The following is a 114,737-nucleotide window of genomic DNA, read 5'->3' on the forward strand; positions in this document are numbered from 1 at the left end:
TGCTCGAGAGTGGCGCCGTCGAAGTGATCTTCATCGACAGCAAACTTCAGAAACTACTCTACGAATACGCCGTTCAAACGGGTCGTTACAAAAAAACCGAGCTCAAAAATTGGATGGAATATCCGAGCCCTCCGGGCACGGGCGACCCGCTCATCCAACATGTCCGGGGTCACGACGACCACATCCACGTCCGCTTCAAGTGCACGAGCTCGGAAGGTCGCTGCCAGTCCCGCAGCCGCTAATCGCTCACGAGACTGGCGCGATTGAACAATCGCCATAATCAGTGGATGTCGTTGTACGCCTTGCTGTGGACCTCGCGGAGACGCTGGGCCGCGCGGGGGCTCGAGGGCCGCGGCGCGGGGGCGAAGGCCTGCTCGACGGCGCTGCCCCCCGGCAGCGGGCCGCTGGCGACCGGGGCCGTGCGCGGGGCCAAGCTGGCGAGCTCCCCCTCGAGCGCCGCGAGCTTCTCGGCCTGGGCCTTCAGCTCCGCGTCCTCGAGCTGCTCGGCCTCCGCCAGGGCCCAGTCCACGGCCTCGCGTAGGCTGCGCTTGGCGCCCTGGGTGTCCCCCGAGCGGGCCTGCGCGAGCACCTGCAAGGTCGCCGCGCTCGTCCGCGCGCGGGCGCCGATGCGCAAGAGCTCAGGCTGCTCCCCGGCCTCGACCGCGTCGGCGTCGGCCGTGGCCTCGACCGAGAGGAAGTCCCGCTCGAAGCGTTGACCCGTGCCGGTGTACACGTCGGCGAAGCTGAGCTCGAGGTCGCTGAGCTCGACGGTCGCCCCCTCGCTGTGCGGGCCCACGGCCAGGCGCAGCATGATGTCGTGGGACTGCCCCTCGGACAAGCTGCCGAGCTGAACCTCGAGCTTGGACCCGCCGGCCCAGGCCGCCGGCCGACCGATGACCTCGAGCAGCTGCACCCCCGGGCCCAGGCCCACGCTCAGGCGCAGGTCGTTGGCCACGGTGCGCTCGATGTCGAGGACCTCGTCGCGGAACAAGCTGGCCACGGCCTCGGGATCGTCGACGAAGCGGAAGGAGCCGTGGGTCTGCTCGGCCAGGCTCGCGAGCAGGGTCTCGTCGTACTCGATGCCGTAGCCCAGGGCGGTGATCTGCGTGCCGCGGGCGGCGAGCTGACCCACGGTCGAGGGGATCGTGCTCGCGTCGTTGGGCACGCCGTCGCCGAGCAGGACCACGCGCTCGAGCACCGTGGGGTCGGGCGCCCCGCTCTGAGCGCCCGTGCTGCCCCCCGCGCCGACGATGTTCTGGGCGACCTGGAGCTGAGCCAGGGCCTGCTGCAGACCGCCGGCGAGGTCTGTGGTGCCCCAGGCCTGCATGGTCTCGATCTTCGAGCGCGCGGCGGCCCGGCTGTCCTCGTTGATGACCGTGCTGGGCATGAGCACCTCGGCGCGGCTGTGGAACACGACCAGGGCGAAGCTGTCGCCCTCGGCCAGGCCGTCGACGAGCTCCATCGCCGCCGCCTTGGCCCCCTCGATGGCGTCGCCCTTCATCGACGCGGAGGTGTCCACGACCAGGACCACGCGCGCGGGCGGCCGGGGAAGGTCGAGGGCCTCGGGCGCCTGGACTTGGATGCGCGCGAGGATCTCCGTGGACTGACCGGCCAGGACGGCCGTGTGGCTGGTGGTCCACTCCAGCTCGAGGTCCAGGGGCGCGACGTAGCCGTGGACCTCTCGACGCTCGACTCGCTCGGTGTGGTGCTCGAGATCGAGGGGACCGAGGGGGTCGCCACGATCGTGATCGCAGCTGCAGCGAGGCCGTCAGGGTGGACAGGAGAAGAAAAGCTTGGGTGCAGCGGCTGAGGCGTTTCATGGGGCTTGCGGGGGTGCCGAACGGGGGCTCTCGCCCTCGGCTTACAGCGCGTGGCCGAGGTCGCGGGAAACCAACCAAAGCTGTGTTATCCAGAGCCAGACGTGCTCCCACGCCGCATGCGCCGAGCCTTCGCCGCCCTCCTCGGTGCCTCCCCGAGGGCGGGCTTCCCCTCGCTCGCGCCCGCCCTCGCCCTCGCCCTCGCGCTCTCGGGCCTCTCGACCCCGGCGCTCGCGGGTGCCCCCGAGAGCGCCGAGCAGCCCGAGCTCGTCCCGCCCAAGGCGACCTCGCCGCTGGTCTACGACTACCCCGAGGCCCTGCTCGAGCGCGACGAGCCCCCCTCCGGGACCGTCAACCTCCAGTACGTCGTCGGGATCGACGGCGTACCCAAGGAGATCGAGGTCCTCGACAGCCCCGACCCCGCCCTGGCCGAGGCCGCCGTCGAGGCCCTCGCCGCCCTGCGCTTTCGCCCAGGCACCTACGGCGGCCAGGCCGTCGAGATCGTGCTCACCATCGCCCTCGAGTACACGCCGCCCGAGGCCGAGCTCCCCCAGGACGAGGGAGACCCCGACGCGAACCCAGCCGAGGACGGCGCCGGCCCCGGCGAGGACACCGACGACGCCGACGACACCGATGAGCAGCCCGACGGCCCCGAGCGGATCCTCGGCACCTTGCTGGAGGCAGGCAGCGGGACGCCCGTGGGCGGCGCGACGGTCCTCGCCGTGCCCGCCGGGGACTACCCCGAGGGCCGCGTCCGTCGGCAGCGCTACGGCGACGAGTCCGAGCCCGCGTGGATCGTCCAGTCCCGCGCCGACGACCTCGGCCGCTTCAGCCTCCGCGCCGTCCCCGACGGCCGCGTCCGGCTGATCTTCCTCGCCCCCAACTTCGAGCGCCTCGAGTGGGTCGTGAGCCTCGAGCCCAACACCCAGCTCGAGACCAAGTACTTCCTCACCCGCGACTCGGCCACCCCCTTTCGCACCGAGGTCACCGTCGACCGCGAGGCCATGCCCGAGGCCGTGGTCCGGACCATCACCACCGAAGAGATCAACGAGATCCCCGGGACCCAGGGCGACGCCCTCAAGGCCGTGCAGAACTTCCCCGGGGTCTCGCGCCAGGCCTTCGGCGCCGGCCAGCTGGCGATCCGCGGCGCGGCCCCGGGGGACTCGGGCGTCTACCTCGGCTACCACGAGATCCCGACCCTGTTTCACTTCGGCGGCATCAGCTCGGTGTTCAACTCCGACGTCATCGCCCAGCTCGACTTCATCCCCGGCAACTTCGACAGCCGCTACGGCGACGCGCTCGGCGGCGTGGTCAACGTCCAGCCCCGCCGCGGGCGGCGTGACGGCTACCACGGCTACTTCGACGCCGATCTCTTCGACGCCGGTCTGCTCGTCGAGGGCCCCGTGGGCGAGGGCAGCTTCGTGCTGTCCGGGCGGCGCAGCTACGTCGACGTCATCTTGCCCGCGGTCATCCCCGACGAGGTCGGCCTCGGCCTGACCGTCGCGCCGCGCTACTGGGACTACCAGGCCCTGTTCGACTACCCCCTGCCCAAGCCCGTGGGCGGCGAGCTGTCCGTGCGGGCCTTCGGCTCCGACGATCGCTCCAAGCTGATCTTCGCCGAGGCCAACGAGATCGAGGCCGACGACCGCGACGCCCTCGAGACCGTCCAGTGGTTCCACCGCGTCGACCTGGTCTACCGCAAGCTCGAGGGCCCCTGGGAGTTCCTGATCACGCCGTCCTACAAGCGCGAGTTCGCGTCGAGCTCGATCTTCGGGGCGACCCGCTTCGACGTCGAGTCCGACACCTTCTCGGGCCGCGCGGAGCTCAGCCGCCGGCTGACCAAGAACGCCCAGCTGCGCGTCGGCGCCGAGGTGGTCTCGACCTGGTACGCGGCCCGTGCCGAGCTCCCCGGCTTTGGCCCGGGCGCCCCGAGCCCCGCCCTCGCCTCGGCGAGCACCCGCGAGACCGACTACGTCCGCGTCGCCCCGGCCCTCTACGGCACCCTGACCCTGCGCGCGGGCCAGCGCCTGATGCTCTTCCCGGGCGTCCGCCTCAGCCACACCAGCGATCTGGCGGCCATCGAGCGCACCGTCGCCGACCCGCGCCTGCGCTTCATCCTCAAGGTCGCCGACAACACCAAGCTCAAGGGCGGCGTCGGCCTCTACAGCCAGGCCCCGGGGCTGCTCCAGGGCGACGTCGTGTTCGGCAACCCGCGCCTGCTCCCCGAGCGCTCCCTGCACACCAGCTTGTCCGTCGAGCAGCTCTTGCCCCGCGACTTCAGCGTGGAGCTCACCGGCTTTTACAAGCGCCTCTACGCCCTGAGCAGCGAGACCACCGCGCTCGCGCTGGTCCCCGGCGAGGGCGACCCGAGCCCGCAAAACTTCGCCAACATCGGCGCCGGCAACATCTACGGGGGCGAGCTGCTGGTCAAGCGCGCCCTCGGGGACCGCTTCTACGGCTGGCTGTCCTACACCCTCATGCGGTCAGAGCGGACCCCCGCCCCCGGCGAGGCCACGCAGCTGTTCGACTTCGATCAGACCCACATCCTCACGCTCATCGCCAGCTACGACTTCCCGCTCAACTGGCGCATCGGTGCCCGCTTCCGCCTGGTCTCCGGCAACCCCTACACGGCCACGGTCAACGGCGTCGTCAACGGAGGAGGCGGCGGCGTCGAGCACATCCCCATCGCCGGCCCGATCAACGGCGCGCGCCTGCCCGCCTTCCACCAGCTCGACCTGCGCGTGGACAAGACCTGGGTCTACCGGCGCATCAAGGTCACGAGCTACCTCGACATTCAAAACGTCTACAACGCCGAGAACACCGAGTTCCTGGCGAGCAGCTACGACTTCCAGTCCCGCATCCCGATCTTGAGCCTGCCGACGGCGCCCTCGGTGGGCATGAAGATCGAGTGGTGATGGGCAGAGGTGGCCCAAACTCCGGCCGGTGCAGCCCACCAACCTGGCCAGACCGTCCCGGTGCCCACGTTGCGCCCGCCCGCGCCCCGTGACATCGCCCAAGGGTGCCCTCTTTCCTCCACCAAGGTCTGCTCGCCCTGGTCAAGGCCAACGCGGCCCAGCTCTTCGAGCTCGCCCGCCACTTCGACGCCCGCGCGCCCCTGCTCTTGCCGGGCGTGGACGCGTACCAGAGCCACGCCAACGAGCTCCCCAACCCCGCCTTCCCGGGGGCGCTGCTCCACGCGGACTGGGTCGTCGCGCAGCCCGACGCGCTGGCCCTCGCCGTCGAAGTGCAGACCTGCCGGGACCGGCTCAAGCGCTACAGCTGGCTCAGCTACGCCGCGGGCGTGCGTCGGCTGTTCGACTGTCCCGGGTGGACCCTCGCGGTGATTCCCGATCCGGAGCTGCGGCGCTGGTACCAGCAGATGTTCGAGGACGAAGCTCGAGCATCGCCGTGGTTCGTGGAGCCGCACATGCTCGAGCCCATCACCTCGGCGCAACGAGCCAAGCGAGCGCCGCAGCGGGCGACCTTCGCCGCGCTGTTTCACGCCCGCGAGGCCCTCGGGGTGGCCTGCGCACGGGCCACCCTGGACGCCCTCCGGCAGCTCGACCCCGTGGACGTACCCCATCGCTCGATCTATCGTGAATTGGTGCTGACGACATTGACCCGTGAACAACTCGAGGAGCTCCCGCCCGAGCTCCTCGAGGTCGACCCCCACGCCCCGCTCGGGCCCATGGAGCGCACCAACGCGTACTACACCACGGGCCACGAAGACGGTCACAAAGACGGGCTCGCGGCCGGCCTCGCCGGAGCCATCCTGACGGTCCTCGAGCGCCGAGGTCAGACCCTCGACGCGGCCGCCCAGGCCCGGCTCGAAACCTGCCGAGACCCCGAGCAGCTCCAAGAATGGTTGGAGCTCGCGCTCGCCGACGACTCCAAGACGAGGCTCGAGGCGCTGCTCTTTGCGACCTAGCGCTCCCTAGCTGCGACCCGTCCAGCAGTCGCGCAGCCGCGGCGCCCAGTCCTCCAGGGCCGGCACGACCGCGTCGGGGTCCTTGGCCCGCTCGTCCCAGCTGCGCACGCGCAGCTTGGCCTCGAGCAGGGGATCGGCCTCGAAGCGCGCGACCTCGCCGGTGTCCATGGGCCCGCCCTGGAGCGCGAGGGTCTGACGGCTCGCGTCGCTCAAGCGCGCCGCGTAGGCCGGCCGCGTGGCGACCAGATAGCGCTTGGCGTCGACGTGGGCGCGCACCAGCTCCCCCACCCGCGGATCGAAGCCCAGCCCGTCCAACCAGTCGGCGCCGATCCCCTCGTGGCCCACGACGCCGAGCAGCGCCCCTGCCTCGACCATGCGCGCACAGGTCTCCGGAGCCACGCGGTCGAGGTGACCCAGGTCGTGCACGAGGGCCGCGACGGCCTCGAACACCGGCGCCCCGGCAGCCAGCGCCAGCGCCCCCGCCTGGAGCGCGTGCTCGAGCTGCGACACCGGCTCGCCCACATAGTCGGCCTCGCCCGCAGCGCGCAGCGCGGCCATCACCTCGTTCACCGCCGCTTCACGGTCCATCGCCGCCGATGCATTACCATCCGCCGCGATGCTGCCAAAGTCCCTCACCCCCGAGCTGCGTCAGTGCTGGCGCGACCACGGCTACGTCGCCCTGCGCGGGATCTTCGACACCCAGGAGCAGGCCCAGCTGCGCGGATGGGCCGAGGAGCTCGAGGCCTGGCCTGAGACGCCGGGGGCGTGGATGAAGTACTTCGAGCCGCCGAGCAATCTCGACACGCCCGACACCCCCGAGCCGCGCCGGCTGTGCCGCGTCGAAAATTTCCTCCCCCACCATCCCCAGCTCGCGGCCTTCTTTGACCGGGCTGATGTTCGCGGTGTGCTCGCGGAGCTCATGGGCGAGCCCGCGGTGGTGTTCAAGGAAAAGATCAACTTCAAGCTCCCCGGCGGCCAGGGCTTCACGGCCCACCAGGACGCCCCGGCCTTCACCCAGTTCGGCCAGCGCTACCACGTCACCGCCATGGTCGCCGTCGATGCCACGACGCCCGCGAACGGCTGCCTCGAGATCAGCCATGGTCGGGCCCCCGAGCAGATCCTCGACCAAGCCGGCGACGGCACCCTGGCCAAGAGCGTGGTCGCGGCCCTCGACTGGCAGCCCCTCGAGGCCCAGCCCGGGGACCTGATCCTGTTCGACTCCTACATGCCCCACCGCTCTGGCCCAAACACCACCGAGGGCCCGCGCCGTGCCTATTACGTCACCTTCAACCGGGCCAGCGACGGGGACGTGCGCGAGGCCTACTTCGCCCGCAAGCGCCGCGCCTTCCCGCCGGAGTGCGAGCGCGTCCCGGGCCAGGAGCTCGCCCCCGACGACCCGGACGCGGCCGCCTTCAACCTCGGCAACCCGATCCGCTGACGGGCGCCTGGGGGGTCCGCTACACTGCCCCCAGTGCGCATCTTCGACCCGGAGAGCCGACCCAGCGAGGGCTGGCGAGCCAAGGTCTACGAGATCATCTTCGAGACCGACACGCCCATGGGGCTGCTGTTCGACGTGCTGCTCCTCGGCGCGATCTTGCTCAGCATCATCGCGATCAGCCTCGAGACCGTCCCGACCATCGCCAGCCACTACCGCTTTGGCCTGCGCACCCTCGAGTGGGTGCTGACCGCCCTGTTCACCATCGAGTACGCGCTGCGCCTGGCGAGCGTGAAGGACACCCGGCGCTACGCCCTGTCCTTCATGGGCATCGTCGACCTCTTGTCGCTGCTGCCCACCTACCTGAGCCTGTTCTTCGACCAGGCCCAGGCCCTCCAGGTCATCCGGGCGCTGCGCCTGCTCCGGGTGTTCCGCGTGTTCCAGTTCGGCACCATGCTCAACGAGGGCAGCGCGCTGTTCCGAGGGCTGATCGCCGCGCGCTACAAGATCGCGGTGTTCCTGGGCACGGTGATGATCATCGTCGTCATCCAGGGCGCCCTGCTCTACTACCTCGAGCACGACGAGAACGAGGGCTTCTCGAGCATCCCCCGGGCGATCTACTGGGCCATCGTGACCCTGACGACCGTCGGCTACGGCGACATCTCGCCCCAGACCACGGGCGGACAGTTCATCGCCTCGCTGTTGATGCTGCTCGGCTACGGGATCATCGCGGTGCCGACCGGGCTGGTCTCGGCCGAGATCGCCATCAGCGAGTTCGCGGCCCGCACCGAGCTGCACGACGAGGTCGCCGAGCTGCCCTCGCAACACCCCAACGCCTGCCTGGGCCCGGTCCCCGCCCGGCTCCTCGTCGGCGGGCCCGTGGACGAGCGCAACCGGGCCCCGGTCGCCTCGTGGGTCCAGCCCGAGCCCAAACCCGAACCTGCCCCGGAGCTCGACCCGGAGCCCGAGCCCGAGCCCTCCGAACCTGCCCCGACGCCCGAGCCCGAGGTCCCCGAGACCGACGAACAGGAAGACCCCCCGTGAGCGCAGACTTCACCCAACAGGCCGTCGACAACCTCGTCACCCAGTTCTCCTCGGCCCTCGATTTCTACCGCGAGCTGGTCCAAAACAGCATCGACGCGGGCAGCTCGCAGGTCGAGATCTGGCTCGACTTCCTGCCCGACGAAGGCGGCGGGACCAACGGCGTCATCGAGATCCACGTCGACGATTTCGGCGACGGGATGAACGAGGAGATCATCGACTCCCAGCTGACCACGCTGTTCTCCTCGACCAAGGAGAACGACCTGACCAAGATCGGCAAGTTCGGCATCGGCTTCGTGTCGGTGTTCGCCATCGGTCCCCGCGGCGTGCTTGTCCAGACCGGCCGCGACGGCGAGTACTGGGAGGTGTTCTTCGACAAGGACCGCAGCTTCTTCAAGTCCCCCCTCGACCACACCGTCGAGGGCACGCAGATCACCTTGTTCCTCGAGGGCGACCGGGCCCGCTACAGCCAGCTGGTCAACGAGAGCCGGGTGACCATCGACCACTGGTGCCGGCACAGCGAGGCCGAGATCAGCTTCGAAGATCGGGCCTCGATCGACGCGGAGCTCGAGATCATCAACAAGCCCTTCTCCGTCGCGGGGGCCTGCCACACCCACTTCACCAGCGAGGGCACGGAGCTGGTCCTCGCCTACAACCACGCACCGCTGTGGGGCTTTTACAACCGCGGCCTGGCCCTGGCCGTCGTCCGCGGGACCAACGACCTGGTCCCGGACCGCTTCGCGCACATCGCCTTCCGCATGAAGTCGCGCTACCTCGAGCACACGCTCTCGCGCGAGACGGTGATGCGCGACGCGAACTACGAAAAGGCCCTGGCCCGGGCCGAGCAAGCCGCCAGCGGGCCCCTGCGCGAGGCCCTGATCACCGCCCTCGAGGGCCTGGTCACCGTCGTCGTGGGCACGCCCAAGCAAGGCCGGACGCCGGCGGTGCCGGGGCGCCGCTGGACCATGGCCGAGCGCGGCCGCTACTTCGAGCTCATGGGCTACCTCGCCCGCGAGGATCCCGAGGCCCTCGACGACCTGCTCGGGCGACCCATCCTCGTGACCCTCGACGGCAAGGCCATGACCCTGGGCCAGGTCCGCGAGGCCACGGCCAACGACGACCGCCTGTTCATCGACGACCAGCTGACCCGGCTCAGCGAGCGGCTCATCGCTCAAGGCACCCCCGTGATCCTCGCCGCGAGCACCCACGAGCTCGGCGGCTTCGGGGCGAGCGCCCAGGGCGAGGACGAGCTCGGCGACGGGGACGATGGCCCCGACCTCGGGGGCCTCGACGGCCAGGACCCCGTGGTCCGCGTCCTCGCCAACTGCCTCGCCGGAAGCTTCGTGACCACGAACCGACTGCAGCGCGCGATCAACCAGGTCACCGGCCGCCTCGAGTCCAGCGCCTGGATCGAGGCCGTCGAGCTCATCGCCCGACCGGCCGAGGTCCTGGTCGCGGTCCACCCCATCGAGCCCCTGGCCAAGGGCGGCCTCGGGGAGGACGACGACGCCGCCCACGCCCTCGTCGACCTGGCCCAGGACATCGTCCTGCGCAGCATCGGCTCGGGCTCGGGCGCGGTCCGCCGGCTGTTCGCCAAGGTCCGCGGGCGGGCCCCCAAGATCGGCTACCGACGCCTGGTCGCGGCGCACATGACTGGCCGCGCGGGCGAGCCCGAGCCCCTGTTCGTCGTCGCCCACGAGGTCGCGCCGCTCATGGCCAAGCCCACCCCCGAGCGCCTCGTCAGCGCCCACGAGGGCCAACCCGAGGCGGCCATCAACGTCGACCACCCCCACTTCCGGGCGCTGATGCGCATGGCCGGCCAGGCCCCGCTGATGGCCGGCTACTGCCTGGCCAAGAGCTTGCTGCTCGCCGCCAACCGCAACCTCGACCTCGACGCCGAGCTGATGCGCGCGGCGATGTCGACGACCCGCTGAGCGCCCCCAACAACCCACCACCAACGAGCACGAGAGCACATGTCAGGCATCGAGGCAGTCATCGCAAGGGCCCGCATGGCGGGCGACGTGGGCTTCGCCGAGCGCAAGCAGTTCAAGCTCGCCCGCCGCCGCGCCATCGAGAAGATGCGGCGCTTCGCCCTCGCGGACCCCTACTTCTACATCCTCGAGATCATCCAGGCGGCCGTCGCCGGCGGGGCCGAGTCCATCGACATCACCTGCGACGACGGGGACGTGACGGTCTCGTGGATCGGCGGCGTGCTGACCCAAGACGAGCTGTCCCAGCTGTTCGACTTCCTGTTCGCGTCCAAAGAGCGCGTCGACATCGCCCACGTCCGCTCCCTCGCCCTCGGCGTCAACGCCCTGATGCTGTTCGAGCCCGAGCTGGTCGTGATCGAGTCCGGCGACGGCAGCGAGGGCGGGACGGCGCGCATGGTCGTGCGCCAGAGCGCCGACCAGGTCGACGTCGGCCGGGCCCAGGGCAAGCTCGCCGGGACCTACGTGCGCGCGACCAAGCTCAACCGCGCCAAGGTGGCCAAGGCGACCGGGCGCAGCGGCAACGCCGAGGGCAACCTCGAGTTCCGCGTCGCCGAGCAGCGCTGCATCGCCGCCCCCGTGCCCCTGGTGTTCAACGGCCAGTCGCTGTTCGGCTGGTCCAAGCAGCGCGTGCCCAACCTGTTCGGCTACAAGAAGGTCCGCTCCTTCGACGAGGGCGACCTCTACGGGACCCTCGGCCTCAACCCCATGGGCGGCGTGCCCAGCTTCCAGCTGCTGACCCACGGGGTGTGGATCCAGAGCTACCAGCACGAGCTCGTGCCCAAGAAGGCCTTCGGCGGGGTGATCTGCTTCGACCGCCTGCACAAGACCGTCGACCACGCGGGCTTCGTCCGGGACGAGCGCTTCGAGGAGCTGTGGATCCGGTTGCTGCCCTACGCCCAGGAGCTGCTCGGCGGCAAGGTGGTCGAGGTCCCGCGCATCACCAGCCTCGACGGCCTCGAGTACACGCCCCTCGAGCTGCGCAAGTACCTCAACCAAAACCCGCGCATCATCGCGGTCCCGCCCGAGCTCGACGCGGACTCGAGCGCGGGCCAGGCCGTCAAGCTGATGTCCTACGCCCTCGACGCGGAGCTGCTGCGCTCGCCGCCCTCGCAGGTCTCGGCGATCCGGGTGCTCGGCGGGCGCGAGCTCAAGCTGTGGCAGCCCGACGTCGACGACCCCGCCGAGCTCAGCTTCTACGCCAAGGCCGAGCTCGAGCCCATCGACGGGCCCCAGCTGCTCCCGCCCGTGGCCCTCGAGGGCGTCCCCGTCGACGTCGCCGCGGGGGCCTGCGCCGAGGGCAAGGACGCCGAGGCCCTCGCGCGCGTGCTCGGGGAGACCGGGGTGATCGCCGCGACCCTCTACGCCCCCGTCGACCCCGGCGAGGCCCGGCGCGGGATGCTGGTCCAGGTCACGACCACGGGCCGGCTGCTCGACACCAAGCTCTACGCGACGACCCACCCCGGGCGGATCCTCCGCGTCGAGATCCCCACGGCCTCGCCCGGCTCGATGCACACCCCAATGCCCGGGCGCATCGGCCAGCGCTCCGCCGTCGAGCACATCGCCGAGCTGTTCGCCGGGCGCACCGAGCCGGCCCTGCGCGAGCAGGACCAGCGCACCCTCGCAGGCCTGGCCGTGGGCAAGATCGAGGCCGGCTCGCCCGCGGCCCGGGTCGCCTTCCAGGTGCTCTCGCGCGTGACCCTCAGCCGCCTGCGCGCCGCTCGACCGGGGCGCACGAGCCCGGGCCTGAGCTTTTCGCTGCTGCACTCGGCGAGCGAGGGCGAGGAGTACCAGGCGAGCTCGGGCAAGTTCGACCCCCTCGCGCTCCCGCTGCTGCGCACGCTCTCGGGCCGCGCCGTCAGCCTCCGCGATCTGGCCCTGCTCAGCGACCACACCTCGGGGCTCATCTACGGCCGCGTCGAGGGCATCGAGGCCGATCTGGGCGAGCTCGACCCCCAGCTGGCCACGGCCCGCATCCTCGACCTGGACCTCAGCACCGAGCGCGAGCTCATCAACCTCATCGGCGACGGCGGCTACGTGCGCGTCGACGCCCGCGATCGCCTCGCGGTCCACGGGCCCTTGTGCGTGCGCGACGTGGCCGTGGGCCTGCGCGAATACCCGGAGTTCCCCCTGCTCGTCGAAGGCCGCGCGGGGGTGGGCGTCGACGCGAGCGAGGCCCGCCCCCCCGCCGAGTACCTCGAGGGGCTCGGGCCCGCGCTGAGCGAGGACTGCCTCGCTCATCTGGTCCGCCAGCTCCGCGAGCGCGTGCGCGGCCAGTTCGACGACCCCGCGCAGCGCCGCCACGACCCCGCGACCCAAGAGGAGCACCGCCGCCAGGCCGTGCGCCACCTGCAGTGGATCGCCTGCCGCTGCCTCGCCCGCCACGAGCGCGCGCGCCTCGACGCCCTCGAGCTCCTCGACGTCCCGCTGTTCACCGACCTCGCCGGCCACGGCTGGAGCCTGCGCCAGGTCCACGGCGCGCTGACCAGCGAGGAGGGCCTGCTGGTCCACTACGGCCACGCCCTCGGCGGCGAGGAGCTGGCCCTGCTGTCCGCCGACGCCCCGGAGCTAGCCGGCGACGCCCGGCCGAGCTCGCTGGCGGCCTCGGCCTTCGTATTCCGCCTGCTCGCGCCCCTGGGTCGGGTCCGCCTCGCCTTCGACTTCGACCTCGACGACGTCGAGGCGACCCGCAACCCGATGACCGCCAACGAGGCCTTCCTGGTCCGCGAGACCGTGCGCGCGCCCTGGGGCTCGGGGGTCATCGGCGTCCCGGCCACGCACCAGGCCGAGTACCGCGTGCAGCTGCGCATGCGCGGCGGGGGCTCGGTCGCGGCCCTCGACGAGGTCGCGCGGCGCTTTGGCCTGGTCGGCACCCTCGAGCTCGAGGGCTCGCACCGCGACGACCCGAAGCTCGCCGAGCGCATCATCGCCGAGCTCCACACACTCGGCCACGGGCTGCTCGAGCGGCTGATCACCCGCCTGCCCAGCTTTGGCGACGACCCCCGCCGCCACGAGGCCGGCCTGCGCGTGCTCTTGCACTACGCCAGCGAGCAGCTCAGCCTCAGCGCCGACCGAGACAGCCTGACCGCCAGCTTGCGCACGCCTCTCGCCCACCGCATCTTGAGCCTCCCGCTCTTCGACACCGGCGCGACCACCCTGACCTCGGGGCAGCGGCTCATCGAGCACTTCCGCGCGCACTTCGAGGCCGCCCGCCGGGAGCTCGCGCGCAGCTCGGGCTCGCGCTGGGCCAGCCACGCCTTCCCGCACAGCGTCATCGGCAACGTCGAGTGGGACGAGGTCCTGGCCGCGCGCAGCCCCGCGTGGATGCGCGAGTGGCTCGAGCTCAACCTCCACCCCCAGCGGACCGCGCTCTACACCGGCGGCGCGGCCACGCGCGCGCAGACCTCGTCCAGCTCCGCCGCCGACTCCGACGAGCCGCGCGCGCCCTGGCCCGAGGGCGAGATGCTCGACGAGAAGGCCCTGAGCTGGAACCTGGTCCACTGGCTCGACCGCCTGCGCACCGACCCGCGCAAGGACGAGCACACCGGGCTGCCGCCCACCCTCGTGTTCGTCACGCCCACCCCCAACTTCAACCGGCAGGTCGTCGAGGGCAACGACAAGCGCGTCGACGTCCACAGCCTCGACCCCATCGCCGAGCGCGTGCGCCATCGGCCCACGAGCGAGAACCTGGCCTGGGTGCTGCTGGCGATCTACGCCCACCTCAACGCCGTCACGGGTCGGATCACCAACTCGCACGAGGCCCAGTTCCAGCGCGCCATCGCCGATGCGCTGTGCGATGACAGCCTGGTCGTACTCCGGCCCTGAAATTCCCGCGCACGGCTTTTGCTTCCGCCGACCGCAGATCCGTTCAGCTCCAGGCCCCGCGGGGCCTCCGACATGGGCGAAAAATTGCGGACCGCGGCGCCGATCTGCTAGCGGCGAACGAGGTGGGAAAGAAGCGTCACAGCACCGGCGCCAACCGGCGGACCACGGCGAGCAGCAGCGGCAGCCGTAACCGGCGAGGCCGCAGCTCGAACGAGGGCGCCGACCGGCGCTCCCGCGAGCGCGGATCCCGGAGCTCCAGCGCGCGCGCCAAGTCCAAGGCCAAGTCCAAGGCCAAGTCCAAGGGCAACCGCCGCGTCGACCCCAACGAGCGCGAGCAGGCCAGCCCCGCCAAGCCCCGCGGTCCCCGCGACGTCGCCGAGTTCAAGGCCCGCAACCGGACCATCCTGCTGCTGCTCATCCTCGCCTTCGTCAACGGCTGGATCTTCCTGTGGCGGGACGAGGGAGGCCTCGACGCCTTCGAGGCCAAGGCCGCGGTCATCGGCGGCAAGCAGCGCAGCGGCTTCGCCGACCCCATGGCCGACGCCTGCGGGGGCGATCCCGTCGACGTCTTCGCCGGCCTCGACGACCGCCTGCGCCTCGACACCCGCCTCAACCGCAGCAAGACCCTGCGCCTGGGCCTGCTCGAGCTCGGCGTCGACGTGGCCGAGGTCGACGCCCTCGAGGCCGAGGTCCGCAAGACCATGGATCTCGGCCTGCTGACCGGCAGCGGCGCGCCCCTGCGCGTCGCGGGCGACCGCACCGGCGGGGTCCAGGCCGTCGAGATCGAGGTCGCCGAGGGCCACCTGGTCCAGGGCTGCCGCGCCGGCGACCACTTCGAGGTCCGCAACATCCAGCACCCCCTGCGCGTCGACGTGGCCGTGATCGCCCTCGAGCTGGGCAAGGACGCGGACCTGCTCGAGGCCGTGGCCGACGCGAACCAGAGCCCCGACCTGGCCCGGGTGATCGCCGCGACTCTGGCCCAAGACATCGACTTCACCGCCGACGTGCGCCCCGGCGATCGCATCCAGGTGCTGATCGAAAAGCGCTACCTCGGCCGCCACTTCCACCGCTACGGCAAGCTGCTCGCGGTCCGCTACATCGGCAACGCCGGGCGCATGGCCTTTTACCGCTACAAGCCCGTGGGCGCCGACGAGGCCCTGTTCGACGGCCACGGCGAGCCCATGGCCCGCGCCCTGCTGCGGACCCCCTTCGCCTGGCACCCCTTCGACGCCGAGGGCCGGGCCGCCCTCGCCCCAGCCATCGAGTTCGTCGACGGGCGCATGGGCGCCGCCTACCGCCGCGCCCTGGGCACCCCGGTGATCGCCGTCGGCGACGGCCTGGTCCGCCGCGTGGGCCGAGAGGGCGACGACGGCCTGGTGATCGAGTTCGAGCTCGACGCCCTGGCCACCAAGGACGAGTCCGGCGAGCCCAGCCGACCCATCCGCGTCCGCTACGCCAACCTCGACCGCACCATCGGCGAGCTCGCCCCCGGCGACCGCGTCGAGCAAGGCCAGATCATCGCGCTCGTCGGGCAGACCGGGAAGACCCCCGTGCCCCGCCTGCGCCTCGAGCTCCTCGACCACACCGGCGAGCGCCTCGACCCCCTGGCCCTCGGCGAGCGCGGCTCGGCCCGGGCCCCCCGCGCGGGCGATCCGGTCCCCGCCGAGCAGCTCGAGCAGTTCACCGAGGACATCCAGAGCTGGCGTCGAGCGATGCGCAAGGCTGGCGAGTAGCCTCCGCTCCACCAACGAAAAAGGGCGCTCCCATGACGGGGCGCCCTTTTTCGTCGTGGCATTGGAATTGGAATCCACGCCCCCGCCCGCGGGGGCGACCACATGCCCTCTCCAAGGCACGAACCCCATTCCCCACCAAGCCAAAGCGGAGGAGCGGATAGCGACGAAGCGCCCCCGGTCCCGTGCTCCCTGTGGGGGCAGAGCAGCCTCAGTTGACCGCGGTCTCGAGCGTGCGGATCTGCTCGGCGAGGTTGATGAAGTTGCGCTCGAGGGTCGCGGCGAACTCGATGAGCTCGATGTCCGGCAAGCGGATCGACTCCTCGATGGCTCGGTTCACGAGCGCGACCCAGCCCCACAGCAGCGCCTGGGCCATGGGCGGCTGGGCCTCGAGCTCGCCCATGTCGAGGCAGCCCAGGCAGCGGTTGACCACGTCGACTTGCAGGCGCTTGACCTGGTCGGCGAGCTCGGGGATGGGGCCCATGCGCCCGCCCGTGACCTCGTAGACGCTCGGGTTCATCTGGCAGTAGAACACCAGCCCGCCCATGATCGCGCCGATGTCGTTGGCGTCGCCGATCTCCGCGACGGCGTGCTCCAGGCCGCTGATGATGCTCCGGGCCGAGGCCAGGAAGAAGCCCCGGCGCCCGCCGAAGTAGTGGTAGAGCAGCGCCTTGGACACCCCGGCCTGCTTGGCCAGCTCGTCCATGGAGCAGGAGTCGAAGCCGTTCTTTGCGAAGTGCTGGCGGCCGAAGGCGAGCAGCTGCTCTTTGCGAGTCTTGGGGTCGAGGCGGCGGCCGTTTGAGGGCATGGGGAACATGACGAGCGTCTCTCCTTGTTGACGACTAGTCAATATCATGTGTTGACCGCGCGTCAATAACTTTGTTGACGAAAAGTCAGCAGTGTCGATTGGGCGCTAGGCCCCACAAACTGGCCCACAAGAACGAGCGCGACTCACGCTAACCGCTCTCGCTAAAAGCTCGAAAACGCGCTCGTGATCCCGACGAGGCTCCGCGACTCCACCCGTGCGTGCCCGTGCTCCAGGCCCTCGCTCTGCTCGCCACCTTGACCCCTGGCGAGCCCGCTCCCGAGCCGCCCGCCGTGGTGCTCGCCCTATCGCCCGTGCTCGTGGACGCCCCCGTCCACGTCGAACCACCGGCAGCGCCCGGCTGGGGTCGACGGCTCCGCCGCAGCAACGCGGCGCAGGCTCTACGCTCGATCGTCGACACCGCCGACAGCGTGCTCGACACCCACGCCGCGCAGGAGCCTCCGGCCACCCTGCCCCGGCGAATCTCCGTCTAGCGAGGCCTCAAGGGTTGGCCTCGGCGTCGTTCTCGATGGTGATCGCGCTCTCGTAGCCGTCCTCGACGATCGTCACCGGGTTGTTCGGATCGACGCCCCAGGGCTCCCCGGGCTGCCACGCGCCGTCGCCGTCGAGGTCCAAGAAGGCGTAGAGGAAGAACTCGGTCGAGGCGCTGCCGAGGGCCTCGGTCCGGCGCACGTAGTCGCGGACGTCCGCGCTCGAGGCCAGGGTGTCGATGGAGTAGGCGTCGGTCAGCCGCTCCGTGTCGCTGCGCTCGGCCTGGGAGCCCGACTCGTCTTCGTCGAGCATGGCCAGGACCAGGGTCGGCTCGCCGCTCAGGTCCACGTCTTCGGCGACGCTGACCTGATACTCGACGGTGTAGCTCAGGGTGCACGCGACCAACACCGTGGCCGCGAGCAGGCCTGCGAGGACTCGGGGGGTACGCCTGCGCTGCATCACCTGGATTGTCCCAGTTCCCCGGCGATGGTTCACGCGCCTTCGCCCAACCGCGTTCGCCGGGCTCGAGGCGACGCTGCGGCCAACGGGCGAACGCGCCCACATTTTTTTGCTCGCGGGCGCTGGACTTCTTGGTGTACCTGATACACATCTGCGCTCATGGACGATGAGCCCCTGCTCTTTTATCGCGTCGGCGATGAATTCGGCGAGTTCTCCAACTTCGCGGCCTACCCGATCCGCGTCGACGGCAAGCGCTGGCCGACCTCGGAGCACTACTTCCAGGCCCAAAAATTCGCCCGGGCCAAGGACGCCTCCAAGCACGTGGAGGCGATCCGCACCGTCCGCTCCCCGATGGTCGCGGCGCGCATGGGTCGGGACCGCAAGCGACCGCTGCGGCGCGACTGGGAGTCCGTCAAGGACCAGGTGATGATGAAGGCCTTGCGCGCGAAGTTCGAGCAGCACGCGGACCTGCGCGCGCTGTTGCTGAGCACCGGAGAGCGCGAGCTCGTCGAGCACACCGTCAACGACCGCTACTGGGCCGACGGGGGCGACGGCTCGGGCAAGAACAAGCTCGGGCGCCTGCTCATGCGGCTGCGCGACGAGCTCCGGGCTTAGCAGCCATTTGGCAGGGCGGGAGCGAGCTCGCAGGCGTCCTCGTCGATCCAGTCGCGAATGCACGAGAGCTTGTCGCAGGTGTCGGTGAGCGCGTCGCAGTCTTCGAAGTAGGTCGCCGGGCGCAGCGGCCCCACGCGGTAGCGGGTGCGGGTGACGTTGAAGTTCACGTCCTCGTGCTCGACGACGGTCCCGTCCTCGAAGATCACCAGCTTCATGCGCTCGTAGTCGGTGTAGTTCGCGTGCGACATGCGCAGCTGCGCCGGCTCCTGGGCGATGAGGGCGTCGACCATGCACTGGAGGATCTCGGCGTTTTCCTCGGTGAGGCCGAAGCCGCCGCCGCCCTCGCAGCCGAGCAGGTCGAGGGCTTCGCAGGGCTCGGGGGCCGAGCAAGCCAGCTCGGGGAGGTCGTCGTCGCACTGGGCGACGCACAGGGGCTCGCCGAGGCAAGAGGCGTTCCCGCTCTCGTCGCTGTTCGTCTCGCTGTTCGTCTCGCCCCCGCCCTCGTCACCAGCCCCGGGGCAAGCGCTCAGCAGCGCGAGGGCGAGGCCGAGTCCAAGGAGGCGGGGGAGCGTCATGTCTCCGAGTGTAACGCCTGCTGGCTAGCCACGATCGCGGACCAGGGCGTCGGCGACGGCCATGCCGTCGAGGGCCGCGCTGACGATCCCGCCCGCGTAGCCTGCCCCCTCCCCGCACGGGAACACCCCCGCCAGGCTCGGGGACATGAGCGTCTGCGCGTCTCGGAGCACCCGCACCGGGCAGCTGGTCCGGCTCTCGACCCCGACGGCGATGGCGTCTGCGCTGGCAAAGCCAGGCATCTTGGCGTCGAGACGGACGAGGGCTTCCCTCAAGGGCTGCGCGAGCTCGCCGAGGACCGCGTCGAGGCGGCAGGGCACGACGCCGCGGTGGTAGCTCGTCGGCGGCAGGCTCTCGCTGACGCGGTCGGCAACGAGGTCCGCGAGGGTCTGGGCCGGGGCGACGTAGGCTCCACCGCCGACCTCGAAGGCCCGGGACTCGACGCGATCTTGGTAGGCCAGGCCCGCGAAGGGGTCGCTCGGGTCGAGGCCGACCGCGGCGAGCTGCTCGGCGCCCACGGGCGCGACGAAGCCGCTGTTGGCGTAGCGCCCCCGGCGTTGCGAGGGGCTCATGCCATTGACCACCTGGCGCCCGGGCTGGGCCGCGGCGCACACGATGTAGCCCCCGGGGCACATGCAAAAGGACCACGCGCTGCCGCTGGCGACCTGCTCGACCAGGCGATAGCTCGCCGCGCCCAGGGCCGGGTGACCCGCGAGGGGGCCGTACTGCACGCCGTCGATGAAGCCCTGGCGATGCTCGATGCGCACGCCGATCGCAAAGGACTTGGCCTCGACCGCGACGCCGTCGCGGGCCAACCAGCGGAGCACGTCCTGGGCCGAGTGGCCGGGGGCGACGACGACCCGGGGCACGCGGACGACCCGCCCGTCCGCCAGGCGCACGCCTCGGAGCGCGCCGCCCTCGACGAGCAGGCCGTCGACCCGCGCGTCGAACTCGATCTCGACCCCGGCGTCGCGCAGGTGCTCGCGCATCGCCGTGATCACCCGCGGCAGCTTGTTGGTGCCGATGTGCGGGCGCGCGTCGACGAGGATCGCCGGCGGGGCCCCGTAGCCGACGAGGGCCTCGAGCACCTCGCGCACCGAGCCGCGCTTGTCCGAGCGCGTATACAGCTTGCCGTCGCTGAAGGTCCCGGCCCCGCCCTCGCCAAAGCAGTAGTTGGACTCGGGGTTGAGCTCGCCGCGCTGGCTGAGCGCCGCCAGATCCCGCCGGCGCTCGCGGATCGCCTTGCCGCGCTCGAGCACGACCGCGCGGACCCCCCGGCGGGCGAGCTGCCACGCGCAGAACATGCCCGCCGGGCCGGCCCCGACGATCGCCACCTCCGGCGGGCCCGGCATGGCGGGGAAGGCCGCGGGGGTGAGCCGCGCGTCCGCGGCGGGGGCCTGGCTGCCCTGCCAGACCTCGACCTCGGCGCGCACCTTGACCCGGCCCTTGCGCGCGTCGATCGAGCGCCGACGCAGGCGCCAGCCAAAGGCCGAGGTCAGGCTCCAGCCCGTCGCCTCGGCGATCGCCTCTTCCATGCGCGCGACCTCGACGAGGGCGTCGGGGTGCAGCTCGAGGCTCAGGGTCTGGGTCTGCCCCGGCGCGAGGGACAGCGCGGCCTTGGCCCTGGACTTGCGTCCGCCCTTGCGCCCGCCTCCCCGGGTCTTTCCGCCGCCTCGCCTGGCCATGGGGCTGGAGCATAAGATGTCCGCGATGGCCATGCTCTTGCGGGTCGCCTACGACGGCACGGACTTCCACGGCTTCGCGCGCCAGGACAACGGCGGACAGCCCCTGCGCACGATCCAGGGCTGCCTCGAGCAGGCCCTGAGCACGCTCTACAAGCAGCCCATCCGCACGCGCGGGGCCAGCCGGACCGACGCCGGGGTCCACGCGCGCGGTCAGCTCGTCGCCTTCGATCCGCCCTTCGCGATCCCCGCGCGCGGGCTGCTCCTCGGCCTCGCCGCGAACTTGCCCGCCGACATCATCGCGAGCGCGGCGTGGCTGGCCGAGGACGTCGAGGGCGAGCCCCTCAACCCCCGCTTTCACACCCGCGGCAAGCTCTACCGCTACAGGCTGCGGCCGGTCTCGCTCCGCGACCCGCTGTCCGCCCGCTACGAGTGGCACCTGCCCCGACCCATCGACGTCGCCGCCATGCAGGCCGCCGCGCCCCGCTTCGCCGGCACCCACGACTTCGCCGGCTTTCGAGCGAGCGACTGCCAGGCCAAGTCGACCACCCGCCGGGTCCGCAGCGTGATCGTGAACGTCGAGACCCTCGCCGAGCTCGACCCCCTCGCCGGCCAGCGCGGGCGCATCGAGGGCCCCGCGGCGCCCGCCCGGGTCACCATCGACGTGCGCGGCGACGCCTTCCTCAAGAACATGGTCCGGATCATGGTCGGGACCCTCGTGGGCGTCGGCCGCGGTCAGTTCGGTGCCGAGCGCATCGACGAGGTCCTCGCCTCGGGCGACCGGACACGCGCGGGGGTCACCGCCCCCGCCTGCGGACTCACCTTGGTCGAGGTGCTGTGGCCAGAGCCGTGGCCGCCGAGCGGGGGGCGCGACGGGGATGTCTGACACAGGCCGCGAGCGTGGGCACGGGCGACCACAACCGATCACAACCGAGATTTTCCGCGAACCTGTAGCCCCCCTCGAGCTCAGGCCGTACACCGAGGGCACCCATGTCGGTAGAGATTGATCAGGTCGCGCCCACCCAGGGCGCCGTCGAGGCGCGCGCGTCCCGAGGCCGCGAGGGCGCCCTCGAGCGCGGGGCAGAGCTCGGGCGCTACCTCGTGCTCGAGCGCCTCGGCGCGGGGGGCATGGGCGTCGTCTACTCGGCCTGGGACCCCCAGCTCGACCGCAAGCTCGCCGTCAAGATCCTCCACGCCGCGCCCGCCCCGCTCCGCCCGCCTCGCCCCGGCGACACCGAGCTCGCCTCGGGGCCCAGCCCCAGCCTCGACACCAACTCCGCGAGGCTGATGCGCGAGGCCCAGGCCCTCGCCCGCATCCACCACCCCAACGTCGTCACCATCCACGACGTGGGCGCCGTCAAAGGCCGGGTGTTCGTGGCCATGGAGTTCATCGACGGCCAGACCCTGCGCGCGTGGCTGGACGAGGCAGCCCGGCCGTGGACGGCGATCCTCGACGTCTTTCTCGAGGCCGGCCGCGGCCTCGCGGCGGCCCACGCCGCCGGCCTCGTGCACCGCGACTTCAAGCCCGACAACGTGATGCTGTGCAAGAGCGGGCGGGTGTGCGTGCTCGATTTTGGCCTGGCGCGGGCCGATGGCGAGCAGCCCGTGCGCCCCGAGCAGGCCGCGGCCGAGCTGAGCGATCGCCCGAGCTCGAGCTCCGACGGCGCCCTCAGCTTCACCAGCAGCGTGTCGTCCGGCAGCGTCTTGACCCGAACGGGCGCGCTCCTGGGCACGCCGGCCTACATGGCCCCCGAGCAGTTCCAAGGCGGCGGCCTCGATCCGCGCAGCGATCAGTTCAGCTTCTGCGTCGCGCTGTGGGAGGCGATCACCGGCGCGCGGCCCTTCTCGGCGAGCTCGCCCATGGCCCTGGTCTACGCCGCCCTCGACGGCGAGCTGCGCCCCTTCAGCCCGCGCCCGGCCGTCCTCGACGGCGCCAAGGCGCTGCCCGAGGGCCTCGTCCACGCCCTGCGCCGCGGCCTGGCGGGGGAGCCCGAAGACCGCTTCGAGGACATGGGCGCGCTGCTCGACGCCATCGCCCGAGCTCGGACCGCGCCCCGCCGGCTCCGGCGGCGGCGTCGGCTGCTCGCCGCCTCCGCGGCGGTCGTGTTTGGCCTCGGCGCCCTCGCCAGCGTCGCCCTCGATCGCCCCGATCCCGCGCGCAGCTGTCGGTCTGACTCCAGGGCCGTCGCCGAGGTCTGGAACCCGCGCCGCGCCCGAGCCATCGACCAGGCCTTCGCCACCACCCAGCTCAGCTTCGCCAGCCGCAGCGCCGACAAGATCCGCGCGCCCCTCGACGCCTGGGCCCGGGACTGGACCGCCATGCACGACGACGCGTGCGCGGCCCACTACCTTCGCGGCGAGCAGTCGGCCCAGCTCTTTGAGCGGCGCGTGGCCTGCCTCGACCGCCAGCTGAGCAGCTTCTCGAGCCTCGTCGACGCCCTCGCCGAGGCCGACGCCGAGGTCGTCGAGCACGCAGGCGCGGCCGTGGGCGGCCTGCCCAACGTGGCCGACTGCGGCGACCTCAGGCAGCTGCGCGCGGCCCTGTCCGAGCCCCGAGCGCCCCACCAGCGCCTGCGCCTGCACCGGGCCCGCGCCCTCCTCGACCGCGCCACCCAGCTCGCCCGCCTCGATCGCCTCGAGGCCGCCAAGCCCCTGTTCACCGCCGTCGAGGCCGAGGCCCGGGTGCTCGGCTACGAGCCCTTCGTGGCCGAGGTCGCCCTCGCCCGCGCCCGCGAGCTGTGGCTGCCCAACGGTCGCGACGAGGCCGCCGTCGAGGCCCTGGGCGAGGACGCGACCAAGGCCCTGATCGCCGCGCGCCGGGGCCAGGCCGAGCACCTCGAGATCACCGCCATGAGCCTGGTCGCGCTCTCGGCCGCGCGCCGCTCCGACTTCGACGAGGCCACGCGCTGGCTCGACATCGCCGACGCCATCGCCGAGCCCCTCGACGACCGCGGCCTCGCCCTCGAGCTGCTCCACACCCGGGCGCGGACCGAGAACCTCGCCGGGAACTGGGCCGCCGCCGAGCCCCGCTTCCGGGCCGTGGTCGCCGACGTCGAGGCCATGCACGGCCGCGACTCCCTCGAGTACGCCCAGGCCGAGCTCGAGCTGGGCCTGCTGTTGATCGGCCGGCAGCAGGCCCAGGACGCCCTGCCCCTGGTCGAGCACGGCCTCCAGGTCGCGACCGAGCAGCTCGGCGATCACCACCCGACCGTCGCCGAGGCCCACGCCCAGCTCGGCCTCGCGCACACCGAGCTCGCCCAGACCGAGGCCGCCCTCGAGTCCTTCCGCCGCGCCCAGACCCTGGTCGTCGAGGTCCGCGGCGAGACCGACCGGCTCAACCTGCGCATGCTCGCCTACCAGGGCATCGCGCTGAGCGAGCTCGGCCGCTGCGACGAGTCCCGGGCCGCCCTCGAGCGCCTGCGGAGCCTCAGCGAGGCCGAGTTCCAGCGCGAGTCGGCCCGCTGGGCCCACGCCGCGCGCCTGAGCGGGTGGTCGTGCCGCTGGTCCCACCCCGAGTCCGTCGCCCTGCTCGAGGAGTCCGCGGCCATCCACGAGCGCCTGGGCGGGCGCTACTCCTACGCCTGGGTCGACTCCGCCCTCAACCACGGCTTCGCCCTGCTCGTGCGCGAGCGCGACGCGGAGGCCCGAACCTGCTTCGACGACGCCCGCGAGGCCCTCGCCCGCGTCGAGTCCGTCGAGGCCCAGGACCGGTGGTGGAACCCCAACGACATGCTCGCCATCGGCGACGCGTTGCTGCGGCTGCGCGCGGACGTGGACGACACCGACGCCCTGGCCGAGGTCTTCGCCCTCCGCGAGCGCCTCGATCCCCACGCCATGCTCGGACCCTACGGCCTGCTCGAGGAGGCCACGATCGGTCGCTTCGATCCCCGCGGACCCGGTTGAGCGCGACCTGGTGTCCCGAAGCACTGGCGCCCGGCCCATCCTTCGCGCGACAATCGCGCGAATCGATCGGAGCCCCCACCATGATCAGCCTCGGACTCGCCTGCCTCCTCGCCCTCGCCCCACCGACCACGGAAGGCTCCGCCTCCGTGTCCACCTCGAACGCGAGCTCCGCCTCGGGCTCGATCGACAAGGGCGACGTCCGCCTTGGCCTCAACGGCGGCCTGTTCTCGTACACGATCCTCACCAGCAGCGACGAGGTCGCGGGCGTGGAGACCCGCAGCAGCGTGCACCAGTGGGGCCTCGGCTTCACCGGCCTGGGGGCACCGACCGCTGGCGGCACGGCGATGTTCGGGTGGACCGCCGGCTACGCGATCACCCCGAACATCGAGGTCGGCGGCAACCTCAGCCTCGCCTTCGGCGGCGGCCGGTTCACCAGCGAGGTCGGCGACATGAGCACCGAGGCCCAGTTCGACCGCACCTTCGCGACCTGGATCCAGCCCTACTTCCACTACAACATGCAGGTCGCCAAGCCCCTCGTGCTGGTGTTCGAGGCCAGCGTCGGCTTCCTCTACGGCCACGCCAACTCGCCCCCCGACGCCATGGTCGAGGCCCGTCAGCGCACCCTCGCGCCGACCTTTGGGCCCGGCGTGGGGCTCAACTTCTTCCTGACCAAGAACGCCAGCATCGACCTGATGTTCAACTACAATTTCGGCCTGTTGTCGGAGCAGTCCGTCGTCGACACGACGACCGCCGACGCCGACATCAACGCGCACCTGATCATGTTCCGCCTCGGGACCTCGATCTGGATGGGCGGCAACAAGTAGTCGCGGGACCTACTCGGGCACGGCGGCCATGAGCTGCCGCGCCCGACCGATGCGCCGCTCCATCAGCGGCAGGCTCTCGGGCAAGAAGGCGTCGCGCAGGGCGTCGAAGTGCACGCTGAAGTAGAGGGTCAGGTTGCGCAAGATCCACAGGTCCGCGAGCAAGCCTGGATCCGCCAGCTTCGGGCCCCCGCCCTCGCGGATGGCCGCGCGCAGCTCCGCCATGTAGCGCTCGGCGGCGCGGTGGTGGGCCGCGAGCTCTCGGGCGGGCCAGTCGACGTGCAGGTGCAGCAGCAGCCCGGCGCGGACCAGGCCGCGGTAGCAGCCCATCTGCTCGCGCAGCAGGTAGTAAGACAGCTCGATCGCGTCGTCCCCGACCACGTCGTCGGCGAGGCCCCACGAACCCTGGCCGGCGTCGTCGCAGCCGCGGAAGATCGTGAAGTGGACCGCGGGCGCGCAGCTCCGGGCGACGTCGAGGATCTCCTGGTCGATGGGGCCCGGCCGCGGGTCGAAGGGGCTCGAGCGCAGCTGCTCGAGGCGCGAGCGATGTACGCGGGTGTGCTCCGTCGGGGTGATGACCAGCGCTCGCCGACCGCCGCAGTCCATCACGGAAAATTCCAGCGTCATCACAATTTAGGTCGCGCCAGGGAATCTGGACGGTTCACAATTCTGGAGCCCTGAAAATCGTGTAGTGGATCTAGCTTTGCGCAGACTGCGAGGGGCCGATTCTGCCCCCTTTTGCCCCGCACCACGCGCAGCTTCAGCGCCGAGTCCCAGTGACTGGCCAGTAACGGCTTTGGCAACACCCAGGCTCAAGTGCGCCCATTTCGGCGGAGCGCGCGGCGTGGTCCGACCTCGTCACCTGGGGAGGCGCGGCTTTCGCGGGGCTCCATCGACGGGCCATCGGCGGCCCATCTGCGGAAAGTTTCGGCCTGGGCTCAAACGTACGCAGACTCGCTCCGAGTGGCCGACACCCTACGCACCTCCGGCAAGGTCTCCGTCGCGGTCGCGGCCTCCCGCGTCCTCGGGCTGGTGCGCGAGATCCTCTTCGCCCACCTGTTCGGCGTGGGCGCGGTCGCGGACGCCTACCAGGTCGCCTACCGCATCCCCAACCTGCTGCGCGACCTGTTCGCCGAGGGGGCCCTGTCGAGCGCCTTCGTGCCGACCTTCCTCGCCGCGCTCGTGGGCAAGGACCCCGAGGAGCTGAACAAGAACCCCAAGCTGGGCGAGGGCGAGGTCACCCTGGACCGCGAGGCGGCCTACCACCTCGGCAACCTGACCCTCGCCGGGGTGCTCCTGGCCACGGGCACCCTGAGCGTCCTCGGGATCATCTTCGCCGAGCCCATCGTCGGGTTGATCGCGGCCGACTTCGAGGGCGGCAACCTCAGCCCCGAGCAGGCCGCGGCCAAGCTCGAGCTCGCGGTCACCCTGACCCGCCTGATGATGCCGCTGCTGACCATCATCTCCGTCAGCGCGGTGTGGATGGGCATGCTCAACGCCCAAAAGCACTTCATGGCCCCGGCCTGGGCCCCGGCGATGTTCAACGTCACCAGCATCGTGACCGGCGCGGGGCTGCTGATCTTCGACCCCAAGGACGAGCTGGGCATCGTGGTCTGGAGCGCGGGCACCCTGGGCGCGGGCTTGGTCCAGGCTTGCGTGCAGCTCCCGGCCCTGTGGCGCATCGGCTACCGACCCCTGCCCCGCCTGCGCGGCCTGGGCAAGCACCCCGGGATCCGCCGCATCCTCCGGCTCATGGCCCCGGCCGTGATCGGGCTCGCGGCCGTGCAGATCAACATCATCGTCAACACCCGCTTCGCCGCCGGCTTGGGCGACGGGCCCATCGCCCAGCTCAGCTACGCCTTTCGCATCTTCTACCTGCCCATCGGCGTGTTCAGCGTGGCCCTGGCCACGGTCACGACCACGCGGGTGAGCGAGGACGCGGCGCGCCAGGACATGGAGGCGCTCGCGGCCAGCGCGGGCGAGGGGGTGAGCGCGGTGTGGATGCTGATGACCGCGAGCACCGTGGGCCTCGTGGTCCTCGCCGAGCCCGTGGTCCGCTCGCTCTACTTCTCGTTCACCCCCGAGGAGGCCACGGCCACGGCCTGGGTGCTCGCCGCCTACGTCCTCGGCCTGCTGCCCTACGGCCTGGTCAAGATCCTCGCGCCGGTCTTTTACGGCCTCGACCGCCCGCGCGTCCCGCTGATGGCGTCGTTTTGCGCCGTGGTCACCAACATCACCTTCAACGCCCTGACCTACCGGCAGCTCGGCGCCCCCGGCCTCGCCCTCGGCACGGCCCTGGGCGCGACCGTCAACATCGTCGTGCTGCGCCTGAGCTTCGGCCGGGTCGTCGGCAAGCTCCCGGGCCCCGGCGCCAGCGCGCGTCAGCTCGGCGCCCTGCTCGGCGCCAACTTGCTCCTCGGCGCGCTCGTGTTTGGAGCCTGGCAGGGCGTCAGCGCCGGCCTCGACGCCCTGGCCGTGGGCGGCAAGCTGGCCTGGGGCCTGCGCGTCCTCGGCCTGGGCCTGGTCATCCCCCTGGGCTTCTTCAGCTACGTCGGCGCGCTCCGAGCCGCCGGCTACCCCGGGGCCGATCTCCTGTGGAGCCTCCCCGCCAAGGTGGTGGGTCGACTGCGCCGTCGGGGCTCCTGAACGCCCGGCGAACCCGGGTAACGTCTGGCTCGCCCCTGCGAACGCGAGGGCGGACGGCCATGCCCAAGTACAAGCTCATCTCCTTCCCGATCTGTCCCTTCGTCCAGCGGTCGACGATCACCCTGGAGCACAAGGGCGTGCCCTACGACATCGAGTTCATCGATCTCAGCGACAAGCCCGACTGGTTCCTCGAGCTCTCGCCCCTTGGCAAGGTGCCGGTGCTCGTCGTCGAGGAGGAGGAGCGCGAGATCGTCCTGTTCGAGTCGGCGGTCATCAACGAGTACCTCGACGAGATCACCGAGGGCTCCCTGCTCCCCGCCGACCCCCTGCTCAAGGCCAGGCACCGGGCGCTGATCGAGTTCGCGTCCGCGGGCATCAATGACGCCTGGATGATGGGCACGGCCAAGAGCCGCGAGGACGCGCTCGCGCACGCCGCGAAGCTGCGCGACAAGTTCGCCCGGCTCGAGTCCGAGCTGGTCGGGCCGCTGTTCACCGGCGAGTCCCTCAGCCTCGTCGACACCGCGACCATCCCCATGCTGCTGCGCGCGGCCTGGACCGAGGAGATTGTCCCGGAGCTGGCGCTGTTCGCCGACTTCCCCAAGGTCACCGCCTGGCGCGACGCCACCATGGCCCTCGAGGCCGTCGAGCGCTCGGCCGTTCCGGACCTGCGCGAGCGCTACCGCCAGTACCTCGCCAAGCGCGACGGCTCCTGGGTCGGCGGCCAGGTCAGCGCCTAGCAGCCCATCGCCGCGAGGGCTTCGGCGTCGACGTAGCGCTCGCGGTAAGGGTGCTCGCCCTCCCGCGCCAGGCCCCGCTCGATCACCACCAGCTCGCGCTCGAGCTGCTCGAGGGCGGCCTTGACCGCGGTCAGGTCGTCGAGCGCGACGGGATCCAGCGCGCGAGACTGGGCCGCGGCCCGCCACTTGTCGCGCAGGCTCTCGCGCAGGGCCGAGACCCGGTCCTGGCCGATGTGCTTGCGCTCGAGGATCATCGCGTCGCCCGTGCCCAGGGCGTCGACGGTGCGCAGCCACGCGTTGACGAAGCTCCAGCTCTCCATCAGCGCCCGGCGGTAGCGTCGATCGCGGATCTGGCCCAGGGGCGCGTCCGGGTCGACGACCTCGACCACGGTCAGCATCGCCCGGGCGCGCACCAGCTCCGCGCGCAGATGCCGAGTCTCGAGGAAGAGCTCCGACAGCCCCGCCGACAGGTGCTTGGGCGGATCCACGTCCGTCGGGGGCACCGGCAGGGAGCGGCGGACGCTCATCCAGCGCAGCTGACCCCGGCACCACAGCACCAGGCGCACGGCCGCGTAGCAGGCCAGGAAGAAACTAAAAAGCCAAGACACGGGTCTTTTTGATTATGTCAGGAAGCCGCAGCGGTGTCAGCCGAACGCTGCCGGCGTGGTACCTTCGCGCTTCGATGCGCTCCCCCCTCGGCAAGGGTCGTCGTACCCGTGGCCCGGTCTCGGGGCGACGCAGCGCATCGTTGCTGACGGCCGTCGTTGCCGCGGCCCTGGGCCTGGGTCCAGGGGGGTGCGGTGGGCTGGGCGGCGATAAAAATTCTTCGGAAGATTCCGTACCTGGGGGGAGCCTGGAGCTCGAGGCCTGCGGCGCGGCGCTCGCTGAGCTGCGTTGCGCCAGCTTGGACGTCCCCCTCGATCCCGGTGACCCCGAGGGTCAGGCGATCGCCCTGAAGATCGTCGTCGCGCCTGCGACCGCGCGCGCTCCCGCCCCGGACCCGGTGTTCATCCTCGCCGGCGGCCCCGGCCAGGGCGCGGCGACCATCGCCCCCTACATCGCGCCCAAGTTCGACGCGATGCGGCGCAACCGGGACCTCGTGTTCGTCGACCTTCGGGGCACGGGCGCCTCGGCCCCCCTCAACTGCGAGCTCGGCGACCCCACCGACCTGGCCATGCTGCTCGCCGAGGAGCTCGACGAAAAACACATCGACGAGTGCATCGCCAGCTACAAACTCGACCTCGCCCAGTTCTCCACGGCCCGCCAGGTCGAGGACCTCGAGGCCGTGCGCGCGGCCCTGGGCTACGAGTCCATCAACTTCTGGGGCATCTCCTACGGCACCTGGACCGGCCAGCACTACACCAAGCGCTTCCCCGAGCGGGTCCGCTCCGCGGTCTACGACGGCGTGGTCCCGACCGACGGGGACCTCTACGCGGGCGTCAGCGCCAGCGCCGACCGCAGCCTGCGGGCCGTGTTCGAGCGCTGCCGCCAGGACCCCAACTGCGACGCCGCCTTCCCCCAGCTCGAGCGCAAGCTCCAGGCCGTCTACGCCGACCTCGACAACCCTCGGGTCCTGCGCGAGGTCGAGCACCCGCGCACCGGCGCCGTCGAGCGCGTCGAGATCAGCCGCCGCGCCTTCGAGGGCACCCTGCTGACCGGCCTCTACAGCGGCCACTCGGCGGCCATGATCCCCCTGATGATCGACCGGGCCCACGCCGGCGACTTTGGCCCCTTCGCGGCCATGGCCATGAGCGCGGCGAGCCACGACGACACCATCAGCCTGGGCCTGCACTACACCCAGGCCTGCTCCGAGGGCTACGCCCACCTGAAGCCCGAGGCCATCGAGGCCTCGCGCACGGTCTCGCCGCTGTTCACCGGCGTCGGCCTCCAGAACCTCGGGGAGGTCTGCGCCCGCTGGCCCGCCATCGAGCTCGCCCCCGACACCTGGGACCCCGTCCCCGCCGACACCCCGGCGCTGCTGCTCTCGGGCCGCCTCGATCCCATCACCCCGCCCGAGCTCGCCGAGCGCCTCGCCGCGTCCATGCCCCAGGCCCGGAGCGTGGTGGTCGAGAGCGCCCACCACGGGACCTGGCGCGCGGGCTGTGTGCCCGAGCTGATCGCGGAGTTCTACGACAGCCTCGACGCCGACGGCCTCGACACCAGCTGCGTCGACGCCATCGAGCCCACGCCCTTGTTCCTCAGCGCCGCCGGCCACCGCCCCCTGCCCAAGGGCCACGGCGCAAAGCCGGCGCCCGAGCCCGAAGCTGGCGAGCGCCCCGAGCCTGGCGGAGGCCCCGAGCACGGAGAGGTCGCCGCGCCGTGATCGTCGCCCGCGACCTGCACAAGCGCTTTGGCTCCGTCGTCGCCGTCGACGGGGTCTCCCTCGACGCCGCCGACGGGCAGATCACCGGGCTGCTCGGGCCCAACGGCGCGGGCAAGACCACCTTCTTGCGCCTGCTCTACGGCCTGATGCTGCCCGACAGCGGCAGCGTGCGCGTCGACGATCTCGACGTCGTCCGCGACCCGCTCAGCGTCCAGGCGAGCATCGGCGTGCTCCCGGACGCCCTCGGCCTCTACCCGCGGCTGACCGCGCGCGAGCACGTCCGCTACTTCGGCCAGCTCCAGGGTCTGCGCGGCGGGGCCCTCGAGGACCGGGTCGAGGCCCTGCTCGAGCGCCTCGACATGCGCAGCATCGCCGACCGCCGGACCCAGGGCTTCTCCCAGGGCGAGCGCATGAAGGTGTCCCTGGCCCGCGCCCTCGTCCACGGCCCCAACAACGTCATCCTCGACGAGCCGACCAACGGCCTCGACGTCATGAGCACCCGGGCCATGCGCAAGCTGATCCGCGAGCTGCGCGACGAGGGCAAGTGCGTGCTCTTCTCCAGCCACGTCATGCAGGAGGTCTCGGCCCTGTGCGACGTCATCGTGCTCGTCGCCCGCGGCCGCGTCGTCGCCCGCGGGACCCCCGACGAGCTGCGCCAGCAAAGCGGCTGCGCCGACCTCGAAGACGCCTTCGTGGCCCTGACCGCGGCGAAGGCCTCCCCGCCCGCCGCCTGACCTCTGCACTCGACCATGTCCCGGCCCATGTCCTGGTTCACCGCCATGTGGATCGTCCTGCGCAAGGAGCTCGTCGACGGCCTCCGCGACCGCCGGGCCCTGTTCTCGGCCCTGCTCTACCCCTTGCTCAGCCCGCTCCTGTTCGGCCTGTTGTTCGGGATGATCGCCGACAAGCAGCGCGAGGCGGCGCAGGTGCCCATCCCCGTGCTCGGGGCCGAGCACGCCCCGGAGCTCGTCGCCTACCTCGAGGCCAGCGGCGCGACGGTGACCGAGGCCCCCGGAGACCTCGAGCAGGCCAAGGCCGCCGTGCGCGAGGGCGAGCTGCCCTTCGTGCTCGTGATCCCCCCGGAGTTCGGCGAGCACATCGCCACGGCCACGCCCGCGCCCCTGCACATGATCGTCGACGGCTCGCGCAACGATCAGCGCCCGGCCTCCAGCCACGCCCGCCAGCTGCTCGAGTGGTACGGGGCCAAGCTCGCCCGCGGCCGGCTGATCGCCCGCGGCGTCGACCCGGCCGTCGCCAAGCCCCTCGCCATCCAGGACGTCGAGCTCGCCAGCGCCGAGGAGCTGGCCCTGAACATCCTCGCCTTCGTGCCCATGTTCGTGCTCATGGCGACCTTCGTCGGCGGCATGCAGCTGGCCGTGGACGCGACCGCCGGCGAGCGCGAGCGCGGCTCCCTCGAGCCCCTGCTGCTCAACCCCGTGCCCCGCTCGGCCATCGTCGTCGGCAAGTGGCTCGCCGCCGTGGCCTTCGCCGTGGTCTGCGTGGTCCTGACCCTGCTGTGCTGCGTGCTCGTGCTCGAGCACACCTCGGTCAGCGAGCTCGGCCTGAGCCTCGACACCCGCCCGGCCGTGCTCGCCGGGGTGATCGCCGCCGCCTTCCCCATGGCCCTGATGGCCGCCGCCCTCCAGGTCCTCGTCGCCAGCTTCGCGCGCTCCTTCAAGGAGGCCCAGACCTACATCTCGCTGCTGATCTTCGTGCCCATGGCCCCGGCCATGATCGGCATGATGTCCGGCCTCGGCGACAGCCCCCAGGCCCTCCTGACCCCGGGCGTCGGCCAGCAGATCCTGGTTGAGAAGCTCCTCGGCGGCCAGGCCGTCAGCCCCCTCGAGTTCGTGCTCCCGGTCGTGTCCTCGCTGGTCGTCGCCGCCCTGTGCGTCGGCGTGACCGCGGCGATGTTCCGGCGCGAGGCCGTGATCTTCGGGCGCTGACGAGGCCAACCCAAGGTACGAGCGGACAGCCTCGGGGCACCCCCGCGAGGCGCCCCTCGCTCGAAGCGATCTTCACCCCCGCCAGATGATGCCCCCGCCTGCGGGGGTAACCGCATGCCCACTCAAAGGCACGAACACCATTGCCCCACGACCAAAGCGGAGGAGCGGACAGCGACGAAGCGCCCCCGGTTCCCGAGACCTCTGCGGGGGCAAAACAGCACTTCAGCTCGTGCGGCGCGGCAAGATCAGGCCGATCTGACGCTTGCGTCGACCCCGGACCACCCGCGACCAGGGCTTGGCTTCGGGCGGCGGGCTCGTGGGCGGGAGGCGCCTGGACAGCGGCTCGAGTCCGCCGCGCTCGCGCGCTCGCATGGTGACCCCTCGCCCCAGCTCGTCACGGAGCTGGGCGGCCTCGGGGTTCTCGTCCGCCGATTCCTTGGCCTGCGTCATCGCCCTCCACCTCGCTCGACAAAGACGGCCCGCCCTGCGCGACCCCTCTCCTCCGGCGCCTTCACGAGTATCGCAGTCCCTGCGCAATCGCAATCGATCTACTCGTGCAAAGTGGAGCGATAGCGTCGAGCGGCTTCGAGCATCGACACGCCCGCGAAACCTGGGCGCAGCGGGTGTTCCCACGCGCGTGGCCGGGCTCGGAGTGCAGGTCTACCCTTTCACTCTGATTCGATTGTACCCAGCTGCGTTCGAATCAAGACAGCTCGAAGTCCAAGAGCCGTCCCGCGGCGTCGATGCGCGTGGCCCAGACCCGCTCGGAGCCCTGGTGGTCCGAGGCGGAGAAGCTCAGCCGCGCGCCGAAGCCGAAGTCGACGGCATCGAAGGACTCGAGGGCCTCGACCAGGGCCTCGCGGTCGTCCGAGCGACCGCTGCGGCGCAGGGCCTCGACGACCATGTCCCCGACGATGTAGCCCTCGAGGGAGACGAAGCTCGGCGTGGCTCCAGGCCGGTGGGCGGCCAGGGCCTCGCGGTAGCGCAGGACACCGTTCGCCGAGGACTCGGGGTGGGGCACCACCTGGGTGATCAGCATGCCCTCGGGGTTCCCGCCCAGGGCCCGCAGCTCGTCGACGAACAGCTTCCCGGCGATGGGGGAGATCCCGGCGCAGCGCGGGGCGTCGTCGAGCCTCGACAGATCCGCGACGAACTGGGCGGCCGCGCGGTAGGCCGCGACCAGGAGCACGACCTGCACCTGGGAGCGCGCGGACACGGCCTCGAGGGCCGCGTGCACGTCCATGGTGTTGCTGGGGTAGCGCGCGACCTGGATCGCGTCGAAGTCGTGGAAGCCGTCGGCGGCCAGGGCCCGGCGGATGCCGTCGAGGCCCGACTCGCCGTAGCTGTCGTCCTGGGCCAGCACGGCGAAGCCCGTCGGCGGGATCTTCTCGCGCCGCCGAAAGTGCTGGACGAGGGCCTGGGCCTCGCGCCCGTAGCCGGCGCGATAGTTGAACACGTAGCGGTCCGGGGGGTCGTGGCGCAGATGTCGAGCCCCCGAGTGCGAGCCGATCATCGGGAGCCCGGCCGCGTTGACGAGCTCGAGGCTCGCGGCCGTCGTGCGCGTGCCGACGCAGCCGACCACGGCGAGCTTGTCCTTGGCGAAGCGCTCGACGTTGGCCCGGGCGCGCTCGCTCTCGTAGCCGTCGTCGAGGACCTCGAGCTCGATGGGCCGACCGCGACCCAGCTCGCCCGCTTCGTTGGCTTGGGCAAAGCGCACCTCCAGGCCCTCGGCCACGCCCCGCCCGACCCCGCCCGCCGGCCCCGAGAGCGCGCCGCTCATGCCGAGCCGGATGGGCTTGGAGCGGAGCTGGATCGCCACGCCCACGCCCATCCCGATCGCCGCTCCGAGCCCGCCCAGGCCCATGAGCACGGCCCGGCGCGAGAGCGGAGCCCGCTGCTTCGACGCGCCCCCACGCGTCGCCGCGATCTTGCCCGTGTCCAGCCACGGCCCGAGCCCGCTGCGCTCGCGTCGGGGCATGTCCTGGTCGACGCCGATCAGGGCCTCGATGAGGGCCTCGACGGAGTCGAAGCGATCCTCGATGTCCAGCTCGAGGGCTCTGGCCATCACGGCGTCGAGGCCCCTGGGCACGCCCTGGGCTCCGATCCTCAGCTCCGCCGAGTTGCCCGCGAGCTGGTTCATGACCACCGCCGGCCCGGTCTTGCCCGGGAAGGCCGAGCGCTTGGTCAGCATGAAGTAGAGCACCGCCCCGAGGGCGTAGACGTCGGTCTGCAGGGTGACCTCGCCGCTCGACATCTGCTCCGGCGCGACGTAGCCCGGCGTACCCAGGAACTCGCCCTCGGCGGTCAGCCCCGTGGTGTCGGGGTCGAGGTCGCGGGCCAGACCAAAGTCGAAGATCTTGACCCGCCGACCGCCGTCGCCGTCGTCGACCAGGAGCACGTTGTTGGGCTTGAGGTCACGGTGGACCAAGCCCGCGCGGTGGAAGGCCTGCACGCCGCTGCACAGCTGGCCAAAGAGCTCCCGCACTTCCTCCCAGCGCAGGCCGCCCTCGGGCACGTAGTCGCCGAGGGTGACCCCCTCGAGCAGCTCCATGATCAGGTAGCAGCGCCCTTCTCGGGTGTTGCCGCCGTCGATGACGCGGACGATGTTGGGGTGGTCCAGGCGACTCGACAGTCGGACCTCTCGGAGGAAGCGGCGAACCATGGCCGGATCCGCGCTCCGTTCGAGCCGCATGACCTTGATGGCTACCGGGCGGTCCAGGGACAACTGAGTGCCACGATAGACCCGGCCCATTCCGCCGGAGCCAATGAAGGATTCGATCTGATAGGCATCGCCGATGACCGAGCCGAGCAGCGGGTCGGCCTGCGCTTCGATGACGAGCGTCGCCCCGTCCACGGGACATGTGTCCCCGGACTCGTACACCGCCTCGCAGAGCGGGCAGTAGCGCGAGCGTGACGACTCGCGCGGGGCCTCGGCCGCCATGGGCCGAGGGTAGCCAAGAACGCGCGCGCCCGCAGCTTCTGCACTGCGAGATTCACACCAAATCGGATCCTAGCGAGCGCGACAGACCCTGACTTTTGACTCAGAGGGTCGGCCAAAACGAGTTTGGCCAACCCTCTGACTATTTTAGCCGTCGTGGACGACGCCACGCCCTCCCTGCCCCACGTCCACGACTCAGGAACTGCGTACGGCCTCAGCCCTTGTTTCCACGTCGACGCTTGGCTTCGCGGCGCGTGGCTTCGCCAGACTCGAGCATGCTCCGGAGCACCTGCTCCATCTCCTGCGCGAACAGCAGGCGGACCGTCTCTGGCCCGACCTCGCGCAGCTCCATGAACGCCCGCGTGATCGCCTGAACGGAGTTTTGCCGACCGAAGCCCTCGCCAGCGTGGGTGACGAAGTGCTCGGCGACCTCGGAGGCCGCGGCCGCGAGGTGACGACGCAGGATCGACATGGCGCCGGCGGTGACGTCGACGTGCACCCCTGCCTGCTCCAAGGTGGCAGCGATCGTCAGCATCGCCGGACTGTTCACGAGGTAGTCCTCGCCTTGGGGCTCGATGAACTTGGCCCGCACGAGCTCGGCGATGACCCCGGCGCGGCGCGGCCCGAGGCGCTTCAGGAGGTCCTCGCGCGAGACGATCTGCGCCCCGTCGTCGATCCAGGCCCGGGACATCTGGTCCTCGAGGCCCAACCACTCCTCGAGCACGACGCCGCCCCCGTCGAGCTTCTCGACGAGCTCGCGGATGGCCCGCATGCGCAGCCCTCGATCTTGGAGCTGCCCGATGAGCTCGAGGCGCTCGACGTGGTGCGGGCTGTAATAGGCGACGCGTCCGCGCTTTTCGGGCTTCGGCAGCACGCCGCTCGACTGGTAAAAACGAATTGTGCGGCTGGGCACACCGCTGAGCCCAGACAGCTCGTCGATGGTGTAGCTCGGCGCGCTCGCGTCAGCGCCAGGCTCGGCGGCGGCCTTGGCAGACGCCACCCCGGCGCGACCCGACAAAGGCTCCGTATCCACGGCTTTGGCCGCGCCCGAAGGCGTTTTGGCGACGCGGCGCTGCGTCCTCCGTTGCTGCCGTCGAGCCTTGCGCTCGTTGGTCTTGGCCTCGGCCATGCCACTCATTGGCTAGCCCCATGCTGCTCTCCGGGCAAGGGCCGGCTCAGCCGGTGAACCTCGACGAAGGCTTTCCACGCCGTTCGCGGCCAGCTCTCGGAGCGGTAGCGAATCCCGTGAGCCTCCGCGGCAGCGCGGACACGCGGCGCGAGTTCGCGCAGCCGGTTGGTGGGCAAGGTCGGGAACAGGTGATGCTCGATCTGAAGATCCAGCGCCCCGCACAGCAGCGACAGGACGTGGCTGACCTCGTAGTTGTTCGCGGCCTCGACCTGCATGGCGTAGCGCTCGCCCTTGCACGCCGGTCGCGTGCCTTCGGGGAAGGTCGCCGTCTCCTCGCCGACGTGCCCACAGATGATGGTCAGCGCCGAGTACACGTCGCGGATGCGCTCCGAGACGAAGGTGCCCAGGAGCGAGCGCAGCAACAGCAAGGGAATCGCCGCCGGCCCGAGCAGCAGCGCGCCCACCAAGGTGCACAGCACCGGCGCGAGCAGGTACTCGCGCGCGTAGTAAGGCAGGAACTTCCGCATCGCTCGCCAGTAGGCGTCGCGCTTGCTGGTCTTCGAGTCGTCCTCGAGGAAGTCGAAGCCGCCGCGCCCGTTGCCGCTCACGGCGTCGCTGACCCCTGCGAAGTGCAGGTTCATCAGCGAGGTGAAGTGGGGGAAGAGGACCAGGAACATGAACGGAACCTGGAAGTAGTTGCGTGCGCGGTGGGGCGTGTCCTCGGTCAGGCGGATCGGGCCGAAGTGGATGTCGGCGTCGTGGCCGGCGACGTTGGTCAGCCCGTGGTGCCGGCCGTTGTGCCCGCGCAGCCACGACGGCTCGTCGATGGGCACCTGCCAGCGAAAGCGCTTGCTGTGGTAGCGGCCCGCCCCTTCCACGCGGTTGAAGGCGCCGTGGAGCACGGTGTGCCCGATCTCCATGAACTGCAGCTGCTTGTAGGCAGCCAGCGCCAGCGAGCCGACGACGAAGCCGAGCACGCCGGGACCGGCGGCGATCAGCCCGCGGCCGACGGCCTCGAGCATCCGCGAGAAGGCGTCGAAGCGCTTGATTCGGTTGAGGTCCTCGGTGCCGACTTTGGCCTGAGCCTCCCGCCGCAGGCCCTCGATGGCCTGACCAAAGGAGCGGTATCGCTCGGCGTCGTTGCTCCAAGCCGGCTCTTTGGCCTGCTCGGGCTCATGGGCAAAATGCGCACTGAACGCGGTTTGAGAGCTCTCATGGCCCGTTTGACTCGCTTCAGGATTCACTGAACCAGCAGTAACCGTGACAGTGTTTGCTGTCAACTAGAACTCGGTCACTGGTCCGTCACAGCTCGGCCTCCAAAATCGTGACATGGACCACACCGGGCTCGGGACCCGCGTACCGGCGTGCGCGAGGCCCCGTCCGCGCCGGGCCCTCGCCGCTACCATCGCGCCGCCTCAGCGGCCCCTCGACCCATGCCGAGCTCCGTGATCCTCATCTTTGTCGTCATCTACGCCTTCGCGGCGCTCTTGATGGTCACGCTCCACTACGCCTACGTCTCCGAGCGCTCCGACGACTACAAGATCTACCCCTACAAGCCCCGGCGGCTGACCTTCATGGCCCGCGCGCGCAACATCGGCGGCAACATGGCGATGTCCGGGGCCGGCCTCGTGCTCGTGGCCGTGTTCCTGCCCGAGCGGCTGTTCGACACGGGTGAGGCCAGCGTCGTGCGCATCGTCGGGGAGACCCTGGGCGTCCTCGCCATCTACGACTTTGGCTACTACTTCCTCCACCGCTACGCCTTCCACGAGTGGAAGTGGATGAGCAAGGTTCACGTCATGCACCACACCAACAAGAAGCCGACGGTGGCGGAGAGCCTGTTCGCGCACCCCCTCGAGATCGGCCTGGGCGTGGTGCTGTTCATCCTCAGCATGCTGATCGTCGGCCCGATCACCCCGCTGGCCTTCGCCGGCTCGTTCGCGGTGTTCACCCTGTTCAACCTGCTGATCCACTCGGGCTTGGACTTTCGCCATCCCCTGCTTCGACCCTTCGCCTATCTCGCGCGCAAGCACGCCCGGCACCACGCGAGCATGCGCGCGGGCAACTACGCCAGCATCTCGCCCCTGCCAGACATCGTGTTCGGCACCGCCGAGTAGACCGGGAGCCACCACCAAAAAAGAGCTCGAGATTTTTTCTCGAGTTTTTTTGTGTCCGCTGTCGATCCTCGCCGAGCCCGTCCGTCGGGAGGGTGAGGCCCGCCCACAACCCGCGGGTCAACCACCGACACCACAGGACACACCATGGCTCTGAGCAACAACACTTTTTGCTGGAACGGCATCGTCACCACCGACATCGAGCGCACCCTCGCCTTCTTCCCCGAGGTCCTCGGCTGGACCGAGCAGCGCGTCGAGATGGACGGCGAGACCATCATGTTCGCCGCGGGCGGCGAGCCCCTGGCCCACGTCCGCGGGCCGCAGATGGAGGGCGAGCCGAGCTGGTGGAACAACTACCTGCGCGTCGAGGACGTCGACGCCGCCGCCGAGGCGACCCGTGCCGCCGGCGGCGAGGTCCTCGTGCCGCCCACGGACATCATCCCCGGCCGCTTCGCCACGGTGAAGACCCCCTCGGGCGCCGTGTTCACCCTGTTCAAGGAGGCCAAGGCCGACGACAGCGACGCCGGGCTCGGCGTGGGCAAGCTGCACTGGGTCGACCTGCACTCCAAGGACCTCGACGCCGACCTGGCCTACCTCCGCGACCACCTGAAGTTCGAGACCCAGACCATGGACATGCCGACCGGGCCGTACACGATCCTCGATCCCGAGGGGAAGGCCCGGGCCGGGGTCATGGCCGGGCAAAACCCCCAGGCGCCCTCGATGTGGGCGGCGTGGATCCACGTCGAGAGCGTCGACGACACCCTCGGCCGGGCGCGCAACGCCGGCGGCAAGGTGGTCGCCGAGCCCTGGGACGTGCCCGGCGTCGGTCGCCTCGCCCTGCTGAGCGACCCGGCGGGCGTCACCTTTGGCGTGATCACCCCGCCCGCCAACTGACCCAAACCCCTGGGCGGAGACACGGCGCTCCGGATGGGTTAGATCGGGCGGACCGATGGCCGCCCGCTTCATCGCCTTCGACCCTCAACCGTCGGCGGACCCCCTCCCGGAGCGCTTCCCCAGCCCCTTTCGCCCGGGCACGCCCCACCCCCTCGCCGAACGGGCCGCCCGGGCCCTCCGCGCCTGGCTCGAGGCCAACCCCGAGGCCCTCGACCCGGCGCGCTTTCGCGGCCGCTTCGGCGGCAAGATGTTCGGCGTGCTCGTCGTCCGCGAGGCGAGCGGGCGCCTGGGCTACCTGCAGGGCTTCGCCGGGGCCTTTGGCGATCGCCGCGTGGTCGAGGGCTTCGCCCCGCCCACCTACGACGTCCCCGCCTTCGAAGCCCTGTGGACCGGCGGGAGCGCGACGATCCGCGCGTGGGACCGACGCATCGCCGCCCTGCGCCCGGCGGTCGAGGCCGGCGACCATCGAGCCGCCGCCGAGCTCGAGACCCTGATCCTGGCCCAGCGCAGCTACTCCCAGGCCCTGCACCAGGACATCTACGCGACCTACCGCATCGTCAACGCCCGCGGCGAGCGGGCCGACCTCCCGGCCCTGTTCGCGCCCCTGCCTCCCCCGGGCGGCGCGGGCGACTGCGCCGGGCCCAAGCTGCTCGCCGCCGCCCTGGCCATGGAGCTGACGCCCGTGGCCATGGCCGAGTTTTGGTGGGGCGGCCCCCCGCCGGCCGGAGGCCGACAGCACGGCGTCTACTACCCGGCTTGCCGGGGCCGCTGCGCCAAGCTCCTGCCCTTCATGCTCGAGGGCATCGACTGCGAGCCCGCCCCCGACGTCGGCCTGGGCCAGGTCCCCGACGACGCGCCGCGGGTCGTCTACGAAGACGACGATCTGCTCGTCGTCGACAAGCCCCCAGGGATGCTCTCGGTCCCCGGCCGCGGCCCCCGTCGGCGCGACAGCGTCGAGTACCGGCTCAAGGCGCGCGCCAACCCGGACGCCATCGAGGCCGCCGTCGCGGCGCAGTCCAAATCCAAGCCGCCCGCGGGCAGCGAGGCCAGGACAGCAGCCGGCCCGCGCCTCGACCAGCTGTGGCCGCGCCTGGTCCACCGCCTCGACCTCGCGACCTCGGGCCTGCTGATCGCCGCCAAGCACCGCGAGGCCTACGTCGCCCTCCAGCGCCAGTTCTCTTCGCGGCAGATCGGCAAGCGCTACGTGGCCCTGGTCCGCGGTCCGCTCCCCGACGCGCTCGGCGAGGGCGGCGAGATCGAGCTGCCCCTGGCCCGCGACCTCGACGATCGCCCGCGCCAAAAGGTCGACCGCCGCGAGGGCAAGGTCGCGCGGACGCGCTGGCAGCTCCTCGCCCACGAGCCCGAGCACGCCGCCAGCCGCGTCGCGCTCTACCCCCACACGGGCCGCACCCACCAGCTGCGCCTGCACGCCGCCCACCCCGAGGGCCTCGACGCGCCCCTCGTCGGCGACCTGCTCTACGGCTACGGCGAGGGCGCCCGGCTCATGCTCCACGCCGAGCGCCTGACCTTCCTGCACCCGACCCGCGGCGAGCCCATGGAGCTCCGCTCCCCCTGCCCGTTTTAGGCGCCCGGGTCTCCCTCGAGCCGCGGCAGCTCGACGCGGAAGATCGTGCCTTCGCCCACGCGCGAGCGCACCTCGACCCGGCCGCCCGCGCGCTCGACCAGGCCGAGGACGATGGTCAGGCCCAGCCCCGTCCCCCGGCCTTCGCTCTTGGTCGTGAAGAAGGGCTCAAAGATCGCCCGCCGCGTCGCCTCGTCCATGCCCACGCCTCCATCCTCGACCTCGAGGGCGACCCAGCCCGGCGTCTCGGCACAAACGCGCACCGCGATGCGCCCGTCCTCCGCCTGCGCCTCGATGGTCGCGTCGCGGGCGTTGACCACCAGGTTGAGCAAGATCTGTTGCAGCTCCACCGGCCGCAGCGCCACCCAGCTTGGACGCTCGATCAGCGCCGCGTCGAGCACCAGGCCGCGCGGCAAGACTCGCCGGAGCAGGCGGATCACCCCCGGCAAGGCCGCGCTGAGCTCGACGCGGGGAGGCGCCCCCATGCCCGCTTCAGGCTCCGAGCGAGAGAAGCCCAAGAGCTGACGACACAAAGCCCGCGCCGCGGCCACGGCCTGCTCGATCTCTGCGAGGTGTTCGCGACCTGGCGCCGGTTCCCCACCCACCTCCAACTCCAACTCCAGCTCCTCCGCCGACGCCGAGATGACCTGGAGCAGGTTGTTGAAGTCGTGGGCGATGCCGCCGGTCATCTGCCCGACCAGCTCGAGGCGTTGGTTGTGGACCAGCGCGCGCTCGAGCTCCTGCCGCTCCCGCTCGACTCGCTCGCGCTCTTCGACCTCACGACCGAGGGCCCTGGACTGCTGCTCGAGCTCGGCGTAGGCTGCGGCCAGGCGCGCGTGCTGCCGCTCGAGCACGTCGAGCTCCAGCTCCACGTCCCCACGGATCCGACGCTGGCTCAAGCGCAGGCGCAGGGCCTCCCACGCGCGCACGACCAGCCAGCGCTGCTCGGGCACGTGGATCCGCCAGTGACCGCCGCGGGCGTCGATCGTCGCCTCGACCCGGGACTCCGGCTGACCCAGCAGGTCCGGCAAGCTCTCGAGCTGCCCCGTGAGCGCCTCGAACAGCGCCAGGCATCCGCGGTAGGGCTCGGGCACGCGAATGCGCAGATCGATCACCCCCGCCTCGGCCTCGCTGTAGCGCATGGACATGAAGGGGTAGGCGGTGCGGTGCTGGATCCGAAAGGACAGCCGGTAGAGGCGGCGCACGGTCATGAGCCCGCGCAGCAGCGGCTCGAGGGGGTGCGCCTCGATCTCCACCCCGCGCCGGTTGCTCTTGCGCCCGACCTCGATCATCGCCTCGCGGCTCCCCGCCGCCTCCCGGGCCAGATCGAAAAAGCGCGCCATCTTGTCCCAGGGCACCCGCTCGCCGCTGACGAGGTACTCCTCGAGCCCTGCCTGTTCGATCCAGGCCCGCGGATCCCCGTCGGCGATCAGCTGTTCTGTCGCGCTGACGCACGCGCGCAGGACCCGATTGTGGACATCGGCCATCTTTCGCGATTCCCTATCATGATATCTCGACATCGTCCCACCCGCGCGCCCTTCCCCAGCGACGAGCCCCACCTGCGAGTTGGCCCCCGCTCGGCTTCGCCCCAATTTTGCCAGGCTCACACCGCTATCATCACGGAGGTGCAGGGACGCGAGATCGAGATTGTCCGCGGAGAGTCCACGCGATCCATGCCGGGCTTCGCCGCCTTGCCCGCGGGTGCCGAGCGCGGCGTCGTCGTCATCCACGAGATCCTCGGGCGCCAGCCCGAGATCGATCGCGTGATCGAGCGCTTCGCCGAGCGAGGCTACGCCGCCGTCGGCCCCGACCTGTTCCACGGCCGCCGCCGCCTCGCTTGCATCCGCCAGGCCCTGTCCATGTTCGAGACCGGCGAGGGCCCCCTCGCCGACGGCATCACCGACGCCCGGGATTGGCTGTGCGCCGAGGCGAGCCTGAGCCCCGAGCGCGTCGGGGTCATCGGCTTTTGCATCGGCGGCGGCATGGCCCTCGCCGTCGCCCCGCGCTTCGCCGCCGTCTCGACCAACTACGGCGACCTGCCCAAGGCCGAGCTGCTCCGCCGCAGCCCGCCGATCCTCGGCTGCTACGGCGGCCGCGACCGCCTGTTCGGCCGCAACGGCCCGCGCCTCGAGCAGCTCGTGGATCCCCTCGGCGTATCCTGCGAGACCCACACCTTCCCCACCGTCGGCCACTCCTTCCTGACCGACGGCCACCACCCGCTGATGTACGCGCTCAGCCGACCGCTCCTGGGCATCCGCTGGGACCCCGAGGTCGCCGAGCGGGGCTGGCTCGAGATCATGGCCTTCTTCGATCGCCACCTGTGAACGCCGCGATGTCTCCCGCGCTCCCGCTGTTCGTCTACGGGACCTTGCCCGCTCCGCCCCGAGCACGGCAGCGGACGACCGCGCATCACCTCCGGCGACTGGCGCCGCGAGTCAGAGCTCGTCGATGCAGGCCACCGCGGTCCACGGCGCCGCCAGGTTGTTGCAGCTGTGGCCCATGTTCCCGATCTCCATCGTCGTCCCGTCCTCCGTGTCGACCGCGTACAGGTGCCCGTCCGTGCACGCGTAGAGCTCCCCCGTTTCCGGGTGCCACTCGATCCCCACCGTCCCGAAGTTGACGTCGAGGTCGACGATCTCCGACGCCAGCCCGCTGACGATGTCGACCTGGTAGAGCTTGTCGTCGTTCGCGTTGATCGCATAGAGGCCGACGATGTCGCTCGACCACGTCGAGCCCGAGAAGCCGATGTCGATGCCCAGCCCGTTGCCGACCACCGTCGACATCGCCGTCATCGTGTCCACGTCGAGGAGCACGTCCGACGCGATCGAGATCCCATACAGGCGCAGGATCTCGAGCCCGTTCGCCGTGATCCCGTTGATCCCCGTGAAGCCCATGTTGCCCACGTACTGCGTCGCGCAGGTGCAGGGATCGATGAGATCCAGCTCCTGCCCCTGGCGCGAGCCGAACAGCTCCCCGCTGATGCCAAAGGTGATCGAGGGGTAGTTCACGCTGCCCTGGAAGTTGCAGACCGTCGTCTCCACCCCCGTCGCCACGTCGATCTTGACCAGCGAGTTGATGTCGTTGCGCACGTGCAGCAGCCACGGCGCCGCCGGCTCGCCCGTGTCCGTCTCCTCCGTTCCCGTATCCCCCGTATCCGTCTCCTCCGTCCCCGTGCCTTCCGTCCCCGTCTCCCCCGTCTCTCCCGTCGAGTCGTCCGTCTCCGAAGATCCGTCCGTCTCCGTGTCCGTGTCCGTCGAGCTGTCCGTCTCCGTGTCCGTCGAGCTGTCCGTCTCCGACTCCGTCGAGCTGTCCGTCTCCGAAGAGCCGTCCGTCTCCGTCGTCGTCCCCGAGCTCCCCGACTCCTCCGCCGTCTCCTCCCCCGAGCTGCTCTCGTCCGAGCTCCCGACCTCGTCATCCGTCCCCGCCTCCCCCGCGCTCTCCGAAGCACCATCATCCGCGCACCCGAGCGCGAGCAGCGAGAGCGAAAGCAGAGTCGTCAGGGGGGTCACCGAGCGCAGCCAAGTCATGTCCATCTCTCCAATTCTCGGCCGCGAGCGGCCGCTCGAAGTCTATCGGCTGCACTCGGGCGCATGTGGCGCTACGGGCGCTCTAGTGAACGGATGGTCTCGGAAAATCGTTGTTGCGGCAGGGTGCGAGCCGATGCTAGACCCTCCCTCCGCCGCGGGAGTAACTCAGTTGGTAGAGTGTCAGCTTCCCAAGCTGAATGTCGCGGGTTCGAACCCCGTCTCCCGCTCTTCGAATTCGGCGTCCTAGGGGTCCCTAGGGCGCCGATTTTCAATTCCGCCGCGAGGCGGTGCCGCTATGGTGCCGTGCGGTGATCGCACCGGCGTCGAAGCGGGTCCCTTTCGGCCTTCATTTCGGTCTGGATCCGTGTCGGCCTCGAGGTCCCGCTCAGGCGCGATCCGGTCGATCAGATCGAGCCCGATCCCCTCGGCGAGGTGGGCGTAGCGCATCGTCATCTCGATGCTCGCGTGACCCAACCACTCCTGCACCACACGCATCGGCACGCCCCGCATGACAGCGTGAGACGCGAAGGTGTGGCGCAGCATGTGCGGGTGGACGTGGCGCAGCTTCGCCGCCTTGGCGATGCGCGAGACGAAGTGCCCGACCGAGCGAAGAGACCCGCGCTCGCCGTCTGCGTTGGGGAACACCAACGCGTCCCGAGCCCGCGCCTTCGCGCCGAGGACCTCGCGGTGGACCTCGAGGGCACGGGCGACGTCCCAGGTCAGCGGGACCTCCCGCGCCTTGCCGGACTTGGGCGAGCTGACCCCGCCCGCGCGGGTGTAGCTCAGCTCCACCCGCAACGTCCGACCGGCCAAGCGCACATGCTTCCACTGGAGCGCCAGCAGCTCCCCGACGCGCAGCCCGGTGCGGGCCGCGACCAGCACGAAGACGTGCCAGTCCGGGTAGTGCTCGCGCGCCGCGGCCAAGTAGCGCTCCGCCTCCTCGAAGTCGAGGAAGTCGAAGGGCTGCTTGGTCACGCGCAGCAGCTCGATCTCCGGGACGCGATCGAGCACGCCCCACTTTTGCGCCACCCTCAGCGCGCGGCTGAGGACCATCAGATGGTTGTTGATCGTCTTGGGCTTGAGGCCCTCCCCTGCTCGCCGCCGCGTCGACGCCACCGTCGCCGCGTGCTCCGGCGACAGCTTGCGCATCTTGTAGCGGTCGATGGCCCGCGCGTCGATCTGGTCGAGGCGCAGGTCGCCGAACACCGGCAGCAAATGGTTTTTCAGGCTCGAGCGCTTGGACGCGAGCTCCGTCGCCTTGTTGAGCGTGGCCTGGTAGGCCATGAACTCCGGCGCGAACTCGGCCAAGGTGGGGACGGCTTGGGGCTTGGCCTTACGCCGCCCCGAGCCATTGGGCCCGTGGTTGTTCTCCTCATCGAAAAGGCCGGCCATCAGCTCCGCGCGAGTCTCTCGCTCGAATGCCTGGGCCGCCCGCTTGGTTTGGACTGGACTGACCTTGCGGACCCGCTTGGTCCGCCCGTCTGGGAGTTTGATGCAGACGTCGATCATCCACTTTCCGCGTGGCGAGCGTTTCACTGCCATCGGTCACCTCGTTTGGGTTGAGGCGACGCGGGGTTGACGAGGCAGTCTAACACGCCGGCCTGCTCGAAGCTCGGGGCCTGGGCAGGGTGTCGGCGGGAATCGAAGGCCTCGCTCGAGCGTCGCGTCGCCGGGAACGGATCAGGGTCAGTCGGCTGGGGAAGCGCCGCGCAGGCCTACGGGGAGCAGGCCACCGCGGCGCTCGTCAGGGATGGATGTGGAGCTTCCAGCGGGCCAGGAAGTGAAGCCGACCCGTCTTGGGATCGCGGTCCATCGCCTGAAGCGTCGCGTCCCCGCGCAGGCTGTCCTCGCTGAAGCGGATCTGCTGATGCAGGCCCTTGGTCCCGACGAGCTCGAAGCGGACCATCTCGCGGTTGATGTGGAACTCGACGTCGTCGGTGATGTAGGGCATCACCAGGTCGTAGGACGTGCCCGGGTAGATGTCGTAGGGCTTCGCCGTCGGCTCGCTCGGCACGAGCCTCCCGCCCGCGCGGCCGTACTTGCCGTAGCCCTCGATCCCGTTGGGCTTGGGCCGCGCCGCGAGGATGATGACGCCGCGCGGGACCTCGACCATCTCGCCGAAGCGAAAGCCGTGGCCTGCGTGGGCGCCGAGGTGCGCGGAGAACTCGGCATTCTCGCAGATCCGGGCTCGGATCACGGTGTCCTCGACGGTGCGGACTTTCGCGGTGAGGATCTCCTCGCGCTCGAGCGGGTAGCCGGGGACGGGCTCCGAGACGACGCCGAACAGGACGACGTCCTCCTGGGTGAGGTTGTCGAGGATCTCGTCGTTCGGCGGCGCCCAGCCCCCGAAGGCCTCGATGAACTCCTGCTTCACCTCCTGGGGGACCTTCTGACGATCCATGAAGCCGCCGCGCGGGCGGACCTCCTCGGGCACGATCGGCTCGGTGGTGCCGTCGTCGTCGTAGTCGTCGGGGAGGTCCTCGGGGTCGAGCTCCTCTTCCTCCTTCTTCTTCTCCCAACGGCGGTAAAGCCAAAAGGCCCCGCCGCCGACCAGCGCCGTCGCCGCGAGGGTGGCCGCGACGACTCCCATGGTTCTCATCGCCGTCATCGGGGCCTCCCATGGAGGCGCGATGCGCTCGACGCCTGCTCGTACCGCATGAGGGGATCCTGACTCAGGTCTGGCTGATCGTCGACTGATTTAAATGACAATTGTTTGAGGCCACCCTCGGGTCGAGTCGATGGGTTGGAACCATGCAAATGTGCCCGCTTTGGGTTCCTCGAAAATTGACTCATGAGAGGCTCAGACCCGTCTCAACAGAGGCTCGGGAGAGGCTCATGCGCGTCCCAAGCGAGTACCAGCCGCGTCTCAAACGAGGCTCGCAGATGGCTCAGGAGCGCTCTAAACGCGGCTGAACGAGGGCTCGTTCTCGTGGCTCACGACGCGTCAGACCCGACGCGAGGCAAGCGATACGAAAAACCACTTGCCGACTCTTCCATGTCGAATTATCCACCGACAGGAGGTTTGAAGAACATGGCAGGTGAGAAGAAGAATGTGGACACCATTCCTGTGGCGTGGGTCAATGGTCTCCAGTCACATGATGAAGAGCTCGCTATCGTACGGCTGATGTGCAAGCGAGGCGGCGGTGCCCACCGGGTCATGCTCGAGAACCCGGAGGAGTACAGCTTTGGCGACGACCCGCTCGCCGCCGGGGCGACGGAGTTCCCGGGCGCGAGCGTCGAGTGGGCGCTGCCCGACCCCGACGTCGACCCCGCAGAGCGACGGCTCGAGATCTCCGTGCTCGTCGAGGATCTGTGGAAGGTCGCCGCGGCGTGGACGATGACCCGAACCGATGGAGACTGGTGCGACTTCAGGCTCGTCGGCTACGACGTCTATGGGGAGCAGGTCATCGCCGTCGGGCGCCGGCTCGTCCTCGTGAACCAGACGGAGGACGCGACCGACCCCGAGCTCCCCAAGATCCCCAAGACCCCGCCTCGAGTCGAGCAGCCGAGCGTGCGCGTCGAGCCCTCCCGGCCGCGGATCGGGCCGCGCTCACGGCGAGAGCCCAACCGCGAGGCCGAGTGGTACGAGCGGCAGCGGGCAGACGCGAAGATCGACGCCCACCTCGACCGGCTCGCCGCCGCAAACGAGGCGATGCTCGATCATGTCTCGCGCGCCCTCGACATGGCGACGAGCTCGATCGCCGCCGCGCCCGACCTCGTCCGCGGCGCGCGCGAGATCATGCGCGAGAGCATCAACGAGCAGCGCGAGATGTTCGACCGCTACCGGGACCTCCAGGACGGGAAGTCACGGATGCAAGAGCAGGTGGTGCGCGAGGAGCACAAGACGAAGCGACGGGAGCAGCTCCTCGGGCTGTTCCACGAGGTGACCAAGATCGGCGCGGCCCTGGCCGGTCCGGTGATCCAAGAGGGCGCGCGGATCTACCTCAACCCCGAGGCGCGGTTGATCACGCAGTACGACCGCGCGCAGCAGGCGATCGGCTTCATCCTTCACAGCCTTCAAACGCCGACGCTGCTGAAGATCTTCAAGGGGAAGCGCGACCAGGCGTCAGCCTTCTTGACGGTGCTGAACACCGCGATGATCACGGAGAACGAGCGCGAGGCCCTGCTCGAGCTCGACCCGATCTTGCCGGTGTTGCGCAGCGAGACCTTCGACGAGGCCGTGAGTACCCAGCTCCGCTACGCGGCGACCTACATCATGGGCCGTATCGCGTTCTATCAGATCCCCTACTACGCCGAAGGGGCGTAGTGGGGGCTCCTCAAGCTCGGCGGCGAGGTCAGTTGGGGACGTCGGCGCCAGGGAAGTCGGCCTCGCCGTCGATGTTGACTCGAGGGTCGCCGTCGATGTCAACGATTGGGTCACCGGTGTTCCAAGTTGCGAAGGTGGAGAGGGTCTCGAAGACCGGAGAGTTCGCTACGAGATGGAAGTCTCCGTTGGCGAAGTCCACAAACCATCCAGACATGTCGTCAAACGGATCAGGGCTATCTGCCTCGAGAAATACGCCTTCCAGCGCGACACCACTACAGGCCTCTTCAGGCGCTGCCCCAAGCGTCAAGATAATCGAGTTCCGAACCGACGAGCCCGCGCCCGAATTACATGCAATTCCGGATGCGCTTCCTCCGAACCCTGCGCCAAGTGTCGACGACACGATCTCTACTGTGCCCGATGTAACGCTAACCGCGGGAATGTTCACTGCTTGAACACCAACGGAGGAGCTCCGCACATATGCGGCCCCGTTGCTTACTGTCAAGCCAGCCTGATTGCTGTTGGAAATCCGGCTGCGTGTCAGGTAGGCGGTTCCATTGAACGTCACGGCTACGCCTGAGTTCGTCGACCCGTTGAAGACTAACCGATGTAGGAAAACGGTTCCTCCGTCATCTGCTCGCAGAGACGCTCCGCTGTCATTCTCCCAGACCGGCGTTTCATCAGCCGCGGCCAAGATAGCAACACGCGTTCCACTCGCGGATACCGTGATTGATTCATTGTAGCTTCCTGCAGCCTCGTGGACGACAATTACGCCCTTCATCCCGCTCTCGATCAGAGCTTCGGCTGCACCGATCGTACAGTACGGGTTCGCCTCCGTCCCATCCGCCGCCCCACAGTTCATGTTGTCCCCATCAACGTGGATCGGCTCCACATCAAAACACGTCCCCACATCCAACTCACACGCACTCCCCGGGCACTGCTCGTGCATCGTGCACGGCACGCACGTGTTGTCCACGCAAGCCGGCGCATCCATCGGACAAGCGCTCGCATCCTCCTCCGTGCACACCACACACGCCCCGCTGCCAGCATCGCACACCGGAGAGTCGGGGTAGTCATCCGCGCACGACGTTCCCACGGCATCCCCGCAGGCCACACAGGACCCGTCGTCGCACAGCGGCGTCGCCCCATCGCACTCGTCACTCGTCACGCATTCAGGCCCGGTCGTCTCGGTCGCAGTCTCCGTCTCGGTCGCAGTCTCCGTCTCGGTCGTAGTCTCCGTCACGTCCGTGGTGTCGGTCTCGGCCGTCGTGTCCGTCCCTGTATCCTCGTCATCGCACAACCCGGCATCCCCGCCCATGCAGTACCAACACTCCGTCGGGGGCATCTCCTGGACGCAGCCGTCGTTCGGCGCATCGACACACGAGTTGTCCGTGCAGTAGGCCGTCTCCCAGTCAGGGTGGCGCTCCGCGCAGAACGCATCGCCGTTGTTGTTGTAGCAGTGGTTCGGGTTCGGCTCGATGCACCCGGCAGAGCTGCCGGAAAAAACCAAACCGATCGTAAAGGCGAAGCCGAAGAGCGCGAGGTGACGGCGTTGCATCCTTGGAAGTGTCCGTGCGCCTCCCCACGAGGTCAAGCCTCGAGGTCGGGAGAGCCTGAGACAAAAGCCCACCAAACCCAGCGCGAACACAGCCCCAAGTCACCGCACGACTACACCTGGCCCGATTTGACCTCGCCCGTCCGTCCTCCGCTCCCAGCAGCGCCTCAAGCCGCTCCCATCACCCCAGGTGCGTTACCGTGCCCCTCGTGCCGGAGCTGCGCGCACACGACCTCCGCCAACACCTCGCTCCGGCCTGGTGCTTCACCGTCGCCGGTACCTTTGGCCCTCGCTGACCTCAGCCCTCCATCAGCACGCTGTGGTGCAGCGAGTAGATCACCGCAAAGGCCATCCGCTGCTGCACCGCTGGCAGCCGCCGAATGAACTCCGCGAGCTGGTCCACCGCGTCCCGCTCCTCGTCCAGCAGCAACCCCGTCGACATCTCGAGCCCCGCGGCGATCTTGTGCAGCGTCTCTAGCGAGGGGTTGAACTTGCTCCCCTCGAGCCGCCGGATCGTGTCCGCCGAGAGCTCGGAGCGCTCCGCGAGCTCTTCTTGCGTCAAGCCCAAGTTGGCACGCAGCCGCCGCAGGCGCTTGGCAAAGAGCTTCTTCCTATCCAAAGCCGGTCGCTCCACGTGTTCGGGCATGGCTCCTCCGCTGGCTGCACGCGCGTTCGGGCGTGCGACCCATGCGAGGGTTCATGCCATGGAATCCGACGCGTCGCAAGTCAAATAGTTAGCAATCGAACTAGAACCGGAAGCGTCAGCCCGCGCCATCCAGCCAGCCCTGCAACACGCCCGCCTCCATGCCGAGCGCAGCCGCGGCCTCCTCGACGCTGCCCATGTCGCTGACAACCTGCTCCGCCAGCTCCCGGAGCATCCCTGCCCACGAGCCACTCGCCACCGTGTAGCTCGGCCGCATCCGCCCCTTCGGGGGAGCAGCCGCGGAGATCAGCGCGGCGACATCCAGGTCGAGACCTGCGGCGATCTTGGCGAGGGTGTCGAGCGAAGGCGAGAGCTGCTGCGTCTCGAGCTTCGAGATCGTCGCGTCCGCGACCCCAGCTCGCTTGGCGAGCTCGCGCTGGCTCAGCCCCAGCTCCGCCCGTCGTCCGCGGACGACCTCGGCCAGGGACTCGCGGAGACCTGCGTCGCTCATGGGGGGAGTGTGCCACTTCGGGGCGCGAGGGTGAACGCTTGCCGGTTGAGCGGCGTGAGGCCAAGGACGATTCGGGCACGAGCGCGGGGACCACTCGTGCCCCTGCGCTGGGCCCAGATCGGCCCCAGACAGCACCTCGAGGGAGCTCGTGCAGCGATCGACCGCCCAGGCGGATCGCAGCCAGACACCCCTGCCGCTGGCGTCCCAGCACGAGCGCTCGTCCCTCAGCGCGTCCCCGTTGCTAGCGCGCCAAGGTGTCAAGCATCACACCCGAACATCCGTGGGGCATGCAGCTCAGCCCCCAGGAGCTGCGTCGCTTCGACCGAGAGCTCCTCCGCTACTTCACCCGCCGCACCGGCTCCCCCGAGCTCGCCGAAGATCTCCGCCAAGAGGTCTGGCTCGCCGCCCGCCACTACCGGGGCGAAGGCCCACCCAAGAACTTCCTCCGCGCCGTCGCCCACCGCCAGCTGGTCAACCATCTCCGCCAAAAGCACCGACACCCCGCCCCACTCCCCGCCGACATCTCCAGCCCCCGGCCCTCCCCCGAACACCGCGCCCTCCAACACCAAAGCCACCGCGCCCTCCACACGGCCCTCACCGCCGTCCCCGAACCCTTCCGCCGGGGCTTCAGGACTTTGAGTGGGTCACCCCGCAGGGAACCCTGGTACGCCCCCTCCAGCCCAGGCATGCTGAGAGCCCGTGCGCGACCGAGACCTCTACGCCAAGCTCCTTGGAATCGAAGACCCCTGGTACGTCCGCGACGTTGACCCGCGCCTCGAGGCTGGGGAGGTCGAGATCTTCATCTCCCGAGACGAGCGCGCCGAGCTCCCGTGCCCAGTCTGCGGGGCCGCGGCCGGGCGCTACGACACGCGGACTCGCACCTGGAGGCACCTCGACACCATGCAGTACAAGACCCTCCTGACCGCCGAGGTCCCGCGGGTCAAGTGCGCCGAGCATGGCGTCAAGCAGCTGAAGGTGCCCTGGGCCGAGCCCGGCTCGAGGTTCACCGCGATGTTCGAGGCGCTCGTCATCGACTGGCTCAAAGAGGCCAGCGTGTCCGCCGTGGCGAGGATGCTGCGCATGACTTGGGACGAGGTCGACGGCGTCATGGCCCGAGCCGTCGCTCGGGGCCTCGAGCGCCAGCAGTCCCAGCCGCTGCGCAACATCGGCATCGACGAGACCTCGTTCCAAAAGCGCCACGAGTACGTGACCGTGGTCTACGACTGCGACCGCAAACACGTCATCGACGTCCTCGACAACCGCCGCCAGTTCGACCTCGAGGAATTCTACTTTGGCACCCCCCTCGAACACCTCCAGAGCCTGGAGTCGGTGTCGATGGACATGTGGGGGCCCTACGTCCAGGCGACGCTGATCCACGTCCCCGACGCGGAGCGGAAGATCGCCTTCGACCGCTTCCACGTCGCCAAGCACATCAACGACGGCGTCAACAAGGTGCGGGTCGATGAGCACGCCGAGCTGCGCGAGCTCGGAGACCGGACCCTGACGGGGACTCGCTACCTGTGGCTGAAGAACCCCGAGAACATGACGGCCAAGAGCCGGCTTCGCTTCGAGGCCCTGCGCGGGAGCTCGCTGCGAGTAGCGAGGGCGTGGGCGATGAAGGAGGCCGCGCGCCAGCTGTGGAGCTACGAGCGGCGGGGCTGGGCGCGGCGGGCTTGGAAGCGGCTCATCGGCTGGATGGCGCGGTCTCGACTACCGCCGATGGTCAAGGTCGGCCGGACCCTGCGAGCGCACCTGTGGGGCATCGTGAACGCGATCGTCCTCGGGGCGACGAACGCCTCACTCGAAGCGGTGAACTCGAAGATCCAGGCGCTGAAGAAACGGGCGTGCGGGTATCGGAGCCGGGCTCGGTTTCGGAGCGCGATCTTGTTTCACTGCGGGGGGCTCGAGCTCTATCCGAGCGCTCATCTCGCCCACACGAATTCCTGAAGCGCCACCTCAGTGAGGCTAGGCTGTGGCTGTCCGACGAAGCGAAGGCCCGCCCCCTCGAGGACGAGCAAGGGATCGAAGTACCCGACGTTCAAGCTGCGACGCTTCGCAGCGTCGCGGGCACCTCGCCTCCAACATGGCCATCGCCACAGCCCCTCGCCCTGTCTATACGCTACCGCTGGACCGTACTCCCCCCCTGTGTCCCGAGCGGCCATCAAGAAGATCCGCTCATCGGTCAATGGCGAAAACTCGACGAGAGCTGGGTCGCGCGCACCCGAAAGCTAGGAGAAGACCTCAACGAGGCCGGTAAGGAGCGAGGTCGGATTCACTCGGCGTTCTCCAGCCTGACCAGCGCTTTGCTCGGCTTCGAGCGCAAACAGACCAAGCTGCAGAAGCGTCTCGACACGATCAGTGAGCGTTCCCCCTCCGAGCTCGGGCCGACGTCATGCGTGCACATGCTGACGAAGCTCGACGGCCTCGAGCAAGAACTAGAGGCGCTCCATGGTGATCTAGGCGAGGTCGAGCGCAAGGCAGAAGAAGAGCGCGAGCGCAACGCGCAACGCGAGAAGTGGCAGACCGAGCAAGAGGAGGCGCAGCGTGACCTCGAAGTGAAAAAGCAGGAGGTCCTGGAGCTCGATGGCGAGAAAGCTCAACTCGACGCCGATCTCGAAACGGTCAACTCGGAGCTGGAGGAGGCCACCCGAAAGACCAAAAAGGACCTCCAGGCGCGCAAACACAAGCTCTCGGATCAACGGAAAAAGGTCGTGCGCTTCATGCAGAGGATCCGTAGTGAGATCGAAGCGCTCGAGCACCTGCTCGAGCAGTCCTTCGAGTTCCGCCCGCCCACACAGAAAAAGTCCAAGCGCAAACGACAACGCGGCCGCTTCGTCCCCGACGTCAAGGCCAAGTCCGGCGGTCCGGATGTTCCTGACGAGAGGCTCCCCGAGCTCGGCGCGCTGCGCAGGCGCGGCAAGCAACGCTTCCTCGTCATCGAGCACTGGGAGCAACTCGAACGCGGTGAGCAAATCGCCGAACGCTACGGAGCCCAGCTCGTCGCTCCGGAGAAGATATGAAGGAACAGCGCATCACCATCGAAATCGACCCGGAAGGCCGGATCACTGCCGACGCCGACGGCTTCGCCGGAGACGCGTGCCTGCGTGAGCTCGACAAGCTCCTCGACGAGCTCGCGCCGACCACCGCGACCATCGAACGCAAGCCCGATGCCGGCCCCGCTCGGGTCCAGGCCTCACGAACCCAAACTGTCGGGAAGAAAAAGCGGTGAGTGCCTACATCACCTTGGCCACACCGATGACCGATCGAGAGTGCCTCCTGGAAGCTCTCGCTGCCCTCGGCTTTGGCAGCCAAAAGGTCGAGGTCCACGACGAACCCGTCGCACTCGTCGGCTACGAAGGCACACGCCGCGGTCAAGAAGCCAACATCGTCATCCGCCGCGCGCATGTCGGCGGTGCCTCGAACGATATTGGTTTTCTCGCCACGAAGACCGGCTACCAGGCGTTCGTGAGCGACTACGATCGAGGCCGCCATGGCAACCGATGGCTGGCCGAGCTCAACACCCGCTACCAGGCCGCGTGGACCGCCAAACAAGAGCGCCTCGCCGAGGAGGAGCGAAAGCGCGTCGAGGAAGAGCGCCGACAGCTCGTCGAGGCTCAGCGAGAGGCGATCCACCGCAAGGCCAAAAAGCTTGGCTACCGCGTGCAAGAGACCCGCGAGGACGGCAAACTGCGGCTGGTCTTGATCAAGCGGGTCTACTGACGATGACGACCCTCAACATTGCTCGTACGCTCGCTCGGTCGCAGGTCAATGGACCCGGAGAACGCTTCGTGATCTGGGCCCAAGGGTGCTCGCTCCGCTGTCCTGGGTGCTGGAACCCCGACACTTGGGCCAAGAAGTCCCGCGTCTTGGTGAGCGTCGATGAGCTCAGCCAAGCGATCTTCGACACCCCGGGGATCGAAGGTGTGACCCTCACAGGCGGGGAACCATTCGAACAAGCCGAAGGTTTCGGCGCGCTCGCCGACATCGTGCGCGCACGCAACATGTCGGTGATGATCTTTACCGGCTACAACCCCGACGAGTTCGATAGTCGGAATCAGCGACGACTCGTCGAGCGATGCGACATCCTCGTAGCTGGTCGATACGTCCAGTCGCGTACGGTACACGGCCAGCCTTGGCTTGGGTCAGCGAACCAACAGGTGCACTATCTGACGGACAGGTACACCCCTGCGCGCCAGAGGGCGGAGTGTGAGTTCCACATCCATGAAGACGGACGGCTCGTCCTCACCGGCTTCCCGGCGCCCGAACTGCAAGACATCACTCCCGCGTGACCTCATCTCAGGGGCGCAGCATCAGCCGAGCCCATCACCCGTGACCGCTTCCGTCAGGGTTCACTAGAGGACCAGGTCGTCGTAGTATCCGCCAGGTGAGAATACGCCAACGCTCCCCCAGAGACCGGGATGCTCAGCCCCGAGGGCGTTCATGACCGAATCCAGGCAGCGAGCTGTTGCCCGCGTCGTCGAGTTGCGCGGCTTCGCGTGGCACGACGAGCCGGCCCTCGAGCCCGCCGACGAAGGCACTCCCCTACTTGACGAAAATGGCCAGCAACTCGGTTGCGTCGCGGTGCCCGACGATGCCCCGAGCAGCGAGTTCTCCATGGCCGACGGCATCGTCGCACTCGACAGTGCGACCCGCACCCGTCTGTTCGAAACGCTGAACCTCGACGAGATCGAGCTAATCCGCACGCTCTTGACCACCGTCGACGAGGCCCAAGAGCAGTGGCTGCTGGAGGTCGACGCCCGCATCGATTCGAATCTCTCCTCGACACTCGAAGAGTCTGACCTCCCCGGTCTGAGCCGGCGGGAACGAGCAGAGATCAGCATGCGGGTCGCCCGCTACGTGCTCGCCGGCGACATCGACTTCGGCCCCGAAGTGCGTGCGATGCTCGATCGCATCCTCGCCACGCGGCGGCGGCTGTTCGCCGACTCACTGCGCCTGGTCATCAGCCTCGTCCACCGGTATCGCAAACACATGGACTTCGCCACGGGTATGCTCCGCGGCGCACTTGGCCTCGACAAAGCGATCGATCGCTTCGAGCCCGAACGAGGCTGGCAGTTCTCGACCTACGCGACCTGGTGGATCCGACAGAACATCACGCGCTCATCCATGGACTTTGCCACCGCTCTTCGCGTGCCCGTCCACGCGGCCGAGCAGACCACACGTTTTTGGATGGTCCAGCAGGAACTCTGGAGTCAGACGGGCGTGCGTCCGACCGACGAAGAGGTCCTCAACCAGGCCAACTTCAAGTTCTCGATCGAGCGACTCGGCGACTATCGCCGTCACGCCCGCACCGCCCACCTCACGCGACGCGACCAACTCGGGGCAGCAGAGGCCATTCTCGACAGCGACATCCCCTCCCTGCTCGAAGGCAACCCGGCGAGCGGCTGGGTTCGCGCGGCCATCGACCACGCCACCGCGCAGGTCGACGACAAAGAGCACAGTCGGCCCTCGAGGGGGCGCTGGCACGCGATCTTCTCTCGCCGAATTCTCGGGGACCAGATCCAGAACAACACTCTGCGGGAGCTCGGTGAAGAGTTCGACATCACTCGAGAGCGCATTCGACAAAATGAGGCGAAGCTGATCGACTTCCTCGCACGACGTCTCTTTCGCGGGCAGGAGCACCTCCCTCCGTTGGCATGGGGGCCGTCCGATGAGTGATCTACGCGCTATGGTCGAGAGCCTGCTCGGTGCGCTCCGGCACGCGGGTGGAGAACAGAATGCGGCCCGCCTCGAAGCCGAGTTCGAGCGCCGGGATTGGCAGCTCGAACTCGGCGACCAGCTTGCCGTGCTCGCAGCGGTTCAACGGGCTGCGGAGCAGGCGGCAAACCAACCCGCAGCACCCGCTCCCCCGCCGTCGGCTCCGTCGAGCCCGCCGCAGGACACCACAAGCCTCACCCCGCCCCCACCGCGCTTCACCAGACTCAATGCCTTTGGACCTTGGGTCGAGACCCTGCCAGCGAAGTGGGCCTTCGTGGCTGCGGTCCACGAGCTCTTCGAAGCGTCAACCCGTCCTCAGCTGAGAGACGCGCTCGGCGAGGTGTTCGTCGAACACCTCGGCTACACCCCCTCGAAGCTCGACGAGACCCAGAGGCTCGCTGGTCAAACCACGCTGACCCACGCTTCGGTCGTCGCTCGCTACGAACAGTTCACCGTGGTCGTCGTCGAGTCGACCTACGCTGGTCCGTACCTGAGCTCCTACGAACGCATCTTCGCGCTTCATCCCCGGGCCCTCGTATTCGCGCTCGAGCCCGGGGTCCGGGTTCGGGTCATTTCACGCCAAGTCGGTGGCAGTGGACATCTTCTGGGCTCACGGGTGCTCCACGGACGAGGCAAGCGGAGCTTCCCGACCGATGATCCGGTCATCTGGGCGCGACGCCTCGCCCTGCTCGACCCCCAGCCGCAAGATGACGATCGAAGCCTCGCCCAGCGAGCTCACGAGCTCCTCGCCTGCTCGGCAGCGGACCTGTGTAGTGATTGGGACCCGCGCCCCACTCGAGCTGGCGAGCTCCCCGGCTGCGCCTGGGAGCAAGCCCCAGACCTCGAACTCGAACAGTTCCTACAGACGAGCCACACCGAGGTCCAGGAGCGTATCTGCTTCGGACTCGAAGCCGAGCTGCGCGCCTGCTTTCCGTGGCGCAGCCGCGATGGTCTTTGGGTCGACTACACCGACTACAGGGTCCAGTCCGTCCATCGGGATGCCGCCGAGGCGATCCGAACCAAGGCCTGCACCCGCGTCGTCATCGAACTCGACCTCGAGGTTGTCACAGCCAAGGCCGAGGCTGAGGCCTCCTCGATGACGGTCCCCTTCTCGATCGTGGTCCCCGATTCGGAGGGACGTTTCGTCCTCCATGGTCGGCTCCTCACCTTCTGGCCCAAGACGGAGCCTCTCGAGACTTGGGACAACGAGGGTGACGACTTCAACGAGCAAGACGAGACCGAAGGCGAAAACGAGAGCCCCCTGCCGTCCCTCGATCCCGACGACGACGAAGATAACGAGTGGTCGGGGCCTCAAGAATACGCCCACCCGAACGCCTACACCGGGGCTGGCCTGACCCCGCTCCTACGCTGGGCTGTCGGCCGACGACTCCGTTGGTACGGCTGGAAGCTATCCAAGCTTCGGCCCTCGAACCCGCTGACAAGCCATGCTGTACGCGCATGGTTGGGCCGCTGGCGCGACGAACACGGGGCCACGCGCGCTTTCTCCTACGCGGTCCTCAACCACCACCTCCAACCGCCGGTCGTGGCCGATTTGCGTGTGCTCGCAATTGACCGCGTCGCGCCCCCGCCAGCTTGGGCTTGTCTCGATCTGACCAGCGCGTTGCCCCCGGGTTTCGCCTATCCGGTCGCCGGTGCCCGGCTTGGACCTGGCGGAGTTCTCGCCGCACCTACGCTGACCGAAGCCGGCGGGCTTCAGCTCCTGACCCGACCCGCCAACGCGACACGGATCAACCCGCGAACCCGCGGCCCAGGCAGCTCCCCTCACCGCACGAGCTTCATCGCCACGCCGCTCGAAGCGTGGTCGACACTCCCGGCTGGTGCGCTCGAGGATCCCATGGCCGCGCTCGCGTCACCGACCTCGGGTCCCTTCCTGCGCAGCCCCGGCCCGGAACTGCGCGTGCTGCTTCCTATCAGCGAGCGTCCCCGGACCTCGCGCGCCACCTGGCACATCGACATCCCCGCCCACTTCGACGTCCGAGAGGCCCCCGAGATCGTCGTCGAGGTCGGTCAAACGATCGAGCCTGGGACAGAGCTGATCCGCGTCCCACCGCACACCTGGGGCACCGAGCCCGACCCGCTGCCCCACCGGCTGAGGACGGTCGCCGACATCATCGCCCGTCGGAACTCGGAGGTCGCGGGCCATCGTATCTACGCCCCGCCAAGCCTGCGCGGCCGACTCCTCGAAGTCGAGAGCATCGAGATCCGCGACGCGGACGGCACCCTCCTCACCCGGCGAGTGAGCTTCGAGACCCTTGCAAGCAAGCGACTCGATCGCGCGGTCCTCCCCGACGGGCGAGTGGCTCTCGTAGAGTTCGTCGGTCCCGCTGAGTTGCCCTGGAGCACTCGTGACGGCGAGCCGGCCTTGGGCCTCGTCCTCGATCCAGAGGCCGAACCCTCGGAACCGTCCGCTGAGCAAGAGCCCCAGTGGATCGAAGGGACGACAGGCGAGCCCCTGAGGATCGTCGAGCCCGTCGCCGAGCTCACTCTCACCAGCCGCCGCCCGGTGGAGCCCGACCCCGCTCTGGGTATTCGAGTCGTCGACAACTGGGGCCAGCCCCGCGCCTCGGACGATGCCACCCTCACGACCGCCTACCTTCGCTGGCTTCAGGCCGCACACCCCGGCCTCGCTGCCGAGCTCTACAACGCAACAGTCGACCACGTGGGCGTTCTGCCTGCGGCGACCTCGGCCGCCCAGCTCGCGGCCGCATCTCAGACCCCTTTGCCCTTCTTTGCACCCGAGCCGCCCGAGTTCGACCCCGATGCGACACGCACTGCGCCGCTCGGCATCTACGATCCACGACGTCGCGCAGGTCACCCCGAACGATGGTGTGGAACCCGCAGCAGCGGCGGCATTTGGGAGTGGCGGTGCGAGTGCGGGCAGCTCCGCGGGCCGACGTACGCAGGCATGACCTGTGCGAGCTGTGGCGGCGTCGTCAGCCGCGAGCCCATAGCGGAGCCGCTGCACGATTGCCCCCTCCCGGTACGAGTCGTCCACCCGTGGCGCCGCTCTCTCGTCGCAGCCCTCCTGGGTCTGACCGAGGCCGAGCTCCGCCCGATCATGCAAACCGAGGACTGCTCCGAGCTCGCAAATCTCACGGCCGTCGCACTCGACCAGCCCCATCGAAACCTCCACCAGCGCATCGCCCAGACGGAAGATCAAGAGCTTTTGACTGCGCTGCTCCAGCAGCATGCAGAGCTCGATGCGGCTCTGTGCCACGGCTTGGAGCTAAACGACCTGTGGCTGAGCCGGCTGAGCGTGCTCTCGCCTCGGCTGCTCTTCGACGGCTATCGCATGGGCGCAGCGGACTTGGGCCAGAGCCCCTTGACCAAGCACTACCGTTCGATCACCGCAGTCTCCGAGCTAACCAGCGGTCGCGTGGAGCTTCTCCCGCAGCTGCGCCGTGCTCAGTGGATCGAGCTTCAAGGACGCGTCGACCAGCTCTTCGGCTCGGTCGAGCACGGCGAAGCAGGCACCCTCGCCGAGTACTGGCGGCGAGTCTGGCCAACGACCGTCCATGGCTCTGTGCCGCTCAGTGTCCCCGGCCTGTGTGTGGACATGACCCCCGACGAGCTCAACCAATCGTCGACAAGGATACTGTGGCCGGGCGCGATGCTCGAAGGATCGCGCCTCCACCAGCTCGCCGTCCTGACCCCAACCGGGCTACTCGAGCTCCCGCCACAGCCACAGCCCGAGTTCGACCTCACGAGCGATCAAGCTTGGACCGAGCGCGGAGCCTGGGCCGAGCTACTCGACCGTCACTCGACCTGGCTCGCGGCAGTGTTGCTGGGAGCCGATGGGCATCCTCGCGCGAGCCAGGCGCTACGCGCCATCGTGCCACCGGACCTGGCCGACTCCTCGTCTCTCGGCCGAGTGCTCCTCCGCGAGCTCATCCGCGGCCTCGCCCCACCCGCTGGCCGACCGAGCAAACTCTTCGAACTCGTCCTCGCTCCCAGGCCGCTCCGGCTCCCGCGTGCAGACCAAGCCGCCAGCGAGGCGATCGAACAACGCCTCGCCGGCCTCGTCGATGGCGATGACACCGCCGCGCTCACGAGCGCTCGGGCTCTGGCAGTCCTCCTTGGCGGCTTTTGGCAGGGAACGCCAAGCACCGAACACCCTGCGGGCTGGCTGTGGTCACACACCGAACACGAGGTGCCCAAGAGCTTCCGTCGCGTGGTCCCTCGTCTCGCCGACGGCGCGTGGCAAGCGTGGCCCGACTTCGACCTGATGATGCATCCGCTGCGGGCACTCGCGCGCGGCTCCGTCGTCCATCCCCGCAGCCCGGGTGTGCGTGCATGGTTTGGACTCGACGGGGAAGAGCTCCCCGTCGACATCGATTGGGGCGAGGTTCGAGCCCCGGTTGCCCCACCCGAGCCCCCAGATACAACTCCCGTCCCGCCGCCCCTCCCCAAGGACGCGAGCGACCAGGCCGCCGCTGACCCCGCTGTGCCTCAAGGGCCCCAAGCGACCCACTTCACCCAGGAGGTCGTCGTCGTCGACGTCTCCCTCCAAACCTGGCTCGCAGCCCAACGAAGCTAGGACCTCGATTCATGTCTTCGCAAGATTCCTCTCTTCGCCAGCTCGTCGCCCCGGGGGAGCTGCGCGCCGATCTCTTTGAGATTCTCGGCAAGCCCTCCCCCACGGACATCCTCGTCGCAGCTCCCGGCCTCGCGCTGCCCTATCCCGGCAGCCAACTCATCGTCGAGAACCCAGGTAAACGGCTCCCGCGCGAAGCCAGCCATGCCCACCGCGCGGCCGTGCTCGAGCAGTTCGCTCGAGGCATCGATCGTCTACCTCAGACGGCCACGTGGGAGGAGCTGCTTCGCGCCTGGGCTAGCTCCATCGCCGCCGGCGAGGTCCGAGTGCGTCAGGTCCAACGCCACCCCCTCCACTCGCGGCTCTTGTCGCTCCCCGATCGATCCATCATCCCCCAAGCGCCGCTGTCCTCGACCACTCACGCGCTCGAGCGCGAGCTGTCCGTGGAACTCCGCGGCAACGAACACATCCGCGCCCGCGCATGGTTTGCCCGCCACTTCGACGACGCCGCGCCTCTCGAGGAAGAGGTGCTTGCCTGCCTGGAGGAATCGTGGGCTGGTGAGTACTGCACCCCGCGCGACATCTACTACTTCACCTTGGCTCGCTACTTCCGCAGCTTCGTCGAGGGCATGAACCTCGAGGACGACGACAATCCGCTCCTCGCGCATCTCACCGCGTTCCAAAAGTCTGCCTACGACTATGCCAAGATGATCCTCCGCCGCTACGGAGGCGTGTTCCTCGCTGACGTCGTCGGCCTCGGCAAGACCTATATCGGCCTCGCGCTACTTAGCCATCTCAAGCGGCGCTATGGTGAGCGTGCCGTCGTGATCGCACCTCCGAGCGTGTGCCCCGCGTGGGAGCAGCTCAGTCACGATCTCGACATCAACCTCAAGACCATCTCGATCGGCAAACTCGAAGAACTCGACGACTACACCGATCGCGAGGTCGTCGTCATCGACGAGTCCCACAACTTCCGCAACTCCGGCACCCTTCGCTACGAGACCCTCCAAAAGTGGCTGCGACCTGACGAGGGCGCCTCGCACCGCAAGATCCTTCTGCTCTCAGCCACGCCGCAGAACAATCGTCCGGAAGACATCAAAAACCAGATCGCGCTGTTTCCCGACAACTACACGAAGCTGCCCTTCGAGGACCGCGACGCATGGTTCCGCGAGGTCGCCATGGGCCGCGCTTCGCTGCGAGATCTACTCCAGCACATCGTCGTCCGCCGCACCCGGCGAGATATCGCTCGCTCCTACCCCGACGCCAAGCTCCGCGTGCGTATCGCCCCCGGCCAGTACGAGGAGCGCCCGCTGGAGTTCCCCACGCGCCTGTCGGGTGAAGAGCAGTGCCTCCGCTACTCCCTCGACTCGACCTACGGCCAGCAGTTCTACTCCGAGCTCCTCGAGGCGATCCGAACCATGCGCTATCCCCTGCAAGGCGTCGGTCGCTATCTGAGCGAAGACAACGAAGGGGATCCCCGCGTCTCCGATCTCCGACGCGGAGCCACGAGCGTCCGGGGTCTATTCAAGGTCCTGCTGCTCAAGCGCCTCGAGTCGAGCATCGAGGCCCTACACACCACTCTGGTCCGTCTGGATGCCAAGCTGGCCCATGGCCAAGCACAAGTCGAAGGTGGTCATGTTCCCCTGCCTCCACGAGTTCGGACGAGTGAGGAGGCCGACGCCGACGCTCCGAGCTCTTTGCCCATCGACTTGTTCGATGCCGACAAACTGCTCGAGGATATCCTCGCGGACAAGCAGGTCGTGAGCAGCCTCGTTCATCAGGTCAAGATCCTCAAGATCCGTAGGGACGAGAAGTTCGAACGACTTGTCGACTACCTCAATCAGCGTCCGCCGACGCAGCACAAGACCATCATCTTCACGCAGTTCGCCGACACTGCCCACTACCTACGCAACAAGCTCGGCGAGCTCTTCGGCAGGACCGAGGTCGTGACTGGCGCGAGTTCTGGGATCATCCGGCTCGCGCGGCGCTTTGCGCCCGTAGCGAATCGTGTCCGCAAGCGCGATCCAGACACCGAGATCGATCTCCTGATCAGCACCGACACTCTTTCCGAGGGCGTCAACCTTCAGGACGCCGACACGCTCATCAACTACGACCTCCACTGGAACCCCACCCGCCTCATCCAACGCGCGGGCCGTATCGACCGCCTCGGCAGCAAGCATGATGAGATCCACATCTGTGGCTTCGTGCCGCAGCGCGAGCTCGAGGCCGACCTTGGCTTGCTCCAGATCCTACAGCGGCGGATCCGCGAGTTCGTCGAGGTCTTTGGCGAAGACAACAACATCCTGCCTGGTCACGAGCGTCCCGACATCGATCAGATGCAGGCGGCCTACACCGGCGCGGCCTTGGACAGCGCCGACGCGAGCGACGATCTCGATGGCCTCAGCCGCCACTCCGACGAGCTCATCCGTCTGCGGGAAGCCGAGCCCGACTACTTCGCTCAGATCGTCAACATGCGACCAGGCCGACGGGCGGTGAGCCAGACCGGCCCGTCGGTGGTCGCTACCCACTGTGGTTGGTACTGGGAGTTCTGGAGCCCACGCGGACCGGCTGAACTCGAACGAGTCGGGACCAGCGAGGCCTTCGAGTTGCTCCGAAGGCACTCAGAAGCGGGCGAAGCACCCATGCTCGAGCCCGCGGCTGATGAGAGCGACCTCGTCGAGCGTGCACGGGACGAGTTCGAGCTCCTCGTCGAGTTGTTTCGCCAACGTCGACTCGAGCCCCAACTATCCAAGCTTGAGCTCTACGTGCTCGACCGCCTCGGCCAGTACCGCAAGAAGTGCCCCGAGCCCAAGCGCCCCTTGCTCGAGCGCATCGAACGGTGGGTGAAGCGCGGGTCTGCTCAGCTCGTCATCCGCAAGCAAGCCAGGCTGTGGAGGAAGCACAAGCTCGCTCCCGCGGTAGTGTTCGAGGAGGCTCGACTCTTGATGGCCCGTTTTCCCCCACAGGATGAGGACCTTGGCGAGCCGGAGGTCATCGGCACCGTATTTGGGCGGCCCTCATCCTAGCCAGGATCAGAACACGAGCATACCGACGACACTACTGGATGACCCCCCGGACCTTGGAGTTGCCCCCAGTTTGCGGACACCGAGTCTATGCGGCGCAGCGCACCTTGGTTCGCCCACGAAGCGGAGGGTGCGTAGCAGGCGCCGGCGTTCGTACTCGACGTGACAATGATGTTGACCTCGAGCCCGAGGTTCGAGCCATAAGCAGCGAAGTCTATGCCAACGGCCGTGAGGTCGTCAGCGGCGGCAACCACGGCAAGGTCATCGGCGCCTTCCCGGACGTCTGCAACAGCCCTCCTGGACCTCCTGCCGGCCCAGTCCCCGTTCCCTACGCCGACAAAGACCCAGTTCGGCTCCTGGTCCCACGACGTCATGGTCGAGGGCAAGTGCGTACAGCATCACCGGGATCTGACGACCTCCAACCACGGCAGCTACCACCTCGACGGCTGTGTAGTCTCACTCGTCATCGAGTTCGTCCAGAAACAGGTCCAGCGGGTCATCGACGATACCGCTGCGCACGACGTGCCCAGCGGTCGTCTCAAATTGCTTGACTTCCGCCCACCTGGCCCGAACGGCTCCCTCGTCGACCAACTCCTTCCGAATACCAGTCACGAGTCCTGCTCGCAGCAAGCTCCGGTCATCCCATGACGCCTGGACCCTCGGAGGGTTGAATAGCGCCGAAACGAGTTGTTTCGCGTCGAACGCCTTAACCTCTCCGATATGCTGCATGATCATCGTCGTAAAGCCATCAGCACGCGGGTGACCTCCAAGCGCCATGACCAACTGCTCGAACAGTTCGGCCTCGTCTGGTCGTACGACCATGCGGTCTGGTACGTCAGGGTCTTCAGCATACAGATCTTCGTGAAAACTCCCAGGAAACTCGACAGCGAAGATCGCGGGGTTGTCTTCGACACCGCTCGGGCAAAGCGCGAGCATGACATCATACAGTCGCAATTCACCTCGCAGACGAATACTCCCATCGATGGTGAAGTAGGGGTTCCTGCTTGCCAGGGTCTCCAGGCCTGTCGGTTCGAGAGCGGACAAGTTTTGGTAGCCAGGAATGAGCGCCCCCTGGCACCCATGCCGGTGCCCACCAACCTCGATCTCGCTCACACACCCGTACCCCCGAAGACCGAACTCATATTGTTCGATCAAAAGGTGGAGCGCGTCCTCGAGACACTGCAACGCGTCCTGGTGTGACATCACGGTCGTCACGAGTCCGATTTTGTAGTGCTCGGACATGGCTCAGTCGTGCTCCTGGATTAAGTGACGCGGTACTGAGGACGTGACATCCTTTGCCGCTCCGCGCGGTATCGCAGCGTGAACTGGCATGCCCGGAAAAATGGCCGCAGCAGCGCTGGCATGCTTCTCGAGTTGACCGAACTTCACAGCGGCTCCTGTCACCTTGGCCTCCTTGACGATCCCGTCAGGCGTTACGCAGTCAAATTCTCCCTGCATGCCGCAGTCAGGGCACTCGTACTCGACTGACTGCTCCACCGCGCTGGTGTCCTTCGCCACTCGCTGCTCCCAAGCGTAGCCCTCCTCGATCCCCTCGGCCGCGAGCGCCCGCCTGAAATACTCGTCGGCAAGGTCGAGGTTGCCTTTTCCTTCGAGAACCACTGCCCGCCGAAGCAGTCTGTCCTTTTTCATTGCTTCCCTTACCCGGCCTTGCTCGATATGCCGGACTTTTCGTTGGTTGTGCGCGGGATCAGATCGGGTCATGTTGGAGTGGGGACAACTCGAGTCGCCCTGCCCGCGCTTGAACACGACGCCGTTGACAACCCCCGCGGCGGTGGCTGCGTTGGGAGGGCTGCCGCTGGGCCCGCAGTTGTTGACCATGGGATCCCCATGGAGTTGGACGTTCTTGCCCTCGACCTTTACGTCCATGGAGCCCAGGCCCACGAACTTCGTTGGACCGTGGGTGTTGGAAGAGACGAGCCCACCGCCAGTGGCTTTTGAGGCAGCGTCCCCTTGAGAGCCGAAGCTCGCCCCGCGGATGGCGACTGCCTTGCCACCGATGCGAACCCGCTTGGAGAACTTCTTTGGTGCCTGGCCGCTCTTGCCGATGTTGGGCAGTGGAGTGGCGACGAAGGGCGCCGGTGGCCCCGGCATCTTGCACACGTTCGGGGTCGTCGCGGCGGCGACCCCGTTGCTACCCGCAGTCACGGGAGTCTTGGGCGAATTGACGCTAACGTTGCTCACACGACTCCGAAGTCTAGACCCGAGGGGCTTCCAGCACCACCGCGCTGCGCAGACCCGAGTAGGAGCCTGACCACAGGAGTGTCAGGGAGTGCTTCGCGTAGTCACGTGCCCAGGCTCGAACAGCGAGTACCGCCAGCAGCGCCCCCGTGGACGCGCCGACGTCACCCCAGCAGTCTGTGGCGACTCGGCAACGAGTTGCGTCTCCGAGGAACTCGGCCGCGCGAGTCATGGCGAAGGTCCACTCCTCGCTGCGGAACCGCTCACCGTTGAGGTCGCAGTAGATGGACTCCGCTCGAAGCCCTGGGGCACCAGTTCGCCTTCGGGCGAGAGTCATGGCATTGGCGATCGCGGTCGAGAGTTCGCCACCACAAAAATCTGGGTCTGCGCTCCTTCGATCGGGCCCCTCAGTCGTGGACCAGCCGATCAATCTCGCCTGCGAAGGGAGCTTCCGCCTTCGAAGGAAGTCTGGACTCGCCACAACCAGGAAGGCCGCTGCCTCGCCCGGAACCAGACCAGAGATGGAGCCGCCTCCACCCGCGAGTATCTCATGCCGTTCTAGCCATCCCAGGCAGTCCATGTCGAAGTAGCTGTCGACACCGCCGACGATGCACGACTCGACAGACCCCGCTGCGACTCGTTCGGCAGCATGCCCAAGAGCAAGCAAGGCGCCCGCGTGTCCTCGACCAGCGAGCTCCAGCTTCGTGCCGACACGCCGCCTTCGAAGATGGCTCTCGAATTGAGCTGCGAGGGCTGACTCGTCTTCGAGGCGCCACCCGGGAACGAGTTCGGGCATGGCCAGTAATACCGAGGCGTCGAGGCCCTCAGCGTGACTCTCCACGCCCAGCTTCGTAGCGAGCTCGTCGAGAGCAGCCTCGGCCAGCGAGATCCTTCTATGGAGACCGCCGAGTTCGGAATCGAGACGTGCATCCATCGCTCCAACGACGGGCTCACCCAGGCGCGTCACGAATCGAGCATGCTCCTTGAAGGCACAGAGCCCGGCCCGTACGGCCGCCGCGGAGGACTCCGCACTCAACCCCAGGGGTGTCCGTGCTGCAACGGCGCAGATATGAACGGGTCGAGACATCGCTCGGGAGGAAGAGTTGAGCAGGGAGGTGACCTCGACCTGCTCGGGCCGCTACTCTAGCGCCCGGGCACGAGCGCGACAACAGCATGTGGAGCCTTCGCAACGAGACCCCCTTCGCGGCTGAGCGCAGCTGGACCCGCGATCGAGATGGAACCCACTTGTGGCTCGTCGCGGTCAAGGCCACCTACGTCTTCGAACCTGGGGGCGCGCTGACCCTCGCGGACGAACAGCGCGAGCCCTTGCTCGAGCCCGAGTACCGCGGCGAGCCCGGCCGCACGAGCCTGCGCTACGAAGCTGACCTGGGCCTGCCCAAGCCGGGCACGGACGTGATCGTCAACGCCCTCGCGCACAGCCCCGGGGGCGTACCGACGCCGGAGGTCGAGTGCGTCCTCGAGGTCGCGGACCTGCGCAAGCGCGTCCTGGTCCGCGGGCCCAGCACCTACAGCGTCGGCGCCTTCGGGGCGCGGCCCTCGGCGCCCGAGCCCTTCGTGACCCGCCCGATCACCTACGAGCACGCCTACGGCGGGAGCGAACTCGACGACCCCGACCCGCGCCGCCAGTTCATGGACCCCCGCAACCCCGTCGGCGTCGGGGCGACCAACGACCCCGCGAAGCTCCACGGCAGACCCGCCCCGAGCGTGTTCTACCCGAGCGGAAACCCGAGCCAGGTCGGCCCCGCAGGCTTCGGCGCCATCGCCCGCGACTGGTCACCCCGGCGCGAGCTCGCAGGCACCTACGACGACGCGTGGTCCCGCTCCCGCCGCCCGCTCCTCCCCCTCGACTACTCTGCCGAGCACCAGCGCTGCGCCCCGGCCGATCAACGAACCCGCGAGCGCCTGCGCGGCGGCGAGGCCGTCACCCTCATCAACCTCTCCCCCGAGGGGGCCCTACGCTTCGAACTCCCCCGCGTCGAACTCCACGGCGAGGCGAAGCTCCGCCGCGCCCTCGTCCCTCTGAGCTTCGCCATGAGCTCGGTGATCATCGACATCGATCGACGCGCTCTCCTCTTGGTCTGGGAGAGCGCCCGCCCGGTCCCCAGTAAGGATGTCGAGCACCTGTCCTGGGCCCGAGTCACGCTATCGCCCCCGGTGCCGTAGGCGTGCCATCACGCCGCGGCACGAGCCGGGCCGAGACCGCCCCAAACACCCTCAAACGGGAGACGAAATCTCGAACAATCTCAGCACCTTCCGGCTCAACCCCGCGTCACCATTGACGTTTTTGGAGGTGCTGCACGACGGTTCGAACCCCGTCTCCCGCTCTTCGAATTCGGCGTCCTAGAGGTCCCTAGGGCGCCGAATTCAGTTTTCGGTCAAACCATGTGCTGTTGGTGTGCCTGTTCCAGCGCCACCACGTCCCTGGATCGGGCTCGTCCGAGCCGGCGCGAGTCTCGAGATCATCTCGTCTCCCACGCTCTCCGACAGGTGCGCGTACCGCATGGTCATGGTGATCGACGCGTGGCCCATCCACTCCTGCACGAGCCTGATCGGCACGCCCCCGCATCACCGCCAGGGAGGCGAAGGCACGCGCTCGCCCTTCGGCGCTGCCGCTGCAGCGGTGGCGTCCCAAGTCAGCGGCAGCCCGCGCGATGAAGTCGAGGGGCTGGCGTCCCTCTCGAGGCCGAGGTGGGGCCGATGGCGTAGGGCCCACTGCTCAGCGGACCTGTTCGTCCCACGCCAGATCGATCAGGTCATCGAGAGTCGCTCGCAGCTGGGCCTGAGTCTGGCCCTCGAGAGCGACGGTGCTCAGGTAGGCGTGAAAGCGCGGCAAGACCCGCTCGATGACGCCGCTGGGTTGCTCTTCGAGGGCCTCGATGCACGCGGCTGCGGCAGGTCGATAGTGGGAGAAACCACGAATGAAGACCTGGATCGCCAGCGACTGCGTTGCGAAGGCCCGCCGCGTGAGCTCGTAGTCGCCGTCGAGCGAAGTGAGCTCTGCGATCCACCACAGACGCGAGAAGGTGTTGCTGTCGTGGCGAAGGCCAGCCCGCCAAAAGCGGGCGCGCATCGTCGCCCATGACTGAAACTCGTAGCGATGTCGGATGAACCTGGGCTCGACGACGACCGCGAGGAAGCGCCAGACCCCGGCGTCAGCTGCCTCGCGTCGGGACAGGGGCAGGGCCTGGTGGATCAGCGGGGCGGCGCGAGCGTCGAGCTCGGTCGAGTGCTCGGCGATCTCGGCCCGCAGCTGCGCGAGGCTCTCGCACAGCCCATCGAGGGCGTGGTCCCGCTCGAGGGCCTCGCAGTGGGGCGCCCAGACCTCGTGGGGATGGGCGTCGAGCTCTCCACTGGCGAGCTCGCGGGTGACGAGGCGTCGGCCCGTGGGTCCGAGCCGCTGAAGTGGCCGCGTCGTCACGAAAACTCCCCCGTGAGCTTGGCCGCGAGCGCGGCGAGCTTGCCCTCGACCTGGAGGATAGCGTCGAGCCGGGCGAGCAACATCGGCAGGTCTTGGAAGTCGCGCTCGAGGCAGGACTGACGCTCCTCGGCCCGGCGCTCGGGGTACAGGCGCGGCAGCCACTGGTCGAGCACGGCTCGCTCCCAGTCGTAGGCTGGTTCACCGTCGTCGACGAGGCGCGCGCTGACGCGGAGCACGAGCTGGGTCCACACGCTGCTGGCGATCCGCTCGAACACGAGATCGCGGACGCGCGCCCTCGGCCCCCGGGTGCCCTTGCTGTCGAGGGTTGGGCGCAGCGACTCGTGATCGGCGTTGAGGTAGAGAATCGGCGTCTCGCCCTCGAGTTCGAGGCGGTAGAGCGCGCTCGCATTCGGGGCGCCGGGGTCGTCCGAGAAGCGGCGATAGTGGACGTCGAGGTAGTTGCCGGCGCGGACTTCGGGCTGGTCGAGGAGCAGCGTGAGCGTGCGCGAGCCGGCCAGGCGCGTGCCGGCGAGCGAGGCCACGCGAGCACCCGCGCTCGGGTCGGCGGCAGGGGCCGTACGGATGAGGTGGGCGTCGAGCTCGACGAGGCCCGCGAGCTCATCGCGGACGAGCGCGAGCGGGATCCCAAAGCGCTCCCCCTCGGTGCTCGGCCAGGCCTGGAGCGCCACGCGTCGGCGAAGATGCGTCCGCGGGCAGCGGAGGGTGATGAGGACAGCCACGGGCGGCGAGTCGCGCTCGTGCTTGGCGACGAGGCGGCGGACGAGCCGGCCCGGCGCTCGAAGCTCGAGCTCGAGCGTGGCGTGGGCCCAGTTGGTCCCGAGCTCGACGCTGTTGGCGTGGGGCTCGACGAGCTCGACGGGGCGGTCGTCGAGCGAGGCTCCGAGGACTCGCAGGCGCAGGCCGTGGTCCTCGTAGGCCCAGGGGTAAAAGCGCTGCTCACGGCTTTGCTTCACCCGACCTCTCCTTGCTCACCGACGACGCGCAGGCCGATCTCGGTGTGGCGCAGCTCGTCTTCGACGGGGACCGAACGGCCGGTGAGGGCGAGCGCGGATACGCCGAGCGGGACCGCGACCTCGATGGTGTCCTCGCGGTGGACAATGGCCAGCGGCGGCTCGGTCGTGAGCGACTCGATTGCGAGGGGTCGGGCGTGACTCCCATCTTCGGCGAGGTGATGCAGTGAGAGCGCGACGCGCCATGGGCGGGCGTCGAGCTCCGGCGTGATGGTGCCGTGGAAGCGCCAGACCTCGTCGTCGAGGCGGGCGTCGAAGTCTCGCAGCGCAAAGATGGTCTGCGAAGCGGACGACGCGCGGCCCGTCCGGCCGAGGGGAAAGCGCTTGCGCAGGCGCTCGGGCCCTTCGACGCCAGCCTCGACGGGGGGCGCGAGCAACTGCCGAAGCGCAGCCTGCACGCTGTCCCACAGGCGGACGAAGACCTGACCCGAGCCGCGCAGCCAGCCGTCCTTGAGCGCCGGGGTCACGCCCCAAGCGTCGTGACCCGGCGGCTCGGCGTCCCGCAAGAAGCGTTCGATGACGCGGTCCTCATCGCTCGCCTCACCCGGTGCGCGGCCGAGACCGCAGGCGAGGATGGCGTGGAAGGGCCGCAAGCCCGACAGTCCCGAGAAGTCCCGATATTCGACGACCATGCCCGCACCGCGGAAGGTCGCGAGCCGGCGACTCGCGGGCGCGTCCTCGTCCGCGAGTCGGACGATGAGCTCGACCTCGCCCCGGGTCCGCCGGGTCTCACCGCGCCCGCGCGGGAGCTCGACGCTCAGCGGAACTCGGGCGAGGTCTCCGGGCCGCTCGAGCTTGGTCTCGGTCGAGGCTTGGTTGCGACGGCGCCAGGCGTCGACGAAGGGCGCGAGCTCGGCGTGCTCCTCGGCCTCGAGCGACGCGCGGCTCGAGCCGCCTACGCGTAGCTCGAGCCCGCGGAAGCTGGGCTCCATCGCCGGCCAAAACCACCGCGCGGCTTCGCGGCCGAGCTCGCTGGCGATCTGCGCGGGGCTTCGGGCCTGCTCCAGCGCGGGCTCCCGAAAGCCGAGGACGAGGATCGTCGTGCCGCTGTATTGGTGCTCTCGGGCGATCCCGAGGCGCTCCGCGAGAGTCTGAGCCGTCTTGGCCCAGATCGACTCGGCACGCCGGCCGCCTGAGACCTCGACCTCGCGGCCAAACCATCCAGGCCCGGTGAAGCCCACGCCCTCGACCTCGTGATAGGGGAGCTCGGCCCGCCCGATGACTCGCGGCGAGCGGCAGCCCTTGGGCAGGGTCGAGAGCTCCGAGGCGAACAGGACCGTCGACAGGCCCGAGAAGGTCCACAGCACCGACTTGCCGAGGCCGTAGCTACCGCCTGCGCCCTCCCGCGCCTTGACGCTGAACAGCGTGTCCTTGCACAGCGCCCGGAAGTGCGAGCCGTCGCCGTCTTCGTCGCCGGTCAGGCCGACCGTGCCGCGGTCTTCGATGCGCAGGACCAGCAGCTTGCCCTCGCGCTCCATCGCAGCGAGGAACTCGCGCAGGCGTCGGCCGCTTGGTGTCGTGGTCTCGCCCGCGCCCGCGAGGTGGGCGCGAAGTTCGGGCCAGCGCAAGGCGCTGAGGAGCTCGTCGAGTACATCCCCTTCGAGCTCGACGAGCTCGAAGTCGACCCGCGCGGAGTCGAGGGCCTGGTCGTTGGCGTTTTGGCAGACTTCGCGCACGAAGTGGCCGAGGCCGTGGCCAAACGCGTGCTCGGCCGCCTGGCCACCGCGACGCGCACCCGAGGGCGGGAGCTCGTCGAAGATCCAGCGGATCGGCACGCGAGGCATGGGCCATACTGTATGCCAGGTCGGGCTGCCCTTGTCTCGCTCGGATCAGCCGATGGGCTCCGCGCGTGGTAGATGAGGGGTCGATGGGCCTCTACATCCGCTACGAGTTCATCGCCGTGGATCAGCCTCTAGATCGAGCGCAGCTCGCCGAGCTGGGCGGGGTCTCGACCCGGGCTGAGATCACGCCGAGCAGCTTTACCAATCACTACGACTGGGGCGATCTCAAGGCTAATCCTTCGACCCTGATGGCTCGCTACTTTGACGCGGGGTTGCGATGGACGAGCGCGGGCGATCGCGTCTTGTGGCTCAGGCTTCCCTACAGCCGAGCGACCCACCGTAGGCTGAAGCCCCACTTCGTTGGTGATGGCCTGGGCCTGCGCAAGTGCGGCGAGCATCTGCTGGTCTCGATTTGGGTCGAGGACGAAGACTGGGAAACGAGCATCGAGGGCTGGAGGCTGGGTCCGCTCTTGCCCCTGCGTGCGGCGCTGCTCGCAGGCGACCTGCGCCCCGCCTACATCGCCTGGCTGTCGACCGTGGATGTCGGAGACTCCGAGTACGGCGACGACGACGACGACGACGCCCCAGTTCCGCCGGGACTCGGCGAGTTCGACTCGGCTCTCTCGGCGCTGGTGGACTTTCTCGATCTCGACCGAGATCTGGTCGCAGCCGCCGTAGAGGGGAGCCCAGACGACACCCACGACAGCAAAGACCTGCGTCAGTGGGCTCGCGGTCTGTCTGCCAAGCAGCAGCAGCGATGGTTGCTACGAGCGCTCGAGCGGCCCGAGCTGGCGCTCGGTAGGGAGATGATCGCGGCCTTTCGACGGGAACACCCGGCACCCGACTTGCGGCCCCGAAGCGTGGCCGAGCTCCGTGCTCGGGCCCACGAGCTTCATGCGCTTCGGGAAGACGAGGAGGCCGAGCGACACGAGCGCGCTCGGGCACGACGGGCGGCCGAGCGACTTTGGTCGGCGGCGTGGGTACTGGCAGCGGGTCAACGCGAGGTTGTGAAGCTCCTCGCCCTCCACGCCGACAAGCGCGGCCTCGCCGATGATCGGCCTCGGGGCTCGAGGGCGCCGGAGCCCTCGACCTCGACGAGCCGTGGGGCTGCTCGCGGACTGAGTCGTGGACGTGGGGCAGGGAGGGCGTGGCGTCGTCCACGACGGCTAAAGTGGTCAGAGACTGTGAAAACTTCACAGTCTCTGACCAGTGGCGCGAGCCCCCTCGCGCGCGTCTGGATGGAGGACCCACTGACTGGGGCTGAAGAACCCCTGGAACCTGACCCGCTTCGAGCGCAAAAAGCTCGTCGAGCTCCAGCGGCAATGGACGGATCTACCGGGCCACCACACCTGGCGGTCCTGCTTGGGATAGCATCGACCCGTGCGAGAGCAACTCACCGCCCATGAGCCCGCGCGCTCGTCACCATCGAGGATCGACCCATGAGCAGAAAAGTCTACGCCAACGGCCGTGAGGTCGTCAGCGGTGGCAACCACGGCAAGGTCGTCGGCGCCTTCCCGGACGTCTGCAACAGCCCCCCAGGACCTCCCGCCGGCCCAGTCCCCGTTCCCTACGCCGACAGCTCCAGCGCCCGGGACCTCAAAAAGGGCAGCAAGCGCGTCAAGATCGGTGGCAAGCCCGTCGGCCTCCGAGACCAGTCCTTCTTCAAGTCCGCGCCCCTGGGCAACGAGGCCGCGACCAAGAGCTTCGGCGGCTCGCTGCTGACCCACACCATCGGCGGGAAGACCCAGTTCGGCTCCTGGTCCCACGACGTCAAGGTCGAGGGCAAGGGCGTACAGCGTCACCGGGACCTGACGACCTCCAACCACGGCAGCTATCCAGGTGGAACTCCGCCGACGCCCAACCTCAGCAGCGAACAAAAGCTCGCGCTGTCGCGGGTGAAAGAGGGGCAGTGTCCGTGCTGCGGCGAATCCGACTGCCCCGCCGCGTTCAAGGCTGGCGAAGAGCCCCTGTCGATGCGGGAGTTCTATGGGATGGACTCCAAGGGAACCGGGCGGGCCAAGGACCTCGCAGAGCAGTACAGGCTGGCGAAGAACGTACGGCGGACCCAGTGCCAATGCACTGTCTCTACCGCGGTCTTTCCTTCACCTCCCTGTGATGTCTTTCGAGCCGAGAACCCGGCCAAGAAAAAGCGCATCGAACGAAAGTGGAACAACTCGAGAAATAGGTACATCGAAGGCCATGAGCACCGACTCCATGACAAGTTTCATTTTCTCGACCTGATGATTGCCTCCCACCCGGCCGGGGAGCAAAAGAAGATACGTGCGGCCGGAAAGATGCGCAGGTCTGACCGCAAGGATGACCCCTGGGGCAAGCTGTGGAACAAATACAACAAGGACTCCGAACGCGCCGCCAGGATCAATCACCTAGTCCCAAAGGAGGCAGGAGGCTGCCCCACTGGTCCTGGAAACCTTCAGCCACAGCAGCTCTTGTGTTTGGTCTGCCAGGACATTGACCAGATGATGACGGATCACTGGCAGGGTTGAGCCATGTACGCGAGCTACCAGATCGACTGGGGGAACCGGGGCTACTTCACGCCTTCACTGCATGGCGCAGAGATGCCCACCAACACGCAGCTCCACCCCGCATGGCGCCTGCTACAACGACACCTGAAAAGCCTGGCAGCGGGCGAGTTCGGAGAGCTCAACGAACTCATCTCCCTCGCCAGGGGTAGCTCCAGCGGGATGATGCGAGAGTGCTTTCTCTACTTGCTGACCGACGCGGGCACCCCCTCTGCGCTCCGGGCTCTCGCCGACGATGCCCTGGACTCGGTCCACCCAGAGTACCCCGCACAAGTTGCACAGGCCCTCGCTCAAACCGGCATGCTCCAATTCATGCCCGATGTCCTGGAACTCTACGCACGTCGCCATGACGGTGGCACTTTCGCTACGGCGTTACCCTTGATGGTCTCGCAAGTCCTCGAGCCCGCATGGGGGCCACTATCTGACTGGGACGAACACGACGACGACGGCGAGCTCTACTGCGCCAAGGTCGAGGCCTTCCTCCCAGGCTTCATCGACCGCATTGGCAGCCCCAGCGCGACCGCCCTCTACGGCCAGCTCTTCGGTGTTCGCTACCTGGCCGAGTCCTTCATCGACCTCCTCGGCGACTGGGACCGCCGCGGCGAGTGGCCTCGGCTTCGCCAGAGCTTCGAAGGCTCCACCGGCATCGACCTGTCTCCAGGCTACCAGGACCGACACGCCAACCCGCTGAAGATCCGGGCCATCCTCGAAGACTTCCTCGAGAGCCCCGAGGCCGAGCGCTACGAGCACGGCGTCCGCTACTTTTGGGGCCACAGGATCCCCGACTGATGCAGCCCGCGATCGTCGCGTCAAACCTCGTGTGCCCCGTGGGCCTGGCTGCGGCCCCGGCCTGCGCGGCGATGCGCGCGGGCTTGCGGGTGTTCGAGGAGAGCGAGCTCCTCGGCCCCGCGGGTACGCCTGTTGTCTGCTCTGCGATCTCGCGCGTCCCCAAGTCTCGGAGCATCCGCCTCCGGCTCGAGTGGATGTTGAGCCGCGCGCTCGCCCCCCTCCTCGACGAGAGCCTGCTCGGTCAACTCGAAGTCCCGAAGCTCCCTCTGCTCGTCGGGTTTCTGGAGCGCCCCCGCCGCGGCGGCGATGAACGCTTGGCCACAAGAGTCCTAGACGAAGCGATCGCCATCCTTGGAGCGCGGAGCGACGCACCGCGGAGCCAGCTCTTCTTCGGCGGCGCCCCCTCGGGCTTCCGGGCCATGGCGCGGGCGCGGGAGCTGCTCGAAGGCGGAGACTCTCCCGCGTGCATCGTACTCGCGCTCGACTCCTGGCTCGACGCACGCTCGCTCCTGTGGCTGTCAGAGCAGACGCCCCTCCAGACCAAAAGGGCGCACGGGGTCATTCCTGGTGAAGCCGCAGCGGCGCTATTGCTCGCGGCTCCAGGGGTCTTCCCGCGCGTGTTCACCCAAGCCCGTCTCCTCGCTCTCGGCTTCGGTGAGGAGGCGTCAGCGAAGGATCCGACCGCTCCGCTCCGTGGCGATGGCCTCCGTGACGCAGTCGCTGGAGCCCTCGGCGCGCACGCAGACCTCGGTGAGGTCGACCTCCGAATGTCCGACAACCCCAGCACCCACGCAGGGGCAAAGGAGCAGATGCTCTTGCTCGCGCGATCGCTCCGTGCCCCCGTCGCCGAGCTCCCCCAGTGGCTCCCTGCCGAGTCCCTCGGCCATGTCGGCGCCGCGGCAGGCCTTGCGCAGGTCATCTGGGCCGCCCAAGCGAGCGCTCGAGGCTACCTCCCTGGACCGCGCGTCCTGTGCACGGCCTCGAACTTCAGCGGGGGGCGCGGAGCCGCCCTCGTCGAGGTGACGCGGTGCAGCTGAGGCACACGATCCACGGAGCCTTTGGCTACACCGTCGCCACCGACCCCGATGGCCGCGAGCGCCTGGTCGTCGTCGGCAAGCAAAGCCATGTCTTCGATCCGACCCAACCCGGCGAAGTCCCGCTCGAGCTGGCTCCCCGAGACAAACAGCGCCCCCTCGTCGAGGTCGATCAATTCCTCGGAGAACCTGGGTTGAGCGCCCCCTGGTGCGAAGCCGACTATGCCGCGTACAAGCCCCGGTGCGACGTGTTGTTCGTGGGCTCCGCGTACGCCCCGGCGGGGCGACCCACGACGCACTGCGAGGTCGCGCTCCGTCTCGGCAGCATCGACAAGCGCGCCCGCGTCCTCGGCCCGCGGCAATGGAGCGCGAGCTTGGGTGGCGTACGCCTGACGCCCCCCCTCGCGTTTGAGCGAACACCGCTGAGCTATGCCCAGGCCTTTGGTGGCGAGGGCTACGCGCCCAACCCCGTTGGAGTCGGGTTTGCCAGCAACCGCGCCGAGGTCGACGGCCGCGCCGCGCCCTCGCTCGAGGCCCTCGACGATCCCGTCCGCTCGCCAAGCGCGACGCACCGCCCCGTCGCCTATGGTCCCATGGGCCGTGGGTGGCTAGCTCGGCGCCCCCTCGCGGGGACCTACGACGCCACCTGGCGCGAGCAGCATGCGCCCTTCTTGCCGCCAGACTTCGACTACGCCTACTTCCAGTCGGCCCCGCGTGACCAACAGCTCGAGTACCCGCGAGGCGGCGAGCGCCTCACCCTGGTCAACCTCACCGCCTCCGGACTGACCCAGCTGCGTTTGCCTGGCTGCCCCATGCCCGTCGAGTTTGGGCGGCGTGACGGTAGCCGCCACCCTAGCGAAGCCCAGCTCGATACGATCTGGATCGACGGCGACGCCGGCGTGCTGACGCTTTGCTGGCGAAGCTCGCTCCCCCTGCGCGGGGACCTCTCCGAAATCGACGAGGTCCTCTTCGGCCCGATGTCGCCAGCTTTCTACCGCGCTCGCCAGAGCGGCAAGCCCTACTTCTCGTCGCTCGCAGAGCTCGTCGACTCCACGGCGACCTGATGACGAACGAGGTCCTGCGAGCCACGCAAAGAGGCTCTGTCCGAGCGACCACCGCGTCGACCGACGAGCGCCCGGTCTGCGATGGCGCTGGAACAAGCGCTGACGCCAACACAATCGAAGGCCAGCACCACGACCAGGCCTCACCGTTGGCGAGGACGAGCTCGAGGATCAGCGCGCCCATACCGGTCCCCTGGCGAGCGGCCGCGGTCTTCAGAGCGCTTGGCAAACGACACCCACGCTGCGAGTATCCGCCCATGGTCTCCGGACGCTCCCAACCACCGCTGGGGAGGATACGCCGCGCGGCCTGCACGGTCGTGAGCCCAACCTCGCCCCTCGCGCTCGCCCTCGCGTGCCTGGGGGGCTGCGCTCCGAGTCGGCCCATCGCGCCGAGCTGCCCCGAGCAAGCTCGAGGCTCGTCCGATGGGCGCCCCGAACAAGCCGAGCGCTCGACCGACTGGCGCCTCGACGAGGCCGCGTTCTTGCCTCTGCTCGAGGATCGAGCCCTGCGCGAGCGGCTGTGGGTGATGTACACCGCGGCCGAACCCCACGCGGTGCGCTTCGCTGGCGGGGTGGAGCGCTGGAAGCCGGTGCGCCTGCTGATCGCCAGCGACCGCGCGCTGTGGTGGGATCACGGCCTGATCGAGATCCCCGTCGCCCCCGACGATACGGGAGTCATCGCCCACGAGCTCTTCCACGGCTCCTTTCACGGCAGCCCTCTCAATGCGGGGCGCGACGCCGCCTGGGGCGAGGGTTTCGCCGACGCGTTTCGCTACCTCCTCGAGCTCGAGGTCATGGGCGAGGACGGCTCCCCTTGGATGCGCAACATGGATCAGCTCGCGCAGCTGAGCGACGACGAGCTCCTGGTTCGACGGCGAGATGACGAGACTTTCCGAGTCTACAGCTACCCCGCGCTGGTCATCCTCGCGCGCGTCGACCGGGACATCGAGCGCTTCGAAGCGCTCTGGTTCGACCTCTTGGAGCGGCGACGCGCGACGGACCAGGACATCCTCGCCGAAGAGTTTGGCGAGCTGCTGGCGCGACCCGAGGGGTGAGCCCCGCGGGCGCCGGGGCGACCGGAGACCAGGCGCGACGACGCGGCGGACCCGCCCCGAGCGCGCTCGCGCCGAGGGTCGAAGCTCGCCTCCAAACCAAACGAGGAGCCCAGCGCCACCGCAGCGCAGGACTCCTCCATCAACACCAGTTCAGTCCGCCACGCGGGCCGTGACCTGATACTCGAAGCTCACCGGCTTGCGCGCCGTGTCCATCGACGTCGTGCTCCAGCGCGCCTCGCCGCCGGGCTCGAGCTTGTCCTCGTCGATGTAGGTCGAGGTCGCGCCGACCAGCTGGCCGTCGGCGTCGAGGGCCGAGACGACGACCTTCACGAACTGGGCGGGCTTGCTGGCCTCGCTGAGGACCTTGCCCTCGACCTTCCAGCCGTAGCGCTTGCGGCGGGGCTGGAGGGCCTCGACGCGCAGGCCGTCGACGGGGTCGGACAGGTAGTCGGCCTGCTCGGGGTTGAACTCGTAGCGGATGTCGGCGTACTTGGGCGGGTCGTTGACGAGGATCGAGACCGGGGCGCGGACGCCCGGGGCGAGCTCGTCGATCATCGCGTAGCCCTGGAAGGTGCCGAGCTCGGCCCCGCCCTCGTCGACGAGCACGGCCGTGACCTTGGGGTTCTCGAGGAACACGCCGGAGGTGTTCTCGACGAAGCCGAGGGCCCAGAAGGTCTTCTTGTAGCCCTTGACCTTCGACTGGTAGGTGAAGGTGCCGGCGGCGGGGCCCTTGGCGTAGCCGCTGCGCGCGTAGCTCTCGAGGTCGGCGAGCACGCCCTCCCAGCTGAGCTTGCTGATGTCGCCGCCGGCCCGATCGAGGCAGGTCGAGACGAAGCCGTTGACGCCCTCGATCTGGGGGCGGAGCGTGGGGCACAGCTCGAGCACGGCCGCGTTGGTCACGTCGCTGGGCGGCAGGCCGGCGATGCTGTCGAACAGCTCGACGGAGGTCATCGGGCCCTCGCCGCCGAGCTTGGCGAACTCGAGCAGGGTGCCCGCGCCCTCGTCGGGGCGCTCGGTCCACAGGTAGACCTGCGCGAGGGAGTAGCCGAGCAGGGAGTTGTCGGCGCTGAGGCCCCCGGCGCCGTCGAGGCGCTGGGTCAGGGCCGTCTCCAGCTCGGTCAGCCACGAGCCGTCGACGCCCATCGCGTCCTGCTCGTTGGCGTCGTAGACCTCGCCGAGGGCCAGGCTGTAGTCCCACACCTGCTGGGGGGTCGCGGCCGGGTCGATGGCGCCCTGGCGCATGGCCTCGAGCTCTTCGCGGGCCTTGGCGAGCTCGGCCTCCTTGGCCGCCGCGGCCTCCTCCTCAGCCTTCTTGGCCTTGCTGTTGTTGACGATGTCCACGATGATCGAGCAGCCGGACATGCCGACGCTCGAGCCCACGAGGAGAGCCACAACGAGTGCTTGAGTGCGTTTCACGGCCAGGAAGCTAGCTCCGCCAGCGCGGAATCGTGAATCGCGCAAGTCGATGTAGACACTCCCGCAAACGGGCGCGCATCGGCGATTGGCGCCCACCCATGAATGGGTGCGCCAGCTCATTCGCTACACGAGGAGAGATCTCTTCAGCCCAGGGGCGAGCGCGGCAGCCCCTGCACCGAGCAACGCCACTCGTGGATGAAGTGGCCCCACTCGAGCACCTGCTCGACCTCGAGCCGGTAGAGCCCCTCGGCCGTGCGCAGCTGGACCTTGTTGCCCAGCTCGACGCTGACTGCGACGAGGTCCGCGTGGGCCAGGCGCGTGGGCGCGTCGTCACCCCCAGCGCCGATCTCGATGCCCTCGGCGGTGAGCCGCAAAGGACCCTCGGCGACGACCTCGAAGCCCCGGCGATCGTCCCGGGCGCGGCGCAGTCGGGAGCGCTGGACCTCGAGGGCGACGCCGTCCCGGGCGAAGCGCTCCCGGTCGATCACCGGGCGAGGGCCAAAGAACTCCACGATGCGATCGTGAGCGCTGGCGACGTCCTCGAAGCTCTCGTGGTCGCCGACGGCGTCGAGGCGGGTGTCGACCCGGACCCGCCACTCGCGCTTGCAGCTCTTGCACGCGACTCGATTGCCGCGGCGCCGGACGACCTGCAGGCCGTGCTGGGCGAAGCAGCTCGGGCACGCCCAAAGGTACGCCGGCAGCCCGTGGGCCATGCGCCAGCCCAGGGTCACCGCGCCCTCGGGGACGCGCTGGGTGCAGGTCAGGCGCTGGCGGATGTCCTCGGTGATGGCCTCGGGGCTGGTCGAGGCGGGGTAGCGCAGCGGGCCCTCGTACTCGATGTGGGTCGGGACGAAGCGAGGGTAGCGAGCCCAGCGCGGCCACAGGTAGTGGGCGGTGACCATGCGGGCGATCACGACCTCGGCGTCGATGCGGTTGACCAGGCGGCCGATGCCCTCGCGGACCTCGAGCGTGCGCCCGTTCCACGAGCGCGAGCCCTCGGGGAAGATGACGATCATGTGCCCGTCGTCGTAGAGGCGCTGCAGCTCCTCCATGGCCGCGCGGTCCTTGACGAACTTGTGCTTGGGGAAGGCTCCCAGCGCCTTGAGCCACGGCCCGAGCAGGGGCTTTGTGAGGGGCTGGGCGCTGGCCATGAACCGGCTCGGCCGCAGCGGCAGCCACCCGACCATGAAGGGGTCGATCATGGTGCAGTGGTTGGGCAGCAAGAGCATGGGGCCGCGCCGGGGGATGTCGCGGTGGCCCTGCCCGCGCAGGCGCAGGAGCCCGATCAACGGGGAGATGGCCAGCCAGGTGCCGCGGTAGATGAACCACTGCCACGGCTCGAGCCCCTCGAAGCCAAATCGGCGTCGCCGCCCCTCGCCAGGGGACTCGAACTCGGGATGGGAGAGAGGGGATCCGTCAGGCATCTTGCTACCCTTTCGGCAGGCGCCACACGGCGCTCTGCCCCACGCGCTCGAGGGGGCGGCCGTCACCGACGCGAGCGCGGAACTCGTCCGCTGCGCGCCGCTCGCCGAAGCCCTCGAGGTAGTAGTCATCGAAGATGATGGTGCCTCCTCGCTGCACTTTTGGGTAGAGGTGTTCGAGGGTGTTCTTGGTCGCCGTGTAAAAGTCGCAGTCTATGCGCATGAGCGCGATTGTCCCGACGGCGTCGAAGGGGAAATCGGGGGCGATCAAGTTGCCGCGCACGAACTCGACCCCGTCGAGACCCACGCCCAGAGCCCGGAAATTGTCCCGGATCTCGGGCACCGAAGTCCGCACGCCCTCGGTGCCGAAATACTCCCGGGCGAGGTCGAGGGCGGAGACGATGATGCGGTCGTCGACGGGGTCCTCGTCGTCGATGACCCGCAGATCCATGGTGTCGTAGAGGTCCAGGCACAGCACGCGCCGCCCGTCCCCCAGGCTCTCGAGCACGGCCTTGGCGATCATGCTGCTGCCGCCCTTCCACACGCCGACGTCGACGATGTCCCCGTCCACGCCCGCGCCCACGACCGCCGCGCACTCGCGGGCGAGGCTGTCCATGAGCTCCGGCTTGAGCATGGAGTAGACCTGGACGCCGCTGAGCTGCAGGTAGTGGAGCATCAGCACGCTCTCGAGGTAGGTGTCGAGGACCTCGGGCGCGAGCGCCCGACCCTCGGCGGCGATCAGGGCCTGGATCCTCTGGCTGAGCGCGGCGTGGTCCCGTCGCTTGCGCCACAGGATCTGCGCGACGAGGCGAGGGTAGCGAAGCGGCGAGCGGTAGCGGATCGGCGACAGGCGTCGAAACAGCGCCTCCACGGCGGGCGCGAGGGTCTGAGAGGTAGACGGGGCGGGGGTCGAGATCAGGGCGTTCATGCGGCGCTCCGGGTTTGGGTGGCGTAGGGCGAGCGGAACTTGGCGGCGTCGGGGTGGCGGCGCGCGACGGGGTAGCGGTCGCCCACGGGGACGACGCCGTAGCGCGCGCGCAGCTCGTCGAGGGGGACCTCCCACAGCGCCTCGAAGCGGACGCAGTGCAGCGAGCGCGCGGCCTTCCCCGAGCGCCACGCCAGGGGCACGAGGGAGACCAGCTGGCGCCAGCTCGTGCCGGTGGCCAGCAGCTTGAGGGCGCCAAACAACACCACCAGCGCGGACAGCTTCTGGGGCAGCTGGGCATACTGGAAGGTCTGCAGGCTGACCTCCTCGTAGACCTCGGTGCCGAGGCCCAGGAAGATGTGGCGCATGTCGTGGCTCGAGCGGTAGCGGGCCTTGGCGTACTCGGTGTCGTCGTCCCAGCGCAGCCGCGAGGGCTGGAGCTCGACGTCTTCGATGAGATCGTTGACGTAGAAGTGGTGCCAGACGGTGTAGCCAAAGCTGTCGATGGGCAGGCGGCTGAAGTACTCCCAATCCGCGGCCGCGCAGGTCAGCAGCGCCCGATCTTCCATGAGGCTCTGGCCCTCGGTGTCGGCCCACATGTGCGCGGCCGCCTCGGCGAAGGCGGGCCCGTCGAGGTTGTCCTGGATGCCCGCGAGGTCGTCGAAGCTGTAGTCGGGCCAGCTCAGGAAGAGCACGCGGGAGCAGTGGTGGAGCACGGCGCGCGCGCGCGCGAGCAGGCTCGGGGCTCGGATTGGAGTTGGGGAAACGCGCATGGCTGGGCGAGTCGACTCGACACGGCGAGTGCGGGGATGACGATTTGCAATGACCACACCAGGCTCTCGGGCGCACGAATGTCGCGCCCCCACGACGCGCGAAAGGGCGCGACTCGGCGGCCGCACCCAACCAGCGCTTCTCGCCTTCGAACTACCGGCCCGTCACGCGACCCCCGCCTTCCTCCACGCGAGCACCGCCTTGCTGCGCTCGAAGCACGACTGCGAGACGAGCACCACAGCTGCGAGTCTCGCAGCGCCCTCGTCGCGACCTGCGAGGGCCGCCCCCCGACCGCTCAGCTGGGCTGGCGCGCCGGCATCTTCCAGTCGTTGCGCAGCTGATCGGGGAGGTCGAAGCTGGGCCGCGTGCCCACGCGCGGCAGGCCCAGCAAGCCGCGGATCAGCCGGTGCCCAAACCATGCGGCGACCCGGGCGGACAGGGGCCCGAGATCCTGGAGCCCGTCGGCGACGCTGACCAGTCGGCGATAACGACCGAGGAAGATCCGCGTCCAGTTCGCCGGCGGCACGCCCAGGGTGTCGGCGACCGCGTCCCCGCACGCGAAGCGCAGCATGGTCGCGTTGATGCCGTCAAACAATCGCCCGGGGACGAGCCGTTGGCGAACGCGAGCAACGCCGCGGTCAGCTCCTCGCCCGCCAGGGAGGGCGGATGCTCGACCTCGCGGATCCGCTCCCACAGCGCCAGCCCGTCCTCCAGGTCATGAAAGAGCAGGTCCTCGCGCACACCCATGATGTAGCCGACCACGTTCCAGCAGTGGATGTAGGCGTCGCACTCGTCCTTGCTCAGGTCGACGCCGAAGCGGCGCATGGTGTCGAGGACGAGGATCGAGAAGCCGCCCAGGGTGCCGATCATCTCGAGCTGGTTGATGGGCGAGCGATTCGGCAGGGCCCAGTTGTCCCCCTCGAGCAGGTGGGTGCGAATCGCCGCGTGCAGCAAGCGAACCCGCTGGGCCGAGCGGACGCCCCGACCCTCGGGCCCCAGGCCGCCGGGGCTCATGACGTCGACGGTGAAGTGCACGGTCTCGAGCACGCGCTGGCGGGTCAGCACGTCGAGGCGGCCGGTGCGGTGGAGGACGTCGGCCCCGTCGGCGCCCGCGTAGCACTCGGGCAAGGAGCGGTAGAGCAGCGACTGCATCGCCGGCACGCCGTAGCGCACGAACAGGGTCTCGCCGGCCTCGATCTTCGCGGGCTCGGCCCACTCGGGCAGGTCGTCGGTGTCCTCGAAGTAGGCGCGCACCGGCTCGGGCAGCTCCTCGGGCACGGGCTCGAGGTTGTGCGTCAGGGTCCGCATCAACGCGTTGATCGCGTCGAGGCGCCCGGACTCCAGCACCGCGGCCGCGACCGCGTCGGCGCTGGGGTCCATCTGCAACAAGAGCTCGTCGATGAGGGAGTCGGTCCACTCGTGGGCCATCGCAGGCCCAGGCTATCACCCTCCCTGCCGCTCCCCTGCCCCGCCGACGAGCAGGGCCACGCTCTCGCGCGCGAACTTCCGCAGCGCGCGGCGGCTGTGGCCCGCCCGCGCGCGCACCGAGAGGCTGTGGAGCACCGCCACCGCCACCGCCCCTCGCGGACCCGCCGAGCCCTCGGGGATCTGGCCCGCGGCCTCGGCCTGGCGCATGCGCTCGCCGAGCAGCCCGTCGAGGCGGCCGATGGTGCCGCGCATGCGCTCGCGGACGACCTCGTCCCTCGCCGCCACCGCCCCCGCCGTGCTGACCACCATGCAGCCCAGCTGCGGCGCCTCGCTGGCGGCGTCCTTGCTGGCGAAGTGAAGGTCGAGGCCCGCGAAGAAGAACTTGGTCAGCGCGCGCTCGAGCTCGGGCTCGCCCATCAACACCCGGCCCATGGAGTCGCGCATCATCCCCTCGTAGCGCTCGAGGGCCTGGGTATAGATGGCGTGCTTGTCGCCAAAGGCGGCGTAGAGGCTCGGCCGCTTCATGCCCGTCACCTCGCACAGGTCCGTGAGGCTGGTGGCCGCGTAGCCCTTCTCCCAAAACAGGCGCATCGCGGCGTCCAGGGCGGTGTCCGGGTCGTACTGCCGCGGGCGTCCTCGGGGGCGGGTCATTAATATACTGTCTGGCATAAAAGTGCGCAGAGGTCCACCCCCGCCGTCCCCACCAGCTAGTCGAGGCGCAGCAGGCGGGCGAAGTGCGGGTTGGTGAAGCGCCCGCTCGGATCGCCCTCGCGCACGGCCGCTCGCTGCTGAGCGAGGCGCTCGCCAAACGCGGCCTCGACCTGCTCCGGCGTCAGCGCGGGGCTCTGGTTGAGCAAGGGCTTGCCCCCGTGGCTGTGGCAAAAAATGTTGAACGCCGCGTTGAAGCGGTCCCAGTCCGGGCCCGCGAAGCCCACGGGGTCGATGGTCAGCACCGGACCCTCAAAGGAGTAGGACAACAGCGCGTGCTGGCTGGGGCTCACGCGGTAGCCCACGGTCAGCAGCTCGGGGCGGTAGCCGTGGACCTCGAGGTGTGCCCGGCAAAAGGTCTGGTAGGCCCGGAGAGTGTCCGGGTAGTCCTGCTCCGGGAAGGCCCAGATGTTGAAGGTGAAGCAGGCCAGCTTGGGTCGGTAGCGGTAGCGGGTGATCTGGTCCGAGGCGCGCGTGCTCCGGGCCCGGAGCGTGAGCGCGAGCAGCAGCCGCGACATCGCGTCGAAGGCCCGCATGACGGCCAGGCGCAGGCCCCGTCCAGGGACCAGGGCGAGGGCGCGGACGAACAGGGGCACGGCGTAGGCGACCCCGAAGTTGCGCACGCGCCACACGAAGGGGTTGCGCCACGCCCTGGCCTTGGCGGGGCCGCGCAGCTGCGCGGTGATCCGGTCGGCGAAGGGGAAGATGTAAAAGGCCAGGGAGCCCTCCCTGGCGCGCAGCTCGGGCAGGGCGTCGAGGAAGGCCTGGGTCGAGTAGTTGCGGTGGACCACCGCGACGGGCTTGGCCCGCCGGACGCGGAAGGTGACCTCCACGATGACGCCCATGAGGCCGTAGCTCGAGCGCAGGGCCCGGAACAGCTCGGGCTGGTCCTCGCCGATCTCGACGAGCTCGCCCTCGGCGTCGACCATGCGCACGGCGCTCACGAAGGCCCCGGCCTGCCCGGCCTCGCCCGGGTAAGAGCCGTCCTTGGTCGCGCAGCAGGCCGCGCTGCCCAGGGTGATGTTGCCGATCTCGAGGGCGACGTGGAACTCCAGCCCGCGCGCGCGCAGGGCCTCGGCGACGTCGATGTACTCGGCCCCGGCCTCGGCGCGCACGCGGGTCTCGGTGATCTCGAGGACGCGGTTGAGGCCGCGCATGTCGACGAGGGTCCCGCCGTCGGCGACGGCGCAAGCCGTGGTCGAGTGGTAGCTGCCCATGGGCCGCAGCGGCGAGGGGTAGCGCGCGCGGTCGCGGACGATCTCGACGACCTCCTCGACGCTCGTGGGCCGGGCGAGCGCCGCGGGCCGCGTCTCGAGGGAGTCGCTCCAGTTGCGGATGGGGCTCGGCGTGTCGGGCATGGCTCGCTCGGCGTCCAGGCCCAGGTTAGCACGGCCACATACGCCGGATCTCGAATTTTAAAATACCGACTTGCATAAAATTATCGTCTCGCTATTTTACTGCGAGACGGTACAAAAAATGAGCGCGCCCCTCCCCTACCCCGCCCCGACGCACCACGACCCCATCCAGGCCCTGCTCCCCGACCTCTACTGGGTCCACGGCAGCGTCGAGTTCCGCCCTGGCCGCTTCCTCAGCCGCAACATGGCCATCGTCAGGCGCGGGCGCGAGCTCAACCTGATCAACGCCGTGCGCCTGTCCCCCGAGGGCGAGCGCGCGCTGCTCGAGCTCGGCGACATCGCCCGGGTCGTGCGCATCGGCAACTTCCACGGGCTGGACGACCGCTACTACGTCGAGACCCACGGCGCGCAATTTTGCTGCCTCCCCGGCGAGCAGCACTACGCCGAGCCCAAGGCCGACGCCCTGTTTGGCCCCGACAGCCCGCCCTTCGCCGGGGCCGCGGTCCACGTGTTCGAGGGCGCGACCTTCCCCGAGTGCGCGCTGATCCTCGACCAGGACGGCGGCGTGCTGCTGACCTGCGACGCCCTGCAGTACTGGAACGATTGGAGCAACTGCAGCCCGGGGATGAGCGAAGGCGCGGCGCAGATGGGCTTTTCCCTGCGCATGCTCGTCGGGCCTCCGTGGCTGCGCTCGGCCACGCCCGAGGGCGGCTCGATCGAGCCTACCTTCCGCGCGCTGCTCGACCGCGACTTCGACCACATGCTCGGCGCCCACGGGGGCTTCTTCCGCGGCGGAGCCAAGCGGGCGGTCACCGAGGCCATCGACCGGGCGTTTTGCTGAGCGCTCCGCTCCGATCACAGGCTCGCGCTGCTGCGCTGGCCCTCGCTGCGGACCAGATCGACGAGCCGATCCCCGGTCCGCCGGGCCCCGGCGATGTTCCGCGCCGAGGGCCCGAGCTCGAGCTCCGCGAGCGGACCGGTGACGTGGACGCGCGGGTGCCAGCGCAGCGCCGGATCGACCAGGGGGTAGCCACACTCGGCGCAGGGCAGGCCCGCGCGCTCGACGAGCCTGTCGATCATCGCGCCCCCGGGCCGCCGGCTCTCGAAGCCCGTCGCCAGGAGCACGCGGTCGACGGACAGCTGCTCCCCCGTCGACAGGCTCAGGCGCAGGCTGCCTCGCCACTCGCTCAGGAGCTCGACGGCGGCCTCGCTCCAAGAGGCCTGTCCGGCCTCCTGAGCCTGCTCGATGCGGCGACGCAGCGCCGGCGGCACGGAGCCGCGATGGCGCGCCGCGGTGATCAACGCGCGGCGGCGGTCGGGATCCTGCTCGCGCAGGAAGCCGGTCATGAAGCGGGGACCGAGCCAGCCCGGGTCGCTGTCGAACTGGCGCTCGCGCAGGTGGTGCCGGGCGAGCAGGTGGACGTGGTGGCCCTCGGCGATCAGCCGCAGCGCGATCTGGACCGCCGTGATGCCCCCGCCCACGACCCCGACGACCTGCGCCCCGAGGCCGAACTCGGCGGCCGAGGGCCACGCGAAGCCGCGCTCGAACACGTGGCGGACCCGGGCGTCGCCCCGCGGCGCCCACTCGGGCCAGGCCGGCTGCTCGCTCACGCCCATGGCCAGGATCACCCGCTGAGCCTCGATGGTGGAGCCGGCCTCCGTCTCGACCTCGACGCCTCCGCAGCGCAGCTCAACCCCCGTGGCCCGGCCGCGCACGTGGAGCTCGTCGAGGCCGTAGGTCTGGATCACCTGATCGCAGTGGGCGTCGAACAGGTGCAGCGCGGGTCGGTCGTAAGGCGGCGCGAACAACCCCGGCGGACGGCTGCGGGCCTTGCCAGCGAAGCGCTTGAGCGACCAGGGATCGATGGCCAGGTGATGCACCGAGGGCGAGCGCAGGTGCTTCATGCCGGTCACCGACGTGCACGCTCGCCAACGCCCGAGCAGGGCCGCCTCGGGGTCGAGGATGCACACGGACTGGCGAGGCACCCCCGCCTCGCCCACGAGACGCGCCGCGAGGTGCACCCCGTGGAGACCCCCTCCGATGATTAGCCAGCGTAGTTGCATCGTCCGCCTCACTCGCCTTCCCCTCGAGTGCTCTTGCAAGCTATTTGCAAGACTTCAGATGCAAGTGACTTGCGGTGCGACCCGCCGCTCTCCTACCCTGGAGGCCGAGCCGTGATCCTCTCCGACGAACAAGCCCGCGCCCTCCTCCGCGAGTCTGGACTGCGCAGCACCGCCCCGCGCGTCGCCGTCTTGCGCGTGCTCGCCGACGCCGACGGGCCCCTATCGCACAGCGAGGTCCTCGCCCACCTCGGCGACACCGACTGGGACCCTGCGACGATCTACCGAAACTTGGTCAAACTTCGCGACGCCGAGCTGGCCACCGTCAGCCGCCTCGCGGGGATCGATCGCTACGCCCTCGCCTCGGAGGAGGGCGCCCACGAGCACGCCCACTTCGTATGCGACGACTGCGGCCGCGTCGCCTGCTTGCCCGCCGAGCTGACGGCCAAGCTCCAGATCGACGGGCGCTGGGCCAACTCGGTGCGCGCCGCCTCGGTCCAGCTCCGCGGCGAGTGCCCCGAGTGCCTGGCCGGCTCCTGACATGTTCCGTCGCCGCCAAGTCCTCCTTGGAGCCGCCGCCCTCGCGGGCTGCCGCCGAGCCGCGTCCGCGCCCACCATGCCGGCCATGCGACCTGTGGACCCCAGCCGCGTCCCGCTGCGCATCGCGTTCGGGAGCTGCAACCACGAGTACGCGCCGCAGACCCACTACGACGCCATCGCGGCCCAAGACCCCGACCTGTGGATCTGGCTCGGCGACAACGTCTACGGCGACACCTCCGACGACCGGGAGCTGCGCGACAAGTACGCGCAGGTCCTCGGCGCCCCGGCCTATCGGCGCTTCGTCGACCAGGTCCCCGTGGTCGGGACCTGGGACGACCACGACTTCGGCCAAAACAACGCGGGCGAGGAATTCGAGGCGCGGGCCCAAAACCAAGCGGCGATGCTGGACTTCCTCGGCGAGCCGGCCGACTCCCCTCGGCGCCGCCAGGCGGGGGTCTTTGCGAGCTACGACCTGGGCGCGGCACCCCACAAGGTCCGGGTCATCCTGCTCGACGGGCGCTCGCACCGAGAGCGCCCGTCGGTCACCGCCGACACCCTCGGCGAGGACCAGTGGCGCTGGCTCGAGGGCCAGCTGCGCCACTCCGACGCCTCGGTCCACCTGATCGGCAACGGCTACCAGTTCCTGCCCGAGGACCACCCCAACGAGACCTGGGCCAAGTTCCCCGAGGCCCGCCGGCGCCTGTTCGCCCTGATCGCGCAGACCCAGGCCCCCGGCGTCGTGTTGCTCAGCGGCGATCGCCACCACGCCGACATCAGCGCGACCCAGCAGGGCCCCCTGGCCTACCCGCTCCACGAGCACACCGCCTCGGGCCTGACCCACGCCAGCGGGCTGAAGGAGACCAACCGCTACCGCGTGGCCGAGCAGTACAGCTCGGAGAACTTCGGCATGCTCGAGCTCGACTGGGAGCGCGGGCGCGTCGAGCTGCGCACCCACGCGATCGACGGCAAGCTCGAGGTCCTGCACGGCCTCGAGCTCGCCGCCCTCGGCAACCCCTGGTACGGCGCGGACGCCTTCGACGCCGAGTGAGTTCTGTTTTGCCCCCACAGCCGCCTGGGACCGGGGGCGCTTCGTCGCTGTCCGCTCCTCCGCTTTGGCTTGGTGGGCAATGGAGTTCGTGCCTTTGAGAGGGCATGTGGTCGCCCCCGCAAGCGGGGGCGTGGATTCGTTGACAGTCTCTGAGTCGTGGATGTGGGGAAGGGAGGGCGTGGCGTCGTCCACGACGGCTAAAATAGTCAGAGACTGTGATTTACTCACAGTCTCTGACTCGTGGACGTGGGGAAGCCCTGAGCTCAGTCTTCGGGCTCCGGTCGCTGCTCCGCGCTCAGCAGCAAGTAGAGCGCCGGCGTGGTGATCATCGCAAACACGCTCGCGGCGAGCAGGCCCCAGATGATCGCCGAGGCGAGCGGGTACCAAAGCGGGGCCGACAGGGCGAGCGGGACCATGCCCGCGAGGGTCGTGGCCGTCGTCGACAGGATCGGGCGCAGGCGCCTCGCCGCGCCGATCGCCGCGGCCTCGGCCACGCTCGCGCCCTCGTCCCGGACCTCGTTCATCGTCGAGATCATCACGATCGAGTCGTTGACCACGATGCCCGTCAGCGAGATGACGCCGATGAGCATGGGGAAGGAGATGGGCAGCTGCGCGGCCACGAAGAAGGCCAGCGTGCCGATCAGGCCCATGGGCACCGCGACCATCATGATGAAGGGCTGGGAGAAGGAGTCGAACTGGATCGCGAGCACGGCGAAGACCAGGAAGACCGCCAGGACCAGCATCTTGCCGGCGTCGCCGAAGGTCTCGGCGGTGCTGTCCGCCTCGCCGCCGAAGCGGTAGCGCGTGCCCGGGGGCCAGTCGGCCTGCATCTCGTCGAGGATCGGGGTCATCGCCGCGAACACCTCGCTGGCCGTGACGCCGTCCTGAACACGACTGCTGACGGTGATGGTCCGCCGACCGTCGCGGTGGGTGATGGCGATGGGCGCCTGCACGAACTCCGGCTCCGCGACGGCGCCGATCGGCAGCTGCAGGCCCTGGGGCGTGTGGATCTGCAGGCTCTGCAGCTCCCAGCGGTTGGTCGGCCCGCCCGGCTTGCCCACCCGGCTCGGCCAGGCCCGGCCCACGACCACGTCGATGTCCTCCTCGGTCCCGCCGACGGGGAAGGTGATCACAGGGTCCTCGGCCATCTGCACCCGGACCTGGCGGGCCAGGTCGTCGACGGTGAGCCCGTAGAAGTCGAGGGCCTCGCGGTCGGGCTGGACGTGGGCGGTGAGCCGCGCGGGGCCCAGGTTGTCGCGGACGTCGACGGCCCCGGGGATCTGGGCCAGGGCGGCCGCGACCTCGTCCCGGACGGCCCGCAGCGCGTCCATGTCGTCGCCGATGATCTCGATCGCCACGGGGTCGTCGGCCGAGGCCCCGCCGGTGTCGAGGCTGAGCAGGACCGTCGCGCCGGGGCACGCCGAGCGCCCGGCGTCGAGGGTCGCGCGGACCTCGTCGAGCAGCTCGAAGGCGTAGCGATCGCGCTCTTCGAGGGGCACGAAGCGGGCCGAGAAGCCGACGAAGTAGCGGTCCTCGCTGGGCATGATGCCCGACAGCGCCATCGGGCTCTTGCGCCCGACGAACTTGGTCACGCTCTCGAAGTGGGGCAGGCCGCGGAGCTCCTCGCCGACCACGTCGGCGCAGGCCTGCGAGTCGTCGAGGACGGCGTCGGGGGCCAGCTCGATGGTGATCCCGAGGTCGCGGCCGTCGTCCGAGGGGAACAGGTTCGCCGGCAGGGTGGTCGCCCCAGCCAGGGCGACCACGAGCAGGCCGATCGAGGCCGCCACGAGCAGCCCCGCCCGCACCTTGGACACGACCACGAAGCGGCGCAGCTTGTCCTCGAGCCAGCCCGAGGCCCGCTCACTGAGTTGGTCGATGCGGCTCGGCGGCGCGTCGGCCTTGCGGCGGAGCAGGAACTGGGAGATCGGCACGCACACGAACAGCGCGACCACGAAGCTGAGCAGCAAGCAGACGATCGCCGCCGTCGGGATCAGCCGGATGAATTCGCCGGTGATGCCCCCGATGGCCATGAGCGGGGCGAGGGCCAAAATGGTCGTCAGCTGCCCGGCGAAGGCCGGCGCCGCGTAGGCCCGGATCGTCGCCATCGCGGCCGTGGCGAAGCTCTCCTTGCGCCCGTAGATGCCCTCGTGCATGCCCTCCATCATCAGGATGAACACGTCCACGAGCAGGCCGAGGGCGAGGATCATCCCGACGATGACCATGTTGTTGAGGGTGAAGCCGAGGAGCCACACGAACAGCAATGCGCCGCCGAAGGTCACCGGGATCGCCAGGCCGGCGATCAGCGCCTCGCGCCACGACAGGGCGACCAGCAGCACCAAGAACACCGCGACCGTCGCCTGCCAGGCGTTGGTGAACACCGAGTTGAGCTCGTCGACGATGTCGATCGAGCCGTCGGTGGTGATCGCGTAGTCGAGGCCCGCGGGCCAGGCCCCCGAGGCCGCGAATTCCTCGATGGCGCCGCGCACCTCGTCGACCACGGCGATGGTGTCGGCGCCGGGCAGGCGGGTCACGGACACGTCGATGGCGGGGGCGAACGCGGCCCCCTCCCAGCTGAGCTCGGCGCGGCTGAGCTCGCGCTCGAGGCCCATCTCGACCTCGGCGATCTCGGACAGGCGGACCACCCGGCCCTGGCCCACGCGGGTGATCGGCAGGGCGCGCAGGCTGTCGATGTCGCGAAAGCGCCCGTAGAGCACGACCACCGCGCCGCCCTCGGGGGACTCGTAGCGGTCCCAGGGCTGGTCCACGCTGAAGCTGCTCAGCCGCCGCTGGACCTCCGTGGGGTCGAGGCCGAGCTCGGCGAGGCGGCTCATCAGCAAGCGCACGCGCACGACCTGCTCGCGGTAGCCGCTGAGGTTGACCTCGTTGACGCCGCGGACCTGCTCGAGGCGGCGCTCGAGCTCCCGGGCCGCCCGCGAGCGCGCGCCCTCGTCGATGTCGCCGTAGAGCGCCACCGAGACCACGGGCCGATCGACGGTCGAGACCTCGTTGACCGTGGGCTTGTCGACGTCGTCGGGGAACTCGGCCGCGGCCGCGTCGACCTTGGCGCGCAGGTTGGCCATGGCCTCGCCCAGGTCCACGCCCGCGTCGAACTCCACGGACACCTGGCAGTAAGAGTCGAAGCTGGCGCTGTCGAGGTACTCGAGGCCCTCGAGGCCCTTGAGCTGCTTTTCGAGCTCGACGGTGACCTGATTCTCCATGGTCGCCGGGTCGGCGCCGCGCCAGCGCACGACGACGTTGGCCTTGGGGATCTCGAGGTCCGGGGAGGACTCCTTGACCAGGCTGCCGAAGGCCACGAAGCCGCCGCCGATCAGCCCCGCGATCAGCAGGATCGCCAGGGTCGGGCGCACGAACAGGAAGTAGGCCAGGCCGCGGGCGGAGGGCCGGGGCGCGCCCTCACTGGCCATCGGTGCCCTCGCCAGTCTCGCCAGCCTCGCCCGCCGCTTCGGCCGCGACGGCGTCCCCTTCGGGCTCGGGCACGTCCTCGTCCTCGGGGTTCGGCAGCCGATCCTCGCCCACGACCTCGACGCGGGTGCCGTCGGCGATGGCGTGGCGTCCGGCCGTGACCAGGCGCTCCCCCGGGGCCACGCCCTCGCGCACCTCGATGCCGATCATGTCGCGCACGCCCAGTTGGAGGCTCCGCGCCTGCACGGTGCTCGTCGCCTCGTCGACGACGAAGGCCCGCGGCCCCGACTCCCCGCGCACGATCGCGTCGAAGGGCACGATGACCGTGTCCTCGACGATCTCCGTGATGATCCAGCAGGTCACGAACTCGCCGTCGCGCATGCCCTCGGCCCCCGCGGTGGTCCGCAGCTTGACCTCGACGGTGCGCGAGCTCGGATCGACCGAGGGGCTCACGGCGTAGACCTCGGCGAACACCGGCTCGAGGCCCGAGTCGAAGATCGAGCGCTCGCCCGCGGACACCTCGGCGATCTCCGCCCCGCCGAGCAGCAGCGCCGTCTGCCCGCGCTCGATGGCGTCGGCCTCGTAGGCCGGGATGTGCACGGTGACCTCGAAGGCGCTCGGGTCGATGATGACCACCGGCGCGACACCGAGGCGCTCGCTCTCGCTGCGCCCCGACAGCGAGCCGGCGAAGTAGTAGTCGCCCTCGCGGACGTTGAGGTAGGCGACGACGCCGTCGAAGGGCGCGAAGATCGAGGTCTTCTCGAGGCCCAGGCGCGCGCGCTCGAGCTCGACTTGTTGGGCCTCGGTGCCCGAGCGCGAGGACTTGGCCCGGGCCCGGGCGCTGTCGAGGGAGGCCTTGGCGCGATCGCGGCGCGAGCGGGCGTCGTCGAGCTCGGACTGCGAGGACACCTTGGCGTCGAACAGGGCCTCGACCCGCTCGTACTCGCTCTTGGCCGTCTCGTACTCCGTGCGCGCCGAGTCCACGTCGGACTTGCCCGCGGCCTGGTCCCCCTCCGTGCGCGCGAGCTCGGCCTCCCGAGCCGCGACCGCGGCCGCCTCGTCCCGGCTGTCGAGGCTCATGAGCAGCTGCCCGTGGCGCTCGCCCGAGACGGCGTCGGGACCCCGGACGCGGTCGCCGACCTGCAGCGGCCGGCCCTCGGCCGACTCGGCGATGTAGGCCACGCGCCCGTCGGCCTCGAAGGTCAGCAGCTCCCGACGGACCGCCTGCGCCGTGCCCTGGCCGTAGATCCAGCTGCGCGCCGTCCCCTTCTCGGCTCGATGGGCGCGCACCTGCGAGGGGCTGGCCTCGGGGGCGGCCTCCTCGGCTGCCGGGTCGCCGCACGCCGTGGACAGCGAGGCCGCGAGCGCGACGGAGCCCAGACGGAGAACCAGACGAACAGAGGCGAAGTTGGGGGGAGAGAACCCAGCCATCCCAAGGCTTGTCCGCATTTCGCGCAGAGGTGTCAAGGACAGCTGGGTGACTCCTCCCACCGAGCGACCCTGCTCTCGGTTCACGAGCTGAATGCTGGGTTCTCGGTCAAACCCAAAAGCGCTGCTTGCGGCAGCAACTCTCCGCAACCCTCAGTCCGCCTGGGAGAACAAGATCGTCAAGTTGTCGTCGTCCGCGTTCGCCGTGACGATGTCCGGCAGCCCGTCCTCGTCGAGGTCTGCGACCAGCACCGCGCTCGGGCGCTGGCCCACGGGGAAGACCAGCGGCGTCCCGAAGCTGAGGTCGGGGCCCCCGAGCAGCACCCCGACCTCGTCCGCGACCTCGTCGGCGTAGATGATGTCCAGCGTACCGTCGTCGTTCATGTCGCCGACCGCGAGGTGGTCGGGCTGGCCGTCGACGTCGATGAACACGCCGTTGGGCAGGACGCCGTCGATGAGGTCCGCGAACAAGATCAGCTGCTCGTCGGCGGCCGAGCTCACGACCAGATCGAGGACCGGGTTGGCGTCGAGGCTGGCGAGGATCAGATCGCTCGCCGGCCCGCCCAGGCCCAGCTCCGCCTCCTCGAGGTAGGGCGGATCGGGCAGGAAGTAGATCAGGCTCGCCGTGGTGCCCTGGTCCGAGATCGAGATGAAGTCCGAGTAGGGGTCCTGGCTGATCATGCCGGCGGCGACGGCCTTGGACGGGGCGGGGGTCGGGTAGGCGTCGAGGTCGCTCGAGATGCCCGTGCCGGTGCCGTGGGTGATGAGGATGCCCAGCTCGTCGCTCGCCCCGATCACGCTCTCGGCCGTCGAGTCGAGGGTGAAGTTGCCCTTCGCCATGTCGAGGACGGGGGCGCCGAGCTCGACGACTTCGGGGTCCTCGAAGGCCACGGCGCTGCCGGTGTTGAGCAGGATGACCAGGCTGTCCGCGCAGCCGACCATCAGGTCGACGCCGCCGTCGTTGGCCGCCTCGGGGTCGACGTCGAGGGCCGCGAGGCTGGCCGGTCCCAGGGCCCCGCCCAGGCCGTAGAAGGTCGGCGCGTCGAAGTCTCCCTCGCCGAGGGCGTGGAGCACCGCGACGTTGTCGCCCCCGGCGTTCGCCGTGATCAGATCCTCGCGGCCGTCGCCGTCGATGTCCGCGAGGGCCAGGTCCACGGGCTCGAAGCCCGCGCCCACGGACACGCCCACGCTCAGGCACAGCGGATCCCGGCAGCCCTCGGCCGTGGTCTCGGTGTCCGCGCTCGCGTCCGACTCGCCCTCCGAAGAGGTGGTCGTCGCCTCGTCGCTGCTGCTGTCCTCGCTGTCCCCGCTCGAGCTGTCCGCGTCGGACTCCGTCTCCGTCGGGCTGACCTCGTCGTCCCCCGGCGAAGGCTCCGCGCCCGGGTCGTTGAAGCAAGCCGCGAGGGTCAAGGGCAGGAGGCAAAGGTAGAGGGGGGCGCGCATCGAGTCGAGCTTAGTGCACCTCGGGCACCGAGGCGAAGCGCCTGCGACACCCAGGGCCCCATCAGCCCGGCAGGTTGGCCTCGACGGCCTTCACCACCTCGTCGCTCATGGGCGAAATGGCCGACCCGAAGCGGGCGACCACCTGACCCTCGGGGTTGACCAGGAACTTGGTGAAGTTCCACTTGATCTCCCCCGCCATCGCCGTGGGCGTGTCCTCGGTCAGCGCGCGGTACAGCGGGGCCTTGGCGTCGCCGGCGGTCTCGACCTTGGCAAACATCGGGAACTCGACGTTGAACTTCTCGTCGACGAAGCTGGCGATCTCGGCGTTGCTCCCGGGCTCTTGGCCGCCGTAGTCGTTGGACGGGAAGGCCAGGACCTCGAGACCCTTGCCCCGGTAGGTCGCGTAGAGCTTCTGGAGCTCGGCGTACTGCGGGGTGTAGCCGCACTCCGAGGCGGTGTTGACGATGAGCAGGGCCTTGCCGCGGTAGTCGGCCAGGGACACCTTCTCGCCGTCGATGGTCTCGACCTCGTGGTCGATGACCGGGCCGCTCGCCTGCTCGTCGCCCGCCCCGTCGCTGGCCTGGGCGTCCGGGCTGGGCTCCTTGGCGCAGGCGAGGGTCGAGGTCGCTAGACCAGCAAAGACGACGGCGAGCAGGGCGCGGCGGGGCATGGGGGATGCCTGGCACGCCGGCGGCCGCAGATCAACGACTTCCCGCCCTGGGGCCCGATTCTGGCCCCGAGGCGGCCTCACTTGGGCATGGGCGCGTTGCGGTTGAGGCGGGCCCGGCAGCCGAGGGCGAGCTTGCCCGTGCTCGAGTCGGTGTTCTCGATGCCACCTTCGGCGTCGAGCATGGGGCAGCGCTGCTCGTGCTCGTCGCAGTGCGGCAGGCCGAAGGTGTGGCCGATCTCGTGGACCGCGAGGGTGGCCACGCGAAAGCGGACGTGGCCGCGGTCCTTCGCCTTGCGTTTGAGCCGCTTCGAGGACACCACGGCGACCTGACCGGGCGTGCGCCCGTAGCCGTAGATGCCCCAGTCCGGGTACTCGTCGGTCGTGACCGAGATGTCGACCTCGGTCACGCCGAGGACCTTGGCGTCCTCGGGCACGCCCCACTCGAAGGCCAGGCGATCGAGGTGGTCGAGGAGACGGTCGGCCTTGTAGCGCTTGCGCGGCGGGTAGTAGGCGGCCTTGGGCAGGGGCTCGGGCTCGCGGCGGATGACCTCGACGGAGTACTCGCGGACCAGGGCGTCCTCGACGGCGTCGAGCAGGTCGTCGGGGAAGGCCTTCAGGGGCACGAGGTAGACCTGCGCGCGGACCTTGGGCGCCTCGTCGGCCTCCTCGGGGCCCTCGGGCGGCGCGGCCCGAACCGTCGCCTCCGTCTCCCCGCGGGCCTCCCCGGACGCTTCGCCGCCCCCAGCGCTCGCGTCGATGGGCTGGGTCCGCGCCCGCGGATCGCAGCCCAGGGGGCCAAACACGGCCAAAAAGAGGAGCAGGGCCATCATCACCACCGCGGCGAGCTGTGGGCGTCGGCGTGGGGCGGACATCGCCCACCAGACTAGTTGGGGATGGCCAGGGCGCACGCAAAAACCCTCGCCACCGTGATGGCGAGGGTCTCGGCGGTCGCGCGAGCCCGAAGGTTCAGGCCCGGCTCAGGCGCGGGGGCCCGTCTCGATGCACGACTCGAACACCGTCTGGCAGGCCTCGAGCTGCTCCTCGTCCTCCGCACAGGCCACGCACAGCTCGTGCTGCTCGAGGCAGGGGCCGAGGTTGGGGTTCTCCTCGACGGCGCACTCGCCCGCGAAGGGACCCACGCACTCGTCGAACTCGACCTCGCACAGCTCGAGGGCCTCGGGAGAGTCGGCGGCGGCGGTGCAGCCGGCGTAGCTGTCGAGGCAGGACTCGAGCTCGGCCTCGGGGCAGCCGCAGCTCTCCTCGGGGCACTCGCCGGGGTCGATGCACTGGTCGTAGAGGGCCTCGCAGGCCTCGACGTCCTCGAGGGTCTCGGCGGCGTCGATGCAGTTGCCGAACAGCTCGATGCAGACCTCGTCGTCGCTCCCGGTCTCGCCCTCGCCGCCGTCGGATTCACCTTCGCCGCCGTCGGACTCGCCTTCGTCCTCGCCTCCGTCCGATTCATCTTCGCCGCCGTCGGCTTCGCCCTCGCCACCGTCGGCCTCCGCGTCACCGTCGTCGTCGCCGTCGTCGCCCTCGTCCTCGTAGCCCCCGCGGTCGTCGTCGCCGCGCTCATCCGCGCCCGGCCACTCGCCGTCGCAGGCCTCGTAGCAAGACTGCGCGTCGGCCTCGCACCACTCGGCGTCCTCGTCGGTGAAGGCGTTGCTCATGCACTCCTCGTAGACGTCGTCGCACCACTGGAGATCGTCGTCGTGGTTGAAGAGGAAGAGCAGGCAGCCCGAGGAGCTCAGCATCATCCCGGCGAGGCAGCCGGAGAGACCGAGGCGGAGCAGACGAGAGGCGGCGGTTGAGGGAGACTTGGCGACCGTCATTACGGTTAATCGACTACCATCACTACAAAGCGATTCAAGCGTATTTTCAGCTACACAATTTATGAGTAGAGCCCCTCTGAACCCACCCAACCACAACGGGGACTTCCCCTAGTCCGCCGAGGGTGGCGCCCCCACTCTCAGCCATGGGAATCACTGCTCAAACGCCGATTTGATCCCAAGGACAGGGTGTTCGCGCGAAATTGTGCTCGCCGTCACGCACGCGAACGCGAGGCCGCCCGCGCTCGATTGTGTCCAGTCCGGGCGGAAATAGAGCGTCTCGCATCGCAACGTTGCAGGATGCAACGCGGGCGAAAGTGTCATCAATCGTCGCCGAGGCCGAAGCCGTCGTGCAGTGCACGGAGGGCCAACTCGCCGTACTTCTCGTCGACGACTACCGACACCTTGATCTCCGAGGTCGAGACCATCTGGATGTTGATCTTCTCCTCGGCGAGCACGCTGAAGGCCCGGGCCGCGACCCCGGCGTGGGTCCGCATGCCGACGCCGACGATCGAGATCTTGGCGATGTTGGGATCGACGAGGACCTCGGTCCCCGCCTCCTCGCCGCCTTCGAGGGTCAGCGCCTCGATGGCCTCCTGGGCGCGCTCGAGCTCGGCGCGGGGCACCGTGAAGGTCACGTCGGTGTGTCCTGCCCGGCTGGCGTTTTGGATGATCATGTCGACGACGATGCCGCGCTCACCCAGAGCGGTGAACAGCTGGGCGATGGTCCCAGGCACGTCGGGGCAGTTGGTCAGGGTGATCTTGGCTTCGTCGCGGTCGAGGGCGACGCCGGCGACGAGCACCGCTTCCATGTCGGGGGTCTCGGGCACGATGAGGGTCCCTTCTCCAAGGTGCAGGCTCGAGCGCACGTGCACCGGTACGTTGAACTTCTTGGCGAATTCGACGGAGCGAATCTGGAGCACCTTGGTGCCCAAGCTGGCGAGCTCGAGCATCTCCTCGTGGGAGATGCGGTCGAGCTTACGGGCCGTGGGCACGATGCGCGGGTCCGAGGTGAACACCCCGTCGACGTCGGTGAGGATCTCGCACACGTCGGCCTCGATGGCGGCCGCGAGGGCGACGGCGGAGGTGTCCGAGCCGCCGCGGCCCAAGGTGGTGACGTTGCCGGCCTCGTCGAGGCCCTGGAAGCCCGCGCACACCACGATGGAGCCGGCGTCGAGCAGGCGGTGGATGTTCGCCGCGTCGATCGACACGATGCGCGCGTTGGTGAAGCTCCCGGAGGTGGTCAGCCCGAGCTGGTGGCCGATCAGCGACACGGCCTGGCCGCCCAGATCCTGGATGGCCATGGCCAGCAGCGCGGCCGAGACCTTCTCGCCGGTGCTGACGAGCTGGCTGAGCTCGCGCTCGAAGCCCGGGTCGTCGCGCTTGACCGGCGCGACCCAGCCCTTGCTGTCGGTGCCCGTGGCCTGACCCGCCTGCTGCCCGATGGCGTGGAGCTGGTTGGCGAGGGCGATCAGCCGGTTGGTCTCCCCGGCCATCGCCGAGACCACGACGACGACCCGATCCCCGCTGCGCTGGCGCTCGAGCACGCGCTCGGCCACGGACCGGACGCGCTCGAGGCTGCCCACGGAGGTGCCCCCAAATTTCTGGACGACGAGCATGCGAAGACTCCGGCGTTCTTTTCTTTGAGGTGGCGGGCTGTGTCAAGCAGGCAGAGGGTGTAGCGTGGCGGGCATGCCCCTGCGGCCATGTTTTCTCCGACTGCTCGGGTTCGCCGCCTTGCTCTCGGGCTGCCTCGCCGCACCTTTGGACCCCGCCCTGCGCAGCCACGCGGCCCCGGAGCCGACGAGCCCCGGGGACGCGCAGGGCCAGCCCCTCGAGCCCGGCCAGCTCCTGGCGGGGGCGGCAAAGGTCGACATCACCCCCCTCGCCGGCATGCCCCTGGGCGGGCACGCCATCGAGGGCGGCACGGGCTACGCCCTGTGGACGCGGCTGTGGGCCCGGGCCATCTACCTCGAGGACGCCGAGGGCGAGCCCCTGGTGCTGGTCATCGCCGACCTGTGGTCGATGCCCGCGGGGATGGCCGACGAGGTCGTCGAGCGCGTCCGCGAGGACCACGGCCTGACCCAGCTGGGCCGGGCGCAGGTCCTGCTCGCCGCGACCCACACCCACCACAGCCCCTCCAACTACGGCAGCGCCTACCTCTACAACCGGGCCGCGTCGAACACCGGCGGCTTCGACCCCGAGCTGCGCGGCTTCCTGGCCCGGAACATCGCCCGGGCCATCGCCGAGGCCGTCGCCAGCAAGGAGCCCGCCCGGATCCGCCACGCGACCGCGCCCGTCGCCAGCGTGGCCCGCAACCGCAGCCTGCCGCCCTTCCTCGACAACCCCGAGGCCGCGGGGATCCTCGCCGCCAACGAGGCGCTGCCGACCTGCCCCGACTACCCCCGCGAGGTCGAGGGCGTCGATCCCTGCCAGGCCGTCGACCCCACCCTCACGACCTTGCGCATCGAGGGCCTCGACGGTCGGCCCGTGGCCATCGCGGCCTTCTTCGCGGCCCACCCCACCGCGATGCAAAACTACGTCCACGCCTACGGCGGCGACTTCTTTGGCCTGGCCACGGCGCGGGCCGAGGCGGCCTTGAGCCACGCCACGGGCGAGGGCCTCGGCGACGCCGTGGTCGCGCTGTTCAACGGGCCGCAGGGCGACATCTCGCCCAACTGGACCGAGCAGGGCCGGCCCTCGACCCTGGTCCTCGGCGAGCGCATGGGCGCGGCGCTGATCGACGCGGCCGGGCTCGCCCCCGGCTCGGGCCCGAGCGGCGGGCGGGTGCTCGAGGGCACCATCGCCAGCGCCTTCGCCCGCCAGGACCTCGCCGCCCAGGCCGTCGAGCCGACCCCGAGCACGCCCGCCGCGACCACGGCCGCGCGGCCCCTGCCCGGGCGCTCGCTGCTCTCGGGAGCCGAGGACGGGCCGACCCGCTATCGCCCCAAGACCCCCGAGGGCCAGACCGTCGACCGCCACCGTCGCCCGGGCCAGGGGCCCAAAAAGCCCGTGGCGCCGCCGGCCCTGGTCCGCATGATCTTCCCCCGCGGAGCCGTGCCCACCCAGGTCCCGCTGTCGATCCACCACGTCGGCCCGCTGACCGTCGCCGGCTTGCCCGGGGAGTTCACCACGACCATGGGCATGCGCATCCGCGTGGCCCTGGCGCAGGCCTACGCCGACGCCAACCCCGACGCGCCGCGGCCGATCCTCGTGGGCCTGGCTGGCGAGTACCTCAGCTACTTCGTCACGCCTCAGGAGTACGCGCTGCAGCACTACGAGGGCGGCTCGACGCTGTGGGGCCAGTACGCGGGCGCCCTGATCGCGCAGGCCTACGCCCGCCTCGCCCGCGAGACCCCGCGCGCCGACGGCCCCCTCCCCCACGCAGGCGCCGGTCCGCGCACCGTCGAGCACCGCGGGCCCGCCCGCCGCTTCGCCCTCGAGCCCGGAGCCAAGACCCGCCGCGCGCTCCGAGGCCTGCCCGAGGCCCTCCGCGAGCAGCTGCGCGTCCACGAAGGCCCGCGCGCGAGCTGGACCTTCACGACCGCCGCGCCCACCTGGGACGGACCGACCTGGCCGCGCTTCGCCGTCGAGGTGCTGGACGCCGACGGGTCCGAAGGCTGGAGGACCCTGCGCGTCGGCGACTCCCGCCGACCCCTCGACGAGCGCACCGAGGACTTCGTCATCTTCCCCGCCGCCGTCGACGACGAGACCTGGACGTGGACGCTGTGGTGGCTCGGCGGCCTGGTCGACGAGGCCGCGCTCCCCGAGGGCGCCGCGCTGCGCCTGCGCGTCGACGGCCCTGGCGGCGAGCACCTGTGCACCGGCGAGCTCGGCGATGGTGAGGCCCACACGCACCCCTGCGCCTCGGGCTACACGCCCACGGTCCACCCCGAAGACGGCCTCGGCGTCGTCCCGGCGACGCCCCGCTAACTCTCAACCCAAATCCAGCGGCGCCTCGCAGCCCTCGTCGCGCAGCTTGCAGCCCGCGCACTGGCTCCCGGACCACACCGCCTCGTAGAGCGCCTGGACCTCGTCGATCACGTCCTCGTCCTCGGTCACCAGCCCGAGCTCGAAGTTGCGTCGACCCGAGCCCTTGGCCCCGAGCCCCGCCCCGGTCCAGTTCGCGCTCCCGAGGTAGCAGCACTCGGCGTCGACGATCACGGTCTTGAAGTGGACCCGCGGACACTGGCGCAGCTCGAGGGCGCCAGCGACCAGGCGCGGGTGCGCGTCGAAGCTCTTGCGAAAGGCCCGCGAGGGCGCGCCCGCGTGGAGCAGGCGCAGCTCGACCCCGGCCTGGGCGCGCGCGTCGAGGATGTCGAGCACCGAGCGAAAGCGCTGGCGCGAGCGCGCGCTCCGGCGCCGACCTTCGACCATCAGCTCCTTGAGGTTCGCGGTCGCAATCCAGATCGATCGGCGCGCCTGCGCGAGGCGAGCGATGACCAGCTCGTAGTGGGCCCGGCCCGCGATCAGGCTGAGCTCGACGGGCCGCACGCGAGTGGCGAAGTCGCCAGAATTTGCGTTTTGGTGACAGTGCGCAGATCGAACATCGGCGCTCAAACCGCTTGGCGAATCCTCACGATCTTTAGGCCGGGCCATACCGGTTCACGATAAGAGCGCGCTGCGCCCGCGGCCAAAAAGCCACAATTCTCGATATCTGCCTGCTATGCCAGCTTTGACGTACTTTGGTGACACCCATGTTTTAGGGTTTGGCCAAAAGACCGATTTTTGGGGTCGACATTGGAGGTCTTTCGACCATCTGTCGTTACACTCCGCACATGCGCGTATCCCACGTCGGCTCTTGGCCCGAGCGACAATTGGTCCAACGCAGCTTCACCATCCGCTGGACCCACGGCTGCGTCATCACGCGGCTCCACGCGGTCTTGCGCGATGACGCCCGCACCCGCGGAAGCATGCAGGGCTGGGCCGAGACCATGGCCGAGCTCATCCCGCAGACCGGTCCCGCGCATGTCGCCATCTTCGACACGCGCAAGGCCAGCGCGATCCCGCGCGAGCTGTGGCTCGAGCTCGCGCAGATGATCCACGCGCTCCCGCGCCAGCCCCTGCGCCGCGCGCTGGTCGTGGGCGAGGGTCTCGTCGGAGACAACCACGCCGAGACCGCGCAGCTGATCACGGCCGGCCGGGTCCGGGTCTTCGAGCCCTGCGAGCACGACGCGCTGCCTGCGTGGGTCGCCGCCGCCGGGACCCTCGAGCGCCGCCGCGCCGAGTACTTCATTCGCTGAGCGAGGGGCTCACCGCCCGGCCTCGCAGGGGCCCCCGGCGAGGGGTCCCTCGGGACATTCGATCGAGTGTTCCATGCTCGGATCTTCGCCCGACGCGGGCCCGGGCCCCTCACCCCGGCGTTGAGTCTCGGCCCTTGCGACGGTTCCAGATCCAGTAGACCGGCACGCCCGAGAGCACGATGCCGATGTCGAGAGCGAACTTTTGGGTCTCGCGCACGGCGTAGTTGCCCAGCAGGTAGAGCGCCGCGATCAAGAACAGCAGCGGGACCACCGGGTAGCCCCAGGTTCGATAGGGCCGCTCGCGCTCGGGCTCGCGTCGGCGCAGCACGATGACCGCCGCGACGGCGAGGGCGTAGAACGGCCAGATGCCGATGACGAAAGAGTCGGCCAGCTCGGCGAAGCCTCGGGACGAGACGAACACCACGCCCAGGACGATGGACAGCACGATCGCCCGCCCGGGGGTGCCGTGGACGGGGTGGACCTTGGACAGGGCCGGGAAGAACAGGCGGTCCTCGGCCATGGCGAAGAAGATCCGCGGGCCGGTCATCATCGAGCCGTTGAGGGTCCCGAAGGTGCTGACGGCCACGGCCGCGGCCACGAACAACGCGCCCACGGGGCCGATGAGGGCCTCGGCGACGTCGGCCGCGATGAGCGGGCGGCCGGGCATCTGATCGAGGGGGACGACCTTCACGTAGACGAGATCGATGACCAGGTAGAGGCCGACGACGATGGCCGTGCCGCCGATAAAGGCGCGCGGGATGTTCTTGGCCGGATCGCGGATCTCACCGCCGACGAAGCCGACGTCGGACCAGCCGTCGTAGGCCCACAGCACCCCGACCATGGCCAGGCCGAAGGCGGCCATGGAGCTCGGCGGGGGCGCGTCGGCGGCCCGCTCGACGACCTCCGAGACCGGCGGCAGGGCCTCGGGGACCAGCGCGAGGCCGAGGGCAACCAGGACGACAATGGCGGCGACCTTGAGGGCCGTGGACACGTTCTGGACGATCGCCCCCAGGGTCACGCCGCGGTAGTTGATGGCCCCGGTGACGATGATGAACAGCGCCGCGAGGCCCTGGCTGATCGTGACCTCGAGGCCGAACAGGACGACCAGGAGCTGCTTGGGGTCGTGGCCGAGGACGCGCCAGGTGTACTCCGCCGAGGTCACCGCGATGGCCCCGTAGGCCGCCGGGCGCAGGATCAGCAGCTCGGCCCAGCCAAACAAGAAGGCCGGCAGCTCGCCGAAGGCCTCGCGGATGTAGACGTAGATGCCGCCCGTGCGCGGGAACATGCCGCCGAGCTCGGCGAAGGTCAGCGCGCCGGCGAGGGCCACGAGCCCGCCGATGATCCACGCGAGCATGAAGGGCAGCAAGCGGTCGAGGTCCGCGGCGACGACCGCCGGCGAGCGGAAGATGCCGCTGCCGATGGTCGAGCCCACGAGCACCGCGACGGCGCTGAAGGTCCCGAGGCTCCGGGGCAAGCGCTCGCCCCACTCGTCCGCCCTGGCCTCCCCTTCGCCGTGCATGCCGGAAGACTACGCTACTCGAACTTGGAAAAGTCCGGCTCGCGCTTTTGGAAGAAGGCCTGCATGGCCTCGGCCGCCTCGGGCCCCGTCAACCCCTTGGCGAACTCGACCAGCTCGGCCTCCATGGTCTCCTCGGCCTGCTTGCGGTAGCCGTCGCGCATCAGCTGCTTGCTGACACGCAGGGCCCGCGGCGGCTTCTTGGCCAGGGCGTGCGCGACCTCGGTGGCCTTTTCGATCACCACCTCGTCGGCGAGGACCTGGTTGATGATCCCGCAGCTGAGGGCGTGCTCCGCCGAGAAGCGCTCGCCCAGGAGGATCAGCTCGGCCGCGCGCGGGTAGCCCATGACCCGGGGCAGCAGGAAGCTCGACGCCGCCTCGGGGCACAGGCCGAGGTTGACGAAGGGCATCTGGAAGCGGGCGCTCTCGCCTGCGTAGATCAGGTCGCAGTGCAGCAGCATGGTCACGCCCAGGCCCACCGCCGGTCCCTGGACCGCGGCCACGATCGGCTTTTCGCAGGCGACGAGGTGCTTGAGGAGCTGCACCACGGGGCTCGTCTCGCCCATGTTGCCGGTCTGTCCAGCCTTCATGAAGTCGACCAGATCGTTGCCCGCGGTGAAACAACCCTCGCTGCCCTGGATCAGCAGCACGCGCACGTCCTTGCGCTCGCGGGCCTCGGCGAAGGCCGCGACGATGGTCCGATACATCGCCACGGTCAGCGCGTTCTTCTTGCGCGGGCGGGCGAAGGTGATGGTGCAGACGCCGGCGTCAAACTCGACGTGGACGTGCTCGGGGGTCGGGGCGTCGTCGGCCATGTGCCTGCGAGGGTACCGCTCGGCGCAGGTGATGCATAATCACGGCGTGCGTGATCGACGAGCGTGCGTGCGTGATCGACGGGGGCTCGCAGCCGCGCCCCGCCTGGTGCTGAGCGCAGCCCTGGGGCTCGGCGCCTTTGCCTACGCGGCACCCGTTTGGGGAGGCTCCCCCGCCGGCTTCGAGCTCGCCCCCAAGCCCGCCGGCATCGTCGGCGGCGCCCCGGTCGACACCTGCGCGTGGCCGAGCGTCGTGGGCATGAACGCCGGCGGCCAGTGCACCGGAACCCTCGTCAGCCCGCGCGTCGTCGTCTACGCCGCGCACTGCGGCACCTTCCACGCCACCGTCACCTTCGGCAACGACATGGACGCGCCCGGGCGCGAGGTCGAGGTGATCCACTGCGAGCGTCTGAGCGGACTGCAGGCCGTGAGCGCCGACGACTACGCCTGGTGCGAGCTCGCCGAACCCGTGCTCGACGTCCCGGTGACCCCGCTGCTCACGGGCTGCGACGCGGAGCTCGTCGAGGTCGGCACCCCCGTGACCATCGTCGGCTTTGGCGACACCGGCAGCGACCCCGACGCGCCCGTGATGACCGGGGTCAAGTACGCCGCGCAGACCGAGGTCGTCTCGAAGCTGAGCCTCGTCGGCATCGGCAGCATGGGCGTCGGCGCCGACTCGGGGGACTCCGGCGGGCCCGCGCTGGTCCAGCTCCCCGACGGCAGCTGGCGCGTGCTCGGGATCGTGACCGGCGGCGGCGGCGATGGGGGGACGGTGCAGTACGTGCGCGCGCCGAGGACCCTGCCGTGGATCGAAGACACGAGCGGCCTGGACGTGAGCCCCTGCCACAGCTTCGCGCCCGTCCCCACCCACGCCGCGCCCGCTGGCGAGACCCAGCTCGTCGATCGCTGGGCGCCCACCCCCGAGTGCGGGGGCTTCTTCGTGGCCAACGCGGATCCGGAGAGCTCGAGCTGGGCGACCGGCTGCGCGGGTGAGCTGTCCGGACCCTCGGAGCGCTGCGGGCCCGCCTGGGACGGCGGCGTCGACGTGGACGCGCCGAGCGTGGACTTTCTCGAGCCCGCCGACGGGCAGGTCTACGAGCTGCTGCACGCCGAGGACACCGCGGTGCTCGACGCCCTCGTCGACGCCTGGGACACCCACGATGACGCGTCTTTGGGGAGCGCGAGCCACGTGGGCGTCCGCGACGTGGCGCTGTTCGTCGACGGCGAGCCGTGGTCGCCCGGACAACCCGGCGCGCCCGGGGTGCCCGGAGGCATGACGCCGGGCGTCGACGAGACGCCGCCTTACGCCTTCGCAGGCGTCGAGCTCGGAGTGGGCGAACACGTGCTGATGGCTCGCGCGACGGACCACGCAGGGAACGTCTCGGAGGTCTCCGCGACGATCGTGCTCGGGGTCGAGGACGAGACAGGCTCAGAGGAGGTCGGGGAGTCGGGGGACATCGACGATGACGACGCCGACGGCCCCGGGACGGGCTGCGCGTGCGCGTCGACGCGGCGCAGTTCACCTGCCGGGCTCTTCGTGCTCCTCGCCTTTGGTCTCAGCCGACGCCGACGCCGAGCTCAGCGCGCGACGCCCTCGAGCTGAGCCCGACGGGACGCGAGGATGCGCGGGTCGACGCTCGCCTCCCCCTCCAGCTTCGCCAGCTCGTCCAGGCGCGCCCGCGCCTGCTCGCGCAGCTGCTCGGCCCGCGCGACGCTCCCTCCCCCGAGCTCGACGGCCCACGCCAGGGTCAACCGCGCGTCCACGTAGGCGATCGCCGGCGCGTCCCGGCGGTCCAGCGCGTCGACGATCGCCAGCGCCCGCTCGGCGTGCTCGCGCGCGGCCTCGAGCTCGCCCGCGGACAGCTCGGCCTCGGCGACCAGGCGCAGCAGCTTGGCCATGCGGATGGAGCCGGCGTCGTAGTGCCCCTCCCCCACCCGCAGCCCGCGGGCGAGCAGGGCCAGGCCCTCGGCCTTGGCCCCCGCTCGGATCTCACAGTGCGCCAGGGCGACCTGGATGTCGACGTTCTCGGGGTGGTCGGGGCCGTCGCTGGCCTCGGCGATGGCCAGGGACTGGCGCAGCTCGGTGAGCCCCTCCTCGATGCGCCCTTCGGCGCACAGGCTGGTCCCCCACACGCGCATGGGCTCGGACATCATCACGTGCTCGGGGCCGAGGGAGACCTCGAAGATGCGCTTGGCTTCGTCGAGCTTGTCCTTGGCCAGCTCGAGCTCGCCGAGCTCGATGTAGAGCTCGCCCTGGGCCGAGTCGACGTAGCCCAGGCCGTCATAGTCCGGGCCGTAGCCCGCCTCGATCAGCGCCCGGCCGCGCTCGTACTCTTCGAGGGCCTCGGCGTGCAGGCCCAGGTCCTGGGACACGACGGCCGCGTTGGCGATGAGCTGGCCCAGGCGCGGGCTGGCCTCGCCGTAGGTCAGCGCGGCCATGGCGATGGCGCGGGCAAAGCCCACCCGCGACACGCCCAGGCGGCCGACGTCGTAGTCGACCATGGCCAGGGAATTGACGGCGCCAAAGAGCAGCGGGTGGGTCGGGCCGAAGGTCTGCTCGAGCCCGGCGATGCTCTGCTCGAGGTAGGCCCGGGCCTCGTCGGGGTGGCCCAGGGACTGCTCGTACTTGCCCTGCTCAAAGGCGATCATCGCGGTCCGCGGGTGGCCCTCGCCGAGGTTGAGGGCGACCAGCTGCAGCGCGCGCTCGTAGAGCTCGGGGATGCCGTCGAGCTTGCCCTGCTCGCGCAGCACGTAGGCGAGCATGGTCAAGACCGTGACGTTGGTCAGGTACTCGGGGCCGTGGGCCTCCTCGATGGCCTCGAGGGCCCGGCGGTAGTCGGCCTCGGCCTCGGCGTAGGCGCCCCGGGACTGGTGCATGCGACCGCGGCGACGGTAGAGCTGAGCGTAGTCGGCCGCGCGCCCGCCCAGGCGCTGGGTCAGGCTCTCGCCGAGCGCGGCCCACTCGGCGGCGCGATCGAAGTGGGCGCGATCGCTCTCGAGCCAGATCAGCCCAAACACGGCCAGCAGCGCGCTGCGATCCTCGGCGGCCTCGGTCGCCGTGTGGAAGGCCTCCAGGTAGTATTTGTGGGCCTCGTCGTAATTCGCCTGGCCGTGGGCCGCGACGGCGGCGATGTGCTGGGTGCGGGCGCGCAGGGCCGGCGCGGCGAGGTAGAGCGCGTCGAAGGTGTCCCCCTCGAGGGCGCCCACGACCAGGCTCCGGGCTTCGCCGTAGCGCGTCGCGAGGTTGAGGGTCTGCGCCTGGGCCAGGCGCCGGGTCAGCGCGCGCAGCTCCTCGGGGCTCGCCGCCCCGTCGCCGGTCAGCGAGCCCTCGCTCTCGAGGCCCGCGCGCTCGAGGCAAGACTCGGGCATGGGCAGCTCCGTCGTCGCCTCGACGGCGTGGACGAGGGCCAGGGTCCCGCCAGCCTCGAAGGCCTCGAGGGTGCCGGCGAAGGTGCTCAGCTGCCGATCCAGGCACGCGATCTGGGCCTGGGCTTCGGCCTGCGAGCGCTCGCCCGCGCTCGAGCTCCCCGCCGCGACCATGCACGCCGAGCGCCGGGCCTGGCGATGCCCCTCGGACCAGCGATCGAGCTCGCCCTCGGCCCGGCGCCAGATCGCCTCGAGGCGCCCCCGCGTCTGCTCGGCCTCGCCGACGACCAGAGCCACGCGCAGCTCCTCGCGCCGCGCCGCGTCCCAGCTGGCTTCGATCTGCGCGGCCTCGGCCGTGCAGCTGCGCTCGAGCTCCCGGGCCTGGGCCTGGGCCCACAGCTGGGCGCCCAGGACCGCGCCGCCGAAACTCGCGACCACAGCCCCGCCCGCCAACCACCGGCGCCGACGCTGGCGCGGATCGTCCAACAGCGCGTCGAGGAGCTCGGCCATGGACGACCAGCGCGCGTCCCGTTCGACCCTCAGCCCCCGCTCGAGCACCGCTTGAACGTGGGCCGGGATGCTGCGATCGCGCGGGGGCTCGTCGCGCTTGCCCGCGAGCACGCGCTCGCGGATCGCGTCCATGCTGTCCCCGGAGAAGGGCAGCTGCCCGTAGAGGCCCTGGTGCAGGGCCGCGCAAAAGGCCCACTGATCCGCGCGCGGGTCCACGGGCTCGCTCGCGAACTGCTCCGGGCTCATGTAGGCCGGCGTCCCGATCACCGCGCCCGCCCGGGTCAGCGGCGTCGTCAGGGGCGAAGACTGCGAGGCGCTCGGCTCGTCGGGAGGCTCGCCCGCCCCCGGGGCCCGGCGCTCCGCGTCCCCGGACTGCTCTTGCGAGATGCTCTCGTCCAGGGAGCGCACGAGGCCAAAGTCCGTCACCTTGACCTCGCCGCGCGCGGTCACCAGCACGTTCTCGGGCTTGAAGTCGCGGTGGATCAGCCCGGCCTCGTGGGCCGCGAGCAGGCCTCTACCGGCGGCCGCGAACATCTCGACGACCTCGCCCCAGGGCCGACGGGTCCGCAGCCAGTGCTGCAAGGTCCCGCCCTCGATGTACTCCATGGTGATGAACACCCGGTCGCCGTGGGTGCCGACGTCGTGGACCGCGACGACGTTGGGGTGCGAGACCCGGGCCATGGCCTGGGCCTCGCGCATCAACCTCGAGCGCGAGGTGTCGCGGGCCTTCGACGCGCGCAGCAGCTTGACGGCCACGCGGCGATCGAGCTCGGGGTCGTAGGCCAAGAAGACCGTGCCCATGCCGCCCTGGCCGAGGGTGCGGACGACGACGTAGCGCCCGATCGTCGAACCAACGACGGCCCGATCCGGCGGGACGCGGCGAGCTTTGGTGGGGGGCACCATCCGCGGGCGACGGTACCCCACCAGCTCCTGACGGCCACTATCCGGGGGTGGGGGCGGGCGAATCGGCCGGCGCGCCGGTCGTCGGGTCGGACGCTCCGGTCGACTCGGTCGTCAGATCCTCCAGCAGGGTAGCGAAAGCAGGGGCCCACACGTCGATCGTCGCGGCCTCGCCAACCATCTTGAAGTAGAAGGCGTCGCCGTAGCCTTCGATCGCCGCGGCGAGCAAGCGCGCGTCGGCGATGGGGGGCTGCGGCGGCGCGCCGGGCATGGACTGGCCCGCGAAGGCTCCGACCGCGTCGACGCTGGCGATGCGCAGGTTGCCGACCTCGAGCTCCTTGGCGATGGGCTCCTTGGCCTCACCTTCGGTCGGGGGCGCGATCTGACCTTTCCAGCGCTCGATGTTCGCCGAGATGCCACCGGCGCCGCCGGGGAAGCGGTACACGACCATGCGCACGTCCCCGCCAGGGCCCGGCACGATGAACTCGGCCTTGCGCATGGACGAGCGCGCCTGGGCTCGCTCCCACTCCGCGGGGACGGCGAGGGCCAGGCCCTCGACGACCTCCTTGCGCGTCTCGCCGCTCGGCGTGACCTCCCGGGCGTTGACCTTGGCCGGCGCCGCGTCCATCTCCTCGTGCTTGACGACCTCGGCCTGCAGGCTGCCCGGAGGGATCTTTAGATCGGGCTTGGCCTCGCCCTCCGCCGGCTTGGCCGCCGCGTCGGTCTTCGCCGGCTCGTTCTCGGTGCTGCCGTTGCAAGCCAGGGTCGAAGGCACCACCAGCGTGATCAGGAGCGCCGCGATCTGCGTGGGTCGGGACATGGGCGGAGCATACCCTGGAGCGTCGTTTTGGAGACCTCGGGGAAACGCGCCCGCGGCGACTGCGTAGTCGGAGAGCGCACGCCGGGATCCACGCCAGCGCCTTCCAACGTCGTCCAACGCCGTCTGGAACCGTTGCGCGCCGCCGAGCATTTTTTTTCCAATTTTCATGACGGGTCCAGGTCCGGCCGACACCACCAAGAGTGCACCCCCTCCGCATTCTGACGATGTCCGACGCCAGCTTCAGCACCTCGATCGCCTCGCACTCCTACATCCCGGCCGCTCCCGTCGCGCCCGTGGCACCCGTGTCGGTGCCCCGCGTGGTGACGTCCCCAAGCCGCTCGCGCCGGATTCAGCTGAGCGCCGAGGATCGCGTCGCGCTCGAGAAGCTCGCCGACCCCAACAGCGAGGACGAGACCCTGCGCCTGCGCGCCCGCATCATCCTCAGCTGGGCCCGCGGTGCCACGGGCATGGAGAGCGCCGCCGAGCTCGACACCTCGCGCCGCACCGTGACCAAGTGGCGCACCCGCTTCCGCAAGGGCGGCGTCGCGGCCCTGTCCGACCGCCCGCGCCCCGGCGCCCCGCGGACCGTGCGCGACGAGCAGATCGCCGAGGTCCTCCGCCTGCGCAGCGCCCCGCCGCCCGCCGGCAAGTCCCGCTGGACCACGCGGATGATCGCCAAGGAGACCGGCCTCAGCCAGTCGACCGTGGTCCGCATCGCCCGCGAGTACGCCTGCTGAGCAGGGACCGGGGCGCACCCAACGACATCCACGCACCGACCTGCGCCGCATCGCGCAGCTCCAGAGCCGCCGGGCTGACCACCTGGCACCCGCCCTGACGAGGGCGACCCCAAAAGTGAAAGCCCGACTCGTGAGAGCCGGGCTTTCGATTTGGTTGGGCGACTCGGCCTGGTCCTCTGGACCACCACGATCCCACATGGGACACGGTAGGCTCACCGGTTTCCGGCC

General features: G+C 69.7%; 91 protein-coding genes and 1 tRNA gene (1 of these 92 only partly in view). 47 read left to right on the forward strand and 45 right to left on the reverse strand.

The window, feature by feature from the left end:
* Positions 1–242: the 3' end of a penicillin-insensitive murein endopeptidase gene (locus tag PPSIR1_RS41545; protein ID WP_006969231.1), read on the forward strand. It extends 1,090 nt beyond the left edge of the window; 242 of the gene's 1,332 nt are visible here — the last part of the coding sequence; its start codon lies beyond the left edge, outside the window; its stop codon occupies positions 240–242.
* Positions 243–280: 38 nt separating this feature from the next.
* Here the strand turns inward: PPSIR1_RS41545 and PPSIR1_RS01675 are convergent, their stop codons facing one another.
* Positions 281–1,531 (reverse strand): vWA domain-containing protein, encoded by a 1,251-nt coding sequence (locus PPSIR1_RS01675; RefSeq protein WP_006969232.1) that lies wholly within the window; start codon positions 1,529–1,531, stop codon positions 281–283.
* Positions 1,532–1,921: 390 nt separating this feature from the next.
* On the opposite strand from PPSIR1_RS01675, the gene PPSIR1_RS01685 reads away from it, so the two are divergent.
* Together PPSIR1_RS01685 and PPSIR1_RS01690 are read left to right on the forward strand one after the other, a co-directional pair.
* Complete coding sequence (locus PPSIR1_RS01685) at positions 1,922–4,732, forward strand: TonB-dependent receptor domain-containing protein (RefSeq protein ID WP_232296415.1); 2,811 nt, start codon at positions 1,922–1,924, stop codon at positions 4,730–4,732.
* Positions 4,733–4,836: 104 nt separating this feature from the next.
* Positions 4,837–5,745 (forward strand): hypothetical protein, encoded by a 909-nt coding sequence (locus PPSIR1_RS01690; RefSeq protein WP_006969235.1) that lies wholly within the window; start codon positions 4,837–4,839, stop codon positions 5,743–5,745.
* 6 nt (positions 5,746–5,751) lie between these two features.
* On the opposite strand, the gene PPSIR1_RS01695 is transcribed toward PPSIR1_RS01690, so the two are convergent.
* Entirely contained in the window at positions 5,752–6,333 is a 582-nt protein-coding gene (locus PPSIR1_RS01695) for an HD domain-containing protein (protein ID WP_006969236.1), read from the reverse strand.
* A 28-nt stretch (positions 6,334–6,361) separates the two neighbouring features.
* On the opposite strand from PPSIR1_RS01695, the gene PPSIR1_RS01700 reads away from it, so the two are divergent.
* The 5 genes from PPSIR1_RS01700 (at position 6,362) to PPSIR1_RS01720 (ending at position 15,767) form a co-directional block, all read left to right on the forward strand.
* Positions 6,362–7,183: a phytanoyl-CoA dioxygenase family protein gene (locus PPSIR1_RS01700; protein WP_006969237.1), complete on the forward strand. Its 822-nt coding sequence runs from the start codon at positions 6,362–6,364 to the stop codon at positions 7,181–7,183.
* Between the two features lie 33 nt (positions 7,184–7,216).
* Positions 7,217–8,224 (forward strand): ion transporter, encoded by a 1,008-nt coding sequence (locus tag PPSIR1_RS49935; RefSeq protein WP_006969238.1) that lies wholly within the window; start codon positions 7,217–7,219, stop codon positions 8,222–8,224.
* Positions 8,221–10,155, forward strand: a complete 1,935-nt coding sequence (locus tag PPSIR1_RS01710; RefSeq protein ID WP_006969239.1) for an ATP-binding protein — start codon at positions 8,221–8,223, stop codon at positions 10,153–10,155. Before PPSIR1_RS49935 ends, PPSIR1_RS01710 begins: the two co-directional genes overlap by 4 nt.
* A gap of 75 nt (positions 10,156–10,230) precedes the next feature.
* Entirely contained in the window at positions 10,231–14,034 is a 3,804-nt protein-coding gene (locus PPSIR1_RS01715; RefSeq protein ID WP_006969240.1) for a hypothetical protein, read from the forward strand.
* A gap of 122 nt (positions 14,035–14,156) precedes the next feature.
* The gene (locus PPSIR1_RS01720; protein ID WP_006969241.1) at positions 14,157–15,767 is read left to right on the forward strand and encodes a M23 family metallopeptidase; all 1,611 of its coding nucleotides are present in this window, start codon (positions 14,157–14,159) and stop codon (positions 15,765–15,767) included.
* A gap of 208 nt (positions 15,768–15,975) precedes the next feature.
* Here PPSIR1_RS01720 and PPSIR1_RS01725 read toward each other — a convergent pair whose 3' ends face one another.
* Entirely contained in the window at positions 15,976–16,581 is a 606-nt protein-coding gene (locus tag PPSIR1_RS01725; protein ID WP_006969242.1) for a TetR/AcrR family transcriptional regulator, read from the reverse strand.
* Between the two features lie 209 nt (positions 16,582–16,790).
* Between PPSIR1_RS01725 and PPSIR1_RS01730 the strand changes: the two genes are divergently transcribed.
* A complete protein-coding gene (locus PPSIR1_RS01730; RefSeq protein ID WP_006969243.1) occupies positions 16,791–17,063 on the forward strand; it encodes a hypothetical protein in 273 nt (90 codons plus the stop codon).
* Between the two features lie 7 nt (positions 17,064–17,070).
* On the opposite strand, the gene PPSIR1_RS01735 is transcribed toward PPSIR1_RS01730, so the two are convergent.
* Positions 17,071–17,520, reverse strand: coding sequence for a hypothetical protein (locus PPSIR1_RS01735; protein WP_157595114.1), 450 nt, complete (start codon positions 17,518–17,520; stop codon positions 17,071–17,073).
* 159 nt (positions 17,521–17,679) lie between these two features.
* Here PPSIR1_RS01735 and PPSIR1_RS01740 point away from each other — a divergent pair, with 159 nt between their 5' ends.
* Positions 17,680–18,135 (forward strand): NADAR family protein, encoded by a 456-nt coding sequence (locus tag PPSIR1_RS01740; RefSeq protein WP_006969245.1) that lies wholly within the window; start codon positions 17,680–17,682, stop codon positions 18,133–18,135.
* Here the strand turns inward: PPSIR1_RS01740 and PPSIR1_RS01745 are convergent.
* Together PPSIR1_RS01745 and PPSIR1_RS01750 are read right to left on the reverse strand one after the other, a co-directional pair.
* The gene (locus PPSIR1_RS01745) at positions 18,132–18,710 is read right to left on the reverse strand and encodes a hypothetical protein (RefSeq protein ID WP_006969246.1); all 579 of its coding nucleotides are present in this window, start codon (positions 18,708–18,710) and stop codon (positions 18,132–18,134) included. The two genes, PPSIR1_RS01740 and PPSIR1_RS01745, sit on opposite strands and share 4 nt — an antisense overlap.
* A gap of 24 nt (positions 18,711–18,734) precedes the next feature.
* A complete protein-coding gene (locus PPSIR1_RS01750) occupies positions 18,735–20,393 on the reverse strand; it encodes an NAD(P)/FAD-dependent oxidoreductase (RefSeq protein WP_006969247.1) in 1,659 nt (552 codons plus the stop codon).
* Positions 20,394–20,418: 25 nt separating this feature from the next.
* Between PPSIR1_RS01750 and truA the strand changes: the two genes are divergently transcribed.
* The 3 genes from truA (at position 20,419) to PPSIR1_RS01765 (ending at position 25,117) form a co-directional block, all read left to right on the forward strand.
* Entirely contained in the window at positions 20,419–21,276 is an 858-nt protein-coding gene (gene truA, locus PPSIR1_RS01755) for a tRNA pseudouridine(38-40) synthase TruA (protein ID WP_006969248.1), read from the forward strand.
* A 104-nt stretch (positions 21,277–21,380) separates the two neighbouring features.
* Positions 21,381–24,293 carry a serine/threonine-protein kinase gene (locus PPSIR1_RS41550; protein ID WP_006969249.1) on the forward strand — a complete coding sequence of 971 codons (2,913 nt, stop codon included), beginning with the start codon at positions 21,381–21,383 and terminating at the stop codon, positions 24,291–24,293.
* A gap of 146 nt (positions 24,294–24,439) precedes the next feature.
* Positions 24,440–25,117 (forward strand): hypothetical protein, encoded by a 678-nt coding sequence (locus tag PPSIR1_RS01765; RefSeq protein WP_157595115.1) that lies wholly within the window; start codon positions 24,440–24,442, stop codon positions 25,115–25,117.
* 9 nt (positions 25,118–25,126) lie between these two features.
* Here PPSIR1_RS01765 and PPSIR1_RS01770 read toward each other — a convergent pair whose 3' ends face one another.
* Positions 25,127–25,741 carry a hypothetical protein gene (locus PPSIR1_RS01770; RefSeq protein ID WP_006969251.1) on the reverse strand — a complete coding sequence of 205 codons (615 nt, stop codon included), beginning with the start codon at positions 25,739–25,741 and terminating at the stop codon, positions 25,127–25,129.
* Between the two features lie 336 nt (positions 25,742–26,077).
* Between PPSIR1_RS01770 and murJ the strand changes: the two genes are divergently transcribed.
* Both murJ and PPSIR1_RS01780 read left to right on the forward strand, forming a co-directional pair.
* Positions 26,078–27,760, forward strand: a complete 1,683-nt coding sequence (gene murJ, locus PPSIR1_RS01775) for a murein biosynthesis integral membrane protein MurJ (protein ID WP_006969252.1) — start codon at positions 26,078–26,080, stop codon at positions 27,758–27,760.
* 59 nt (positions 27,761–27,819) lie between these two features.
* Positions 27,820–28,497, forward strand: coding sequence for a glutathione S-transferase family protein (locus PPSIR1_RS01780; protein ID WP_006969253.1), 678 nt, complete (start codon positions 27,820–27,822; stop codon positions 28,495–28,497).
* On the opposite strand, the gene PPSIR1_RS01785 is transcribed toward PPSIR1_RS01780, so the two are convergent.
* The gene (locus PPSIR1_RS01785) at positions 28,494–29,105 is read right to left on the reverse strand and encodes a hypothetical protein (RefSeq protein ID WP_157595116.1); all 612 of its coding nucleotides are present in this window, start codon (positions 29,103–29,105) and stop codon (positions 28,494–28,496) included. The genes PPSIR1_RS01780 and PPSIR1_RS01785 overlap by 4 nt on opposite strands.
* Before the next feature lie 296 nt (positions 29,106–29,401).
* Between PPSIR1_RS01785 and PPSIR1_RS01790 the strand changes: the two genes are divergently transcribed.
* From PPSIR1_RS01790 to PPSIR1_RS01800, 3 genes are read left to right on the forward strand one after another with little or no spacing between them, the layout of a single operon-like run.
* A complete protein-coding gene (locus PPSIR1_RS01790; protein ID WP_006969255.1) occupies positions 29,402–30,820 on the forward strand; it encodes an alpha/beta hydrolase in 1,419 nt (472 codons plus the stop codon).
* The gene (locus PPSIR1_RS01795) at positions 30,817–31,554 is read left to right on the forward strand and encodes an ABC transporter ATP-binding protein (protein WP_006969256.1); all 738 of its coding nucleotides are present in this window, start codon (positions 30,817–30,819) and stop codon (positions 31,552–31,554) included. Before PPSIR1_RS01790 ends, PPSIR1_RS01795 begins: the two co-directional genes overlap by 4 nt.
* 27 nt (positions 31,555–31,581) lie before the next feature.
* On the forward strand, positions 31,582–32,766 hold the full coding sequence (locus PPSIR1_RS01800; RefSeq protein ID WP_006969257.1) for an ABC transporter permease: 1,185 nt from the start codon (positions 31,582–31,584) through the stop codon (positions 32,764–32,766).
* Positions 32,767–32,988: 222 nt separating this feature from the next.
* Here PPSIR1_RS01800 and PPSIR1_RS01805 read toward each other — a convergent pair whose 3' ends face one another.
* The 4 genes from PPSIR1_RS01805 to PPSIR1_RS01820 form a co-directional block, all read right to left on the reverse strand.
* Positions 32,989–33,216, reverse strand: coding sequence for a hypothetical protein (locus PPSIR1_RS01805; protein WP_006969258.1), 228 nt, complete (start codon positions 33,214–33,216; stop codon positions 32,989–32,991).
* Between the two features lie 253 nt (positions 33,217–33,469).
* Positions 33,470–35,620 carry an ABC transporter substrate-binding protein gene (locus PPSIR1_RS41555; protein WP_198154432.1) on the reverse strand — a complete coding sequence of 717 codons (2,151 nt, stop codon included), beginning with the start codon at positions 35,618–35,620 and terminating at the stop codon, positions 33,470–33,472.
* Positions 35,621–35,918: 298 nt separating this feature from the next.
* The gene (locus tag PPSIR1_RS41560) at positions 35,919–36,833 is read right to left on the reverse strand and encodes a MerR family transcriptional regulator (RefSeq protein ID WP_006969260.1); all 915 of its coding nucleotides are present in this window, start codon (positions 36,831–36,833) and stop codon (positions 35,919–35,921) included.
* Positions 36,834–36,838: 5 nt separating this feature from the next.
* Positions 36,839–38,077: a fatty acid desaturase family protein gene (locus tag PPSIR1_RS01820; protein ID WP_006969261.1), complete on the reverse strand. Its 1,239-nt coding sequence runs from the start codon at positions 38,075–38,077 to the stop codon at positions 36,839–36,841.
* A gap of 189 nt (positions 38,078–38,266) precedes the next feature.
* Between PPSIR1_RS01820 and PPSIR1_RS01825 the strand changes: the two genes are divergently transcribed.
* The 3 genes from PPSIR1_RS01825 (at position 38,267) to PPSIR1_RS01835 (ending at position 41,423) form a co-directional block, all read left to right on the forward strand.
* Positions 38,267–38,947, forward strand: coding sequence for a sterol desaturase family protein (locus PPSIR1_RS01825; RefSeq protein WP_006969262.1), 681 nt, complete (start codon positions 38,267–38,269; stop codon positions 38,945–38,947).
* 144 nt (positions 38,948–39,091) lie between these two features.
* Entirely contained in the window at positions 39,092–39,838 is a 747-nt protein-coding gene (locus tag PPSIR1_RS01830; protein ID WP_006969263.1) for a VOC family protein, read from the forward strand.
* A gap of 55 nt (positions 39,839–39,893) precedes the next feature.
* Positions 39,894–41,423, forward strand: a complete 1,530-nt coding sequence (locus PPSIR1_RS01835) for an RluA family pseudouridine synthase (RefSeq protein WP_006969264.1) — start codon at positions 39,894–39,896, stop codon at positions 41,421–41,423.
* Here PPSIR1_RS01835 and PPSIR1_RS41565 read toward each other — a convergent pair.
* Positions 41,420–42,907 (reverse strand): sensor histidine kinase, encoded by a 1,488-nt coding sequence (locus PPSIR1_RS41565; protein WP_006969265.1) that lies wholly within the window; start codon positions 42,905–42,907, stop codon positions 41,420–41,422. The genes PPSIR1_RS01835 and PPSIR1_RS41565 overlap by 4 nt on opposite strands.
* Before the next feature lie 138 nt (positions 42,908–43,045).
* On the opposite strand from PPSIR1_RS41565, the gene PPSIR1_RS01845 reads away from it, so the two are divergent.
* Positions 43,046–43,744, forward strand: coding sequence for a dienelactone hydrolase family protein (locus PPSIR1_RS01845; RefSeq protein ID WP_157595117.1), 699 nt, complete (start codon positions 43,046–43,048; stop codon positions 43,742–43,744).
* A 111-nt stretch (positions 43,745–43,855) separates the two neighbouring features.
* Here PPSIR1_RS01845 and PPSIR1_RS01850 read toward each other — a convergent pair whose 3' ends face one another.
* The gene (locus PPSIR1_RS01850; protein WP_006969267.1) at positions 43,856–44,953 is read right to left on the reverse strand and encodes a hypothetical protein; all 1,098 of its coding nucleotides are present in this window, start codon (positions 44,951–44,953) and stop codon (positions 43,856–43,858) included.
* 148 nt (positions 44,954–45,101) lie between these two features.
* On the opposite strand from PPSIR1_RS01850, the gene PPSIR1_RS01855 reads away from it, so the two are divergent.
* A tRNA-Gly gene (locus tag PPSIR1_RS01855) sits at positions 45,102–45,174 on the forward strand.
* 16 nt (positions 45,175–45,190) lie between these two features.
* Here PPSIR1_RS01855 and PPSIR1_RS01860 read toward each other — a convergent pair.
* The gene (locus PPSIR1_RS01860) at positions 45,191–46,339 is read right to left on the reverse strand and encodes a tyrosine-type recombinase/integrase (protein WP_232296416.1); all 1,149 of its coding nucleotides are present in this window, start codon (positions 46,337–46,339) and stop codon (positions 45,191–45,193) included.
* Positions 46,340–46,691: 352 nt separating this feature from the next.
* Entirely contained in the window at positions 46,692–47,537 is an 846-nt protein-coding gene (locus tag PPSIR1_RS01865) for a hypothetical protein (protein ID WP_006969269.1), read from the reverse strand.
* 534 nt (positions 47,538–48,071) lie between these two features.
* Between PPSIR1_RS01865 and PPSIR1_RS01870 the strand changes: the two genes are divergently transcribed.
* Complete coding sequence (locus PPSIR1_RS01870) at positions 48,072–49,214, forward strand: hypothetical protein (protein WP_045115191.1); 1,143 nt, start codon at positions 48,072–48,074, stop codon at positions 49,212–49,214.
* Between the two features lie 28 nt (positions 49,215–49,242).
* On the opposite strand, the gene PPSIR1_RS47285 is transcribed toward PPSIR1_RS01870, so the two are convergent.
* From PPSIR1_RS47285 to PPSIR1_RS41570, 3 genes are all read right to left on the reverse strand, one after another.
* Positions 49,243–50,769: a hypothetical protein gene (locus PPSIR1_RS47285; RefSeq protein WP_157595119.1), complete on the reverse strand. Its 1,527-nt coding sequence runs from the start codon at positions 50,767–50,769 to the stop codon at positions 49,243–49,245.
* Between the two features lie 295 nt (positions 50,770–51,064).
* Entirely contained in the window at positions 51,065–51,412 is a 348-nt protein-coding gene (locus PPSIR1_RS01875; RefSeq protein ID WP_006969273.1) for a helix-turn-helix domain-containing protein, read from the reverse strand.
* Between the two features lie 115 nt (positions 51,413–51,527).
* Complete coding sequence (locus PPSIR1_RS41570; protein WP_006969274.1) at positions 51,528–51,920, reverse strand: helix-turn-helix domain-containing protein; 393 nt, start codon at positions 51,918–51,920, stop codon at positions 51,528–51,530.
* A 287-nt stretch (positions 51,921–52,207) separates the two neighbouring features.
* On the opposite strand from PPSIR1_RS41570, the gene PPSIR1_RS51145 reads away from it, so the two are divergent.
* From PPSIR1_RS51145 to PPSIR1_RS01925, 9 genes are all read left to right on the forward strand, one after another.
* Positions 52,208–52,687 (forward strand): RNA polymerase sigma factor, encoded by a 480-nt coding sequence (locus PPSIR1_RS51145; RefSeq protein ID WP_086000922.1) that lies wholly within the window; start codon positions 52,208–52,210, stop codon positions 52,685–52,687.
* Entirely contained in the window at positions 52,620–53,867 is a 1,248-nt protein-coding gene (locus PPSIR1_RS01890) for an ISL3 family transposase (RefSeq protein WP_006969276.1), read from the forward strand. Before PPSIR1_RS51145 ends, PPSIR1_RS01890 begins: the two co-directional genes overlap by 68 nt.
* 356 nt (positions 53,868–54,223) lie before the next feature.
* Complete coding sequence (locus tag PPSIR1_RS01895; RefSeq protein ID WP_006969277.1) at positions 54,224–54,940, forward strand: hypothetical protein; 717 nt, start codon at positions 54,224–54,226, stop codon at positions 54,938–54,940.
* A complete protein-coding gene (locus PPSIR1_RS01900; protein WP_006969278.1) occupies positions 54,937–55,149 on the forward strand; it encodes a DUF2997 domain-containing protein in 213 nt (70 codons plus the stop codon). Before PPSIR1_RS01895 ends, PPSIR1_RS01900 begins: the two co-directional genes overlap by 4 nt.
* On the forward strand, positions 55,146–55,640 hold the full coding sequence (locus tag PPSIR1_RS41575; RefSeq protein ID WP_157595120.1) for a DUF1257 domain-containing protein: 495 nt from the start codon (positions 55,146–55,148) through the stop codon (positions 55,638–55,640). Before PPSIR1_RS01900 ends, PPSIR1_RS41575 begins: the two co-directional genes overlap by 4 nt.
* A gap of 2 nt (positions 55,641–55,642) precedes the next feature.
* Complete coding sequence (locus tag PPSIR1_RS01910; RefSeq protein WP_045115192.1) at positions 55,643–56,209, forward strand: 4Fe-4S single cluster domain-containing protein; 567 nt, start codon at positions 55,643–55,645, stop codon at positions 56,207–56,209.
* A 151-nt stretch (positions 56,210–56,360) separates the two neighbouring features.
* Positions 56,361–57,596 carry a sigma-70 family RNA polymerase sigma factor gene (locus PPSIR1_RS01915; protein ID WP_006969281.1) on the forward strand — a complete coding sequence of 412 codons (1,236 nt, stop codon included), beginning with the start codon at positions 56,361–56,363 and terminating at the stop codon, positions 57,594–57,596.
* 10 nt (positions 57,597–57,606) lie between these two features.
* Positions 57,607–62,193: a hypothetical protein gene (locus PPSIR1_RS01920; protein ID WP_157595121.1), complete on the forward strand. Its 4,587-nt coding sequence runs from the start codon at positions 57,607–57,609 to the stop codon at positions 62,191–62,193.
* Positions 62,194–62,633: 440 nt separating this feature from the next.
* A complete protein-coding gene (locus PPSIR1_RS01925; protein ID WP_198154433.1) occupies positions 62,634–65,216 on the forward strand; it encodes a helicase-related protein in 2,583 nt (860 codons plus the stop codon).
* 453 nt (positions 65,217–65,669) lie between these two features.
* Here PPSIR1_RS01925 and PPSIR1_RS01930 read toward each other — a convergent pair whose 3' ends face one another.
* The gene (locus PPSIR1_RS01930) at positions 65,670–66,455 is read right to left on the reverse strand and encodes a hypothetical protein (RefSeq protein WP_006969285.1); all 786 of its coding nucleotides are present in this window, start codon (positions 66,453–66,455) and stop codon (positions 65,670–65,672) included.
* Positions 66,456–66,458: 3 nt separating this feature from the next.
* The gene (locus tag PPSIR1_RS45515; protein ID WP_086000923.1) at positions 66,459–67,415 is read right to left on the reverse strand and encodes a PAAR-like domain-containing protein; all 957 of its coding nucleotides are present in this window, start codon (positions 67,413–67,415) and stop codon (positions 66,459–66,461) included.
* Between the two features lie 1,170 nt (positions 67,416–68,585).
* Here PPSIR1_RS45515 and PPSIR1_RS01940 point away from each other — a divergent pair.
* Positions 68,586–69,596: a DUF2169 family type VI secretion system accessory protein gene (locus PPSIR1_RS01940; protein ID WP_006969288.1), complete on the forward strand. Its 1,011-nt coding sequence runs from the start codon at positions 68,586–68,588 to the stop codon at positions 69,594–69,596.
* A gap of 201 nt (positions 69,597–69,797) precedes the next feature.
* Here PPSIR1_RS01940 and PPSIR1_RS51150 read toward each other — a convergent pair whose 3' ends face one another.
* The 4 genes from PPSIR1_RS51150 to PPSIR1_RS01955 all read right to left on the reverse strand — a co-directional run bounded on the left by PPSIR1_RS51150 (position 69,798) and on the right by PPSIR1_RS01955 (position 73,666).
* The gene (locus PPSIR1_RS51150) at positions 69,798–69,962 is read right to left on the reverse strand and encodes a hypothetical protein (protein ID WP_232296421.1); all 165 of its coding nucleotides are present in this window, start codon (positions 69,960–69,962) and stop codon (positions 69,798–69,800) included.
* A gap of 187 nt (positions 69,963–70,149) precedes the next feature.
* Positions 70,150–70,851, reverse strand: a complete 702-nt coding sequence (locus PPSIR1_RS01945) for a DUF6339 family protein (RefSeq protein ID WP_006969289.1) — start codon at positions 70,849–70,851, stop codon at positions 70,150–70,152.
* Entirely contained in the window at positions 70,848–71,825 is a 978-nt protein-coding gene (locus PPSIR1_RS01950; RefSeq protein ID WP_006969290.1) for a hypothetical protein, read from the reverse strand. The genes PPSIR1_RS01945 and PPSIR1_RS01950 overlap by 4 nt, the downstream gene beginning before the upstream one ends.
* Positions 71,822–73,666 carry a hypothetical protein gene (locus PPSIR1_RS01955; protein ID WP_006969291.1) on the reverse strand — a complete coding sequence of 615 codons (1,845 nt, stop codon included), beginning with the start codon at positions 73,664–73,666 and terminating at the stop codon, positions 71,822–71,824. The genes PPSIR1_RS01950 and PPSIR1_RS01955 overlap by 4 nt, the downstream gene beginning before the upstream one ends.
* An 83-nt stretch (positions 73,667–73,749) precedes the next feature.
* Here PPSIR1_RS01955 and PPSIR1_RS47290 point away from each other — a divergent pair, with 83 nt between their 5' ends.
* The 6 genes from PPSIR1_RS47290 (at position 73,750) to PPSIR1_RS01985 (ending at position 80,142) form a co-directional block, all read left to right on the forward strand.
* Entirely contained in the window at positions 73,750–75,069 is a 1,320-nt protein-coding gene (locus PPSIR1_RS47290) for a hypothetical protein (protein ID WP_157595122.1), read from the forward strand.
* Between the two features lie 33 nt (positions 75,070–75,102).
* Positions 75,103–76,167 carry a PAAR-like domain-containing protein gene (locus PPSIR1_RS45525; protein ID WP_006969293.1) on the forward strand — a complete coding sequence of 355 codons (1,065 nt, stop codon included), beginning with the start codon at positions 75,103–75,105 and terminating at the stop codon, positions 76,165–76,167.
* Positions 76,168–76,170: 3 nt separating this feature from the next.
* Complete coding sequence (locus PPSIR1_RS01970; protein ID WP_006969294.1) at positions 76,171–76,992, forward strand: hypothetical protein; 822 nt, start codon at positions 76,171–76,173, stop codon at positions 76,990–76,992.
* Positions 76,992–78,029, forward strand: a complete 1,038-nt coding sequence (locus PPSIR1_RS47295; protein ID WP_006969295.1) for a hypothetical protein — start codon at positions 76,992–76,994, stop codon at positions 78,027–78,029. Before PPSIR1_RS01970 ends, PPSIR1_RS47295 begins: the two co-directional genes overlap by 1 nt.
* Positions 78,020–79,090 (forward strand): DUF2169 family type VI secretion system accessory protein, encoded by a 1,071-nt coding sequence (locus tag PPSIR1_RS01980; protein WP_006969296.1) that lies wholly within the window; start codon positions 78,020–78,022, stop codon positions 79,088–79,090. Before PPSIR1_RS47295 ends, PPSIR1_RS01980 begins: the two co-directional genes overlap by 10 nt.
* A gap of 314 nt (positions 79,091–79,404) precedes the next feature.
* Positions 79,405–80,142 carry a hypothetical protein gene (locus PPSIR1_RS01985; protein ID WP_006969297.1) on the forward strand — a complete coding sequence of 246 codons (738 nt, stop codon included), beginning with the start codon at positions 79,405–79,407 and terminating at the stop codon, positions 80,140–80,142.
* Between the two features lie 150 nt (positions 80,143–80,292).
* On the opposite strand, the gene PPSIR1_RS01990 is transcribed toward PPSIR1_RS01985, so the two are convergent.
* The 7 genes from PPSIR1_RS01990 to PPSIR1_RS02020 all read right to left on the reverse strand — a co-directional run bounded on the left by PPSIR1_RS01990 (position 80,293) and on the right by PPSIR1_RS02020 (position 88,169).
* On the reverse strand, positions 80,293–81,504 hold the full coding sequence (locus tag PPSIR1_RS01990; RefSeq protein ID WP_157595123.1) for an FxLYD domain-containing protein: 1,212 nt from the start codon (positions 81,502–81,504) through the stop codon (positions 80,293–80,295).
* A gap of 197 nt (positions 81,505–81,701) precedes the next feature.
* Complete coding sequence (locus PPSIR1_RS01995) at positions 81,702–82,982, reverse strand: lysophospholipid acyltransferase family protein (protein ID WP_006969299.1); 1,281 nt, start codon at positions 82,980–82,982, stop codon at positions 81,702–81,704.
* Positions 82,983–82,986: 4 nt separating this feature from the next.
* Positions 82,987–83,907: a TylF/MycF/NovP-related O-methyltransferase gene (locus PPSIR1_RS02000; RefSeq protein ID WP_006969300.1), complete on the reverse strand. Its 921-nt coding sequence runs from the start codon at positions 83,905–83,907 to the stop codon at positions 82,987–82,989.
* Positions 83,904–84,677 (reverse strand): Coq4 family protein, encoded by a 774-nt coding sequence (locus tag PPSIR1_RS41580; RefSeq protein ID WP_086000927.1) that lies wholly within the window; start codon positions 84,675–84,677, stop codon positions 83,904–83,906. Before PPSIR1_RS41580 ends, PPSIR1_RS02000 begins: the two co-directional genes overlap by 4 nt.
* Before the next feature lie 397 nt (positions 84,678–85,074).
* Complete coding sequence (locus tag PPSIR1_RS02010; RefSeq protein WP_006969304.1) at positions 85,075–86,103, reverse strand: oxygenase MpaB family protein; 1,029 nt, start codon at positions 86,101–86,103, stop codon at positions 85,075–85,077.
* A gap of 15 nt (positions 86,104–86,118) precedes the next feature.
* Positions 86,119–86,754, reverse strand: coding sequence for a TetR/AcrR family transcriptional regulator (locus tag PPSIR1_RS02015; protein ID WP_006969305.1), 636 nt, complete (start codon positions 86,752–86,754; stop codon positions 86,119–86,121).
* Positions 86,755–86,810: 56 nt separating this feature from the next.
* Positions 86,811–88,169, reverse strand: coding sequence for an FAD-binding oxidoreductase (locus PPSIR1_RS02020; protein WP_006969306.1), 1,359 nt, complete (start codon positions 88,167–88,169; stop codon positions 86,811–86,813).
* Positions 88,170–88,287: 118 nt separating this feature from the next.
* Here PPSIR1_RS02020 and PPSIR1_RS02025 point away from each other — a divergent pair, with 118 nt between their 5' ends.
* Positions 88,288–89,007: a hypothetical protein gene (locus PPSIR1_RS02025; protein WP_006969307.1), complete on the forward strand. Its 720-nt coding sequence runs from the start codon at positions 88,288–88,290 to the stop codon at positions 89,005–89,007.
* A 14-nt stretch (positions 89,008–89,021) separates the two neighbouring features.
* Here the strand turns inward: PPSIR1_RS02025 and PPSIR1_RS02030 are convergent, their stop codons facing one another.
* The gene (locus tag PPSIR1_RS02030) at positions 89,022–90,230 is read right to left on the reverse strand and encodes an FAD/NAD(P)-binding protein (protein WP_045115196.1); all 1,209 of its coding nucleotides are present in this window, start codon (positions 90,228–90,230) and stop codon (positions 89,022–89,024) included.
* Positions 90,231–90,341: 111 nt separating this feature from the next.
* On the opposite strand from PPSIR1_RS02030, the gene PPSIR1_RS02035 reads away from it, so the two are divergent.
* Positions 90,342–90,767 (forward strand): Fur family transcriptional regulator, encoded by a 426-nt coding sequence (locus PPSIR1_RS02035; protein WP_006969309.1) that lies wholly within the window; start codon positions 90,342–90,344, stop codon positions 90,765–90,767.
* A 1-nt stretch (position 90,768) separates the two neighbouring features.
* Positions 90,769–91,815, forward strand: coding sequence for an alkaline phosphatase D family protein (locus PPSIR1_RS02040; RefSeq protein WP_086000928.1), 1,047 nt, complete (start codon positions 90,769–90,771; stop codon positions 91,813–91,815).
* 263 nt (positions 91,816–92,078) lie between these two features.
* On the opposite strand, the gene PPSIR1_RS02045 is transcribed toward PPSIR1_RS02040, so the two are convergent.
* The 7 genes from PPSIR1_RS02045 to PPSIR1_RS02075 all read right to left on the reverse strand — a co-directional run bounded on the left by PPSIR1_RS02045 (position 92,079) and on the right by PPSIR1_RS02075 (position 102,224).
* Entirely contained in the window at positions 92,079–95,240 is a 3,162-nt protein-coding gene (locus tag PPSIR1_RS02045) for an efflux RND transporter permease subunit (RefSeq protein ID WP_006969311.1), read from the reverse strand.
* On the reverse strand, positions 95,230–96,669 hold the full coding sequence (locus tag PPSIR1_RS02050) for an efflux RND transporter periplasmic adaptor subunit (protein ID WP_006969312.1): 1,440 nt from the start codon (positions 96,667–96,669) through the stop codon (positions 95,230–95,232). Before PPSIR1_RS02050 ends, PPSIR1_RS02045 begins: the two co-directional genes overlap by 11 nt.
* 150 nt (positions 96,670–96,819) lie before the next feature.
* Positions 96,820–98,109, reverse strand: coding sequence for an FG-GAP repeat domain-containing protein (locus PPSIR1_RS02055; protein ID WP_006969313.1), 1,290 nt, complete (start codon positions 98,107–98,109; stop codon positions 96,820–96,822).
* A gap of 61 nt (positions 98,110–98,170) precedes the next feature.
* A complete protein-coding gene (locus PPSIR1_RS02060) occupies positions 98,171–98,779 on the reverse strand; it encodes a glutathione peroxidase (RefSeq protein WP_006969314.1) in 609 nt (202 codons plus the stop codon).
* A 77-nt stretch (positions 98,780–98,856) separates the two neighbouring features.
* The gene (locus tag PPSIR1_RS41585) at positions 98,857–99,651 is read right to left on the reverse strand and encodes an archaemetzincin (RefSeq protein ID WP_086000930.1); all 795 of its coding nucleotides are present in this window, start codon (positions 99,649–99,651) and stop codon (positions 98,857–98,859) included.
* Between the two features lie 105 nt (positions 99,652–99,756).
* Entirely contained in the window at positions 99,757–100,533 is a 777-nt protein-coding gene (locus tag PPSIR1_RS41590; RefSeq protein ID WP_053335298.1) for a hypothetical protein, read from the reverse strand.
* Between the two features lie 395 nt (positions 100,534–100,928).
* Positions 100,929–102,224, reverse strand: a complete 1,296-nt coding sequence (locus PPSIR1_RS02075) for an aspartate kinase (protein WP_006969317.1) — start codon at positions 102,222–102,224, stop codon at positions 100,929–100,931.
* 73 nt (positions 102,225–102,297) lie between these two features.
* Here PPSIR1_RS02075 and PPSIR1_RS02080 point away from each other — a divergent pair, with 73 nt between their 5' ends.
* Positions 102,298–104,538, forward strand: a complete 2,241-nt coding sequence (locus tag PPSIR1_RS02080; RefSeq protein ID WP_086000931.1) for a neutral/alkaline non-lysosomal ceramidase N-terminal domain-containing protein — start codon at positions 102,298–102,300, stop codon at positions 104,536–104,538.
* Positions 104,539–104,541: 3 nt separating this feature from the next.
* Here the strand turns inward: PPSIR1_RS02080 and PPSIR1_RS02085 are convergent, their stop codons facing one another.
* Positions 104,542–105,099 (reverse strand): phospholipase D family protein, encoded by a 558-nt coding sequence (locus tag PPSIR1_RS02085; RefSeq protein ID WP_006969319.1) that lies wholly within the window; start codon positions 105,097–105,099, stop codon positions 104,542–104,544.
* 284 nt (positions 105,100–105,383) lie between these two features.
* Here PPSIR1_RS02085 and PPSIR1_RS02090 point away from each other — a divergent pair, with 284 nt between their 5' ends.
* Positions 105,384–105,848: a hypothetical protein gene (locus PPSIR1_RS02090; RefSeq protein ID WP_006969320.1), complete on the forward strand. Its 465-nt coding sequence runs from the start codon at positions 105,384–105,386 to the stop codon at positions 105,846–105,848.
* A gap of 109 nt (positions 105,849–105,957) precedes the next feature.
* Here the strand turns inward: PPSIR1_RS02090 and PPSIR1_RS02095 are convergent, their stop codons facing one another.
* On the reverse strand, positions 105,958–107,367 hold the full coding sequence (locus tag PPSIR1_RS02095) for an APC family permease (protein ID WP_006969321.1): 1,410 nt from the start codon (positions 107,365–107,367) through the stop codon (positions 105,958–105,960).
* A gap of 14 nt (positions 107,368–107,381) precedes the next feature.
* Positions 107,382–108,179, reverse strand: coding sequence for an enoyl-CoA hydratase (locus PPSIR1_RS02100; protein ID WP_006969322.1), 798 nt, complete (start codon positions 108,177–108,179; stop codon positions 107,382–107,384).
* Positions 108,180–108,225: 46 nt separating this feature from the next.
* Here PPSIR1_RS02100 and PPSIR1_RS02105 point away from each other — a divergent pair, with 46 nt between their 5' ends.
* Positions 108,226–109,779: a trypsin-like serine protease gene (locus PPSIR1_RS02105; protein ID WP_157595124.1), complete on the forward strand. Its 1,554-nt coding sequence runs from the start codon at positions 108,226–108,228 to the stop codon at positions 109,777–109,779.
* On the opposite strand, the gene PPSIR1_RS02110 is transcribed toward PPSIR1_RS02105, so the two are convergent.
* Complete coding sequence (locus PPSIR1_RS02110) at positions 109,755–112,955, reverse strand: serine/threonine-protein kinase (protein WP_006969324.1); 3,201 nt, start codon at positions 112,953–112,955, stop codon at positions 109,755–109,757. The two genes, PPSIR1_RS02105 and PPSIR1_RS02110, sit on opposite strands and share 25 nt — an antisense overlap.
* Before the next feature lie 37 nt (positions 112,956–112,992).
* Positions 112,993–113,772 carry a hypothetical protein gene (locus PPSIR1_RS02115; RefSeq protein ID WP_006969325.1) on the reverse strand — a complete coding sequence of 260 codons (780 nt, stop codon included), beginning with the start codon at positions 113,770–113,772 and terminating at the stop codon, positions 112,993–112,995.
* A 224-nt stretch (positions 113,773–113,996) separates the two neighbouring features.
* Here PPSIR1_RS02115 and PPSIR1_RS02120 point away from each other — a divergent pair, with 224 nt between their 5' ends.
* The gene (locus PPSIR1_RS02120; protein ID WP_006969326.1) at positions 113,997–114,509 is read left to right on the forward strand and encodes a helix-turn-helix domain-containing protein; all 513 of its coding nucleotides are present in this window, start codon (positions 113,997–113,999) and stop codon (positions 114,507–114,509) included.
* The last annotated feature ends 228 nt before the right edge of the window (positions 114,510–114,737 follow it).

Source organism: Plesiocystis pacifica SIR-1 (genome assembly GCF_000170895.1).
In the GTDB taxonomy this organism is placed as follows: domain Bacteria; phylum Myxococcota_A; class Polyangia; order Nannocystales; family Nannocystaceae; genus Plesiocystis; species Plesiocystis pacifica.

Coding starts and splice junctions, on each gene's coding strand:
- PPSIR1_RS01875 (WP_006969273.1), bottom strand. CDS start 51,412: ATGCCCGAACACGTGGAGCGACCGGCTTTGGATAGGAAGAAGCTCTTT.
- PPSIR1_RS01770 (WP_006969251.1), bottom strand. CDS start 25,741: ATGACGCTGGAATTTTCCGTGATGGACTGCGGCGGTCGGCGAGCGCTG.
- PPSIR1_RS01930 (WP_006969285.1), bottom strand. CDS start 66,455: ATGTCCGAGCACTACAAAATCGGACTCGTGACGACCGTGATGTCACAC.
- PPSIR1_RS01910 (WP_045115192.1), top strand. CDS start 55,643: ATGACGACCCTCAACATTGCTCGTACGCTCGCTCGGTCGCAGGTCAAT.
- PPSIR1_RS01865 (WP_006969269.1), bottom strand. CDS start 47,537: ATGGGAGTCGTCGCGGCCACCCTCGCGGCGACGGCGCTGGTCGGCGGC.
- PPSIR1_RS45525 (WP_006969293.1), top strand. CDS start 75,103: ATGAGCAGAAAAGTCTACGCCAACGGCCGTGAGGTCGTCAGCGGTGGC.
- PPSIR1_RS41585 (WP_086000930.1), bottom strand. CDS start 99,651: ATGTCCGCCCCACGCCGACGCCCACAGCTCGCCGCGGTGGTGATGATG.
- PPSIR1_RS01825 (WP_006969262.1), top strand. CDS start 38,267: ATGCCGAGCTCCGTGATCCTCATCTTTGTCGTCATCTACGCCTTCGCG.
- PPSIR1_RS02075 (WP_006969317.1), bottom strand. CDS start 102,224: ATGCTCGTCGTCCAGAAATTTGGGGGCACCTCCGTGGGCAGCCTCGAG.
- PPSIR1_RS51145 (WP_086000922.1), top strand. CDS start 52,208: ATGCAGCTCAGCCCCCAGGAGCTGCGTCGCTTCGACCGAGAGCTCCTC.
- PPSIR1_RS02115 (WP_006969325.1), bottom strand. CDS start 113,772: ATGTCCCGACCCACGCAGATCGCGGCGCTCCTGATCACGCTGGTGGTG.
- PPSIR1_RS41580 (WP_086000927.1), bottom strand. CDS start 84,677: ATGCGCGTTTCCCCAACTCCAATCCGAGCCCCGAGCCTGCTCGCGCGC.
- PPSIR1_RS02060 (WP_006969314.1), bottom strand. CDS start 98,779: ATGCCCCGCCGCGCCCTGCTCGCCGTCGTCTTTGCTGGTCTAGCGACC.
- PPSIR1_RS01970 (WP_006969294.1), top strand. CDS start 76,171: ATGTACGCGAGCTACCAGATCGACTGGGGGAACCGGGGCTACTTCACG.
- PPSIR1_RS01995 (WP_006969299.1), bottom strand. CDS start 82,982: ATGCCTGACGGATCCCCTCTCTCCCATCCCGAGTTCGAGTCCCCTGGC.
- PPSIR1_RS01700 (WP_006969237.1), top strand. CDS start 6,362: ATGCTGCCAAAGTCCCTCACCCCCGAGCTGCGTCAGTGCTGGCGCGAC.
- PPSIR1_RS01695 (WP_006969236.1), bottom strand. CDS start 6,333: ATGGACCGTGAAGCGGCGGTGAACGAGGTGATGGCCGCGCTGCGCGCT.
- PPSIR1_RS01860 (WP_232296416.1), bottom strand. CDS start 46,339: ATGGCCGGCCTTTTCGATGAGGAGAACAACCACGGGCCCAATGGCTCG.
- PPSIR1_RS02095 (WP_006969321.1), bottom strand. CDS start 107,367: ATGCACGGCGAAGGGGAGGCCAGGGCGGACGAGTGGGGCGAGCGCTTG.
- PPSIR1_RS41570 (WP_006969274.1), bottom strand. CDS start 51,920: ATGAGCGACGCAGGTCTCCGCGAGTCCCTGGCCGAGGTCGTCCGCGGA.
- PPSIR1_RS47295 (WP_006969295.1), top strand. CDS start 76,992: ATGCAGCCCGCGATCGTCGCGTCAAACCTCGTGTGCCCCGTGGGCCTG.
- PPSIR1_RS01750 (WP_006969247.1), bottom strand. CDS start 20,393: ATGGCCAGGCGAGGCGGCGGAAAGACCCGGGGAGGCGGGCGCAAGGGC.
- PPSIR1_RS01990 (WP_157595123.1), bottom strand. CDS start 81,504: ATGTCCGGCTGCTCGATCATCGTGGACATCGTCAACAACAGCAAGGCC.
- PPSIR1_RS02040 (WP_086000928.1), top strand. CDS start 90,769: ATGTTCCGTCGCCGCCAAGTCCTCCTTGGAGCCGCCGCCCTCGCGGGC.
- PPSIR1_RS41560 (WP_006969260.1), bottom strand. CDS start 36,833: ATGGCCGAGGCCAAGACCAACGAGCGCAAGGCTCGACGGCAGCAACGG.
- PPSIR1_RS41565 (WP_006969265.1), bottom strand. CDS start 42,907: ATGGCCGATGTCCACAATCGGGTCCTGCGCGCGTGCGTCAGCGCGACA.
- PPSIR1_RS01725 (WP_006969242.1), bottom strand. CDS start 16,581: ATGTTCCCCATGCCCTCAAACGGCCGCCGCCTCGACCCCAAGACTCGC.
- PPSIR1_RS02080 (WP_086000931.1), top strand. CDS start 102,298: ATGCCCCTGCGGCCATGTTTTCTCCGACTGCTCGGGTTCGCCGCCTTG.
- PPSIR1_RS02090 (WP_006969320.1), top strand. CDS start 105,384: ATGCGCGTATCCCACGTCGGCTCTTGGCCCGAGCGACAATTGGTCCAA.
- PPSIR1_RS02055 (WP_006969313.1), bottom strand. CDS start 98,109: ATGCGCGCCCCCCTCTACCTTTGCCTCCTGCCCTTGACCCTCGCGGCT.
- PPSIR1_RS01715 (WP_006969240.1), top strand. CDS start 10,231: ATGGCGGGCGACGTGGGCTTCGCCGAGCGCAAGCAGTTCAAGCTCGCC.
- PPSIR1_RS02100 (WP_006969322.1), bottom strand. CDS start 108,179: ATGGCCGACGACGCCCCGACCCCCGAGCACGTCCACGTCGAGTTTGAC.
- PPSIR1_RS02030 (WP_045115196.1), bottom strand. CDS start 90,230: ATGCAACTACGCTGGCTAATCATCGGAGGGGGTCTCCACGGGGTGCAC.
- truA (WP_006969248.1), top strand. CDS start 20,419: ATGGCCATGCTCTTGCGGGTCGCCTACGACGGCACGGACTTCCACGGC.
- PPSIR1_RS02015 (WP_006969305.1), bottom strand. CDS start 86,754: ATGACCCGCCCCCGAGGACGCCCGCGGCAGTACGACCCGGACACCGCC.
- PPSIR1_RS02020 (WP_006969306.1), bottom strand. CDS start 88,169: ATGCCCGACACGCCGAGCCCCATCCGCAACTGGAGCGACTCCCTCGAG.
- PPSIR1_RS01835 (WP_006969264.1), top strand. CDS start 39,894: ATGGCCGCCCGCTTCATCGCCTTCGACCCTCAACCGTCGGCGGACCCC.
- PPSIR1_RS01745 (WP_006969246.1), bottom strand. CDS start 18,710: ATGACGCTCCCCCGCCTCCTTGGACTCGGCCTCGCCCTCGCGCTGCTG.
- PPSIR1_RS47285 (WP_157595119.1), bottom strand. CDS start 50,769: ATGCAACGCCGTCACCTCGCGCTCTTCGGCTTCGCCTTTACGATCGGT.
- PPSIR1_RS51150 (WP_232296421.1), bottom strand. CDS start 69,962: ATGGGCCACGCGTCGATCACCATGACCATGCGGTACGCGCACCTGTCG.
- PPSIR1_RS01870 (WP_045115191.1), top strand. CDS start 48,072: ATGTGCAAGCGAGGCGGCGGTGCCCACCGGGTCATGCTCGAGAACCCG.
- PPSIR1_RS01780 (WP_006969253.1), top strand. CDS start 27,820: ATGCCCAAGTACAAGCTCATCTCCTTCCCGATCTGTCCCTTCGTCCAG.
- PPSIR1_RS01940 (WP_006969288.1), top strand. CDS start 68,586: ATGTGGAGCCTTCGCAACGAGACCCCCTTCGCGGCTGAGCGCAGCTGG.
- PPSIR1_RS01955 (WP_006969291.1), bottom strand. CDS start 73,666: ATGCCTCGCGTGCCGATCCGCTGGATCTTCGACGAGCTCCCGCCCTCG.
- PPSIR1_RS02000 (WP_006969300.1), bottom strand. CDS start 83,907: ATGAACGCCCTGATCTCGACCCCCGCCCCGTCTACCTCTCAGACCCTC.
- PPSIR1_RS01915 (WP_006969281.1), top strand. CDS start 56,361: ATGACCGAATCCAGGCAGCGAGCTGTTGCCCGCGTCGTCGAGTTGCGC.
- PPSIR1_RS01740 (WP_006969245.1), top strand. CDS start 17,680: ATGGACGATGAGCCCCTGCTCTTTTATCGCGTCGGCGATGAATTCGGC.
- PPSIR1_RS01920 (WP_157595121.1), top strand. CDS start 57,607: ATGGTCGAGAGCCTGCTCGGTGCGCTCCGGCACGCGGGTGGAGAACAG.
- PPSIR1_RS01830 (WP_006969263.1), top strand. CDS start 39,092: ATGGCTCTGAGCAACAACACTTTTTGCTGGAACGGCATCGTCACCACC.
- PPSIR1_RS02025 (WP_006969307.1), top strand. CDS start 88,288: ATGAGCGCGCCCCTCCCCTACCCCGCCCCGACGCACCACGACCCCATC.
- PPSIR1_RS01850 (WP_006969267.1), bottom strand. CDS start 44,953: ATGGACATGACTTGGCTGCGCTCGGTGACCCCCCTGACGACTCTGCTT.
- PPSIR1_RS01900 (WP_006969278.1), top strand. CDS start 54,937: ATGAAGGAACAGCGCATCACCATCGAAATCGACCCGGAAGGCCGGATC.
- PPSIR1_RS01735 (WP_157595114.1), bottom strand. CDS start 17,520: ATGCAGCGCAGGCGTACCCCCCGAGTCCTCGCAGGCCTGCTCGCGGCC.
- PPSIR1_RS02110 (WP_006969324.1), bottom strand. CDS start 112,955: ATGGTGCCCCCCACCAAAGCTCGCCGCGTCCCGCCGGATCGGGCCGTC.
- PPSIR1_RS01800 (WP_006969257.1), top strand. CDS start 31,582: ATGTCCTGGTTCACCGCCATGTGGATCGTCCTGCGCAAGGAGCTCGTC.
- PPSIR1_RS02045 (WP_006969311.1), bottom strand. CDS start 95,240: ATGGCCAGTGAGGGCGCGCCCCGGCCCTCCGCCCGCGGCCTGGCCTAC.
- PPSIR1_RS02010 (WP_006969304.1), bottom strand. CDS start 86,103: ATGGCCCACGAGTGGACCGACTCCCTCATCGACGAGCTCTTGTTGCAG.
- PPSIR1_RS41590 (WP_053335298.1), bottom strand. CDS start 100,533: ATGATGCTGAGCTCCTCGGGCTGCCTGCTCTTCCTCTTCAACCACGAC.
- PPSIR1_RS41550 (WP_006969249.1), top strand. CDS start 21,381: ATGTCGGTAGAGATTGATCAGGTCGCGCCCACCCAGGGCGCCGTCGAG.
- PPSIR1_RS47290 (WP_157595122.1), top strand. CDS start 73,750: ATGGGCCTCTACATCCGCTACGAGTTCATCGCCGTGGATCAGCCTCTA.
- PPSIR1_RS01805 (WP_006969258.1), bottom strand. CDS start 33,216: ATGACGCAGGCCAAGGAATCGGCGGACGAGAACCCCGAGGCCGCCCAG.
- PPSIR1_RS02120 (WP_006969326.1), top strand. CDS start 113,997: ATGTCCGACGCCAGCTTCAGCACCTCGATCGCCTCGCACTCCTACATC.
- PPSIR1_RS02050 (WP_006969312.1), bottom strand. CDS start 96,669: ATGGCTGGGTTCTCTCCCCCCAACTTCGCCTCTGTTCGTCTGGTTCTC.